Here is a 115,343-nt window from a genome sequence, read left to right as displayed (position 1 = left end):
ACACATCCACTTTCTTCGCAATCGAGATGATGGGCTTAATCACGTAACGATTCAGCGTGTAATAGCCCACCAAAACGCAAATCAGAAGGAAAGGAAGAATACCGGCCTCTACACTCATCACTTGGCCAAACACTTCGTCAGACACGGTCAATTGCGAGTTGATAACACGGACACGCCAACCAATATCAGCCACTTCAATTTCACTGATATAGCGATCGCGTGTGAGATGAAAGGCATGCTCAAGCAACAACTTACCGCCAGGGTCAGAAATTGATACGCCAAGTTGATATTTATCAGTATGACCTTTAACGAAATCGAAAAGCGTTTCCAGTGAGATATCCACAGTTGCCACGCCTGCAAACTCACCATCGATAAAATAAGGCTGAGAGGCAGTGATCATCTGAACTTGCGTGTAAGGGTCGGTGTATACGTTTGACCAAGCGACGCTATTTTCTGGCAAATTGACGACCGATAAATACCAACTTTCCGTGTGATAACCGCTAGATTCAGGATTGTTGTAAGAATGGATCTGCTCGATGCGGCCATCCTCTCCTTTATTGAAAAACAAACTGACATAGCGCAGGGAGCCGTCTATTTGCAGCGGCTCCGGCCATACGCCCCCACTTGCGACAACTTGGTCGCTACTGGCAATAATTTTTCCGAGGATATGTGGTTGGTTCGCGCCCTTTTGCTGACTTTGCGCCACGCCGACCAGACTGTTAAGCACGCCCACGGCGCGATTAAACGGAGATTTGATTTGAGAGGCAAGCAGTTCTGTCCTGAGATCGAGATTTCTCTCGATATTGCTGCGCACCGGAGGTTCCACCACCAAATAAGCAACACTGCCTATTGTGGCGATGAAAAAGCACAAATAGAGACTCAGTGCATAGATGCTTTTTTTCCGAAGTGACGAGCGTATTCTCATAATTTATCAATACTTTCCCTGTTGTCTCGCTTAAGTGTATACCCAATTTTCAGCAAAATGCATACTGTTATTCTTTAGCGCTAACTGGATCAAGAAAGTGCCATCATCGTGATCGCTCTCGTGAAGGATTTCCTGGCCTTTCCTTTTGTCTCTACATTTTGCTTGGTCAGGTTTTGCTTGGTAAGATGGCGCATCACGCGCATTTATTAGACCAGACGGTATTCTATTTTGAATTTACACAACATAATCGCTCTCCCTGAACTTGAAGGCAAACTGCTCAATCACGCAAAAACTCAAGGTTTCGTGACCTCGATGGCAGCTGCGCCAAACATTCTTCCTCCAAACGAGTGGCTTCCGTTCCTTTGGGGTGGTGAAGAAACGGCCCCTTTCCTTGATGGTGAACAACTCGAAAGCTATATCGATGCCATCGTGAATCTTTGGAATCAAGCTCGCCCAGCGTTGATTGAGGGCACTTGGCAATGGCCAGAAGAGTGCGCACTCGATGAAGCAGAGATTGTTAACGAAGCGACGCGCGATTTCTGCGAAGGCCTGTTGCAAGGCTGGCAATTAGCCCGTGATGATTGGGAAACGCTGATGCCTGAACAAAGCGAAGAAAACGCCTTGCTCGGTGGCGTGCTGCTATCTCTGACTATGCTGTACGATCCAGAGACCACCATCGCAACATTAAGCGAGCAAGGTTTTGATGGGTTGGATCAATTTGCTGAGATCTTCAATGCCATGCCAATGATGCTGTGTGGACTGACTCAGCGTGGCGTGATGCTGGCGGACGAACAGTAACACCATCAATAACTGATAAAGCCAAGACCCCAGCCAATAAGCTGGGGTCTCTGTTTTCGGCTGAAAAATCACGCCTTTCCAGTGCTTATAAGATCACATGTGGCAAGTAACGAGCAAGATCTTGAGTAATGATGCTGGAATCCTCACGAATGGAAATACCAGCTGCTTTATCATTCACCAACCAACTGCCGATCAATGTGTGGCTATTGCCAAATTTCGGCAACGGGCAATACTGTTGAACGATGAAACGTCCTTGATCATACGGCCCTTCTGTCTTGTGATGGGTTTTACCATTGCGGACAATTTCAATATTCGCGCCTTCGCGAGAAAACAATGGCTTGATAACGAAATCTTTTAGCAAGCTGGCTTTTGGATCATCGCTAAAATAGGCTGGTAGCAAGTTGGGATGCCCCTCGAACTCTTGCCATAGCAAAGGCAGTAACGCTTTGTTTGACAATACGGACTTCCACATTGGCTCCAGCCAGTTCACTTTTGCCTCAGAAAGAAAACGGCTGTATTCATCAGAAAACATCTCTTCCCAAGGGTACAGTTTAAACATCCAGCGAATAACGCGGTTTTTAGCGTCGACAAAATAAGATCGGCTGTCGATACCAATGTCTTCAATAAAGACAAACGCCGTTTGCAGACCGGCTTCCTTGGCACAATCTTCAAGGTATTGCACCGTGGCCCGATCTTCTTCTGTCTCTTTACAGCAACTGAAATGCAGAGTTTGCCCCGGTTGAAAGCTGGCAATTTGTCGAAAACGTTCAATCAAAAAATCTTGAAGTATATTGAATTGATCCGCACGGCGACTCACACAGCCTTGATTCACCACATCCTCTAGCCACAGCCATTGCCAAAACGCGGTTTCAAATAGCGATGTCGGGGTGTCGGCGTTGTTTTCGTAGAGCTTAGCTGGCCCATTCCCCGCGTAGGCAAAGTCCAATCGAGAATAGAGTGAAGGCTCATTCATCATCCACGAAAGACGCACTTGCTCCCACATTGGCTGCGGGATGCCAAAACGGGCTAAGAGTTGCTCATTGTGAACCACTTTATCTACGATAGAGAGACACATTTGATGGATCTCTTCGGTCGGGGCTTCGAGATCTTGTTCGATTTGCTGAAGATTAAACTGGTAGTAAGCCGATTCATCCCAATAAGGTTGCCCATACATGGTATGAAAACCAAAGCCATACCGTTTTGCCAAGGCGCGCCAGTGAGCGCGCTCTTCTATCTCACGACGAAACAACTTATCCGCCTCGACTAGCCGATACAGAATGGCCAAAACCACCACGTGACATCACTTTACCAATCGTTCCTCCGCTTGATTTGAGTGAACTGGTATTGATGTTCACCGCTTTACCCAACGTACTGCCATAGGAGACGCCAGAACCGGAATAGTAGCCATGCTTGTAGCGATAAAGAGGCTCAGAAAAGAAGGATTTGCTGCTGTTCTTTAAACCACTGGTGTCGGACGTGTAGAAAAAACTGTTCATACGTGGGATATACGAATGATAAACCGAGCTGTAATGGCACTCATCGTCACTAAACTCACTACGACAAGCTTGCGACGAGCTGTATTTAGGCGCGCTATACTCCGCTCTGGCGAGTGCTTCTTGATAAGCAAGATCACACTGTGCACCAAACTCTGGGTTATTGCGCTTACAATGATCGGCGTCTTTGAATATGTACCCTTCTGTCTCGGGTTCGTAAACGGTATAGGCAAAGAAGCCGCCAAATAGAACATAAGGGATCGCTGGCATGATCTTCTCAAAGGAAGATTTTTTGACATTCGAGCTGCGTTTCATCTCTACTCCTAGTAAGACATGCACGCAGCGTTTAGCACGCCAACGGAAATCGATACGGTCGCAGAAATAATACCTGCAGGGATCTCATCGCGTTCGATGCGTTCGGTGATTCGAGGCACCAAAACAAAGCGAACGATGGCAAAAGCGATCACCTGCGCGCACATTGCCACGACACCCCAAACAGCGAAATCCACGAGACTGATGGCGTTTTTTGCTGCACCTGAAATGGCAATGCAGTAGCCCAAAAACGCGCCGCTGAGTGCAATGGCTGCCGCGGTATTATTGTGCTCTTTGATTAACTTCCATTCATCGTACGGCGTTAAACGAACATAGATGAACTTGAATGCGAGCACAAAAGCAATCGAGAGTGAAAAATAGAGTAAAAAATTAGTAAAGCCCGCCAACAGACCTGATAAAACAGACATTAGTTTTCCTTTATCGCTTCCCATTCGAATGAATGGATACGTTCATCTGCAATGTAAAACAGTTTTGCCCCACTTGGCACTTTGCGATCGAGGTGCGGATTGAGCTCAATACCTTGGCCCACGTCCACCGCAATCAACGTTGCTTGGTGATGCTTTTTTAGAAATGAAAATAGCGCGTCGACATTGGTTTGCGCTAAATGTTTGGGATACTCAACAGAGTATTGCGTCATGCCGCGAGTAGAGGCGAGCAACTCTTGGTGAAGCGCGCTTGAGCCAGGGTCAACGGCCGCCTTAGCCAACATTTCCGCGCCCACGGCGGGGATGCACTCCGCTTTAGGGCAGTGCTGACTCAAGAGTTGTCCTAGTGCATCATCCTTAAAATACGCTAACAAATGAGCATTAGGGTTGATGTTGGCACAGTAAAGCGCAGCCGAAAGCGTGATATCGTCTTGCTGATTATCAACAATAATACAGCTTGCATCCGCCACATTTGCGTTCGCCATTTCCAACGCGTCGGTATAGCTGGTGACCTTCACAAAACCAATCTCTCCGGGAAGAGGATTTTCAATATCCGAGCGGGAACAGAGCACAATGGGTCGCTTACCCACCTCTTCATGTTGCAACATACGAATCAGGTGGACGGTTCTTTGTCCATTCCAACCTAGCAAAAGAATATGGTTATTCACGCGCACTCTCCTTTTTCCCAATACACCCGCTCGCCAGTAATCAATCACTGAACTCGCCACACGCCCCAACAAAGCCGCAAACAGACTTAACCCGCCAGGGATCACCACAAGAATCACAACCCAACGGCCCAGTGGCGTTGCCGGAGATAAATCACCGTAGCCCACGGTCGACGCCGTCACCATCAGGTAATAGACAAATGTCGTGACATTTTCAGTGAGTGCTTGCTCCCCTGCCCACGCAAGCAAGAGCCAGCACAGCGCGACATAGCACACTAACAAAATGAACAGATTGCGATTACTCAAGCTAAATACATGCGCTTGAAACCACTTTTTGAGTAGAAACCAAACCGACATAATCGACGTCCTTATTCATCAAGAGGCTGAATATAAAGCAATTATTTGATACAAAAAAACCAGCCATGGTGGCTGGTTCAAAATTTTGTGAGCAAACACACAAATTTAAGCATTGCCTTTCACTTGCATGTTTAACTTTTCCGCAAAGTCCAACATACGATTTAATGGAATCAATGACTTAACACGAAGAGCTTCATCAACGAAAATCTCGTGTTGTTCGCCACCTTCGCGCAAAGCGGTTTCAATCGCTTTCAACCCGTTCATTGCCATCCACGGACAATGTGCACAGCTGCGACATGTGGCACCGGCACCTGCTGTTGGTGCTTCTATCAGCTCTTTCTCAGGTACCAGCTGCTGCATTTTAAAGAAAATGCCTTTGTCAGTTGCAACGATCATTTTCTGCTGTGGCAGCTCTTTCGCTGCTTTGATCAACTGACTTGTTGATCCCACCGCATCGGCGAGCTCTACAACACTTGCCGGAGATTCTGGATGAACAAGGATTGCAGCATCCGGATACACAGCTTTCATTTTGCGCAAGGCGTCAGCAGAAAACTCATCATGAACAACGCACTCACCTTGCCAAAGCAACATGTCTGCGCCCGTTTTGTTCGCGATGTAAGAACCAAGATGGCGATCTGGCCCCCAAATGATCGGTTTATCTTCAGCATCCAAATGCTCAACAATTTCCAGAGCAATACTTGAGGTCACAACCCAATCCGCTCTTGCCTTTACTGCCGCAGAAGTGTTGGCATAAACCACCACAGTGTGGTCAGGATGGGCATCACAGAATTCAGTGAATTTGTCTGCAGGACAGCCAAGATCCAGTGAACATTCGGCTTCCAGTGTCGGCATAAGAATGCGTTTTTCTGGCGTTAGAATTTTTGCCGATTCACCCATAAAGCGTACACCCGCAATAATCAGGGTACCTGCTGGATGACGGTTGCCAAATTTGGCCATTTCAAGAGAATCACCAACAAAACCACCGGTTTCTTCAGCCAGCGCTTGGATCTCAGGATCGGTGTAATAGTGGGCGATCAAGACCGCGTCTTTCTCTTTAAGTAGCTGTTTGATACTGGCGATATACGCCGCTTTCTCGTCCTGAGTCAGGGGAATTGGCTTCGGCGGGAAAGGGTAAACGGTGTCAATTTTATCTAGTATGTGGCTCATTGCTCTTGCTCTACGCAACTTCCTTTAATCCGCGTATTGTAACCTTAAGATAATGTAAGATGCAAAAGCCGCACGCATGGTTTCCAACAGGCGAGAAGCAAAAAAATAAGGAGCTTTCGCTCCCTATTTTACAGTTTTGATTTTGCCACTTTGGCAGAGGCGCTACCTGGGTGTTCATCTATCGCTTGCTGATAATATTTTTTCGCCTGTTCAGGATTGTTATTACGTGCAGCGATGTCACCCAGTTTCACTAGGGCATCAGCACGTTTGTTTGAATCCTTATAAGAGACGACAGCAGCAAAACTTGTCGCCGCTTCTTTATCTTGTTTTTGAGCAAAATAAAGCTGCCCTAACCAATAATGAGAGTTAGGGGCGAAATTGGAATCGGGAAAATCTTTCTGGAACTGCTTAAACGCGGCAATTGCGCCAGCGTAATCCCGCTTCTTCAAAATTAGGTCTACGGCATTTTGATAGGCCGTTTGCTCATCGACATTAGAGCTAAACACGCCCTGCTCACCGCCTTCTTCCACGGCCGTTGCTTGGGTTGGCGTTCCTACTGTCTTGATTTCATTGCGGACACGATCAAGCTCAATAAAGAGTTCTCTTTGTCTTTCCAGCATTTGCTGCATATCGTAACTGTTGCGCTCAAGTTGACCACGAAGTTCGGCAATTTCTTGCGACATTTGATCAATTTGCTGCTGCATTTGCAATTGCACGCGATTACGGTTTTGCAATAAACGTTCAAGACGCTGTACATCCGTTTCCGGAGCAGAGGAAGACGTAGCAGAGGCTACCGAAGTGTTCGTTGAATCGCTGTTGAGATCGGATACTGGAGCTGGTGCAGCGAACGCTAGGTTCGCTGCACTTGCCAGTAACGTAAGCGTAACAGCTCGCTTAGTGTTACTGAACATGAGGCAATTCCTCAATTAGTATACTAGAACTGCGCGACGGTTTTTCGCGTAGACTTCTTCAGTCTGGCCTAGTAGTAGAGGCTTCTCTTCACCGTAGCTTACGATAGCAATTTGGTCTGCCTGAACACCTAGCGCTTGTAGGTATTTAGCAACAGCTTGCGCACGACGCTCACCTAGTGCGATGTTGTACTCAGGAGTACCACGCTCGTCAGCGTGACCTTCGATAGTCACTTTTAGGTTTACATTTTTGCTTAGGTAAGCTGCGTGAGCTGCTAGCATCTCTTCGTAATCGCTAGAGATAGTTGCATTGTCAAACGCGAAGTAGATTGTCTGAGTTTCACGAAGAGCTTGCTCTTTCAGTTCTTGCTCAGAAAGCTGACCATTCTGATCGATTGGCGTTACAACTGTTGTGTCAGTTGTGTTCGCAGAACCAGAAGTCGTTTGGTTTGTTTCAGTGCTGGTGCCTGCGTTAGACGCAGCGTCATCACTAGAGCTACACGCGGTAACAGCCATCACTGGTAGTGCGATTAGAAGCCCTTTAAGAACCTTATTAAGTTGCATCTTATTTTCCTTTGTTTATCAAACTTAGTTGCTACAAAAACGGAGACCATGCGGGAGCTCTTACACGCCCATTTGTTGCCGGTAATCTAGCTTTAAAGCGGCCATCGATAGAAACCATCGACAACACATTTTTTTTATCGTAAATGGAGCTATAAATCACCATACCTCCATTCGGGGCGATACTCGGAGACTCGTCCAACAACGTTTTAGTTAATACCTGAACGGCGCCGGTTTCGAGATCTTGCTTAGCCAAATTAAAACCTGAATCGCTTCGATTGACCATAATCAAGAATCGTCCATCTGGCGTTATCTGCCCACCTAGGTTTTGGCTGCCTTGCCAAGTAAGACGGCTAGTCGACCCGTCGCTCAAATTTACTCTATATATCTGGGGTTTACCACCCCGATCCGATGTAAAGATGAGTGATTTGCCATCAGGATGCCAAAATGGCTCCGTATTATTTGATCTATCCCTCGTTATTTGTGTTAGCTGACGCGTTTGCAGATCAAGAGTGTAGATCTGAAGCGAACCCGTTTTTGACAATACGATGGCTAATTTCTTGCCATCTGGAGAGAATCTTGGCGCACCATTGTGGCGAGGGAATGACGTTAGCTTCTCATGCTCACCGGTATAAATATTCAGTACAAAGATTTCCGCTTGGCCGTTTTGGAAACTCACATAAGCAAGCTGACGACCATCAGGAGACCAAGCAGGAGACATGAGAGGCTGCTTTGAACGCAGCACTAAACGCTCGTTAAAACCGTCGTAATCTGCCACTCGTAACTGATATGGGAATTTATCTTGATCATTAACAACGACATAAGCAATGCGAGTCAAAAACGCACCACGTTCACCAGTGAGCTGCTCGTAGATCAGATCGGAGATGCGGTGAGCATACTCACGCATTCTTGGAGCAGTAATCGTCGCCACGTTATTGAACAATACGTGATCTTTCGACAGCACTAGTTGGCCATCTTCCAGCGCTCGGCTTTGGCCACTAGTCAGTTGGCCTCGCACTACATCCACCAGTTGGTAGTTGATGACGTACTCGCCTTTTTCATTTTGTGTCACAGAACCCGTTAGCAAGGTATCCACACCTAAGTTAGTCCATGCGTCGAAGTTAATTTCCGACTCATTGTAAGGTGTTTGAGGCATCTTGCTGGTAGGAACAGGGCTGAATTTGCCACTGCGTTGAAGATCCGACGCGACAACAGACGAAATATCAACAGGCAGTGCTTCTGTTCCTTGCCATTTAAAAGGAACAATCGCAATTGGTCTTGCTGAATCGATACCATCGGTGATGATCAATTCCAAAGCCGCATTGGCTACATTCGTGACGCTGCTTAGCAGCACTAGTAATCCCATCAAAAGGCGTTTTTTCACGTCTTAGTCCTTTTATTCGAAATCAACGGTTAAATTGATATTACGCAGCTCTTGTCTCACTGCATCATCCGCTGGCATTGGGAAGGAACCAACCTGCAAAATAGCGCTCTTAGCCGCATTACAGACTCGGGTATCCCCTTCCAAAATACTCACCGAATTGACGATTGCATCGACACCTGTTGGTATCAATTTAATGTTCACCTTACACGACTTTCCCAACAGATATTCATCCTTAAGAAGGCGTTGCTGAATAAGTTGCGTGTAAATAGCACCATAACGATTTTTTTCATCCAGAACATGCTGGCTTCTCGCTGCGCTGTTTTGGCTAGATTCAGTTTCAAGCCCGGCAAAAATATCGTTCAGTGCTGCTTCACGGTCCTTGCGTTCGCGCTCTAACTGCTCCAAGCGCTCTTGTTCTTTCTGAGCTTTTTCTTTTGCTGCTTGCGCCTTTTTCTGGTTGGCAATGCGCTCTTGCTCAGCTTTTTCCGCTGCGGCTTTCTCTTTACGTGCTTTTTCTTCTGCTTCTTTTGCCGCTTTATCCTTCGCGATGCGTTCTTGCTCTGCTTTCGCGATGGCTGCTTCTTTCGCTAAATGTTCTTGTTCCGCTTTTTTAATCGCTTCCTCTTTTGTTTTTCGCTCAGCTTCAAGCTTTGCTACACGCTCTTTCTCTTTGAGCGCTTTTTCTTCAGCGATTCTCTTTTCTTGTTCTTTTTGTTTACGTACTTCTTCGGCTTCTCGCGCCGCTTTGGCATCACGCACTTGTTGTGCTTTTAACTTGCGCAGCTGGTCTTCTTCCGCTTTGCGATTCTTCTCCAATTGATCCGCTTCACGACGCAGTTTATCTAATCTTTCTTGCTCTTTTTTTGCTGCCGATTCGCGCTGCTGACGAATTTGATTGGCTTGCTGTTTTACTAAGTTAGGGTCAATGACAACTGCCTGAACCATCTGCCCACTCGGCTGTGGTTTAGACATGGTAAAGTCCGCCCCCCACAAAAGTGCGATAACTAAAACAACGTGCAGAGCCGCCGATACTGCTATCGGTACTACGTAATCATTCCGCTTGCTTTTCTTTTCTCTCATGATCGCGTCTGGTTCTATTTGATATCCGTCAATAGGCCGACTTTCTCGATGCCTGCCTTACTCAACTCATCTAGCAACAAAACGACTTCCGCATAAGGTGTCGCCGCGTCACCACCCACTGCCACGGGAGAATTTGGCTTTAGTGAAAGTTCGGCTTTCACACGTACAATCACATCTTCTAAAGAGAGTCCACGCTGAACTTCATCATTGTTAACACTCAGACCTAGGTTGCCCTCGCTGTCGACCTCAATGATGATAAAGCTGCTGTCACTTTCACCCGCTAAATCCGACATGGTTTTAGCGTTACTGGTTTTTGGCAACTCAACGTCAACGCCCTGAGAAACAAACGGGGCTGTTGCCATAAAGATGATCAACAGAACTAACATAACGTCGATATAGGGCACGACGTTAATCTCTGCGGTCATCTTACGTTTTTTTGGTTGATACCCGGCCATTACTGACTACCTGCCATCGCCTGACGGTGCAGAATGCTATGGAACTCTTCCGAAAACGTTGAGTAGTTGTGCTCTAGCTTACCCACTTTGCTGGCAAATCGGTTGTAAGCCATAACCGCAGGGATCGCGGCAAAAAGACCCATCGCTGTCGCAATCAGCGCTTCTGCGATACCCGGAGCCACCATTGATAATGTTGCTTGTTTCACTTCGCCAAGCGCGATGAAAGCATGCATGATACCCCACACGGTACCAAATAGACCGATATATGGCGTAATGGAACCTACGGTAGCAAGGAATGGTAAACTCGTTTCCAGCTCGTCAACTTCACGAGACACCGCGACTCGCATGGCGCGACCAGTGCCTTCCATCACGAAGTCCGGCGATGTTGGGTTGGTTTTGCGTAAACGCGCGAATTCGGTGAATCCCGCGTAGAAAATTTCTTCGGTGCCAGAAAGCTCATCTTTTCGAGCTTTGATTTGTTGGTACAACTGAGAGAGATCAATACCTGACCAAAATTTATCTTCAAACTCTTCTGCATCTTTTGCTGCTTTTGAAAGCACTTTACTGCGTTTGATGATCATGGCCCATGACACAACTGACATACCAAGCAAAGTCAACATTACCAGTTTTACCAGTAGGCTTGCTTGTAAAAACAGGTCAAGAATAGAAATATCAGCAGTCACTATTTGTCAGCTCCGAAATAATAGAAGTGGGTATTGCAATTGGCTTCATTTTTACATTGTCGATACATGCTACCTTAACTGTTGCTTTACACAATAACTTGCCGTCATCATTGACTAATTCCTGACAGAAAAGCAGCGAAGCACGTTTAATTTCGCCAATTTTAGTCAATATGGTGAGGTGTTGGTCAAGGCGAGCACCCTGAATAAAATCGATATCCATGTGTCGGACAACAAAGCCGATGTTTTGTTCCAGCAAGACATTCTGCGAAATACCGACTGAGCGCAATAATTCGGTCCTTGCTCGCTCAAAAAACTTCAGATAATTGGAGTGATAGACCACCCCACCTGCATCGGTGTCTTCGTAATACACTGTAACTGGCCAAGTAAAAGGCTGACGTATTCCGTTCAAAATTCTACCAATTCATTCGCGTTTAAAGGCAATTACTATAACGTAAGCGGCATAAATTGGTACCGCAGTTCAGACTTTTTTTGAGTTGCGTGGGGAAAATAAAAAGCCAGGCAAGATGCCTGGCTCAATTATTAACCTTTTCGGTTACAAAATGTATAAAGCGGTGAGAAACAGCAATATAGACAGCGAGAAGTATGGGCTAAACAAGAGTTGCCACACCCATTTCCTCGGCTTAAATCCAACGCCGTAAACCATGCTGGAGCAAACCGCCCAGATTAGTGCGGGACCGATTAGCGCATTGAATCCGCCAATCGCAGTTGCGTATGCTTCTGGGTCCCACATCACTAATCCCACGTGCAAGAAACCAAGCAACAACGCAATCACTTTTAAGATTGTTTTGTCTAACGGCTCATGCAACGAAGCGATTCGCGCATCCAAGTTACTCACTGTCTTTATCCATCATTTCACTGTGCTCTAACCAAAGAGCATTAATAATGCCGAATGCACACGCCAATAGTACACCCAGAATCCATGCGAAATACCACATAGTTATTACTCCTTAGTAAGCTGAAACGTCGTTGTCTTCGATGTGTTTCTTATCTAGACGACCAAACATCTTGTAGTAAGTCCAAGTTGTGTAGCCAAGAATCACAGGTACCATCACCGCCGCGACAGCCGTCATCAAACCAAGGGTCAATTCACTCGCTGTTGAATCCCACATAGTCAAGCTGTGCGCAGGAACAAGGCTTGAAGGCATCACGAATGGGAACATTGCGAAGCCAGCCGTCAAAATCACACCGGCGTTTGCCAAGCTTGAGAATAGGAAAGCGAAACCACCACGCTCAAAACGAGAGGCAATCACCGCAAGCAATGGCATGAACACGCCCAATACTGGCGCAGCCCACATGGCTGGATAAGTTTCAAAGTTCGCCATCCAAGCGCCCGCTTGTTGCGCAACCTCTTTATTCAGAGGGTTGGAATCTGCAAATGTATCGATAGTGCTCGTAATCACGTAGCCTTCGATAGATTGAACCCAGAACCCCCCAATCACGAACAATGCCACAACCACAAGGCCCGCAATTTGAGCAACGTTACGCGCGCGGGTATGCAGCGCTTCTGTTGTCTTCATTTGTAACCAAGTTGCACCTTGGAGAACAAACAACATTAAGCTGAGAACGCCACAAAGTAATGCAAATGGATTCAATAGTGCAAAGAATGAACCTTTGTACTCTGACATGAGCAGGTTGTTCAACTCAAATGGTACGCCTTGCAGTAAGTTACCAAAAGCAACACCGAAGATCACTGGCGGTACAGCGCCGCTAAAACAGATCGCGCCATCCCATGCATTACGCCATTTTGGGTTTTCGATTTTAGAACGGTAGTCTAAGCCAAGTGGACGTAGCCAAAGTGCCGCTAACGTGACATACATCGCTAGATAGAAGCCGGAGAACGACGTTGCATAAACCAAAGGCCAAGCGGCAAACAGTGCACCACCAGCGGTGATTAGCCAAACTTGGTTACCATCCCAGTGCGGTGCGATAGTGTTAATCATTATGCGACGCTCAGTGTCGTTTTTACCGATAACAGGAACGAGCGCACCCACCCCCATATCGAAACCATCGGTGACGGCGAAACCGACCAGTAGAACACCGATCAGAACCCACCAAATCAGTCGTAAGATTTCATAATCAAACATTTTCTGTCTCCTTGCCTTACGCTTCTACTTGGCGATTAACTTTGTCTTCAATAGACTCGCCATTTTGTTCGAAGTGGTAACGACCTGTTTTGAGGCTACTTGGTCCCTTGCGAGCGAACTTCAACATGAGGTACACCTCTGCAATCAGGAACACGGTATACAGTGCCAAAATCGCGAATAGAGAGGTCCATAGTTCGCCAATCGTCAGTGCCGAAGCGGCAACGTGGGTTGGGAGAATTTCACCCACCGCCCAAGGTTGACGACCGTACTCAGCGACGAACCAACCTGCTTCGATCGCAATCCAAGGAAGTGGGATGCTAAATAGCGCCGCTTTCAGAATCCAAGGTTTTTGCTCGATCTTTTGACGGCACGTTTGAACGAATGCAGCACCAAAGACAAACAGCATGATGAAGCCACAGCCAACCATGATGCGGAACGACATAAATAGTGGCCACACTGTTGGAATGGAGTCATCCGCGGCGGCTTGAATTTGCTCTTCCGTTGCATCGGTCACTTTGTCGGTATAACGCTTAAGTAGCAAGCCGTAACCAAGGTCACCTTTCACTTCATCAAATGCCGCTTTGTTCGCTTCAGAGCGATCGCCAGCACGAAGTTTTTCTAGCAACTCGTAGGCATACATACCGTTACGGATACGATCAACGTGCTGATCACGCAGGTCACGAAGACCGGTGACTTGCTCGTCGAAAGAGCGCGTCGCAATGATACCCATAACGTAAGGGATCTTGATCGCGTAGTCGGTGTGCATGGTTTCTTGGTTCGGTAAACCAAACAGAGTAAACGCTGCTGGTGCAGGTTCTGTGTGCCACTCTGCTTCTACCGCCGCAAGTTTTACTTTTTGTACTTCGCCAAGCTCGTAACCTGATTCGTCACCAAGAACGATAACGGACAAGATCGATGCCATACCGAACGAAGCCGCAATAGCAAACGAACGACGTGCAAATGCGACGTCACGGCCTTTTAGTAGGTAGTATGAGCTGATGCCGAGGATAAACATGGCACCCGTTGTATAACCAGACGCAACGGTGTGAACAAATTTCACCTGAGCAACAGGGTTAAGCACCACTTCGGCAAAGCTCACCATCTCCATACGCATGGTTTCGAAGTTGAACTCAGCGCCCACTGGGTTTTGCATCCAACCATTCGCGACAAGAATCCACAACGCAGAGAAGTTAGAACCTAATGCCACTAACCATGTAACGGCCAAGTGTTGACGTTTAGATAATCTCTCCCATCCGAAGAAGAATAGACCGACGAAGGTGGACTCTAAGAAGAATGCGACGAGTGCCTCAATAGCAAGAGGGGCACCGAAAATGTCACCAACATAATGGGAATAGTAAGACCAGTTCGTACCAAACTGGAATTCCATGGTAAGGCCTGTGGCCACACCTAGGGCAAAGTTAATACCAAAAAGCTTACCCCAGAACTTAGTCATGTCCTTGTAGATTTGCTTATCGGTCATTACGTACAGCGATTCCATGATGGCTAAAAGGAAAGCCATGCCTAGAGTCAAAGGTACGAATAGGAAGTGATACATCGCTGTCAGTGCAAACTGCAACCGCGACAGATCAACTACGTCAATCATGGTAACTCCTATGTGTCGGCTGAATGACACTCTCTACATTTTACAAATCATCATCAAGAGTTGAACTTTCTTGAATGGTGTTGAATTAAACCAACAAATTGTTGCAAAAATGTACCGCATTGGTTAGTTAATTGTTAAGCGTCAGCTAATATAGCTGCGGCTAATACTACTGCTAAAAACTGAGGGTTTCAAAAGTTTTATAAACGCAAAGCGCTTTGATTTGAATCAAGAAACACGCGGCATTTCTGTCTAAAAAACAATCAACTTGATCTAAATCAAGCAAATGTAAGATGGTTTGTTAACGCCAGGTAACCAGAAGAAAATGCACGCCTCATTATGGCTACGAGACGTTTACAATGTGCGATTTTGCATTACCTATTTAGAGGTAGTTAGATTTTCTTTATTGTGACCTTGCTCACATTAAAGAAAAGGCTAGGAAATTTAATACCTAGCCTTGCAAACTTACTTTTCAATTCCGAAATGAAGATACGCCCGATCGGTTGCGATTCGCCCTCGAGGCGTGCGTTGTAAATAACCTTGCTGAATCAAATATGGCTCTAACACATCTTCAATCGTGTCTTTCTCTTCACCGATCGCAGCTGCCATGTTATCTAAGCCAACCGGACCACCACCAAATTTCTCCATGATGGCCAACAGCAACTTGCGGTCCATGTAATCAAAACCTTTCGAGTCCACATCAAGCATGTTGAGCGCTTTGTCTGCGGTATCTGCACAGATGTGACCATTGCCTTTGACTTCGGCAAAATCGCGCACGCGGCGCAACAAGCGATTGGCAATACGTGGTGTACCACGCGCACGACGCGCCACCTCTAATGCCCCTTCCGCTTCCATGGAAAGCCCCAAGCAGTCAGCACTGCGTTGCACGATATTCTGCAGATCAGGAATTTTGTAATACTCCAAACGCTGGGTAATACCAAAACGATCACGCAGAGGGGACGTCAGTGAGCCGGCGCGAGTGGTTGCACCAATTAGCGTAAAGGGCGGCAAATCGATTTTGATTGAACGTGCAGCAGGGCCTTCACCAATCATAATATCCAATTGGTAATCTTCCATGGCTGGATACAGCACTTCTTCCACCATCGGACTGAGTCGGTGTATCTCATCAATGAAGAGCACGTCGTTTTCTTCAAGATTGGTCAGCAAGGCCGCTAAATCCCCCGCTTTTTCTAACACCGGGCCTGACGTGGTGCGAATATTTACGCCCATCTCGTTTGCAACAATGTTCGCTAAGGTGGTTTTACCCAAACCTGGAGGGCCAAAAATCAATAAATGGTCGAGCGCTTCGTTACGCAATTGCGCGGCTTTAATAAAAATTTCCATTTGATCACGTACGTGATCTTGGCCTTGGTAATCAGCCAGTTTCTTTGGTCGTATCGCACGGTCAATCACATCTTCATCACGAAAGGCGGGATTTTCCGGAGCAATTAAGCGATCTGCTTCAATCATATCAATACCTATTTTGCGCGATTAGACCATGGACTTAAGCGCTTCGCGGATCAGTTGTTCACTGGTCATATCCGGTTTAGCAATCTGTGATACGACTTTTGATGCCTGTACAGGCTTATATCCCAACGCCAAGAGCGCACTGACTGCTTCTTCTTCTGCGCTGTTACTGCTTGCGCTGCCTGAATCGACTGGCGCTGCATCGGTAAATGGCGTGAACAGATCGCCAGCGCTCCAACCTTTCAAACGATCTTTCATCTCAACCACAAGACGTTCTGCAGTCTTCTTGCCAACGCCCGGTAATTTCACCAGCGTGGAAATGTCTTCTCTTTCTACCGACGCCACAAACTGGCTTGCCGTCATGCCCGATAAAATGGCCAAACCCAGTTTTGGTCCAACTCCATTGGCTTTGATGACTTCTCTAAACAGCGCTCGTTCTTTCACGGTATTGAATCCATACAGCAACTGAGCATCTTCACGCACCACAAAATGAGTATAGATAATGGCTTCTTCCCCAATATTAGGAAGCTCATAGAAACAACTCATTGGCATCTGAACTTCATAGCCAATGCCATTAACTTCAATCAACAATTCAGGGGGTTGTTTTTCCAGCAGAATGCCGCGAAGACGTCCGATCACGTTCAATACTCTTTAGAAATGAATTTGCGACAGGATAATAAAGAACTGGATAGACATCCAGTTCTTTATCTCATAAAACGAATACAAGGCTAACGATAACGGCCTCGTTTAGCACTGGTCGCCTGCCCAGCTAAGGCAATGAGGGTTTTATTGGTATTGGCGTGACAAATGGCAACACCTAACGCATCGGCCGCGTCCGCCTGAGGTTTAGCGGGTAACTTGAGCATATGTTGCACCATATGTTGTACTTGTGCTTTATCAGCCCCGCCCGTACCTACCACGGCTTGCTTAATCAAACGAGCTGCGTATTCGTAAACCGGCAAATCGTGATTCACGGCAGAAACGATCGCCGCGCCACGCGCTTGACCAAGTTTGAGTGCTGAGTCGGCATTTTTCGCCATGAAGACCTGTTCTATGGCAAACGCATCCGGCTGAAACTGAGTAATGATCTCCGTTACGCCCGCGTAAATTTGCTTTAAACGGCCGGGCAAATCTTTTTCTGATGTACGAATGCAACCACTACCAAGATATTGCAGGTGTCGGCCATTTTGGCGAATCACACCATAGCCAGTAACGCGAGAGCCTGGGTCAATTCCTAGAATAATCGACATGACACTTCCTATCTGTTCCTTAAACAAAAACTCCCGCGTTTGCGGGAGTTTTTTAACGCTTATTGCTTATTCTGCGCTTTTTTCTTTTGCAACCGTCACGGCAATCGCAAGCTCTTCAAGTGCTGCTGGGTTAGCCACACTTGGCGCATCTGTCATCAGACACGCGGCTGCCGTTGTTTTCGGGAACGCGATAACATCACGAATGTTCTCAGTACCACACAGTAGCATTACTAGACGGTCTAGACCGAATGCAAGACCTGCGTGTGGAGGCGTACCGAATTTCAGAGCATCCAGTAGGAAGCCAAATTTCAGTTTTTGCTCGTCAGCGTCGATACCAAGAATATCGAACACCGCAGCCTGCATTTCTGCGTTGTGAATACGTACAGAACCACCGCCCACTTCGTAGCCGTTGAGAACCATGTCGTACGCATTTGAAATTGCTGGAGCTGGGTTTGCTTTGAGCTCTTCAGCAGTAAGACCTAGAGGCGATGTGAATGGGTGGTGCATCGCGTGTAGGTTGCCTTCGTCGTCTTCTTCAAACATTGGGAAGTCAACAACCCATAGTGGAGCCCAAGAGCCTTCTTTGGTTAGACCCAGGTCTTTGCCAAGTTTTAGACGAAGTGCACCTAGCGCTTCAGCAACGATGTTTGCTTTGTCTGCACCAAATAGGATGATGTCACCCGATTCTGCTTGAGTGCGCTCTAGAATACCGTTGATCACGTCTTCGCTTAGGAATTTCGCTACTGGAGATTGGATACCTTCCATGCCAGCTGCACGGTCGTTAACCTTCATCCATGCTAGACCTTTCGCACCGTAGATGCTCACAAAGCCAGTGTACTCATCGATTTGCTTACGAGTAAGCTCAGCACCACCAGGAACACGGATGACTGCTACACGGCCTTTCTCATCGTTAGCAGGGCCAGAGAACACTTTGAAATCCACGTCTTTTACTAGGTCAGCAACGTCTACTAGCTCTAGTGGATTACGAAGATCTGGTTTGTCAGAGCCGAAACGACGAATCGCTTCGCTAAACGGCATAACTGGGAACTCACCTAGGTCAACGTTCAGTAGCTCTTGCCACATTTCGCGAACCATTTTTTCCGTCACTGCACGTACTTGATCAGACGTCATGAATGACGTTTCAATATCGATCTGGGTGAATTCTGGCTGACGGTCAGCACGTAAGTCTTCGTCACGGAAACACTTAACGATTTGGTAGTAACGATCAAAGCCAGACATCATAAGCAGCTGTTTGAACAACTGTGGAGATTGAGGAAGTGCGTAGAAGCTGCCTTTGTGAACACGGCTTGGTACTAGGTAGTCACGCGCACCTTCTGGGGTCGCTTTGGTAAGTACTGGTGTTTCAATGTCTAGGAAACCGTTGTCATCTAGGAAACGACGAACAAAGCTAGACGCTTTTGCGCGTAGCTTGATGCGGTCGCTCATTTCTGGGCGACGTAGGTCTAGGTAGCGGTACTTCAGACGTTGCTCTTCCGAGTTCTTCTGGTTGAAGTCGAGAGGCAGCACGTCAGAACGGTTGATGATTTCAAGACCTTTCGCAAGGATCTCAACTTCACCCGTTGCCATCTCTTTATTCACTTGGCTTTCAGGACGAGTGCGAACTTCACCCGTTAGCTTGATACAGAATTCATTACGCAGTTGGCTTGCCACTGCATACGCATCAGCCATATCTGGATCAACAACTACCTGAACGATACCTTCACGATCTCGCATATCAATAAAAATAAGACCGCCTAAATCACGACGACGGTTAACCCAGCCGCAAAGTTCTACAGTTTGTCCTGCAAGGGACTTGTTCAGGTGACCACAGTAATGGGTACGCATAATGAAATTCCCAATCTCTCTAAAATTGTTAACTACTCTCTGTCGGTCATTTTCTCAACAGAGCAAAGGTCCATTTATACGCTGAATGTCGGTGAAAATCGACTAGTCAGAATACAATTTATTGCGTTTTATCATGCATTGATGCTTTTTGATACAGCAACTGCTCAAAAGCACATCAAATGTGAAAAATTGGTCGGGATTATAACGCGAAACTACCGATTTCAGCAAAACTCTCGTACAGTGAGGCTAGGAATAAATGCAGCGAGAAACCATGAACACGCTTCCTCTTCGATTGGGTCTGACTATGTGGTCGCACAATCAGTGGCAACAAGACTTTTATGGCTCGGGGACCAAACCCGCAGAGCGACTGGAAAAGTACGCACAGGTCTTTCACACTGTCGAAGGCAATACGACCTTCTACGCGACGCCAAATACACCAACCGTACTTAACTGGCGCGCGGCCACGCATGACGATTTTCGTTTCACCTTTAAGTTGCCAAAGCTGATTACCCACCAGCAGATGCTTAAAGGCTCTCAGGGTCTGTTGCGCGAGTTTTTGAGTGTCATGGAACCGCTGCACCCGCGTATTGGCCAATGGACAATCCAACTTCCCGCGGCTTTTTCACCAGAGCATTTACCGCTGCTACAACGTTTCTGCTCTTACTTTCCCGAAGGGTTTCCGCTGGGAATCGAAGTACGTCATTTGGCTTTTTTTGCGAAAGGAGAGGATGAGAAACGCTTTAACCAATGGTTAATGGAAACAAAGATTGATCGCATCATCATGGATAGCCGTCCGGTTTTCGCTGCCCCAGCAACAACGGAGGCCGTTATCGATGCCCACCAGAAAAAACCAAAGGTGCCCGTTCACGCCATCGCGACGGCAGAGCATCCAATGATTCGCTTTATTGGTCATCCCGATTTAGAGAGCAACCTCCCCTTCTTTGCCCCTTGGCTGAGCAAATTACCACTTTGGATTGCCGAGGGTAAGCAGCCTTACTTGATGATCCACACACCGGATAACGTAGAAGGCCCCCAATTAGCCAAACGACTTTACCAACAATTACAGCAACAAGTGAAACTGCCCAATCTGTCTGATTTTCCTGCCAATAGTGGCAATAGCCAAATACAGATGTTCTAAGCAGCGTCTTGCAATGCATGACAGCTAGAGGAAATTCCCCTAAAATACGCGCCTTTTTACCGCCTATGTGAAGACAGGCAGTTTGTTAGCAGAGAATGGTTATGAACCCAAAAAGCAATCCAGACACTATTTTTTCGGCTCCAATCGATAAAATTGGGGATTTCACCTTCGATGAACGCGTGGCGGAAGTCTTTCCAGACATGATTCAACGTTCGGTTCCGGGTTACAGCAACATCATTTCTGCTATTGGTATGTTGGCCGAACGTTTTGTCAAACCACACAGTAATGTGTATGACTTGGGTTGCTCACTGGGCGCAGCCACACTCTCGATGCGTCGCCACATCAAACAAGAAGGCTGTCAGATCATTGCGGTCGATAATTCTAAAGCGATGGTTGAGCGCTGCAAGCTTCACGTCAATGCTTATCGCAGTGATACCCCCGTGAACGTGATTGAAGCCGATATTCGCAACATAGATATCGAAAATGCTTCCGTGGTGGTTCTGAACTTTACTTTGCAGTTCTTATCACCGGAAGATCGTTACGCGTTGCTGGAAAAAATCTACGCAGGTTTACGTCCTGGCGGCATTTTGATCCTTTCCGAAAAGTACGTTTTTGAAGATCAAGTTTCTAATGAACTGTTGATTGACCTTCACCATGACTTCAAACGAGCAAATGGTTACAGTGAGCTAGAAATCAGCCAAAAACGCAGTGCCATTGAAAACGTGATGCGTCCAGATTCGAAGAAACAACACAAAGAGCGCTTCGCACAAATTGGATTCAGCAGCTACGATGTTTGGTTCCAATGCTTTAACTTTGGTTCGATGTTTGCGATTAAGTAGCGAGAAGCGAGAAGCGAGAAGCGAGAAGCGAGAAGCGAGAAGCGAGAAGCGAGAAGCGAGAAGCGAGAAGCGAGAAAGTCTTAACGTTTCGCATTTAATGTCAATTTTTAATTTATTACTCAGTGAAAAACGATGTTTAATTTTGCTAATTTTTACCAGTTAATCGCTCAAGACACTCGTCTTCAGCCATGGCTAAACGTTCTACCTCAACAGCTAACAGATTGGCAAAATGCTGAGCATGGTGACTTCCCTCGCTGGTTAAAAGCACTCAATAAGATCCCAGAAGGCGCACCCGATCAGATAGACATTAAGCACTCTGTCACCATTAGCAACGACACGCCGTTCCATCAGGGAGAGTTGAAGAAGCTCGAAAGCTTGCTGCGCACTTTCCATCCTTGGCGTAAAGGCCCTTATACCGTTCACGGCATTCATATTGACACCGAATGGCGCAGTGACTGGAAATGGGACCGTGTTCTGCCTCATATATCACCATTAAAAAATCGCAGCGTGCTGGATGTCGGTTGTGGTAACGGTTATCACATGTGGCGCATGTTGGGTGAAGGTGCACGTCTGTGCGTGGGTATTGACCCATCACACCTGTTTTTAATCCAGTTTGAAGCGATCCGTAAATTAATGGGTGGCGATCAGCGTGCACACCTACTGCCATTGGGCATTGAACAGCTACCAAAACTTGAGGCGTTTGATACCGTTTTCAGCATGGGGGTGTTGTATCACCGTCGCTCTCCGCTTGATCACTTGATTCAACTGAAAGATCAGCTTGTCTCTGGCGGTGAATTAATTCTGGAAACCTTGGTGATAGAAGGGGATGAAACCGCCGTTTTGGTTCCCAAGGAACGCTACGCTCAAATGCGCAATGTGTATTTCTTCCCTTCAGCTCGCGCTTTAAAAGTGTGGTTAGAATTGGTTGGCTTTGAAGACGTGCGCATCGTGGACGAAAACGTCACTTCCGTCGACGAGCAACGCACCACCAATTGGATGACTCACAATTCACTGCCGGATTATCTCGACCAGAATGACCCAAGCAAAACCGTGGAAGGCTACCCCGCGCCTCGCCGTGCTATTTTGGTAGCGAAAAAGCCATAATTGACACAGTTTTGACTCAATAATTTGAGTATCACTAAACCCTAACAAGAGGATGCTTCACGCATCCTTTTTTATACGCTACACTCCTCTTTACAATAACTTATTCCCCTAATTCACTTTTTAAGGCATTCAATGTTTATAAGATTGACGCCAGTACTCGCTCTCGTTTTGTTATCTGGCTGTACTTTAACCAATGGTGAGCAATATCATCAGAAAACCCTGACCGCCCTCCAAGACTCTGAGGCTCGCATTACGAATAAGATAGAGAATCTCACTCTGCAATCTTCTAACCAAGTCGACTATATCGAGAGCCTAGAGACACAGATTACCGAGCTGCAGAGCAAAGTCGAACAGTTGCAAACCACTCAACAGCAAGCGCTTGAGAACAACGACAGAAAAAAACCTGAGCCAAAAGTATTGGCAGCACCGCCTGCCCCCGCCAAAAATCAAATCATTCTTGGTGCGATAGAGAAAGTGACTATCGACTCTATTAATCAGTCATTTGATGCCCGTGTCGACACTGGTGCTACCACCTCATCACTGAATGCCGTTGATATCGAAATGTTCGAGCGCAATGGTAAAGATTGGGTTCGCTTCCACCTCTCTGATCCCGAACAACCTGGTACTGACCAAAACTGGATTGAAGCCCCCGTTATTCGTTATGTGAAAATTCGTCAATCAACAAACGATGATACCGAACGCCGCGCCGTCGTCGAACTGTGGGTCAAAGTGGGCGCAATCAAAGAGAAAGCACAATTTACATTGGCAGATCGCTCACAAATGAGCCATCCCGTTCTTCTAGGACGTGAATTTATTCGCGATATTGCTCTTGTTGACGTCAGTCGCAGTTACATTCAAACCGGACAAAAGAATAAGTAAGGTAGGCTATGACTTCCCGAGTTCCCTTTTATCTTTCTATCATCCTGCTGATTGTCGCAGGGATAACACTCAGTGTGTTTCGCCATCAAACCTATGGCGTGCCATGGACGCCCGGCGAAAGCCGTCAGATCTGGGATATTGAAGCGCGCATTGAATTTAACGCCAGCGGTCAAGAGGTAAAAGCCTCACTTGCAGCACCTCATACTCAAAATGGCTTCACCTTGATCAATGAGACAGCATCCTCTCCAGGCTATGGCGTCTCTTACGTTAATACCGCATCGGGTCGTCGCGCTGAGTGGTCTATCCGACAAGCAAGTGGCCCGCAAACCATTTACTACAAAACGCAGTTTTTAGTCGACCCACAAGCAAAAGTGACCGTTCAACCGCCTACAGAGCCTATCAGCAAGCCAACTTACTCGAATCCGGAGCAAACTGCGGCACAAGCGCTCATTGATCGCGCGATGAGACGTTCCTCAGACAACATTACGTTTACCCGTGAACTCATTAAAACGCTAAACGACCCCGATAGCCAAAACGCGGCGTTGTTGCTTAACAACACCGATCGCGCCACTACCCTCTACAAGTTGCTTTCAACGGCTGAGGTTCAAAGCAAAATCGTTGGGGTCATTTCACTGGAAGATGGTCGTCGTCGCCAAACGATTGAATCCATGATCCAAGTGTGGGATGGCAGTAACTGGGTGCTGTTCTCGCCAAATTCAGAGCAACATGCCGACCAAGGTAACTTACTGGTGTGGGATGACTCAAACGTTTCACTGCTGGATTTAGTCGGCGGACAAAACAGCCAGGTGCATTTCTCAATGATTGCACAAGACATTACGCCACAAGCCGCCACCGATAATAAAGTGGAAGCCGATGGACTACTCAATCTCTCGATTCACAGCTTACCTCTCGAAGAGCAAGCGATGTTTAAGACCATCATGTTAGTGCCGATTGGCGCACTCATTGTGGTGTTCTTGCGTGTCATCATTGGTTTGAAAACATCCGGCACCTTTATGCCCGTACTGATTGCCGTGGCGTTTGTACAGACGCAACTGGTGACAGGTATCGTCGGTTTCTTATTGATTGTGGGTACGGGTTTGATCATTCGTAGCTACCTCTCCAAGCTGAACTTGCTGTTGGTTGCGCGGATATCTGCGGTCATTATTACCGTTATTCTTATTATTTCCGTGTTCACCGTCGTGGCATTCAAGATTGGTCTAACCGAAGGCCTTTCGATTACCTTCTTCCCGATGATCATTTTGTCATGGACCATCGAACGTATGTCGATTCTGTGGGAAGAGGAAGGCGCAAAAGAGGTGGTACTGCAAGGCGGTGGTTCACTGTTTACCGCAGTATTGGTTTACCTTGGCATGACTAACCCATACATCCAGCATCTGACCTTTAACTTCATTGGTCTGCAGCTTGTGGTACTGGCGGCAATCTTGCTATTAGGTACTTACACTGGATACCGCATTACCGAGTTGCGCCGCTTTAAGCCATTGGTGGAGGATTAATCTATGTTCTCCTTTTTGTCTAAGTACACATCGCCGATGAAGCTGCGACGCAAAGGGATCATGGGAATGAATAAGCGTAATCACGCTTATATTGGTCGCTATAATGACCGTTCCAAATACCCTTTGGTGGATGATAAGCTCAAAACCAAGATCATCGCGCAACGAGCGGGCTGTACAGTGCCACAGTTGATTGGCGTGATCAGCAATCAAGCAGATGTAAGACGCATTCACGAAATGGTCAAAGATTGGCCCGGATTTGTGATTAAACCCGCTCGTGGCAGTGGCGGTAAAGGCATTCTTGTTGTGACCTCGCACAAAGAGGGCGTTTACACCAAACCTTCGGGTTCCACCATCAACAAAGAAGAGATTGAACGCCATATCTCAAACGCGCTAGCAGGCTTGTTCTCTCTTGGTGGCAAGAACGATGTGGCCGTAGTCGAGAACTTAATTAAGTTTGATGATTGCTTTGATGGATTCAGTTTCGAAGGGGTGCCCGATGTGCGGATCATCGTGTTCAAAGGCTACCCTGTGATGGCAATGATGCGCTGCTCAACAGCCGCGTCGGATGGAAAAGCCAACTTGCACCAAGGTGCGGTTGGGGTTGGTATTGATATTGCGACGGGGAAAGCGATTCGCGCGGTACAGTTCAACCAACCTGTTACTCACCATCCAGATACAGGAAAAGATCTTGCTACCTTGCAAGTGCCTCATTGGCAACGTTTGTTGACCTTGGCAGCCAGCGCGTGGGAAATGACCGGGCTGGGTTATCTCGGCACCGATATGGTGTTGGATAAAGAAGAAGGACCAATGGTGTTGGAACTCAACGCACGCCCTGGTCTGACGATTCAAATTGCCAACGGTGCGGGGCTTTTACCACGCTTACACCATATTGAGAACTTGGGCGCACCACTGGTCTATCCTTCAGCAGAAGAGCGTGTGGCGTATTCAATGCGTCAATTTGGCGCAAAACAAGATTTTGATAGCAGCGCAAGCTAACTACTCTTGCTAATCACGTTCGAAAAACTCACTTAAAAAAACGCCCGCGATGATCATCGCGGGCGTTTGGTTTTATCGCTATTGAGTTTACGCTTCAAACTCTTCGATCATCTGTTGCGCTTCACTCTTCGGTTTCTGCTCTTGGCCAAAGCCACGCAAACCGACGACATGCACGTGTTCGTGATCTTTAAACACTTTACGCACCAGTTTATAAGTGGTGCCTTTCTCTGGGCTGATGTTCTCTGGCGCCGCGATAAGAAGTTGCATATCGAGGCGATCACAGAGCTCAAACAGTGTTGAAATCGATTTCGCATCCAGACGCGCCGCCTCATCAAGGAACAGCAAACGACACGGTACAATGTCTTTACTGCGCAGACGACGTGACTCTTCTTCCCAGCTTTGCACCACCATCAAGAGAATAGATTGGCCAGTACCAATCGCTTCACCAGTAGACAGTGCACCCGATTCCGCTTGTAGCCAACCATCAGAACCACGGTTTACTTCAATGCTCAGCTCAAGGTAGTTGCGGTAATCCAGCAGTTCTTCACCCAAGACTTGTGGTGAACGTTGCCCCATATCAATGTGCGGGTTAACGCGCTGGAACAATTTTGCCATCGCTTCAGAGAAGGTATAACGTGCCGTTTCAAACAGATCTTTGTGTTGTTCTTGCTGCGTGGCGAGACCATTCAATAATACTTCATGGCTTTCGCGCACTTTCACATTGAGTCGAACACCCTTCACCTGACCAAACGAGATGTTGGACAAGCCTTGGTTCAACATACGAATACGGTTCTGTTCACGTTGGATGGTTTTCTTAATGATGCTCGCCACCGACTCAGAACTGATGGCCAAACGGTTTTCACGCATGGTCAACTCTTCGGTCAAACGAGCCAGTTCCACTTCCATCTCTTCAATCGCTTCGACCGGATCATCGGTATGGATGATGTCTTGGCGAATTCGCTCTCGTAAGTGCTGGTAAACCGCAATGTAGAACAATACTTTACGTTCAGGACGCGCATTATCTTCAGAGAGTCGCAGTGCATCACGCAGATCATCATTATTGGCAACCGCAAGACGCAGTGCACCCAACGATTTATCCGACATGGAACGCAGTTCGCCCGCCGACAAGTAAGCCAGCTCACGTTTATGTAGACGGCGCTCTACGTCGTTTTCACGTGCTAAACGCAGTACTGAGCACCAGCCTGCTTTCGCAGCAACAACAAACGTACGCAGTTCTACGTACTCTTTTTGCACCTTCTTCAAGCGCTTGGCGAGTTCTTTCATGCCCAGCTCTGTTGAAGTGAGGGTACGTTCGTACTCGCTCTTACGGCTGCGTGAGGTGTGCAAACGCTCGTGAAGTTCGTCACGACGGCGAATCGCGCGCTCCAACGCCCCTTCATCGGCACTGACACCAAACTCTGCCAGCTCTTGCTTAAATTCTTGAACCGTTTCCAGTTTCGCTTGATATGAACTCTTTAGAGAGGCCAACACTTGGTTGTATTGGTTCATCTGCTCTTGCTGCTGCTTGAGCTCATCACGGTAACGGCTACGTGCACGTTCTGCTTCCACCAATTTCGCTTTGAGCTGTTCACTCAGCTCGCTGCTCTTGCTAAGCAGATCAACCGAATCGGCATAAGCAAAATAGTGGCGGCGTTCAACCAAATCCGACAAGGCGAAGATTTGCTTCTTCAACGTTTGCAATTGGCTATCTGCGCTTTGATATTGCGCTTCCAGTGCATCGAATTGCTCAGGATCCGCCTCAAGTACCGCTAATTGGCTTTCTAACTGCTCAACCGCTTTGGCGTGTGCGTTCAAGAATTGCTTCGCATCAGCCAACTGAGCGATTTTCTCTTCCAGTTCCGCGAAACGCTCTGCGATGGTGTCATCGCTGATCACCGCCATCATCGGTGCCAATTTATCCAACATGGTAAGCGCTTGCTTACTGTTTTGGATTTGGCTGCGCATCTGCTGCTCTTTCGCTTCCAACTCAGCCAGAGTGCGCGTCAATTGGTTACGCTTATCGCGCGCAATCACCAAGGCTTGCTCAGGATCCGCGGCAAAGGCCACTTGGATGTGCTCCGCGACAAACTGGTTAAACGCTTGGAATAGACGCTGCATTTTCTGCGCGTCAAATGCCGCTTTCGCGTGCTTTTCAACGACTTCTTCGCGCTCGCTACGCAGCAGCTCTAAACGTTGTTCACGTGCTGCGCGACCAAACAGCGGGATCACAGGGAAGCGAGAGTAACGCATTTGACGATCGTTCAAACGCACGCACACTGCGCCCTCTAGCTCTTCCGCTTTGATTGAGCTGTCATCAAAGGCATCCACATCGCCTTCAATGATGTAAAGATCCTCAGGACAGTCGTCGAGTTCCACCAGCTTTTCTTCGATGCCCGACAAATCGGACACCACAATCGCGTGACGTGCAGGGCCGTACATCGCACTGAAGTAAGGCGCATCGTCAATGGTGATGTCGTCATAGATCTCAGAAAGTAAGACACCGCCTAGCGTATCCGCTAAGCCTTTCAAACGTGGGTCATTAGAACCACCAGGAGAGGCCAGACGTTCAATTTCACTTTCCAGTTGGCTGCGACGCTCTGCCAGCTTGTCTTTGGCTTGAGAAAGCTGTTTCTCTTGCTCAAGAACTTGCTGCATTTGCGACATCACTGATTGGCTATCCGCCAGCTCTGCGCCACTTTGCTCACGCAGTTTTTCCAGTGCATCATTGGCCGCAATCCATTTTGGTGCGATCGCCTGAAGCTGTGTGATGTCACTTTGTAAATCTTGCTCCTGACGACGCTGCTCGCTACGCAACTCGCGATTCTCTTCCAACGCAACCTCAAGAGAATCCAGTTGAGCATGATGACGTTCACGCTCTTGCTCGAACATCACTTCATCATCAAGCGTGACTTGGTGTGCTTTTTGGTATTCCACGACCAAAGCTTGCGCTTGGTTTTGCTGATTCAAGCTACGTTCTAAATCACGATGCTGCGCACGCCATTGATTTTCGTTTTGCACCACTTGCAGAGCGGAGCGCGCTTGTTGAATGGCCGCTTTGGCATGGCGAGAGGCTTCGGCACGTTCCACTTGACCGGCAATGCTGTGTACCAATTTCAGCGCATTTTCAAACTGCTGCGCAGCCGCGGAGGACATATCCAGTTTGTGCTTAAGCGCCAACAAGGATTGAGTCTGTTCCGCTTCACTTTGGGTTAACTGCGCCACCAAAGCTTGCGCTGATTCAGCGGTTAACGTGCTGTCAGACAAAAGCACTTTCGCTTTTTCTAGCGCTTGAACTGCCTGTTGATATTGCAGCGCGCGAGTTTGCTGCACATCCAACGCTTGTTGGTAATCGGCCAACTGCGTTTTCAGGCTATCTACTTCGTTTTCTGCAACAGTAGACTGTTCTTCGGCCATTAAGACGCGCTCTTGCGCTTCTTCCACGACCATGGATTGCTCTTCAAGACGCTCATTCAGCTCTTCAAGATCTTCTTGGTAACGCTCGATTTTCTCTTGCTGACGCAAAGCATTTTGCACCAACTGCAAGTGGTCAGAAGCACCTTGATAGTCTTGCTCCAATGCCGATTCTGATTCAACCAGCATTTCCAATTCTTGCTGAACTTGGTTCAGTAAGCGGTTTTGCTCGATCAGTGTCGCGCGCGAGCTAAAGAGTTCAGAGCGTAGTGACAAACTTTGCTCTAATTTCTTGTGACGTTCATTGGCGTGACGCATATAGTCTGCCGCCACATAGTTGGTGGATTCCGTGATCAAATGCTTGAAAAGATCGCGGTCGGCTTGCGTCGTTTTGATCGCTTCTAGCGTCATACGGTTTTCACGCAGCGCCGATTCCATATCTTGGAACGCTTTCTTCACCCCACCATTTTGTGGCAACAGGTAATCACGCAGCGAGCGAGTAATCGCACTCGAGATCCCGCCATACAATGAAGCCTCAATCAGACGGTAGAACTTCGAACGGTCGCTTGAGTTGCGTAATTTTTTCGGAATAACGCCAAACTCAAACATCTGTGCATGGTAATCAACAATCGAAGCGAAGCTCTTAAACTGAACGCCCTCGTACTGAGCAACGCTCTCTTTCACTTCGTTGATTTGACGAACGCGCGCCTGAGTGGCCGAGACCGATTCAATCAGCACATCCGTTGGCTTCACATGACTTGGCAAGCCTTGAATCACAAACGGCTTGATGTCCACTTTTTTGTCACGGCCCGCCACTTGCTGTAGCTTCACCGCAAACAGTAGGCGTTGATTGCGTGAGTTCACGACATCCAATGCCGCGTAACAGGCACCCGGTTGTAACTTACCGTACAAACCTTTATCGCGAGAGGCTTGGCTGCTGCCCGCTTCGGTTGTGTTACGGAAATGCAGCAAACTTTGGTCTGGAATCAACGCGGTAATGAACGCCGCCATCGTGGTTGATTTACCTGCACCATTGCCACCTGACAGGGTGGTGACCAATCCATCAATATCAAAGGTACGAGCGAAAAAGCCGTTCCAGTTGACCATGGTCAGCGATTGATATTTACCTCTTTCAATCATGCTTCACCTTCTAATTCAGCTTGCTCGTTATAATTCTGTTCTTCTTCGTCAGCCAGTAGGCTTGCCTGAGTCGGCTCTTGAATGTGAACCACCGCTTCACCATCGCGGATCAAACGCAATTGTGCTTCGCGAATATCATCTCCAGCGCGCACATCCGCACCAAAACGGAACACCGCTTCACTGATGCTGAATTTGCCGCTGTCTCCCACATTGATGATCATGCCTAAACGGCGTAAACGTCTTAATGAGGTTCGTACTTTTTCGAACAACTTTTCACGATCGAGATCCGACCCCGATGCACGGTTGGTCACCAACTTCATCAGTTTCTTTTCATCGGTCAGTGCGATCAGCTCTTCATATAACTCTTGATTGGTAAAGATACCTTCATGTGCCAAACGCTCTGGGCTCAAGTAAAGGAAACAGAGCACCTTACCCACCAACATGTCCAGCTCAGAGAGCACACTACGGGCAATCAATGAGGTTGAACGCGGACGAAGGTAAAAGAAACCTTCTGGCGCTTTCACCAACTCCGTGTTGTAACGTTGGTAAAAAGCCGACAGCTCTACTTCGTAATCCGACAGCAGTGCATGGTTATCTAAATCTTCACTCGAGATGTGACGCCCTGCGCGCAGCATGCTATCCAATGCTGGAAACAGCGGGTTGCAAATCGCTTTGGCCAGATTTTCTGGCATGTATTCATTAATATCGGTCGATGACATTTGCTTGTACCTTTGCGCCGTAGTCGTTAATTGCCTGCCAATCTGGCTGAATCGCTTGGTAATCCGATTCGGAATAACCCATGCGCACCGCTTGGTCGATAACGATACGAGCTAAATCGAAATGATGAGTGCGAGGGTGCTGCGCGAGATAATCTTTCAGCACAATGCCGAGATCGATCGGCTTGCCGTTGTCTTTATGGAGACGCAACATCTCACCGATACGCTCGGCAAGCTCATCATTGACTTGTTGAAACTCTTCATACTCCACTTCAAGTGGCACTTGCCCGGTCACTTCGTCGTCACGAAGCACTAAAGCTTCATCACGCAAATCGCTCAAACGCTCCGCATCTGCGTAAGTGAGATACCATGGCATGTCGAAGTAATCTTTGACCGATTGGCGTAGACGAGTACTGAAGATTCGGTTTTTATCCATATCAATCGCGGTACGGATAAATTTGTGAACATGGCGGTCGTAACCGATCCACAGATCGATGGCTTGTTGACCCCAACTGGTGATGCGATCGAGCTTCATCTGCAACCCAAACAGCGTTTCTTCGATAAATTCGAGCTCTTCATCCCCATAGACCAACTCTTGAATATCCAAGATCTGAGTTTGCAGCTCATCCCCGGCTGCTTGCAGCGTATCTTGCAGCTCTTTGAGCGTGTTCGAGGTTTCTGAAAGCAATGACTCACAGTTGTTGATCGCTTCACGCCAATCTTTGTTCAGCAGATCGGCAATTTGCTGCTTAACCGATTGTTGTTGCTCATCCATCACGCGTTGGTTGAGATCGATTTGATCAAAAATCTCACCCACTGAATATTTCAGCACCGCATAGACATTTTTCTTCCAATGCCCTGCCGTCCCGCCTTGCTTGGCAGCTTCAATGGCTTTCGCCATTTCGCCAGCCACCATGGAGAGCTGAATCGATAATCTAAGCTTGGAGAATTCTCGATGACGGACATAGTAGTCGGTAATGCCGATCGCCAGCGGCGAAAGACGGTAGATGCTGGCACCTTCCGTCATTTCGCTGGTAAAGCGGCTGATCAGGCGCTGCTTAACCAACTCATTGATGGCGTTGTTGGCGCGAAACGCTGAGGCTTCACCCGTTTCTTCAAACAGTCGAGTGACGATAGTAAACGCATCATGCAGCTCACCTTCACCCAACTCTTCATCAAACCTTTCGTTACTTAATACAGCGATGGCGATGAGAAACGCCAATCGCTCGGTGGTCAGGTTCAATGAGAAATCGTGCTGCTTAACCCAACTAACCAATTCATCGATTGGTTGCTCTGCAGCATTGAGAGTTGTCTCACTCATTGTTATTCCTGTTTATCTTTCTTCTTAGCCCACACATGAATGTATCGGCCCAGCGAGAGGTAAGGCTCTTGGCGACACAGACGTCGTTCCAACTCGAGCACATCCTCGTACTGGTAATCACCCATATTCTGTCTGTTCCCTATATAGTCACTGAAACAGCGAATACCGGATTTTCCATAAATGTCAAAGCCTGCGTCTTCAATCCACTGATAAACAGATTGAGGTTCTAGGCCTTTTTGCGGTTGCAGCTTAAAGCGTTTGCGATGAGGCATACCCTCAAGAATATGTGGGATATTGCCACAAACCACATTCTTATAAACCAAGCCATGGTGGTTGTAGAACATAATCGACGCGGCGCCACCCGGTGCGACTTGTTCCAATACCGTTTCCAAAGCGGATTTTGGATCCGCCAACCATTCCATCACGGCATGAAACATCACCACATCAACTGGCTCTGCTAGGTGCTCACCAATCTTCTGCACCGGAGAATGGATCAGCCGATACTGCTCAAGCAAGCCATTTTTTGCAATATCCTGCTCTGCTAATTGCAGCATTTCAGAAGATAGATCACATAAGGCAATGTGATGTCCGAGTTTGGCAAGCTTTTGTGACATTTGTGCCAACCCGCCCCCCGCATCTAATACGGTTAGCGACTGTTTGGCCTCGTCAAAGGTGGCTAACAATTGTTGAAGATCTTCCCAAACAATCACTTGGCGAATCTCGCCTTTGTCTGACCCGTAAATATTTTTTGCAAATTTGTGGGCAATATCGTCGAAATTACGGTCTTGGTTCACAGCAGCTTGAGTTATCATATCTAATCGTGCTGCTATTCTGTCATAAGGAAAGCAGATATAAAGAGGCATTCTCTTATTTTTATTATCAAGTGATGTTTTTTCGGACTATTTCTGTATGTTTGAGCTGAAAAAAGTGCTCTCGGCACTGTTAATGCCTTTGCCAGCACTACTTTTAATAGGCTTAGCTGGTCTGATGCTGATTATGTTTAGTACCAGACAAAAAACGGGGTGTTTCATCATATTATTCTCCTTTTTGGGGATATTCTTGGTTTCTTTCCAACCCGTTGCCAGCAAGTTATTAATGCCATTAGAAAGGCAATACTCTGTATTTCTACCCGAAGTACAAACCGTCGATTACGTCATGGTATTGGGCAATGGCCATGTGGTGGATGATCAAATCCCCCCTACGTCTGAGTTAAGCCGTGCTTCGTTGATGCGTTTGACGGAAGGAATTCGTATTTTAAAGATGTATCCGGGCTCAAAGTTGATTCTGTCTGGCTATGCGGGCGGCTCAGAAACCAGCCATGCTCGCATGATGGCAAACGTGGCTTTGGCTCTGGGTGTCGCGAAATCAGACATTATTCTTCTTGAAGATGCCAAAGATACTTGGGAAGAAGCGCGACAAGCAGCGGCATTTGTGCGTCAAAAACAGCTGGTTTTGGTCACTTCTGCCAGTCACATGGCACGTGCAATGAAAGAGTTTCATGACGCTGGCATAACGCCGTTACCCGCGCCAACAAACTACCTTGCGCAAAAGAACATCTCTCAAGCTTGGGATAGATATGCCCCTAAAGCCATCTACCTTGAGCAAACAGAGCGCTACTGGTATGAAACCCTCGGCCAGCTATGGCAAGGCATGCGAGATTTGCTCCTTACTGACGAACAAATCATGGCAGAGAATCGCGCATCAAAATGATGAATCATGATCTGCAGAAACAAAAAAAGAGCTTAATCAGCTCTTTTTTTGTTTGTTAATTTTGGCTTTCTAAGCCACGCCTAGTCGCCTGCAAACATGTAGCCTTCACCGTGTACGGTCACAAAAATTTGTGGGTTTTTAGGATCAAACTCCATTTTTGCTCTCATGCGACGAATCAAAACATCAATCGTTCTGTCGTTTGGCGCGTCAACACGATGGCTAATCATGTTGAGAATGCGTTCACGGCTTAATACCTGATTTGGGTAAGACGAAAGCGCCACCAGCAGCTCATATTCTGCCTTGGTCAACTTCACTGGCTCACCATTGTGGCTCAACGCTCGACGATGAATATCGAAGGTCCAGTCGCCAAAACGGACAATATGGTCTTCGTTTTCCGCGTCTTGATGTTTTGAACCACCACTGCGCGCAAGCGAAATCCGCCACAACAAGTTTTTCACTCGAACCAGCAGTTCACGTAACTCAAATGGTTTGGTGACGTAGTCGTCTGCCCCCATCTCCAAACCAACAATTTTATCTATGCTATCCGTGCGTCCGGTTACCAAAATAATGCCAATGTCCGATTGGCTGCGTAGTTCACGGGTCAGCATCAAGCCGTCTTCACCTGGTAAATTAATGTCTAACATCACCAAATCAACGCAGCTATTTTGCAAAATATGACGCATCTCGGCACCACTTTCCGCTTCACTTACTGTGTAACCTTCTTTTTGAAAATAACCCGCAAGTTTACTGCGAGTCACTACATCATCTTCTACGACTAATACGTGATAGCTCATTTACACCACTTCATGTCATTTCTGTCTACACGGGCAGACATTCTATTCATAACTAGTAACATTTCTAGTCATACTTCGTTTGAAATGCAAGTATCTTGATTTTTATTGATTCAAAACAAGCTTAATATCAGACCATTAACAAGCTCAAATATATTTATATTTTTCTTAACAATAGGCGTTATTGTTATTCATTTTTTTTGGTTACACTTATAGGAGATTGATTTAGGAGCGATAAATGATGCAAGAGATAAAAGCCTTTAATGAAAAACGTGCGGAAATATATTGGTGGCTTTCCAGCTTATTTGCCAAAGAACTGACTCAGGAAGAACTCGATAAATATCAAAGCATGGAAATTAGAGCGTTTTTAACGGGATTGGCTGAAAACGATGCTCTGCGACCATCCGTTAACGCCTTTGTCGACGCACTCAATCGTCTTGTTGACCGTCAAGATGCGCAATTGGAATTAGCGGCAGATTTTTGTGACCTATTTTTGAAAACCGCAAAACATGGCGCACTTCCATACGCATCAATTTACCTTACAAAAGATGGCCTACTCAATGGCGAGCCGGCACAAAAAATGGATGCTTGGCTAAAAAAACATGGTGTGCAGGTCAATCAACAACTGAATGAACCGGCCGATCACTTAGCGATCATGCTCGACTTTCTTGGCAACCTCATCATTCGCTCAAATGAGTTTGAACAAGATCGCCACATGGAAGATGCTTTCATCGAGCAAAACACATTTATTCAAGAAATGTTGCTCTCTTGGTTACCTACCTTCTCTCAACGAGCAGCACAATATGATGAGTTTGGCTTCTATAACAGCGCAATAAAACTACTTGTTGCGTTTTGTATGCTGGACAGCGACTATTTAGTTGGATAATAATTACGCCCTTATCAATAGAGCAAACACTCGGTTACACTTTAACCACTAAAGTGTGAACACGGATACACAATTCGCTGTTTGAGTAGGTTGCCACTCTTGCCGTCTCGGTCTAGAATTGAGACCGCAATCGATAAAATATGATTTTAATGCAAACCGCTGAAATACAGCGGTTTTTGTGTTTATTTAAAGCTAAGCTGCTGCTTTTCTAGTGTGTCTTCCTTACAAAGCGAATTCGGAGAAAGGTAGCAAACTGTGTTGCAACAAAGAATCGTAGATTCAAAATGCAACCTTAGACAGGACAATACCTATGGCCACAATTAAAGATGTCGCGCGTCTCGCTGGAGTATCCACGACCACAGTGTCGCACGTAATCAACAAAACGCGTTTTGTTGCAGAAGCCACTCAAGAAAAAGTCATGAAAGCGGTTGACGAGCTCAACTACGCGCCTAGCGCAGTAGCGCGTAGCCTAAAGTGCAACACAACTCGTACTATTGGTATGCTGGTCACTCAATCTACCAATTTGTTCTTTTCTGAAGTGATTGATGGCGTAGAAAGCTACTGTTACCGCCAAGGTTATACGCTAATTCTTTGTAATACCGGCGGTATCTACGAGAAGCAACGTGATTACATTCGTATGCTTGCGGAAAAACGCGTAGATGGCATTTTGGTGATGTGTTCAGACCTCACTGAAGAACTACGCGAAATGCTTGATAAGCATGCAGATATTCCTAAAGTGATTATGGACTGGGGTCCAATCAGCTCACAAGCCGATAAAATTATCGATAACTCAGAGGAAGGTGGCTACTTGGCCACTAAGTACTTGATTGAAAATGGTCATACAAAAATTGCGTGTTTAAGTGGTCACTTTGAAAAAGCCGCGTGCCAAGAGCGCATCCAAGGCTTTAAACGCGCGATGAAGGAAGCCAATATTACCGTTAACAACGAGTGGATCCTTGAAGGAAACTTTGAATGTGATACGGCTGTGATGGCTGCTGACAAGATCGCGTCGTGGCAAGATCGCCCAACGGCGGTCTTCTGCTTCAACGACACCATGGCACTGGGTTTGATGAGCCGCCTTCAACAGTTAGGCCTTCGCATTCCTGAAGACATCTCTGTGATCGGCTACGATAATATTGAGTTGGCGGAATACTTCTCACCACCGCTAACAACCATCCACCAGCCAAAACGCCGTGTTGGTAAAAATGCATTTGAGATCCTTCTCGAACGTATTAAGGACAAAGAGCATGACAAACGCGTGTTTGAAATGCATCCCGAGTTAGTGGTTCGTGATACCGTTAAAAAAATCAATTAGTTAAGACTAATATTCTAAAGCATCCAAATCTGGATGCTTTTTTTTCATTCTTAGTAAGTGATTTGTTAAGTCAAATTCTGTTAAGTTCTTAAAATCGAGTATTCATTCACTTAACTGCAACTATTATTTGAACCAATGTCACATTTTTTATTTGAAAATGTGATGTTACTCCAATAGAAATCGTATCCTTCTAGTGTCACGCACAGGGCAAACCATTTGAAAAAGTGGGACGCAAAGCCTCCGGCCTAAACCAGACGTTTTTTGGTAGGTAGCGGGGTTACCGATGGCAAAAATGCATAACAACAAGTTTACCCATTAATGACATTGTATTTGCATTGGTTTGCTAATCTCTCGGACCTGATTTGGTGGCGTAATAGTAATTACACCGAGATAACACATCATGGATAAACCGATACTCAAAGATTCAATGAAGCTTTTTGAGCAACTTGGTGCGATAAAATCTCGCTCAATGTTTGGCGGATTCGGCCTTTTTGCAGATGAGACCATGTTCGCACTTGTGGTGAAAGACCAGCTTCATATTCGCGCAGATCAAAAATCAACATTACTTTTTGAAAAGCAAGGGCTCAAACCATACGTTTATACTAAGCGTGGGTTTCCTGTTGTCACTAAGTACTACGCGATTTCAGACGCGCTATGGCAAGACCAAAATGCACTACTCGCTTTAGCCAAACGTGCATTGGCCAGTGCTAATAATGATAAACAACAGCAAGCAACAGCAAAACCTGAACGATTAAAAGACCTACCTAACCTGCGTTTAGCCACCGAACGAATGCTTAAAAAGGCGGGAATTGAAACAGTCGAGCAGTTGGAATCTCAAGGCGCGGTTCGTGCGTACGAAGCGATTAAAAACACCCACAGTGGTGCCGTGAGCTTAGAGCTGCTTTGGGCGTTAGAGGGAGCCATCAATGGTACGCACTGGAGTGTGATTCCTCAGCAACGTCGAGACGAATTAGTGAATAAATTGTCTTTGTAGGCAAGCACGTTTATTATTTCTTATAGATTAAAACCACATCAAAATGATGTGGTTTTTTTATATCGTTTGAAAGATTTTCTGTCTCAATCAGGTCTGATAACCAAGCTATCTGGAGAAAAATTGAATGAACAAAAAACTCGTATTCGGAATCTTGCTTATCGCGACCATTATTTTATTGGCGGTTAATTTTAGTCAATACCTCACACTCGACAACGCTAAAGCACAACAACTTGCCCTGAACAGTTTTATTGAAGAAAACTTTCTGTTTTCTTCAATAAGCTATTTTGTCATTTACGTTGGTCTTACCGCCTTTTCAGTTCCTGGAGCTACCGTCGTCACGCTATTAGGCGCTGCTCTGTTTGGTTTTTGGTATAGCCTACTGCTTGTCTCGTTTGCCAGCACCATTGGGGCAACCATCGCATTTTTGAGTAGTCGCTACCTGCTAAAAGATTGGGTGCAGGCACGTTTTGGAGACAAACTTAGCGCGATCAACCAAGGCGTTGAAAAGGATGGCGCCTTTTATCTATTTTCATTACGCTTGATCCCTGTCTTCCCATTTTTCCTGATTAACTTGCTAATGGGTTTAACACCAATTTCCATTGGTCGTTACTATCTTACTAGCCAGATAGGCATGCTACCTGGTACGGCTGTCTACCTAAATGCGGGGACACAATTGGCCGACATCAACTCGTTGTCGGGGATACTTTCACCGACAGTATTAGCCTCATTTGCGTTATTGGGTGTGTTTCCTATCGCTGTAAAATGGATCATGAGTAAATTTAGACCTCAACTCTCTTCATAAAAGGAATTCACTTATGAAGATATTCACCGCCAACACGCCTATAGAAGCGCATATCGTGTGCCAATTACTGATGAATGAAGCGGTACAATGTGAGGTTCGAGGTGAGGGTTTATTTGGCTTGAGAGGTGAGTTACCAGCAACTGAGGATACCAATCCATACATTTGGCTATTGGAACCTGAGAAAGTCGATTTTGCTAAAGCGATATTAGCCAGCTATCGTGAGCAGCAAGTAGCGCATCAAAATTGGCTATGCCCACAGTGCGGAGAAGAAATAGAAGGTCAATTTGGAGCTTGCTGGCATTGTGGGCAAGTACTTGAGTAATGAGCGCAATTGACAGAGGAAGGCACTAGCCTTCCTCATGTTTTATTAGATTTGGCGTTGGATAAAATCGATCGAATGCTGGTTAAACTCGTCGGGCTTTTCCACATTGCACACATGGCCACAGTTTTTTATCTCTAGCAACTCACTCTGGGTGTGAGCAGCAACCATCTCTTTGACGGGTTTAATAAACATATAATCACGCTCTCCCATCAAATATAGCGTTGGGATCGGCAATTCACGCTCTTTGAAATAACGCATCAGTGGATTCACCTCTGCCGCGAGTATAAACCAACGCTTAAACTCTTTTTGACACAGCTTCTTCGCTTCACGGATAAAGAGATGACGTGATTCCTGCTGATTTTTTTGCGGCATCACAATATAGGCAAACAGCTTGTACAACCACATATAGGGCAGCACATGCTTGCCAAAGTTACCTAGAGAGACCAAGATACGAGAACGCGCATCGAGACGCGTTACCGCACCACCAAGCACCATGGATTTAACCCTTTCCCCCGCCAGTTCCGCTAGATTTCGGACAATGATCGTCCCTAGAGACATCCCAACGAAATGCGCGGAGTGAATTTTAAGATGATCAAGCACCTTGAGGATATCTTGCGTCACCGCCCCAAAGGTATAGCGGTTACTGATCAATTCTTTTAATAGTTGATTGGATTTACCGTGCCCACGTAAGTCAACCAATAACAGATTGAAATGCTGCTTGTACGCTTTAATTTGCTTAAACCAGATGGACGAACTGCCACCCGCACCATGCACAAAAACCACCCACTCTTGGCTGGTAGGATGGAGATAAGTTTTGTGAAATAGTAACGCTTGAGCCATAAAACAACGCCAAAAAAAGAGAAAACTAAAAGGTTTAAACAGTATAGCTAACCCACTTGCAATGGTGATGTATCAAATAGCAATCCAATCGAAATGGGGACTTCCGCCACAAGGATAGTCAATGAATCACCATAGTAAGAATGGGAGGCAAGAATCCTACCACATATCAATTCAAATTCTATTTGAGTTCGGTTAAAAAACGTAAAAAGGCACCATAATCAGTGCCTTTCCATTCATATTTCAGAACTTTTACTCTATTTTAGCGCAGAACGATACAACTCAACATATTGCTCTGCTGCCTTGTTCCAGCAAAAATCTCGTTCCATCGCGTACAGCTGAACTCGTCGAAGCTCTGTTAGATTCTGTGCATACAATAACAACGCTCTTTGCATGGTAATCAACAACGCTTGCGCTGTGGGCTCATAGAACACAAATCCTGTCGCAGTCTCTGGATTCACATCGTAATCACATACACTGTCTTTTAGACCCCCAACACCTCTCACGATCGGCAAGGAGCCATACGCCATGCTATAGATTTGATTTAAGCCACAAGGCTCAAACTCTGAAGGCATTAAAAAGAAATCGGATGCGGCTTCAACTAAGTGTGCGAGTTGATTGTTATAAGCTTCAACAAAGACAAACTTTTCACCAAACTGAGCTGCAACATCACGTAATTGCGCAGCAAGCAACGGGTCACCGGTCCCAACCAAAACCAGCTGAACATCCAACTTCAGGAAATCAGTCAATACTGGCAATAGATAATGCACCCCTTTCTGATGCGTCAAACGACACACCATACCAAACATAGCGACGTCCTTTACAGGTAAGCCGACTTGCTCTTGAAGCGCACGTTTACAGCCATTTTTCCCTCTCACCATACTCTGCTTAGTTGCTTTGTAGTTGATGGGTAAATAGCTGTCAGTATCTGGATGCCATGCAGAATAATCGCAGCCATTCAGAATCCCGACAAGATCATCAGATCGCGTTTGAAATTCCCACGCCATGCCATGACTGCCAAGTTCAGTTTTCAGCTCCTCTGCATAGGTTGGGCTCACAGCGTTGATTTTATCCGCGCTCATCACGCCCGCTTTCAGCATCGTCATATGCGTAGAGCTGACGGCGGCATCGGGTACATTTCGGCAATGAAATTCAGGTAAACACTGCATCTCATCATAGTGAAAGACACCTTTAAAGACCGCATTATGGATCGACAAAATACTCTTTGTTTGAGCAAAAAATGGATCTTGACCGTAACGGTGCTTAAGCAAGAATGGGACTAAGCCTGTATGCCAATCATTGGCATGCACGATCTCAGGCTGGAAACCAATCTTTGGTAACATATCCAAACAAGCAGCACTAAAAAAAGCAAAGCGCTCACCGTTATCCGTATACGCCTGATTATTCTCAGCGTACATCGAAGGACGATCAAAATAGTGCGCACACGCAATGAGATAGACTGGCGTATCGCCCAAGAAACGTTTTTTAACTTGATAATGAGTATGAGGCCAAGATTCTAAGTGTGTATCGAGGATGATTTCATCATCACACACATCAGGAATTGCGGTATAAGCCGGAATGGCAATTCTCGCATCATGCTGAAGATTCACCAAAGCTTCAGGCAGTGCCTTGGCAACATCCGCCAAGCCACCACTTTTGATCAAACCTTCTACTTCCGATGCTACAAACAGAATCGACAAAGGGTTAGTAGCCAACTCTTGCTCCTTTTGGAATAACAACGATACCTTCATCGGAGACATGGAAGATTTTTTTGTCTTCCTGCAAATTCACACCAATTTGCGTTCCTGGCGCGATATCTACGTCCTTATCAACAATGACACGACGTAACACACAGCCTTCCCCAACTTTGACATCACCCAATAAAATAGACTCGCTAATATCGCAGGCTGAAGCAATATTACTACGGAAACCTAGCACAGACTTTTCGATACGTGAACCACGTACGTAACTGCCATTGCAGACTAGGCTATCAATAATTTGTACACGCCCGTTGTCTGAGTCGGTAAACGTCGCAGGAGGCAATGGTGGCTGATAGGTGTGCAGCGGCCATTTTCGGTTGTATAGAGAGAATGGCGCGTCTTTTTTCAACAGATCCATGTGCGCTTGCCAGTAAGCATCAATGGTACCGACATCACGCCAATACACTTCAGCTTTTTCTCCGGAAATACGGTTCTGGCTAAAGTCATACACGAATACGTCACCACGTGGGAACATTTTAGGGATAATATCTTTCCCAAAATCGTGGGATGAGTTTTCGTTGTCCGCATCTTCAATCAACTCAGCGAACAACACATCCGCTTCAAACACATAGTTACCCATTGAAACCAAGGCAAAGTCTGGGTCACCCGGAATCGATTTAGGCGCTTTAGGCTTCTCTTCAAAGCCCACCATACGCCCTTCTGCATCGACTTCGATAACACCAAACTGCGACGCTTCTGCTAGTGGTATTCTTAAAGCAGAAACGGTTAATGCGGCTTGTTTCTCTTTGTGGAAACTAAGCATCTGCTTAATATCCATCTTGTAAATATGATCCGAACCAAAGATACACACTTGTTCTGGTTCAGATAGCTCCATAAAACGCAGGTTTTGGTAGATAGCGTCAGCCGTGCCTTCATACCAACGTTTGCCAGTGCGCATCTGTGCGGGAATGGGATCAATAAAACGATCAGTAATACCGTTGATGTTCCACCCTTTTTTCATATGATGGAACAGAGATTGAGATTTAAACTGCGTTAACACGTAAATACGCATCAAGTCTGCGTTCACAAAGTTGTTTAACGCGAAGTCGATTAGGCGGTAACTACCGCCAAAAGGCACCGCAGGTTTACTACGAGATTCCGTCAAAGGACGTAGCCTTGAACCTTCACCGCCAGCAAGAATCATTCCCAAAACACCAGCCATTCGTTGTTCTCCATTTCGTTATAGCTAGAAGACTCAGTGAGTTCACTATGTGGGGGGACACTGAGCTCAAATTGTTATCCCTTGCGCAAACCTTGAATTCTTTAAGCCGAATCATTGTTGATCAAGGCATTACATTAATATTGCACAAGTTTCGTATAAGTTATCGCACTTCCAACAAATTACAATTTCAAATAGGGTATTGTGTGCTGCATGCATTTGTTGCGTTGGGAAGTCGTTACCTGGGTCACACTCAAACAGGTGTTTATTTACATATCCCGAACAGCTAAGTTACACATTTCCGACACGCACATTCTTAAGCACATGTGAACAGAATAAGTCAGGCATATGAAAGAGCGATGACAAAGAGATCCCATAGATATCGACTGTGTCATCAGCGCTTGTCATGAGGGAGAATAGAGCTAATTGGTGAGCGATAGAGATAAAAAAAGCAGCCAATGTTGGCTGCTTCGTCAAACTCGGTTATTTCGCGTTTTTGCGTTTATCCGTTACTTCCCATTTACCATCAACATAGAGTGCTGTCCAACCTGTCGGTTTTCCATCAACTTCAGTGCGTACATAGTTTTCTTTGGTTTTACGGCTAAAACGAACAACCGCCTCGACCCCATCAGGATCTTGTGTTGGCGCTTCTGCAAGGTGTTTGTATTTCTCTGGCAAACGCTCAGCAAATCGAGCCAACTCAGAAACCAACGGCACACGCGTTTCTCTAGATTTCGGAAAATTACTCGCGGCGAGGAATAAACCAGCAGCACCATCACGAAGAACAAAGTACGCATCTGAATTGCTGCATGGCAACTCAGGAAAATGCACAGGATCTTCTTTTGGTGGCGCTACTTCACCGTTTTTCAGGATCTTACGCGTGTTCTTGCAAGTCTCACTCGTGCAATCCATGTATTTACCAAAGCGACCGTTTTTGAGCACCATGTCACTGCCACACTTGTCGCACTCAACCACAGGGCCATCATAACCTTTTACTTTAAACTCACCATGCTCGACTAAGTAACCCTCACAGTTTGGATTGTTACCACATACGTGCATCTTACGTTTATCATCGATCAGGTATGCATCCATCGCGGTTTCACAGATAGGACAACGTTTCTTTGCTCGAAGCGCAGCAGTTTCAACGTCTTCTTCGAGAACGTTGATGATGCCTTCTTCATCACCAAGATTAATGGTCGTCTTACAGCGTTCTTTCACTGGCAATGCGTAGCCAGAACAGCCAAGGAAAACCCCAGTAGAAGCAGTACGAATGCCCATTGGACGCGAACAGGTCGGACATTGAATATCGGTCATAACAATATGATTTGGTTTCATACCGCCATGCGCTTCGTCTTCTTCGGCGCGGCCAAGATCCGTGGTGAAGTCAGCAAAGAATTGATTCAGAACGTCTTTCCAGTTCACATCGCCTTCGGCGATTTTATCCAGCTTCTCTTCCATACGAGCAGTAAAGTCGTAGTTCATCAGATCGTTGAAACTGTCATCAAGACGGTCAGTCACGATTTCACCCATTTTCTCGGCGTAGAAACGACGCTGGTCCACTTTTACGTAACCACGGTCTTGAATAGTCGAGATAATGGAGGCATAAGTTGAAGGGCGACCAATGCCGCGCTTCTCTAGCTCTTTAACCAAAGCAGCTTCGGTAAAACGAGCCGGCGGCTTAGTAAAGTGCTGTTTCGGCTCTAAGGACTCAAGGTTTAGCTTATCGCCCACTTGAACCGCTGGAAGGATCGTATCTTCATTTTTGCCCAATGGGCGCTGCACGCGAGTCCAACCATCAAATTTCAGAATACGGCCTTTTGCTTTCAAGGTATATTCTGCAGCTTTAACGCTCACCGTCGTTGAGTCGTACTCAGCTTCAGTCATTTGACAGGCGACAAACTGATTCCAAATCAAGGCATAAAGTTTATGTGCGTCAGCGTCAACACCCTCTAGAGCATCTGCTTTGATGTTGACATCTGAAGGACGAATCGCTTCGTGCGCTTCTTGTGCCCCTTGCTTGCTACCATAAACCAATGGTGCTTTTGGCAAGTAGCGAGAGCCAAATTCATCACTGATGTACCCACGAACTGCTTCTACCGCTTCTTGGCTTAAATTGGTCGAGTCAGTACGCATATAGGTGATGTAACCTGCTTCGTACAAACGCTGAGCCAACATCATCGTTTTCTTAACGCCATAGCCTAAGCGAGTACTTGCCGCTTGTTGGAGCGTTGACGTAATAAACGGCGCTGAAGGCTTGCTCTTTGTTGGACGATCTTCCCGCTTACAAACTTCAAACTGTGCTTTTTGCAGAACCGCCAGAGCGGCGTTGGTTTCCGCTTCATTGACTGGGCGGAACGCGTCACCAGACTTTTGAGCAACCAAAAGCTTAAATGGCATCGTTTCTTGCGTCAGTGTGTTGGCGTGAATGTCCCAAAATTCTTCCGGTACAAACGCTTTGATCTCTCGTTCACGTTCCACCAAAAGCTTCACAGCGACCGATTGCACACGACCTGCAGACAAACCGCGAGCCACTTTCTTCCACAGTAATGGGGACACCATAAAGCCCACAACGCGGTCCATGAATCGACGCGCTTGTTGTGCGTTAACCCCATCCATATTGAGATGGCCAGGTTTTTGGAATGCTTGCTGAATTGCATTCTTAGTAATTTCGTTAAAAACGACTCGTTTATAGCGTGCTTCATCGCCACCGATGATCTCACGAAGGTGCCACGCAATAGCTTCCCCCTCGCGGTCCAAATCGGTTGCGAGATAAACAAAATCAGCGTCTTTAGCTAGCTTTTGTAATTCGCTGACAACTTTTTCTTTGCCTGGCAGAATTTGATAATTTGCAGCCCAATCATGATATGGGTCGATACCCATTTTCTTGATCAGTGCATTACGATCTTTCTCTTGCTTGATACGAGCCTTTTCTTCTACGCTCATACCCTTAGTAGAAATGGCAGCCGCTTTTTCGCCTGTACTCTGACCTGCTGTAGGCAAGTCGCGTACATGACCAACACTCGACTTAACCACAAAGTCTTTTCCAAGATACTTATTGATCGTTTTAGCCTTAGCTGGCGACTCCACTATAACGAGCGATTTACCCATATTGACTCTAACGTCCTTAAAAAATGATCACATTACTTTTCGTTTTCACGAGAAAAGTAATCGGTACGTTGTACTATTTCATTGCTTCTTTTTTTACTATTGTGCGAGATGAAAAGAAGATCAACTGCTTTTTTACATTTCGAATTTGTTTGCTCGACAATTCATCGCTAAACAATAGACAACGATTTTTGCTCATGTCGACAAAATGCGGAAACTGTAGACCGCCGTATACTAAGCAACGGATGAATTTTGTTGCTAATAAAAACCTAATTTTTCTGTTGCATGTCACAAAACGTTTACTGATCAGCATCAAGCAACCGTCTGCTTTTTGCCTCGGATTCTTTAATAGCGATTGAATTCGCCCGTCAAGACTCTAGACTATCGCTCGTAAATCATAGTAAAGGCGCTAAGAAAATGAGTGACAAGAAATCCATTTCTGAATTTGAACTGCTATTAATTGCCAACCACATCATCCAAGAGCATGACGATTACATAGAGGGAATGAGAGCAACCAGCGTCGACGAAAAAGATGGCGTACTGGTGTTTAAAGGCGAATATTTCTTAGACCATAACGGACTACCAACAGCCAATACCACGTCGGTTTTCAACATGTTTAAGTATCTCGCGCACCATTTGTCGAAAGAGTTTACTCTCAACAAATAATCTCCCCACTGATACGCCAATATTCCCATAAACAAGTTGACGTTGATGTTAGCCGGTAAGCGAGTAAATCTCCATCAGCATAGATTTACTATGTACCTGCTCGGACTTACATTTCAACAAGCGTGCGCAACCAACACCGCGACAACTTCACGCTGAACGGAGAAAAGAAAGCCTTGGCATTTCACCAAGGCTTTTATTCTTACGCTAACTCACTCAGTGAAGCCAGCTTGTCAAAGTAATCCGGAAATGTTTTTGACGTGCACTTCGGATCGTTAATGGTCACAGGAGTGTCGCTCAGCGCTACCAAGGAAAAACACATCGCGATACGGTGATCATCATAAGTATCAATGGCGGCATGCGTGAGTTGTTGTGGCGGATTAACGATGAGGTAATCCTCCCCCTCTTCCACCTCCGCGCCCACTTTACGTAACTCCGTTGCCATAGCGGATAATCGATCGGTTTCTTTTACTCGCCAGTTGTACACGTTGCGAATGGCTGTTGTGCCTTGGGCGAAAAGAGCCGTGGTAGCAATGGTCATTGCCGCGTCAGGGATATGATTGTAATCCATGTCGATGCCTTTTAGGCGACCAACGCGAGAGATGACATAGTCTTCTCCCCACTCAATTTCGGCACCCATTTTCTCAAGAGCATCAGCAAAATGGATGTCTCCCTGAATGCTATTTTTGCCGATTCCCGTTACCTTGATCTCGCCACCTTTAATGGCGGCAGCAGCAAGAAAATAAGACGCCGACGAGGCATCCCCTTCCACCAAGAATTGACCAGGGGAAACATAGCTTTGACCAGCTGGAATAATAAATTCTTGGTAGGCGTTATTGACCACATCCACACCAAATTGCTTCATGATGTGCAGTGTAATATCGATGTAAGGTTTTGAAACGAGTTCACCGACAATATGAATTTTCACTTCACCTTGTGCTAACGGTGCCGCCATTAAAAATGCAGTTAAGAACTGGCTAGAAATAGAACCGTCAATATTGACAGTTCCCGCCTGTAAGCCTGTTGCGTTGATTTTCAACGGTGGGTAGTTTTCGTTTTCAAGATACTCGATTTGGGCACCCGCTTCTCTTAAGGCGTCCACTAAGTGCCCAATAGGGCGCTCTTTCATTCGTGGTTCACCCGTCAGTACAAATTCCCCTTTGCCCAAACAAAGCGCTGCGGCAAGTGGGCGCATCGCTGTACCGGCGTTGCCTAAAAACAACTCCTGAGCTTCAGCCGCTGTAAACGGTCGGCCTAAGCCTTCCACAACACAAACAGTTTTGTCGGCAGAGAGCTCATAATGCACGCCAAGCTTCGTTAGCGCATTAAGCATATGACGGATATCATCACTATCTAACAAGTTAGTGAGTCGCGTTGTGCCTTTAGCAAGGGCAGCCAATAACAAGGCGCGGTTAGAAACACTTTTTGAACCAGGCAGGTTCACTTCACCATTGACTTTTTTAATCGGTTGTAACGTAAGGCTTTCCATTAATTGAGTTAATCCTTGAGTCCCGTTTTCCTTAAAGTGAGGACTTCAACTTATTCTTCGTGACTTCAGACTAACGAAAAAAAACCGATAAAACCAGTGAAAATGAGTGAATAATTACTCAAATCTACAGTGCTAAATCAACCCTAACCCCATCATCAAAATAAAGCATCCGAACCTTATCCGCTCGGTTGAATAACATGTTCTTATCCACATCCTGAATAACATTAATCAACTGCCCCTTTTCCGTCTTAATCAACAATTCAACCAGTTGATATTCAATGCGGTATTCACTTTGACCTTGGTTTTGTACTATCACCGCTCCCGCTACTGCGCCAATGGCTGTTGCAACCTCTTTTCCTGCCCCTCCTCCAAACTGATTGCCAACTACCCCCCCCATCGTGGCACCGAGCAATGTTTTCCATCCTTCGGCTTGAGAGCGCATAATCTCCTGTTGAGAAATGTATCGAACTGATTCTACTTCGCCATAAATGACTTTATTCACTGGCTTTGCTACATTCCTCTCATAGTTTGCGTGCACTAGAAACGGCATAAACAGCAGGCAATACAACCATTTTTTCATAAACATCTCCTCAAACCGGACTATAGATATTCTCACATGGCGATCTATCTGACAGAACTTGATAGTAAAAGTTTAGACTTTCCTCCTGCAGAAAAGGCATTGGCCGATCCCAATGGCTTGTTGGCCTTTGGTGGTGACCTCACACCAGAAAGACTGATCGCGGCATATCACCATGGTATTTTTCCGTGGTACGGGCCGGGAGAACCGATTTTGTGGTGGAGTCCATCAACGCGAGCTGTTTTTGATCCGAACACCTTCTCACCCTCTAAAAGCCTTAAAAAGTTCCAGAGAAAAGCTCAATACCAAGTCAGCATTAATCATACGACGCCAGAAGTCATTAAGCTGTGTGGCAACACACGCCCCGCGGAAGAAACTTGGTTGAATGATGAGATGCAAGCGGCCTACACCTCATTAGCGTTGCAAGGAATCTGTCACTCGGTTGAGGTTTGGCAAGATCAAAAACTCATTGGTGGTTTCTATGGTCTTAGCATAGGAGAACTGTTTTGTGGCGAATCGATGTTTAGCCTCGAAACCAACGCATCTAAAATTGCGTTATGGTATTTTTGCCGTCATTTCAGCGAGCATGGTGGAAAACTGATCGATTGCCAGGTGATGAATTCTCATTTGCACTCATTAGGGGCTTTTACGTTGCCGAGAGAGGAATTTCTCCAACGGCTGCTATGCTTAAAACAACAGAGAGTAACGTCGGGTTGTTTCTCACCCCAATGGTTGAAGAGGCACAATGCATGAGTTCAGATATCCACCAAATTAAAATAGGGCTCACAGACAATCATCCTTGCAGTTATTTGCCCGAGAGAAAAGAACGAGTCGCCGTGGCACTTGAGGCGGATATGCACACAGCTGACAATTATGAAGTTCTGTTGGCCAATGGATTTCGTCGCAGTGGCAATACCATCTACAAGCCTCATTGTGATAGCTGCCACTCATGCCAACCCATTCGCATATCAGTACCCGACATTGAACTTTCACGCAGCCAAAAGCGTTTGCTGGCCAAAGCACGCCCCCTTAGCTGGTCGATGAAGCGAAATATGGATGAAAACTGGTTCGATCTCTATAGTCGATACATTGTTGCTCGACATCGTAACGGAACCATGTACCCCCCGAAAAAAGATGACTTTGCTCATTTTTCTCGTAATCAATGGCTAACCACGCAGTTTCTCCACATCTATGAAGGACAGCGCTTAATCGCTGTCGCAGTGACAGACATCATGGAACATTGCGCCAGTGCTTTTTACACCTTTTTTGAACCAGAACATGAGCTATCTCTGGGGACTCTGGCCGTGTTATTTCAATTGGAATACTGCCAAGAAGAGAATAAACAATGGCTCTATTTGGGTTATCAGATTGACGAGTGCCCAGCGATGAACTATAAAGTTCGCTTTCATCGCCACCAAAAACTAGTAAATCAGCGTTGGCAAGGGTAGAATACGCCCCAACTTTACTTTTTTACATTTTGACGGCTTATGTAACCGTCAAGATTCGCCAAGTTTCTAAGAGGATTAAATGGCTAAAGAAGACGTAATTGAGATGCAAGGCACTGTTCTTGATACTCTACCAAACACTATGTTCCGCGTTGAGCTTGAAAACGGCCACGTTGTAACTGCGCACATTTCAGGCAAAATGCGTAAAAACTACATCCGTATTCTAACGGGTGACAAAGTAACTGTAGAGATGACTCCATACGACCTATCGAAAGGCCGCATCGTCTTCCGTGCTCGTTAATCTCTGATTATCGCAGTCAAACAAAAAGCGGAGCGCTATGCTCCGCTTTTTGTTTGACTAGAATCATGTCGCGTACAGAAACGACTGCGTCGCGCGTTTGTGTACGCTATCAATAATAAAGCGAGCCTTAGCTCGCTTTATTATTTACTTTTAATGAACCGCTTCTTCACGCGTTGTCAGATACTCAAACTTCAAATCATCTTTCTCTAACGTGACTTTCACCGTACCACCATCGATTAACGAACCAAACAGCAGCTCATTTGCCAACGGTTTTTTCAGTTTATCTTGAATAACTCGGCTCATTGGTCGGGCACCCATGGCTTTATCGTAACCTTTGTTTGCCAACCAGTGACGAGCATCTTCAGACACTTCCAAAGAAACGCCACGCGCGTCCAACTGCACTTGTAGCTCGACGATAAACTTGTCCACCACCTGATGAATAATCGCTTCATCAAGGCTATTAAACCAAATGATGTTATCGAGACGATTACGAAACTCTGGAGTGAAGACTTTCTTAATTTCCGCCATCGCATCATGGCTATGATCCTGCTGAATCAAACCAATCGATTTCTTCTCAGTCTCTGCGACACCAGCATTGGTGGTCATGACTAAGATGACATTACGGAAATCCGCTTTACGACCATTGTTATCGGTAAGCGTGCCGTTATCCATCACCTGCAATAATAGGTTGAAGATATCTGGGTGCGCTTTTTCAATTTCATCCAGCAGCACAACGGCATGAGGATGTTTGATCACCGCATCCGTGAGCAAACCACCTTGATCGTAGCCAACATAACCTGGAGGCGCACCAATCAAACGGCTCACTGAATGTCTCTCACCATACTCGGACATATCAAAGCGTAATAACTCAATCCCAAGTATCTTCGACAGCTGAACGGTGACCTCAGTTTTACCAACACCAGTAGGGCCAGCAAACAAGAAAGAGCCCACAGGTTTGTTTTCTGCGCCTAATCCCGCACGGCTGAGCTTGATGGCTTCACAAAGTACGTCAATCGCCGCATCTTGCCCAAACACCAACATTTTCATCTTGTCATCAAGGCTCTTGAGAATATCTTTATCCGAAGAGGATACCGATTTTTCTGGGATACGAGCCATTTTAGCCACCATGGCTTCAATATCTGCCACTCCAACCGTTTTCTTACGACGACTCGCTGGCGTCAGGCGACTACGTGCACCCGCTTCATCAATCACGTCTATCGCCTTGTCAGGCAAATGACGTTCATTAATGTACTTCGCAGATAGTTCAACCGCAGCTCTCAGCGCTTTGTTGGTATAGCGGACATCATGGTGCGCTTCGTATTTAGATTTCAACCCCATCAAAATCTTCGTTGTGTCATCTAACGAAGGCTCGACAACGTCGATTTTTTGGAAACGGCGAGACAAAGCACGCTCTTTCTCAAAAATGTTGCTGTATTCTTGATAGGTAGTAGAGCCGATACAGCGTAGCTTTCCGCCACTTAATAACGGTTTAATCAAGTTTGCGGCATCAACCTGGCCACCAGAAGCCGCACCAGCACCAATGATGGTGTGAATTTCATCAATAAATAAGATGGCGTCTTTTTCTTTCTCTAGCTGCTTAAGAATGGTCTTAAAACGCTTCTCGAAATCGCCACGGTATTTGGTTCCCGCCAGCAATGAGCCAATATCTAGGGAATAGATGACGCTGTCTTTAATAACGTCTGGTACCGAGCCCTCGACAATTCTCCACGCCAATCCTTCTGCAATGGCTGTCTTACCAACCCCCGCTTCACCAACGAGAAGTGGGTTGTTTTTACGGCGACGACAAAGTACTTGTATCGTACGTTCCAACTCTTTATCTCGGCCAATTAGAGGGTCAATATGGCCATCTTTCGCAACTTGATTGAGGTTGGTAGCAAAACTTTCTAAGCGTTCTTCTGAGCTACTCTCTTCACTACTCGAATCGCTGCCGAAGGAGTCTGACGAAGAAGAGTCATCACTCGCGCCAGATGCTTTCGTGATACCGTGAGAAATGTAATTCACGATATCCAATCGTGAAATATCATTTTTCTTCAATAGATAAGCCGCGTGCGATTCTTGTTCACTAAAGATAGCAACCAGCACATTTGCACCAGTGACTTCACTGCGACCGGAAGACTGAACATGAAACACAGCTCGTTGAAGCACTCGCTGAAAGCTCAACGTAGGCTGAGTTTCCCGAGTTTCATCATTGTCTGGAATAAGAGGAGTTGTCTGATCAATGAACACATCCAGTTCATATCGCAGAGCATTGAGATCGGCTTTGCACGCCAAAAGAGCTTCCTTCGCAGCATTGTTTTCCAACAACGCGAGTAGGAGGTGTTCAACAGTCATGAACTCATGTCGTTTGTCACGAGCACGAGCGAAAGCGCCATTCAGGCTCGACTCTAATTCTTTATTAAGCATAAGTACCTCCTGTGAGAACAACTTGGTTGCTCGAGCAAGTCTTATCTTTACGCTTGCTCCATCGTACACAGCAACGGATGTTCATTTTCCCTTGAATACATCGTTACCTGCGCTACTTTCGTTTCAGCAATCTCTGCACTATACGTGCCACAAATTGCTTTTCCTTCGTAGTGAACTTTCAGCATGATCTGCGTAGCTTTATCTAAATCATGCGAAAAAAAACGCTCAAGAACATCAATCACGAAATCCATCGGGGTGTAATCATCGTTGTTTAGCACCACGTTGTACTTCTTGGGCGGTTGAATCTGGGTTATTTCTTTCTCCAGTAAATCCGAATCTGGAGTGATCCATTCAAAATTTTTACTCATGGCTTCTATTAAACACTTGGGACTTTCAACAAAGAGTCAGATACCTGCAAACACTTTACCATAAGCACCAAGTTCGGTGTAGTCAGTTAGCCTTCGCGTGTAATTTCCCTTACTTAGAGACTAATTCACGCCACAGCAGGCTGCAAATAAAAAGATGAGACAAGGCTATTTATCTGCAACTGTTTGATGCTTTTGCCATCAGACGTCAACTCATTTTAGGGAAAAGCTCAATCACTCAACAAAGAAACTTTTGCAAAAATGTTAAACCCAAAAGTGATCTGTTTGCGATTATGTTGTTATTAATACATTTTTACTATTGACTAGCCAAAATCATTGACTACATTGGTTGGTGTTGATGAATTTTTCTTCACTTAGTGCTTCGCTTCGCAAAACGCGAAACTTGCAAAAAAGTTTAACTGCCAAAAATCCATCACACGAAATTCTTAAATTTAGCTTAAAAGCAAATTTGCCATCAGTCTGTTACACAGGCTAAAGATTGGCTAACAACATCAGTAACAAAATGCATGAGGGATGTATAGCATGGCTACAGGTACAGTAAAGTGGTTCAATAACGCCAAAGGATTTGGTTTTATCTGTTCAGATCAAGAGGAAGGCGACATCTTCGCCCACTACTCAACGATTCAGATGGACGGTTATCGTACACTGAAAGCGGGCCAACAAGTCACGTATGAGATTGAGAAAGGTCCGAAAGGGTGCCACGCTAGCAGCGTCGTTCCACTCGAAGTACAAGCAACGAAGTAAGACTGGTATTGCGACAAAATTCACTTTTAAGCAACGCTTTAGCTCTTATTGAAAAACCCGCCTTTCGGCGGGTTTTGTTTTTTGCATTAAGCTTCAATCACTTGGTTTAAGGATTGACTTGGTCGCATCAGAGCCGAGGTTTTAGCATCGTCAAATAGGTAATAACCGCCAAGATCACCTGGTGCACCTTGCGCACCATTTAACTCAGCGACAATAACTGCCTCTTGCTCTGCAAGTGCTTTTGCAATTGGAGCAAATTCAGCCGCCAATTCAGCGTCTGCGGTTTGCTCTGCCAACGCTTTCGCCCAGTAAGCCGCCAAGTAGTAATGGCTACCACGGTTGTCTAACTCACCCACTTTACGAGACGGAGACTTGTTTGTATCCAAAAACTCGCCTGTCGCAGCGTCTAATGCATCAGCCAATACTTTTGCTTTAGCGTTTCCAGACACCACGCTCAAATGTTCCAGTGAAGCCGCTAGCGCCAAAAATTCACCGAGAGAATCCCAACGAAGATGATTTTCTTTTTGAACTTGCTGTACGTGCTTAGGTGCAGAACCACCAGCTCCGGTTTCAAATAGGCCGCCACCGTTCATCAGTGGAACGATAGAGAGCATTTTTGCCGATGTACCTAATTCTAGAATTGGGTACAAATCGGTTAAGTAGTCACGTAGTACGTTACCAGTCACAGAAATGGTGTCTTGACCCGCTTTGATGCGCTCGAGTGAGAACTTACACGCATCTACCGGTGCTAAGATCTTAATTTCTAAACCTGCTGTATCATAATTCGGTAAGTAGGCATTCACTTTCTTAATAAGCTCGGCGTCGTGAGCTCGGTTTTCGTCCAACCAGAATACCGCAGGAGCACCACTTGCTCTTGCGCGCGTGACAGCCAGTTTGACCCAATCTTGAATTGGAGCGTCTTTAACTTGGCACATACGGAAGATATCACCTTCTTCGACTGCTTGTTCAAGCAGTACAGCGCCGTCTGTTGTAACGACTTTAACAGTGCCTGCCGCATCGAGGATAAAGGTCTTGTCGTGTGAGCCGTACTCTTCCGCTTTTTGTGCCATCAAACCAACGTTTGGTACACTGCCCATTGTTGTCGGATCAAATGCACCATGCTCTTTACAGAAATCGATAACGGCTTGATAGACGCCTGCATAGCAACGATCTGGAATCAATGCTTTGGTGTCTTTCTGCTTGCCATCAGGACCCCACATTTGGCCCGATGCGCGCAGCATTGCAGGCATAGATGCATCAACGATCACATCACTCGGTACATGCAAGTTGGTAATACCACGGTCAGAATCGACCATTGCTAACGCTGGTTGAGATTCGTAAACCGCAGCAATTGCAGCTTCAATCTCTTCTTTTTGTGCTTGTGGCAAGGCTGCAATTTTCGCGTATACATCACCAAGTCCGTTGTTGACGTCAACACCCAACTTAGCGAAAAGATCGCCGTATTTGGCAAAAACGTCTTTATAGTAAACTTTGACCGCATGACCAAAAATGACAGGATCTGACACCTTCATCATGGTTGCCTTCATATGAAGCGAAAGCAAAACATCTTGTTGCTTAGCTTCTGCAATTTCTTTCTCGAAAAACGCAACAAGTGCATTTTTGTTTAGAACGGCAGAGTCGATGATCTCTTTATCTTGCAGCGCAAATGCTTTCTTTAGGACTTTCTTAGAACCATCTTCAGCAACAAATTCAATTTGCACATTTGTTGCACCGTTTACTGTCACGGACTTTTCACTGCCAAAGAAATCTTTTTCCGTCATGCTCGAGACGTGAGACTTCGAATCTGAGCTCCAAGCCCCCATTGAATGCGGGTTTTTCTTTGCATAGTTCTTCACTGACAGTGGCGCTCGACGATCCGAGTTACCTTCACGAAGTACAGGGTTTACCGCACTGCCTTTAATCTTATCGTAAGTCGCCTTAATAGCTTCTTCTTCATAAGTGCTCGGCTCTTCTGGGTAGTTTGGCAGATCATAGCCCTTGTCTTGAAGCTCTTTAATCGCGGCTTTCAACTGAGGAACTGAGGCTGAAATATTTGGCAGCTTGATGATGTTCGCTTCTGGCGTCTGAGCCAGCTCACCAAGTTCTGCAAGCGCGTCGCCAATACGTTGTTCTTCTTTTAGGTGCTCTGGGAAGTTGGCGATAATACGCCCTGCTAGAGAAATGTCGCGAGTTTCAACGTTAATGCCTGAAGAAGCTGTGAAAGATTGAATAATTGGCAGCAATGAGTAAGTTGCTAGCGCTGGTGCTTCATCAGTAATGGTGTAAATAATTGTAGGTTTTTCTGTAGGCATGAAATTTCCCTATTTTTGAACACCTCAGCAAGCTGAGATGAGTGGAATTGACGCGCTTTGCACTTTCACTGAGTATCAGTATCTCCCCTAGTGCAAACCGCCGTTTGGCACTCTTTGTTGTTACTCTTTGAGTTAGTTTCTCTAAATCCATGAGTGCACGTTTATAATTAAACAAATTACGCAAAATAGTCTATTATTCTGTGCGCTATTGTTAGTATAAGGCGCGCAGATCATATCCGATTCCGTCGAAAGTTAAAACTTATACACACACTTCATTTACATTTTTGCAAGGTACTTAACATGTCATTCCGTTCTAGCAGCACTTCTCCACGCTCGAACAAGCAAACAGCGACCAAGCGATTTAAACAAAGCGGACAAGCTCAATCTGTTGGCTCGCCCAAAAGACATGGTGTAAAACGGAAGAACAATGAACAGAGCAAAAAATCTTTGTCGTTGGCAGAACGTAAAATCATTATCTTCAATAAGCCATATGACACGCTCAGCCAATTTACCGATGGTGAAGGTAGAAAAACGTTAGCAGACTTTATTCCTGTCAAAGGAGTATACGCAGCGGGAAGATTAGATCGTGACAGTGAAGGCCTGATGGTGTTAACCAATGATGGCATACTGCAAGCCAAACTCACTCAGCCAAAATCCAAATCGCCTAAAACCTACTGGGTACAAGTAGAAGGCGCTCCAACCGAGGAACAGCTCGAACCTCTTCGCCGTGGTGTTGAGCTGAAAGATGGGCTGACGTTGCCCGCTAAAGTAGAGATCATCCAAGATCCTCAGCTGTGGGAAAGAACCCCCCCTGTCCGATTTCGTGCTGCAATCCCCACCACTTGGCTAGCCATTACGATTATTGAAGGAAGAAATCGTCAAGTGCGACGCATGACGGCCCATATTGGCTTCCCGACGTTGAGGCTAGTACGTTACTCAATGGGAGGAATGACGTTACAAGATCTTCAACCCGGCGAGTGGAAGGAAATTTCCTTACCAAGTTAGGGCTAATGCCCTAACTTAAGCCGTAACGTAAACACAATTACTCTTGATCGACCATCCACTTACGGAAAGCTTTGCGCTCTTCAGTTGATGCTTGTTTGTACCAGTGTTGGAGTTGTGTTAGTGCACCTGAATTTTTAGTCGCAGTATCTTTAGCCATCTTATCCGTTGTTACTACCTCTGGGTTTACAACACCAGCGCCAAATACGATTCCTCGCTCTTCATTGTGCTTGGCGATTAGAGCTTCCATGCCATAGTACGGCATAAATCCATCATTCCCTTTTAGCTTTTCTTGGCTGTAGGAAATTTCTTTACCACTTACGCCTTCAATACGCCATTTAGGTGATGTGTTGAACTCACGATTTGCTTGCTCATAACTAAATACTTTCGGTGGATACAACTTAATATCTTCACCGAGATCGTCAATGGTTATAACGAAAGGAGCGGAGTCAAAAACCTTTTGGTTGCTACCTGAACCAAGCTCTGCCGCATAGCGAACAACAAGTTGAACGTTTTTTGCATCCACTTTCATCGGCTCTAAAGGCTCATCCACTTCCGTTCCATTAGCAAATAGAATCTTCACACCAGAAACTGGCGAGATCATCGCAGCGTGAATATTGAACGACATCAGCATGCCTGCTAAACCTAGTACTCTGAGCATAACTATCTCCGGTTATTACAAAAAAAAACACCCTCATGCGAGGGTGTTTAGTATAAATAAATCCGTGTGGATTAGAATGATGCTTTAACACCAACTGCATAAGCAGTTTCTGTATTATCTGCGTCATTACCACCAACTTCAGCGTAAAGAGTTGCGCTTGGTGCTAGAGGGTAACCAGCGTTTACATACCAGCTTGTTACGTCGCTGTTTGCTGCGTCAGAATCTGCAAAGTTAACACCCGCAGCTAGTTTAACTACGTCTAGCTTGTAAGTTGCAGCTAGAGCGATGTTATCAGCATCTACGCCATCGTTTTCAGTCGCGTAGTAAGCCGCAGCAAGACCTAGGTTTTCTACGCCGTTGTAACGAGCTTGTAGTGACCATAGAGTCTCATCGTGAGTCGCTTTACCTTTATCAGCGATATCAGCTGAACCAACAAACGCTGTGAAATCGAAGTCTTTCAAACCACGGTAACCAATTCGACCGTCGAATAGGCGTGAATCAGGGTTTACTTTGTCTGAGTTACGGAACTGGCGAATTGCTGCAGATGCATAGAAATCAGCAGAATCGAAGTCGTAACGCATTGTCTCTTCGCCACAGAATTGATCTGTACCGTTAAAGAAAGCATCTAGACCAAATACGTAGTCAGAACCAATACCTGCATCATCAAGAACTGAACATAGACGACCAACTTTGAAAGTGTGCGCGCCAGCGTAAGCAGCTACATATGCATCACCGTTAGTTGAACCAGTGTCTTGGAATTCCCAGAAACCACCGAATTGTACTTCGTCGTTTACTGCGTAACGAACGTCAAAGCTAACGTCTGCATCGTGAATCTGTTGCTTCATTTCAGAGTCTTTCGCTTTATCTTTAACGTAACGAACTTCGATATCGCCGCCCATTGTTACAGATACTGCGTCTTTCTTGTACAGTTCAAAACCTGCATTCGCAGAACCCGCAAATGCCATAACTGCTAGAGCTACTAGAGTCTTTTTCATAATAATCCACTGCCTTTTCTTAGTTTGGGAGTTCCTTGCCCGGTTCCCTTTTGTTTTTTTGATACTGATTTACCTATCCTGAGAAAGCTCATCAGCACCTGTAAATTTCGATTGTTAGATTGCAAAAGATTATTCTGACTGTCAAATTTCCTAAAAAACAAATATAAAAAAACATCAAACCCATCAAAAACAACAACTTACATTGTTTACATACTTTTTTTCGAGTAACTTCTAAGCAAAATAGGCCTAATTTACACAAATCGTTACAAGCAAATATTCGGAATAAAGAACCTAAAAAGGAACAAAAAAAGAGCATTTACAGAATAAAATTCTTAACAACACCCTATGGCGGCGGTTTATATTTTTTATTTGATGAATTAAATCTAACCTTATGAAGGTTCAGTTTTTTTTTGTGAAGGAGATCTAGGTTTAAATTAAAAGGATCCAATTTCGTGAGATACGCCTCGCTTAGAGATGTGTGCTAGAATCCGTGGGTCTGAACATGGGTCACAGTATGCTAACCAGTAAAATTCAAAGTTCTATTCGCACCAGCTATCAAAACCTGCAAAACCAGCTTGAAAACTTTATTCCTCGCCGAGCGCAAAACTATCTCGTTGCGGAGATGGCAAAAACACTTTGCGGTTCCTATCACAAAAAAAATCGCATTCTTGTTGCAGAAGCAGGGACGGGAATCGGGAAATCACTTTCCTACCTTATGGCCGCAATTCCAGTGGCAGTACTTAACAACCGTAAAGTGGTGATTTCAACTGCAACAGTTGCTCTACAAGAGCAATTGCTGAATAAAGACCTGCCTTTGTACAGAAGAATTTCAGACTTAAACTTTTCTTTTGTTTTAGCGAAAGGCAGACAACGCTATTGCTGTGCCGAAAAACTCGCTAGCGCCAGTGGCATCGACGGTGGACAGCTAGCGATGTTTGAAACAAAACCCAAAAAGAAAGACATTGAGCTGTTAACCACGATGTATCAAAGCTTAGCCAAGGGGAAATGGGATGGTGATAGAGACAGTTGGCCTAAGCCTATTGACGACAGCCTCTGGCAATTGATTGTCAGCGACAAACATAGCTGCAATAACAATTTACCTATCCATCGCCACTGCCCTTTTCAAAAAGCACGCTCAGAGCTCGACAAGCACGATGTCATTATTGCCAATCACAGTTTGGTCATGGCTGATGCAGACTTAGGCGGCGGTGTTATTCTGTCTGAACCAGAAAACACCATTTACGTTTTTGATGAAGCGCATCATCTTCCCCACGTTGCACGAGATCATGCCTCTGCTGCTTCAAGCCTAAAAGGTGCAGCAGCATGGCTCGAACGCTTAAACCAAAACAGCAGCAAGTTTGCAGCCTTGGCGGATGAAAAACGCGTTAGTCGCTTTCGCAATGAACTTCAAGAATCCGTGCAAGTGGTGATTCCTTCTTTACTACAGCTCGCAAAACAGTTCGACCCAGCGAGTTTTGAGGAAGGCACCTATCGATTTGAGCATGGCCAACTCCCTTCTTGGCTAGAAGAGCAGGCAAAAGAGCTCAAAATTTTCAGCCAGAAAGCCCATCAGGCGGTCGCTAAAATTGCCGATCTCGTCGCCGAACGTGTTAAAGATGGTGAACTTTCTGCAAAAACTGCCGAGCCCGCTTTGGCGGAATTGGGTTTCTATATTCAACGAACTGAAAATCTTTCACAAGTGTGGCGGTTGATGGCTGAGCCGACCCGTGAAAAAGGTGCGCCTCTGGCTCGCTGGCTTGAAAAACATCCGGATCGCGAAGGTGACGTTATCGTCAGTGTCTCTCCTTTAGAGGTAGGCTGGCAGCTGGACCAACAAATCTGGAGTCGCTGCGTCGGCGCATTGTTGGTTTCTGCAACCATGAGAGCACTGAACTCATTTCAATATTTCTGTCATCAAGCAGGCATTGATATGCGTGAGGAATCGGGAGTCCAATTTCTTGCTTTGGCCTCACCTTTCGATTATCAAAACCAAGCAGAGTTGCATCTGCCTGCCCTCAAATACGAACCACAAGCACCGCAGTTTACGGAATATCTTATCGAGATTTTGCCTAAGTATTTAAAAGACAAACAGGCAAACTTGGTTTTATTCTCTTCTTATTGGCAAATGAACCAAGTTGCGGAAGGTTTAGCAACAGAATTGGTAAAAAGAGGATGGGCTTTGCAAAAGCAAGGCGAAACATCACGCACTGAAATTCTAAAAAAACATAAAGAACTAGTAGAAAAAGGCAAAACGAGCATTCTTTTTGGTACAGGTAGCTTTTCAGAGGGGCTGGATTTACCCGGAGAGCTTCTGGAAAACTTGGTGATCACAAAAATACCTTTTGCTGTCCCAACCTCACCAGTTGAACAAGCGCATTCAGAATATATTGAGTCTCGTGGAGGTAATCCATTTATGCAGATCACTGTCCCAGAAGCGAGTAAGAAGATGATTCAATCGGTAGGACGATTACTGCGCAAAGAGCGAGATTCTGGTACAGTCACCATCCTCGACAAGAGGTTGATTTCGAAGCGGTATGGCAAAGCGATTCTGGACTCCCTGCCTCCTTTTAAACGAATCATTGAAAAATAGAACTTGCTGCATTACACAATTAATAACTAGAAGAACGTTAACCCTATGGAATTATTAGAACCAACCATGCTTGTTGTCCTTGCTTTGGTTGCTTTCATCGCTGGATTTATCGATGCCGTTGCAGGCGGAGGGGGAATGCTCACCGTTCCAGCCCTTCTTTCACTGGGCTTACCGCCACATATTGCACTAGGAACAAACAAACTTGCCGCGACGTTTGCTTCTTCTACTGCCGCATTTACTTACTATCGCAAACGCCTGTTTAAGCCTCAGTGCTGGCTCCGCGCATTTGCAGCCACTTTGGTAGGTGCCACATTGGGCACACTCTTTGTCGATGCCATCAGTACCGAGTGGTTAGAGAAAATACTGCCACTGATCATTTTAGCCGCTGCCATCTATACCATTTGGCATAAAACGCCCGAAACAGAGCACGACAGCACTACTCCCGAGCCGTGCCCAATGCTGAACAAAAAGCAATTTGTGCAAGGTGCCACACTAGGATTTTATGATGGTGTCGCGGGACCAGGCACCGGTGCTTTCTGGACCGTCAGCTCAATGGCACTCTATAAACTCAATATCCTGCTGGCTTCTGGCCTCGCAAAAGCCATGAACTTTACCAGTAACATAACGTCGTTGGTCATGTTCGCCTTCTTAGGGCACATCAACTGGGGGCTTGGATTAATCATGGGCGTTTGCCTGATGGCGGGGGCATTTGTGGGTGCTCACTCTGCGATTCGATTTGGCGCAAAGTTTATTCGTCCGGTTTTTGTTACTGTCGTCAGTATTCTTGCCATGAAACTGGCCTATGAAGCTTGGTTTGTCACGCTATGAAACTACAAGATATTGCGCTGCGGCTTGATGAGCTTGCTATTCAGGCCGCGCAGTTAGACAGACAAAGAGGCGAACATCACACCCCTTTGTTTGATGAGCGATTGTTTGCTTGCCGAGCGCGCCTCTTAGTGCCCTGCGTTAAAGAGACCAAAGCGACTTTGGATGCGTTGCTAAGAGAACAAAAAGATCAGAGACTCACAACCCAACGTGCTGAATATCTCACAGAACAGTTGGTTGCTCAGTTCTCTGCGATTCAACGTGAGCTCTCCACAACCACCATTCGCAAGAATGAAATCAAACATGCTAGTCATTATCGCAAACCAATCAATGTGTTGTATCAAGAGTTGGCACAGCATCAAGAGTGGACGCGTAGACTAAAAGAGATGGTGTTGGAAAAGCAGAAAGAACTCGATACCGCACCTGCATTTCTTCGTACGCAAGCTCAACAGGCGTTATTAGCAACAGAACAGCGATTAGAGCGTTGCCAAGCTGCAATGCTAAAGATAGAAAATCAGATCACATACAGAGAGAAAAATCAGTAATGAATGACCTTTCCCCTCCACCACTGGAACAAGCACCGGATGAAATTAAACTGGCGGTCGATTTGATCTATCTATTGGAAAGCAATGACGTTGATGCTGCAACGGCCCTAGCGGCACTGAAGATTGTCCAGCAAGATTTGGAGTCGAAGCTCAATCGTCAAGCTTAAACCACGTTAGTGCCAGTCACGAGATGACTGGCACTGGCGAATTAGAAGCCTTCTTCCCTTCATCAAACTTTAAACTGACCCATCAATTGTTGCTGCTCTGCTGATAGTGCTTCAATCGTTTCGCCAGCCGATTGTGACTCTTGCGCTTGCGATAAAATCTGGCCGCTGAGATCGCGAATGTTGACCACGCTCTGATTCACTTCCGCAGACACCGCCATCTGTTCTTCAGCCGCTTTTACAATCTGGCTGTTCATATCATTGATTGCCGAGATAGACTCAAAGACACTTTGCAATTGCTCAACTGCATTTTGTACTTCTGTCGCGGTATGCTGAGCGAACACGTTACCTTGCTTGATGGCATCCACCACAGCTGTGGTGCCATTTTGTACTTGAGCAATCACAGTACGAATTTCTGCTACAGAATCCTGAGTGCTGCTCGCCAATTTTCTAACTTCATCTGCAACCACTGCAAAGCCACGGCCTTGTTCGCCAGCGCGCGCCGCTTCTATCGCCGCATTAAGCGCCAAAAGATTGGTTTGCTCTGAAATGCCCTCAATGACCGTCAGGATCTCTGTAATATTGCCATTATTGCGGGCTAACTCTTCCACCACAGGGACGGCTTGAGTCATTTGTTCCACCAGCTTCAGCATCTCGTGTTCAGAGCGCTCAATGACTTCACGGCCACTATTCGCGAATCGACTGGCTCGATTCGCTGCCTCCACCGCCACTTCCGCATTTTGCACAACCAAACTTGCGGTTTGTGTCATCTCTTCAGCCGCCGTAGCCACCATATCGACTTCTTTAAATTGCGATTCACTGCTAGTTCGGGTTTCCACTGCTGCTCGTTTGGCCCCCACTGTTTGTTCGGCAAGCTGTTGAGACGTTTTTGCCACATTGGCAATGGTTCGCTGAAGTTTATCTAAAAAAGCATTAAAACTTTCTGCCAGTTGGCCAATCTCATCTTTGCTGCCCACCACTAGACGCTGAGTGAGATCCCCTTCACCAGATTCTATGTCACGTAAACTGTCCACCACGACCTTAATTGGCTTCACTAGCTTGGCGGCGGAAAAGGCGATGGTAAATAGCCCTAGCACCACCAAGACAAGCCCCACCAGCAACTCAAATTGAATGCCCGATGAAACCTTGTCACTGATGATTTGATCCAATGTCTCGACATCTTTGAGTACGGCCGATTTTGGCATTTCGAAGATCACGCCCCAAGTTTGGTTGGCAACGACGACCGGAGCAAAGACAAGTAGCCACTCGCCATCGTCACTCCATGAAACTTGCTCTCCCCCACTGTAAAGCCAATCCGTTAATGTGTTCGCGGAAACGTAGGAGCTGGCAAAAGCACTACCAATACTTTTGGAGCGATCGTCACTGGCGATCAAAGTGCCGTCTAAACTCACAATGCTAATGTGTCCCTGCCCATTAAAAAGGCTGCTATCGGAATCGTTTGCGATTTGCAGTAAAGAATCGAGTCGTACATCAATACCCATAAAGCCGATTGGGTCACCATCAACGAGGATAGGAACCGACAAAGAGGTGGTCAAAAAGCTGCCACCATCTTGTGTCATTTTGCGAGGGGAAGTAATACACGCTTGCCCTGAGTTCAGAGGACACAAAAAACGCTCGCCGTTTTCATCCGATTTCAAAATTGCTTCCGAAAGGACATTGGCAACGACATTCTCGCCATTATTGGCCGTGGTCCAGTAAGGAGCAAACTGGCCACGTTCATTCGACCCCACATACTCTGCATTCACATAATTGGCGTCTTCACCATCGAGCATATTGGGTTTAAAAACCAAATAAGCCCCTTGCATGGTTTTGAAATTCACGACCGATTTACGAACCATTTCATCCAGTGCTGTGCGCAATACTTCGCTCTCACCAAAATTCTCTTCACTATTGGTCTTATAAAACAAAGCACTCGCCGCTAACATTTCAGCACGATATAGCGACTCATTCAGAAACTCAGAGACCTCAGTAGCATTGAGTAATGCACGAGTTTTCACTAATTGCTCTGATTTGGAGGTGACAGACGCAGTGCTTTGTTGCTTCAATGTCTGTTGATTTGCAATCGCGTTGTAGACAGAAAAGCCAATTAAAGAGAGAGAAGTGATTAGCAAGCAAAAACCCGACAGCAGGGTAATCTTCCACTGAACAGAAAGAGTTCGCATAGTACATCCTTATTCGCAAACAAATAGAGCTAAACTTTCGTTTTATTTGCTTTCCATTAAAGCATAATTCACCTCGATATCAATTAGAAATGTTACGAAGTTGTAGCGCACTATCGAATCATCAATGTGATCAATCGCTGTGATTACTTATCTCTTCTTGAAGTCATTGAGTTGAGTGGTAACATCAAGTCAAACAACACGAATCAGGATCAAGAATGAAAATAGTCAGCTTCAACATCAATGGGTTACGAGCTCGCCTTCATCAACTTCAAGCATTGATCGACAAACATCAACCTGATGTTATTGGTCTGCAAGAAATCAAAGTCCACGACGAAGCCTTCCCCGTCGAAGACGTCGAAGCAATGGGCTATAAAGTCTATTTCCACGGTCAGAAGGCACATTACGGTGTTGCTCTGCTGTGCAAACAAGAGCCTATCGAAATCCAAAAAGGATTCCCAACCGATAATGAAGAACATCAAAAGCGCATGATCATCGGAACCTTTCTTGATGAGAAGGGTGAAAAAGTGACGGTGTTGAACGGCTATTTCCCGCAAGGGGACAACATAGCGCACGAAACAAAGTTCCCTTATAAACGCCAGTTTTACCAAGATCTGATGGGGTACCTAACCACTCACAGAGACAATGGTGAGCAAGTGGTTGTGATGGGTGACATCAATATCAGCCCGATCGATGCCGACATCGGCATTGGAGAAGTGAATCGTAAACGCTGGTTGAAAACGGGCAAATGTTCTTTCCAGCCCGAAGAACGTGAGTGGTTACAAACTTTGCTGGACTGGGGTTTAGAAGATACGTTCCGCAAATTGCATCCAAGTGTGGATGATAAGTTTTCGTGGTTTGATTATCGCTCAAAAGGCTTTGACGATAATCGTGGCCTGCGCATTGACGTGATTCTTGCTACGCCATCTTTGGCCGCCAAGTGCCGAGAATCCGACATCGATTACGAGCTGCGCGGCATTGAAAAACCCTCAGACCATGCGCCTATTTGGGCAACTTTTGAGTAACCCGTATTCGTTCATCGATTTAAACTCAGAGAGGAGCCTAGGCTCCTCTCTGAGTTTCACTACTGGCTAATTCGACGGCCAAGCGGTTACGCCATCGACTGGCACAAATTGCTTAGCAAAGTCTGTCGTGCAGTAACCCGTCTTGGATGAAACGAAATAGTTCAGTGGCATCGCGGGATGATTGTGAGTAATCACTTGCTGCTTCGCTTTATCACTGAAGGTAAACCCCCACATATCAAGATACGCCCGCATGTCTCGCTCGGTAATGTAACTCAGCGCGACCAGTAGCCAATCGTTATTGGTCATACTATTCGCCTCCTCCAACGAATATTGCCCAAAGCCAATCGACTCATTTCTCGTGCCCCATAACTCGGCACTTCCTTTCAAGCGATTGAACTCACGCTCTATCAAGTGCAAGCGACCTAATAGATGCCAGCCATCTTGCAAGATACCTTGTTGCTGCGCTGCCATCATCATCTGAATATAAATGCGCGCCCCCCAACTCCAGCCGGTTTTATTCTGAGCGGCCATAAACGCATTGGGATCCGCCTGCTGACGGCTCTGCTGCAACAACTCATATTGTTCTTTGAAGTCTAGAGATTGACACTGAGACTCCTTGCCTGTGTCTATAAAATACTGAGACTTGCTGTAATAAGAGTAGTAGTTGGTGGTGGAATGCCCTTCCCAACCAGCAAAACGAAAACGGCCTTTTTCTAACCCATGGCCAAGCTCATGCAAATCGCCGTGCCCCACTGGGCTAAATGCCCAATAGGCATCGTAAGGATTACCAGAGCAACCATAACCACAGGTGGCTTGATCGGCATTCATGTGTTTGACCATATCGATGCTTTCCACCTGCCAACCTTTGTTTTCACCATAGGTTTGCACTTGCTCAAACACCGTAATACCCGGGCCTTTAAAGCCAGCTAACGCGTGCGGGAAATTGTGCATGTATCGCTCTGTCGCCTGTGCCATGGCAGCAGCACTTCCCGCCCACTCTGGCGCTGAGATCGACTGAAGCATTTTGTCGCGTTTTGAATGCACTTCAAACCCCGGTGTGATGAGCTCTGCCCAATCAAACTGGTCTTGATTCAGTTGCGCGGCAAACGGTTCATTATCCTCAGCACTTCGCCATACGGGATGTTGCGCCACGTTTGTAAACTGCAGCTTAACGGGGAGATCGTTGCCATCAAAATGGACTTGAATCGGCCCGCCGTAAGGGGAGGTTAAACGAATCGTTTCACCGCTCTTAATCTCATAAGTGGTTGAGGTGAGGTGCTTAGGGCGGCTATAACCCTCTTTTGAAAACTCGTGGGTTGCCCCACTTCGAAGTGAGTTAATCGCAATCGACACCTTAACCGCGCTGTTATCTCGACGCGTGATTTGGAACGTTTCACCCGGTAAAGCGTACACACCGGCTGAGCGAAAGTTGCGTTTCGATTGCAACTGAACCGTTTTACTGATCCGCGCGATATCGGAACCAAATTCGCTGCGGCTAAAATTACCCATATTCGGCTGTTTTGGGTTGATCGCGCGAGAATGATATTGGACATAATCGGCAAAATAGGATTTTAGGAACTCAAGCGATGCCGTGGTCGATTTATCCATTGGAAACACCACATCCTGACGATAACGATCTGCCAGCAGTACCATCAGTTTTTCATACTGATAATCTGCGGTTTTAAACAGATCGACTTGGCTTCGATCCAAAGACAATAAATGGTTGCGAATCGCGTTTGCCGCAAAGTAGAACTCGCTGTCCATCTTGGCGCTCTCTTGGCAAGATTTGTCGTCACATTGCGTCAAGTCCACCGTAAAGCTATCCGTTAAAAAACGATTGAGTAACGCTTGCTGAATGACGATGTCTTGCGGAATGATGCCGTTCAGCGATAAGGCATTCCATTGGCTAATGCCGAGCTTTCGCCAATAGTTATCACCGACATACTTAACATGAAAGAGGTCAAAAAGTGCATTGCCTAATTCCGTCATGCCACCATCCCAATGCAAATAAAGGATAGGAATGCCCATTGATTGCGCTTTTTCAACGGCGCTTTTGACATTCGCCACGGAATCTCCACTGTTCATATGTTGCGATAGAATCAGCAAATCAGGCTTTACCGTGACACAAGCCAGCAGCTTTTCACCATCACACTGGTTGGCATCGTTGTAGCTAACCGCTTCACCATATCGTTTACTTAACCAATTTCTTGTTGCTTGCTCATCGGGAAAATAACGCGATTGATCCATCTGCGCGATCACCACGTTCGCCCCTTGCTTCAATGAGCCAGCATTTAGCCATGTCAGAAGGTTATCCAGCCAACTCTCCATGTCACTGTTCACAGATGTCGGGAAACGTTGAGCAGTGCGAAATGGGTTGCTACCTAAGACGGCATATCGCTGATCATTGGTTCTCAAGCCAGCCACACCAATGGTTAACTCTTGGTCTTTATAACCATCAGACATCGCTTTGTTAGTCTGTAAAATAGGCTGGTTAAACCCGTAGGTAGCCTCAATGATGGCCGCATCATGAGTGGGATCCCACTCAAGCGACGACGCATTGGCTGCTAACTGCGTTCGCATCGCGTCGTTTTGCTGCTGATAATCGGCCACGTAGCGCTGACTGGCTTGAATAAATTCATTTGGATCGGACACCAGCAAGGCATTTCCGCTTTCAAGCGCCCGCTCTACATCCGTTTTGACTTGTGCTGTTGAACCACCGCCACCACTACCACCACCGCATGCGCTCACCGCAAGCGCTCACCGCAAGCGCCAGCAAGCTGGAGTAAAAGATCTTGTTCATTTTCTCGCTCGTTCTTTTTGTTTTTCTTAGTGTAATTAATGACTTCAGAACAACAACCAACGAGCTCATCGCGATGATTGATTTTGAACTAACCTAACATAACGGCACCCTATAGGTGCCGTTCATAAGTTTGTTGAACAATCTAAAATTAGCTCAATGGCCTGAGGTAAGCGAGGAAGCGTTTCTCCGCATTTTTGAATACCCAAAGGATCAAAAACGTCAGCGACATGTAGAACAGGCCTGCGGTTAGAAACGATTCAAAAGGAGCGTAATAACGCGAGTTCACCAATCGAGCAGCCCCAGTAAGATCGAGAATCGTCACAATACCGGCGACCGCACTGCCGTGAAGCATAAAAATGACTTCGTTGCTGTAGGCTGGGAGAGCTCTACGCAACGCACTTGGCAATACAACACGGCGATATGTCATCCAATGGCTCATGCCATAGGCTTTTGCCGCTTCCACTTCCCCTTTTGGCAAACCGTTGATCGCGCCACGAATGATTTCGGCGGTATACGCAGAGGTATTCAAAACAAACGCCACCAAAGCGCAGAACCAAGCATTTTCCCAAAGCGTATCTTTCACGGGGAAAAACTGATCCATCCCGTAATAAATCAAATAGAGTTGAACCAACAGAGGTGTGCCTCGGAAAAAATAGATGTATCCCCAAGCCGGTAAGCTCACAAAGTAGTTACGACTGTTTCTCGCAATGGCAAGCGGAATGGCAACGCCCAAACCAATCACCAGTGAAATTGCCACCAACCAAGCGGTTGTCCAAAGGCCTTCGAGATAGATAGGAAAACTTTCTACGATTAATGAAAAGTCCATCGTCACCTACCTCGTATGAATACTGAATTTACGTTCTAGGACTTTCAAACAGCCCGTAGAAACGCTGGTAAAGAAAAGGAAAATCAGCGCCACCGCCATATAGAAGGTAAATGGCATTTTGGTTGAACCTGCCGCTAACGACCCCACTCGAACCATGTCTTCTAAACCGATGATGGAAACCAGAGCTGTGGTTTTTAGCAAAACCAACCAGTTATTACCAAAACCGGGTAACGCATGACGAACCATTTGTGGAAGCAATATGCGGCGGAATGCCAGCGTCGCGCTCATACCATACGCTTTTGCCGCCTCAAGCTCCCCCTTATCGACCGCCATGATGGCACCACGGAAGGTTTCCGCCATGTAGGCACCGAAGATAAAACCTATGGTCAACACACCAGCAATAAAGGGGCTCACATCGACATAGTCCGGTAAATAGGAAACCCACTCGTGATTTGGGTCGCTCGATGTAAACCACTCGTTGAGCCATTCATTCACCGCGTAAAGCGAATTATTGAGAAAAATCTGGCCACCGAAGAAAATCAGCATCATCAACACCAGATCAGGGATCCCCCTGATGATGGTGGTGTAAAGAGTGGCAATAGCACGCGCCCAGCGATAAGGCGCCATTTTGGCAAGCGCGCCCAACATGCCAAGTAGCATGGCGAGCACAAGGGAAAGTAGTGCTACTTCGATGGTTAACACGGCCCCTTTAAAGATAGAGGCTTCATATCCTTGTAAATCCAGCATAGGTCAGTTCCTAATCCCTAGAATCTAGAATCCTAATTGCCGGGTACATCCAGGAACGAACCGGCAATTAGGGCGAGAGTTCAGCGGTGATTAGTCGCCATAGACGTCATACTTGAAGTATTTCGCCGCGATTTGCTGATAAACACCTTTTTCACGCAGTGACAGAATGGCGGCATCCAGCTGTTTGGTGAGTTCTTTATCTTGCTTACGAACCGCAATACCAAAACCTTCGCCAAACCATTTTGGATCTGTTAGCGATGGTCCAACAAACTCGTAGCCTTCACCACCCGCTTTATTCAGTACACCTTCTTCCAATGCTGATGCATCACCCAATACTGCGGCAATACGACCATTGGCTAGGTCAAGATACGCTTCATCAAATGAACCATAGCGTACGATATCAACGTTCTTGCCATAGTTATCGGTTAGGTATTTGTCGTGCGTGGTTGCACGTTGAACACCGATTTTTACGCCGCTCAGCTTGTCAAAATCCAAGCCTGCGCCTTTCTTAGCGATGAACTTGTTCGGGATCAGCGCGTATTTACCAGTGAAATCGACTTTTTGCTTACGCTCTTCCGTGATAGACATAGCGGCAATGATTGCATCGTACTTACGAGCCAATAGTGACGGGATAATGCCATCCCAATCTTGCGCGACGATCTTACATTGCACTTTCATCTCTTCACACAAGGCATTCGCCATATCGACGTCAAAGCCTTTTAGTGAACCATCGGCTTCTGTCCAGCTAAATGGAGGGTACGCCCCTTCAATGCCAAAGCGAACCGTTTTCCATTCCTTCGCCTGAGCGATACCCGACACTGCGGTTGCGGCCAATGTTGCTGCAAGTAACCACTTCTTCATATCCATACTCCTGTGATTGTTTTTGTATTGCGATGTTGTGTTTTGTTGTTAGGTTCTAGGTTCTAGGTTCTAGGTTTTAGGTTCTAGGTTCTAGGTTCTAGGTTCTAGGTTCTAGGTTCTAGGTTCTAGGTTCTAGGTTCTAGGTTCTAGTACGATAGAATGCCCATCACCCTTTTAATAAATCGATGAAATAAACTGCTTTAAGCGCTCTGAATCTGGATTGCTGAACAGCTTTGACGGCGCGCCTTGTTCTTCGACCAATCCTTGATGTAGGAACATCACGTGGTTAGAGACATCACGAGCAAACGCCATTTCATGCGTCACCACTAACATGGTTCGGCCTTCATCCGCCAAATCACGCATTACCCCCAACACTTCACCGACCAACTCTGGATCGAGCGCCGATGTCGGCTCGTCAAACAGCATCACTTCAGGGTCCACCGCAAGGGCGCGAGCAATCGCAGCACGCTGTTGCTGACCGCCAGATAAGTGACCTGGGTAGTAATCTTTACGCTCATACAAGCCGACTTTTTTCAACAGCATTTCTGCTTTTTCAATCGCCTCGGCTTTGGGCACACCCAGAACATGAACGGGCGCTTCAATCACATTTTGTAGCACCGTCATGTGAGACCAGAGGTTAAAGCCCTGAAAAACCATCGCCAAGCGCGAACGGATACGCTGGACTTGCTTTTCATTGGCTGGAACCGCCTCACCCGCACGATTGTTTTTCATCTGGATTAATTCGCCATTAACCCAAATTTCACCTGCGGTCGGCGTTTCTAGTAAATTGATGCATCTAAGGAAGGTACTCTTACCGGAGCCGGAAGAGCCAATGATGGAAATAACGTCCCCTTTGTGTGCAGCAAGTGAAATGCCTTTTAGCACTTCATTCTGACCAAACGTTTTGTGCAGTTGTTTGATATCCAGCGCTGGTACGTCATGCATGCGCTTGTACTCCCTGTGTTTTTTGTCACTGCCAAGGCACTCCGGCCCCTTGAATGGATACAAACTAGCATCCTATCAATTGAGTTGCAACAAATTATTAACCTGCATTTTTGGCATAGTTAAAAACGAAAAGTAGATTTATATTCACAATTTAGCAATATATTCTTTTAACGATGCATAGAAGGCATAAAAAAAGCCTCCGAGGGGAGGCTTTATAAGATACAAAAATGTTAATTATCTCTACTTAAAAGCAATGAGCGTGTTGTTGATGAATTATTGTACGCAGCACGAACTTCTTTCAGATTTGCTGCAATACCCATGACATCTTTAGAAGTATCTAGCCCATCACCATTACCAAAACGAGTCATAAACTCTTTCAAAGATAACGAATCAAGATTTTCCGCTAACATATAGTCTTGCGTTAGGTTAGAGGTAGATGAAATAACAAGACCATCAGCGACACTTGCTGGAACGCTATCGTAATTGAGATTCGGTACTCTCAACGAAGGTGTAATTAGTGTATATAAGGTATGCCTTAATACATAAGGAGTAGAGCCAGATGTAGCACCTTGCTGGTAGCTGATTCTCTGTAAACCATTTTCATTAGACAAGCCGATACTACTGGTAATATCGATGGTTTGATTTGCCACAGAAGGTTTCGCATCGTTCGTATTTGATAGCATAAACAATGAATTATCATCTACAACAAGCTCCCAAGCCGAGCTTATTTCATCAAAATATGTGGCATCCCACCCTGCAGTCGCGATCGTTCCATTTACCTTAAATGACCAAGTATCGCCATTTGTCGCTGTTGGATGATAGAAAGTACTTCCCTTACTGATCGTAGACAAAAGATATTGGAACGACTTGTAATTAGAGTAAATCTCGATGTCACTAAAGTTGATCAACGAAGAACCAATTGAAGGAGTAGAAGATGACCCGGCAAACTTCATCATGCCTTGATTCCAATCTTCAAAACCATATTGGAATAATTGACTACGGTTCGTTGTTCTATATTGAGCGATCATCGTTTGTTCTCCAAAGATCGCTTTGAGCGTTTTTCCACCAGTCAACTGTGGGTTAGTACCCGTAACAGTTTCAATTTGTGAATCATAGTAATAAGTAACATCCGGATTACCCGTCGCATCATCAGCATTCAAATATTGAAGCGAGCTCTTGGTAATAATTGCATCGTTATTACCTGTGACGCAGGTAGAATCATTGACGATGGATTCAACAGACAAATAGACATTTCTCAGCGAATCGTCAGAAGCCAACACCTCTTTAGAAAACGTAATTGCATTAATTACTGTACCGTTAGCCTCCTGCACTGTAAAAAAACCGCCATCAGGAATACTTTGCAATACCAAGGATAACTTACCATTTTTGGTGCTCACCAAGTCCCCTTGTTGTTCACCAGCAGAGTTCGAGTAAAAGCCAATAATCTTATTATCTAATGACGTACCAACGACATTATAATTAAGAACTTTATCAACCGAGCTTTTCTGATACTTAGCAAAAACTGTACAGCTTCCATTGGCTGATAAATCCTTTTCTACCGGCGTTACAAACGTAAAACTATATGAGGTTGATGGAGTACCACCGCCGCCGCCGCCACTACTGCCGCCACAGCCAACTAACCCCGCAGAAATCATTGCCACCAGCGGCATCATTTTTAATTTTGTCATTCTCTCATCCTGATACGGCAAAGTTTCGCCAATTAAAAGTCACTGGCGGCATCCTTGCAAAAATAACGCCAACTTATGTTAACTGCTGATCGCAATAAAAACAGAAGTGTTCACCTAGACGCATATTTGTTTTAAATTTTCTAAAAACAGACGTGCTATGAAAGCAAATTACACATAAAAACCAAGGACTTTTCGCATGCCAGCTACTTTCTGTAGTTTTCTTTCACATCTTTTCTTAAAGTGATCTAAATCAATCACCCCAAAGGGTTAACTTGCTAGACTCGGCCGTAAAGTTGAGGCTGATCTCAGCCGTCAAAATTAGTGAAATTTAGCTATGCTTAGGCACGTGGTATTCGTGCGACAATAAACCTAACACCTAGCATCGGCTATAACAGGAAAAACCCGCAGGATGCGGACTATAGAATTCAGATCGAATTACTAACTTTTTAAATATATGAGGAATCTATGTCAGACGCAGTGAATAAAGTGCATTCTGATTCAGATATTGAAACGAAGAGCTACAGTGAGCTTCATCGTCCAGCTTCTGAATTTGCCAGCCGCTCAGACTACCTAGACCACGAACTGCAAATCATGAAACCGCGCCGTTTCGGTTTGAACCTTCCTGGTCGTGACTTCCGTTTTGAACTTGAGGACCTTGTTCCTGCGCTTGCTGGTACTATCGGTATTATCGCGATGTACTCTGCAGTAATGATGTCTTGGGCAGACGGTCTAACCCAAGCTTGGGACCACATCAACTTAGGTAAAGAATTTGCTATCGAAGTGGCGCGTGTGGAAATGTTGTTCCCAGCGTTATTCTTCTGCGTTATCGCTTCTGGCTTTGTCAACCCACGAGCCAACTTAGCCGGTAACCACGGTCCAATGATCCCTCTTATCGGCGCGATTGCTCTCGCTGGTGCTCACCCTCTTGCATTGGCACTTCTACTTGGCGTGTTTGGTCTCCTACTGAGCTACTTTAAAGGTGGTTCTAAACTGGTGAACCTGACCTCCGAAGGTACCGCAGGCGGCTTGTTAATCTTCCTCGGCTTTACCGGGACGATGAGTCAAATTACCTCCATTCAAGAATGGGCCGTTGGCCTGCAATCTGCTGACGTTGCCGCTGGCAGCCTAGGCTACATTGGTTTGGTTGTGCTTGGCATTAACATCGTTATTTACGCGCTTCTTGCTAAACTGAACCTACGTTGGCTAGCGATCCCAGTGTGTGCGTTTACTGGCTTGGTGATTGCACTTGCGCTAGGTGCAGGTTTTGATCTTAAGTTCGAAACGGAAATGGGCCTACCGAATCTGAACCCAGTTTACTGGTGGGGCAGCACTGAGACTGGTTGGCAACTTGGCCTACCAACGCTACAACACTTTATCGCTTCTCTACCATTTGCGATTCTAGCGGTAGCAATGTGGTCTCCAGATTTCCTTGGTCACCGTATTTTCCAAGAATTGAACTATCCTAAGAAGACAGAAAAAGTGCTTATGGATGTCGATGACACCATGACCATGTGTTCTATTCGTCAAATGGTGGGCACTGCACTTGGTGGTGGTAACATCACGTCGTCTTGGGGTACATACATGATCCCAGCCGCGATTGCGAAGCGTCCAATCCCTGGTGGTGCGATCATCCTAGGCTGTTTGGTTATGACGATTGCGATTCTTGGCTTCCCAATGGATGTCGCGGTATGGCCACCAGTAATGCGTTGTGCGCTACTAGTAGGTGTATTCTTACCTCTACTTGAAGCGGGTATGCAGATGGTTCGTAGCACAAAAGATTCGCAAGCAGCAGGTATCTGTATCTTTGGTTCTGCGGTTGTGAACCCAGTTCTAGCTTGGGCATTGACCATGCTACTAGATAATAATGGCCTGATTGGTGACAAAGAGCGCGCATCTAAACTATCTTTTGTCGATAAAGTAGTGATTCCAGGTGGTGTTCTTATTATCTGTCTAGTTGCTATGCTTGCAGTTGGTATGCTAGAAAGCCAGTACGGCATCAAAGCTTGGCTATAAGCGTTCAAAAAAAGTTTGGGTGGTGCTGGTCACCACCCAAATTTTATTGAGTTTTTTTAGCTTTTATTGATTTAGTTTAAGGTTTGCAAAAAAATTTTAGTATACCCTGAAGGAAAGTTAATAAGGCAAGACATGAAACTCAGTGACAATATGTATCGTTTTATGAACAGTTCGCAAATCGATACATATTGTTATTCATAAGAGTGTACTGCTCCTCTTTAATGAGAGGATGGCTGGCTCAACAGCCACAACAGTACGTGTTTTTTCTACTAAAAAGGTAGGTATGTCATGGCAGAGCAATTTGCTAAAGCTTGGGAAGGTTTTGCAGCAGGTGACTGGCAAAACGAAGTAAACGTTCGTGATTTCATTCAGAAGAACTACACTCCGTACGAAGGCGACGAATCTTTCCTAGTTTCTGAAGGTACTGAAGCAACCAACAAGCTTTGGGCTAAGGTAATGGAAGGTATCAAAATTGAGAACTCAACTCACGCTCCAGTTGATTTCGATACTGACCTAATCTCTACCATCACTGCTCACGATGCAGGCTACATTGAAAAAGATCTAGAGACTATCGTTGGTCTACAAACTGACGCACCTCTAAAACGCGCTATCATCCCTAACGGTGGTATCCGCATGGTTGAGGGTTCTTGTAAAGTTTACGGTCGTGAACTAGACCCTCAAATCTCTAAAATCTACTCTGAATACCGCAAAACACACAACGCTGGCGTATTCGATATCTACACTCCAGATATCCTAGCTTGTCGTAAGTCTGGTGTTCTAACTGGTCTTCCAGACGCTTACGGCCGTGGTCGTATCATCGGTGACTACCGTCGTGTTGCACTTTACGGTATCGACTTCCTAATGAAGGACAAACTGGCTCAATTCAAGTCTCTACAAGAGCGTTTTGAGAACGGTGAAGATCTTCAAATGACAATGCAACTTCGTGAAGAGATTGCTGAGCAACACCGCGCTCTAGGTCAAATGAAAGTGATGGCAGCGAAATACGGTTACGATATTTCTCGCCCAGCTGAAACTGCACAAGAAGCTATCCAATGGACTTACTTCGGCTACCTAGCGGCTGTTAAGTCTCAAAACGGTGCTGCAATGTCTCTAGGCCGTACTTCTACGTTCCTAGACGTGTACATCGAGCGTGATATCGCTGCTGGTAAGATCACTGAAGTTGAAGCTCAGGAAATGATCGACCACTTCGTAATGAAACTACGTATGGTTCGTTTCCTACGTACTCCTGAGTACGATGATCTATTCTCTGGCGACCCAATCTGGGCAACAGAATCTATGGGTGGTATGGGTCTTGACGGTCGTACGCTAGTAACGCGTTCAAACTTCCGTTTCCTAAACTCTCTATACACTATGGGTCCTTCTCCAGAGCCAAACATCACTGTACTTTGGTCTGAGCAACTACCTGAAGGCTTCAAGAAGTTCTGTGCGAAAGTATCTATCGATACTTCTTCAATCCAGTACGAAAACGACGACCTAATGCGTCCAGACATGAACTCTGACGACTACGCAATCGCATGTTGTGTATCTCCAATGGTTGTTGGTAAGCAAATGCAGTTCTTCGGCGCTCGTGCAAACCTTGCAAAAACGATGCTTTACGCAATCAACGGTGGTGTTGATGAGAAGCTAAAAATGCAAGTTGGCCCAGTAATGCCTAAGATCACTTCAGAAGTACTAAACTTCGACGAAGTGTGGAGCAACCTAGACCACTTCATGGACTGGCTAGCTAAGCAATACGTTGCTGCACTAAACGCAATCCACTTCATGCACGACAAGTACAGCTACGAAGCTGCACTAATGGCTCTACATGACCGTGACGTATACCGTACAATGGCATGTGGTATCGCTGGTCTGTCTATCGCAGCTGACTCACTTTCTGCAATCAAGTACGCGAAAGTGAAACCAGTTCGTGACGAAGATGGCGTAGCAATCGACTTCGAAATCGAAGGCGACTACCCTAAATTCGGTAACAACGATGCTCGCGTTGATGACATAGCTTGTGAACTTGTTGAAGTGTTCATGAACAAGATCCGTAAGCTAAATACTTACCGTAATGCTGTTCCTACTCAGTCTATCCTAACTATCACATCAAACGTGGTATACGGTAAGAAGACTGGTAACACGCCAGACGGTCGTCGCGCAGGTGCTCCATTTGCACCAGGTGCAAACCCAATGCACGGTCGTGATGAAAAAGGTGCTGTAGCGTCACTAACTTCAGTAGGTAAACTGCCATTTGCTCACGCGAAAGACGGTATCTCTTACACTTTCTCTATCGTACCTAACGCACTAGGTAAAGATGAGAACGCTCAACGCGCTAACCTTGCTGGCCTAATGGATGGTTACTTCCACCACGAAGCAGGCATCGAAGGCGGTCAACACCTGAACGTTAACGTTCTAAACCGTGACACGCTTCTAGACGCAGTTAAGCACCCAGAGAAGTACCCTCAGCTAACTATCCGTGTATCTGGATACGCAGTTCGCTTTAACTCTCTAACTGCAGAGCAACAAGCTGACGTTATCGCACGTACTTTCACTGAATCTCTATAATCTAGAGCTCAGTTAGCAAAACCGGCACTCAGTTGCCGGTTTTTTATTTTCGGGGGTGCATAACCTCCTACCTTACTTTCTTCCTCGCTCACTCCTTCATAGAAAATGATTTTCTTCAGCGAGTCATGGTCAAATCATTATTCCAACTATAATTGACGATATATTTTCGCTCAGAGAGACGCTTTTGCTGTATGATGTCGCCAAAAACACGGATTTAGTATGAAGTTGTCCAAGTCCCTATTTTTATTGCTGCTCTCACCGATGGCTTTTGCTTCGGTCAAATCAACAACCTCGTTCAGTCTCGATAACGATGGTATTTTTGGCGTAGACCAAGATTACACCAACGGTATTTTCTTTGCTTACGCCTCACCAGCTCTAAGTTCAGAACACCAAATCAGTCGTTTAAGCTTGGCGGATAAACAAGGTGGGTCTATTGATAAGTGGGCGTTTTCCATTGGCCACAAAATGTGGACTCCTTCTGATATTTCTCAGACGACCCCCACTCCCAATGATCGTCCTTATGCAGGCTATTTTCACGCAGAGCTCAACTACCTTTCTCTCCATCCACAACAAGCCGTGCGTTACAACCTGACGTTAGGCACCACGGGCGAAAATGCGCTATCCGAAAAAGCGCAAAAGCTGGTGCATAGCATTACAGGCTCCACGGATCCAAATGGTTGGGAGTATCAAGTGGATGATTATGTTGCTGGTAGTGTGGGTTATCAACGCCATGACCTGCTGATGCGCTCTGCAAATCTCACTGAGTCGAACTGGGAAATGAGTCATATTTTCGAGGCCAACGCAGGTAATTTCCGCACTGATGTCGCGTCTGGCGTGATGTTTCGCTACGGTTCAGATTTAGCCAACACACTTGGTGCAGCGAGCATTTCAACCGAGAATCCTTTTCACGCTAGCATGATGGGGAATTCCCCATACGGTTGGTTTGTCTATACGGGGCTTTCAACTCGTTATCGTTTTAATGACCTCACATTAGAAGGTGAGCGCTCCGGATTGCCAGAGCCATCCGAACAATATGATGTGACCATGCAACATTGGCAGAGTACCGCTGTCGCGGGTGTAGCACTGTATAACCGTCGCGTTGGCTTGAGTTTTGCGCTGTCGGCTAAGACCCCTGAATACAAAGAAGCACCAGAACGAATCTACGGTAATGGCGCGCTTTCTCTGTACGCCTTTTTCTAACGACAAGTTTTACAACGCCAAAAGTTCGACTAAAAAAAGCGGGATCATTGAGTTATCCCGCTTTTGCTTTTCAAGGTCAGATCAAATCGTGAATTTTTGACATTCATTACTCAACTGACGTGAGCTGTTATCAACAAGCTGGCTGACGTCTCGCAGCTCACCATTGTTACTTTCCAGCTCACGCATCGCTTGAGAGATTTGCGTCATGCTGTCTGCCATGGATTGACTGGTCGTGGCGAGTTCTTTGATCGATGAGAGAATAATCTCTGTTTGATGGTTGGCTTCATCCGCTTTAGCAGTAATGTGTTTGAGGGCATCCATCGCTTCATGCCCTTTTTGTTGGCCTTTTTCTATCGTTTGACCCGAGCTGCTGATGTATTGAATCACCTCGGCACTTTCATTTTTCATGGTTTGGATGGTGCCAGTGATTTCACTCACTGCATCGACGGTACGCACGGCGAGGCTACGAACTTCATCGGCCACAACAGCAAAACCACGTCCTTGCTCCCCTGCTCGGGCGGCTTCTATGGCGGCGTTGAGTGCCAGTAGGTTAGTCTGTTCCGCGATGCCGTTGATGATGTCCATCACCGAGTCAATTTTGGAGGACGCTTCTTCTAATTGACTGATGTGCCCAGCCGCTGAGTTGAGAATTTGTGCGACCTGTTCAAGCGAGCCAATCGCTTCTGAAATGATTTTGCCGCCATCTTCTGCCGCTTGGTTTGACGCTCGACTAATTTGGGTCACAAATTCCAGTGAATTAGACACCTCATGCGTGGTCATGCTCACCTCTTCGGTTGCTGAGGCAAGCAGTTGGGTTTGTCCAAGGATCTCACCTTGATGATGCGCGAATTTATCAAGCCCGACTCGTAGTTCTCCTGCATGCCCAGCCAGTGAATGACTGCTTTCTTGTACTTCAGAGACAAGTTTGCCGAGATTTTCACAACTTTCATTGACCGATTGAGACAACTGATTAAACTCATCGTTCGCGTTACTACTGAGTGTCAATCGGCGAGACAAATCGCCATTGGAAACGGCTTTAATCACTTGGCTAATGCGGTCAAGTGAGCGGGTTAGCGACACACTGATGCTGAGGAAGATCACGATGGTAAACACCGCTAGTGCCGCCAATGCGATCAATACCGACCATTGTGTTTCACTCGCAGAAGAGGCGGCTCGCTGTTGCTGATCGTCCGCGACCGCATTCAACTGCTCTGAAGCTTGTTGGATTAAGTTGATCGCCTCACGCTGATTGTTTTTCAACTGCTGTTCAAGCGCTCCCAATTGCTGAGAAAGCTCACTGACTCGAATAAATGTTTGTTTAAACTCTTCGATCTCTTTCTCATAGATATCCAACATGCCATAGCTGTTTGAGACGTTAACGAACATCGCCATTGCACGATTAAACAATTTCATGTTCTGTTCATTTGGCTGCAACAAGTAATTTTGCTGGGTTTTGATCATGGCTTGAAAGTCGGAGTTAATCGTCACCATGCCTGTTTCTTCGATCTTCTGCTCGATAACCTTCGCTAGATCTTTTAGCTGGCCTAATTTGCCTTCATCAACATTAAAACCAAGTTCTGATTTAACCCTGAGCCACGGAGCCAGCGACTTCGCTAACGCATTCACCGCTTGCTGCATGTTGTCCGCCTGTGTATTGAGGTCAAACTGGACGAGAGTTTCACCCGCTTGTCGAACGTTTTGCTCCAAATGCGTCACATCCGCTTGAATAGCATTCACTTGAGTGGCAGTCAGTTGACCCAGTTTCCCGGTTAACTGTAGAAGCTCTACTTGGGTTTGAGCGATCTGCCCTGCCCCAGTCGATACTCGACTACTTTGCGAATACTGCTCGGTCAATGAGGTGAGTTGGTTAGAGGTATAAGCAGCAAGAGCAACAAAACCCAAAGTCAAAATACTCAAAAACAGCTGAATTTTACGTTTCTGAGAAAGCGCAAGCATATCCATGGTCTAATTCCCTACAGCACATTTTCTTATTGTAATAATTAACGTTATGTTTACATTTATAACAATAATCACAATCAACACAAATGTCATTAGCCTGCCATCAGGTTTTTCTCATCATGCTGAGTCACTTTTCTTGCTCAGAGGCTGATTCCCGTGTTTTGTATACTGTTTTAACCCCAGTTTTTGTAATAAAATAACAGCCGAAATTTGATAAGAATTGAGAGCTAGACATGACAACAACGGGTCGTATTCACTCTTTTGAATCCTGCGGAACGGTTGACGGACCAGGTATTCGTTTTATTGTTTTTATGCAGGGCTGTCTGATGCGTTGTATGTATTGCCACAACCGCGATACATGGGACACACACGACGGTAAAGAGGTCACCGTCGAAGAGATCATCAAGGAAGCGAAATCTTATCGTCATTTTATGAACGCCTCTGGGGGTGGTATTACTTGTTCCGGTGGCGAAGCGATGCTGCAACCTGAGTTCGTGCGCGATCTATTCCGCGCGGCGCATGCTGAAGGTATTCACACTTGTTTGGACACCAACGGTTATATCCGTAAGCACACTGACGTTGTTGACGAAGTATTAGAAGCAACCGATTTGGTGATGCTCGATATCAAGCACATGAAAGATGAAATCCATCATGATTTCATCGGCGTTTCCAACCGTCGTACTCTCGATTTTGCTCGCTACTTGCATAAAATTGGGCAAACAACGTGGATTCGTTACGTTGTGGTACCGGGTTACACGGATGATCCTGAAGCGGCTCATATGCTTGGTGAGTTCATCAAAGACATGGACAACATCGAGAAGGTCGAATTGCTTCCTTACCACAAGCTTGGCGCTCACAAATGGGAAGCGTTGGGTCTAGAGTACCCACTGGAAGGGGTGAACCCACCACCAAAAGAGACGATGGATAATATTGTTTCTATCCTTTCGCAATACCATAGCAATGTGAAATACTAAGCACCGTATTCGTTATTCAATACCCACTTTAGGTGGGTATTGTTTTATCTACAGGTATGAATGACATGGATGTATTTGGCTTTCTTTGCTTAGGCGTAATCTTGTTGGTGATTGGGGTTGGTTGCAAAGATGACTTCCTCAAAATTTTTCTCCCTAAGCTGGTAGCAGACAAGCCTTTCCAACACATGACGTTTGCGGTGATGTTCCTGCTGTTTTTACTTTGGAATGCTCAAGCAGGAGTCAAAGAAGGGCTATACATTCATTTTTTAGCACTGACGACACTTACCATGATGTTTGGCTGGAGAATGGCATTTTTGCTCACACTCCCGGTCTACGCGTTACTCACAGCGTTTGGTGATCTAACGATACAGCAGTTGCCAAGTACGATTCTCCTCTCTTCCCTCGCCCCGATTCTGTTCTCTTACGCGGTTTTTGTACTCAGCTATCACTATTTGCCGAGAAACATCTTTGTGTTTATTTTTATTGCTGGCTTTTTCAACGCAGGCCTAACTGGCAGCGTTCACATTCTCATTAATGCCCTTTATCATTTCTATGTAGGCCATTACGACTGGCAAACAATATGGCACAACTATTTCATTTTTATGCCTCTGCTCGCCTTTCCTGAAGCACTACTCAATGGGATGTCTTTGGCTGTGCTCTGCGTCTTTAAACCAGAGTGGCTACGCGTCTTTTCAGACCGTGATTACATTTATAACCACTACCGAAAATAGTGCTCAGATCAACAAACAAATTTTCCATTTTTCCCATTAAAACTGTGTTGAGATCATGTTTCATCGTGTGATGTTCCGCTAACCTAACGTCAACAACACAATTAGAGAATATATAGTGAGGTCACCATGGAAATGTCGAATGCACAACGATTGATCCTATCCAACCAGTATAAGTTGATGTCTCAGCTCGACCCTGAAAATGCAGAAAAATATCAGCGTTTTCAGACCATCGTTGAGCGTGGCTATGAGCTGCAAATGCGTGAGTTGAACAAAGATTACGGCTGCATCACTGAAGCACTTTGTAAAGAAATTATCGATGTGATGGAAATGTACCATGCGATGCAAGAGTCTTTCCGTATGCTTGATGCGGAGGAATCTAACCAGGTTGATCAGCGTCGCCTTCAGTTCCTCGGTTTTGATATTGCCTCTGAAGCACAATTGGTTCACTACGTTCGATTCTTAACAGAATCTGAAGGTCTCTACCCTCAATTCGATAAAGGCGACCACCACTTCAACAGCCAAATGCCGATGCTGGAAAAATACCGCCGCATGTTGGCGACGTGGCGCAAGTGCCCTCGTCAATACCACTTATGTGCGACTGAACTGCGCCAAATTTTTAATGCCTAGTTTTAGAGCTTAGTGTTTAACGCTTTGCGGACAAACAGATTGATTTCAAATAGAAAGGTTGACCAGCGTCAGCCTTTTTTGCGTACTCAAGACAAAAAAATCCCAATTTACACGACAAAAAACTTCAATACTAAGTTAGCAATATCCATTCTTTCAATTATCTAACTTTCCTTGTCTCACCTTGGTTCAAACTCTTTGATTAGGAAAAAAACCCGCCAGAACAGTAAGCAACAAACTCTCACCTATCTTAAATAAATGCATAATTTATTGGGCAAAATTGAGAATCCCCGTCTAGGCTTATCAATGAGAAGGGACGATATTTGCCAACGTTCGTCAGCAGACCGAATAAGAAGGGGAATGTGACATGAGTATTTTTGACCACTATCAAGCGCGCTATGAAGCTGCAAAAGATGAAGAGATGTCGATACAGGACTTTCTTGCACTTTGTAAAGATGACAAAAGTGCCTATGCGAATGCCGCTGAACGACTTCTTATGGCCATCGGAGAACCTGAGTTAGTCGATACCTCGATGCATCCACGATTAAGCCGTATTTTCTCTAACCGTGTGATTTCACGCTATAAAACCTTTAAAGATTTCTATGGAATGGAAGAAGCGATTGAACAGATCGTCTCCTACCTAAAACACGCCGCTCAAGGGCTGGAAGAACGCAAGCAGATCCTTTACCTGCTGGGCCCTGTGGGCGGTGGTAAATCATCGCTGGCAGAAAAGCTCAAAGCATTAATGCAGCAAATGCCGATTTACGTGCTCACCGCCAACGGAAAACGCAGCCCTGTAAACGACCACCCTTTCTGCCTATTTGACGTCAATGAAGATGGCGAAATATTGCAAAAAGAATATGGCATTGAAAAACGTTATTTACGCTCCATCATGTCACCTTGGGCCGCTAAACGCCTGCATGAGTTTGGTGGGGATATCAGTCAGTTTAAAGTCGTGAAGGTTCGCCCTTCCATACTCGATCAAGTGGGTATCGCAAAAACCGAACCGGGCGATGACAACAACCAAGATATTTCATCACTGGTCGGTAAAGTTGACATCCGCAAACTGGAACATTATTCGCAAGACGATCCCGATGCCTACAGCTACTCTGGTGCGTTATGTAAAGCAAACCAAGGTTTGATGGAGTTCGTTGAGATGTTTAAAGCACCCATCAAGGTGCTGCACCCACTCTTAACGGCGACTCAAGAAGGCAACTTTAACGGTACTGAGGGTCTCTCTGCGATTCCATTTGAAGGCATGATATTGGCTCACTCCAATGAATCCGAGTGGCAGACTTTCCGTAACAACAAAAACAATGAAGCGTTTTTAGACCGCGTCTATATCGTCAAAGTCCCTTACTGCTTACGCGTTTCTGAAGAAGTGAAAATTTACCAGAAACTACTAGAGCACTCTGAGCTCTCCAAAGCGCCATGCTCACCTAGTACGCTAGATCTGTTGGCTCAATTCAGTATTCTTTCCCGCCTCAAAGAGCCTGAAAACTCGTCCATTTTCTCTAAAATGCGGGTATACGATGGCGAAACGTTGAAAGATACCGATCCAAAAGCCAAGAGCTATCAAGAGTACCGCGATTATGCGGGCGTAGACGAAGGCATGAAGGGGCTCTCAACGCGCTTTGCGTTCAAGATTCTCTCTCGCGTGTTTAACTTCGACCAAACTGAAGTGGCCGCTAACCCTGTCCACCTATTCTATGTGATTGAACAGCAAGTTGAGCGTGAGCAGTTCCCGCAAGAAACCGCTGAGCGTTACTTGGAATTCTTGAAAGGTTACTTGGTGCCTCGCTACGTCGAGTTCATCGGTAAAGAAATTCAAACCGCTTACCTTGAATCTTATTCCGAATATGGTCAGAACATCTTTGATCGCTATGTCACGTACGCAGACTTCTGGATCCAAGATCAAGAATACCGCGATCCAGAAACGGGTCAGCTGTTCGACCGCTCGGCCTTAAACGGTGAGTTGGAGAAAATTGAGAAAACGGCGGGCATCTCTAATCCAAAAGATTTCCGTAATGAAATCGTTAACTTTGTGCTTCGTGCGAAAGCCAGCAACAACGGTCAAAACCCTGTGTGGACCAGCTATGAAAAACTTCGCACTGTGATCGAGAAGAAAATGTTCTCCAATACCGAAGATCTTCTTCCTGTTATCTCCTTTAACGCAAAAACCTCTTCTGAAGACCAGAAGAAACACGATGACTTTGTCGCTCGTATGATGGAAAAAGGCTACACCGAGAAACAAGTTCGCTTGCTTTCTGAGTGGTACCTGCGCGTACGTAAATCGTCCTAACCCGGATGTGAGTTAGGTCTGTGGAACATGAGAGGGGAATTTCATGGCGCAATTTATAGACCGTAGGCTCAATGGCAAGAACAAGAGCGCTGTCAACCGACAGCGCTTCATGAGACGCTATAAAGAGCAGATAAAAGAGTCGGTAGCGGACGCGGTGAATCGTCGCTCGATCACCAATACGGAAACGGGTGAGGACGTTGCTATTCCGCACAAAGACATCAAAGAGCCTCTTTTCCATCAAGGTAAAGGGGGGTTACGAGAACGCGTCCATCCAGGCAATGACCAGTTCATTACCGGCGATAAAATCGAAAGGCCCAAAGGTGGCCAAGGAGGCGGTGGCGCTGGAGACGGTGATGCCAGTGCCGATGGCGAAGGGCAAGACGATTTCGTTTTCCAAATTTCAAAAGATGAGTACTTAGACCTGTTATTTGAAGACTTGGCTTTGCCAAATCTAAAGAAAAATCAGGTGAACAAAATTACCGAGTGGAAGAAACACCGAGCGGGCTATCAAACCGCAGGGATGCCTTCCAACATTTCTATTGTGCGCTCTTTACAGCAATCCCTTGCGCGTCGCACCGCAATGTCTGCCGGCAAAAAGCGTTTATTGCACGAGCTAGAGCTGGAGCTCGAACGCATCGAGAATCAAGAGCCAGCACAAAAGCTGGAGGAAATGAAACTTAAACAAGAAATCGCAGAACTGCGTAAAGCGATTGAAAGCGTGCCTTTTATCGATACGTTTGACTTACGTTTCAAAAACTATGAGCGCAAGCCAGTTCCTTCAAGCCAAGCCGTCATGTTTTGTCTGATGGACGTTTCAGGCTCCATGGATCAAGCGACCAAAGACATTGCCAAGCGCTTTTATGTGCTGCTCTATCTGTTCCTTAATCGTACGTATGAAAACGTGGAAGTGGTGTTTATACGTCACCATACGCAAGCAAAAGAGGTCGATGAACACGAGTTTTTCTACTCACAAGAAACCGGGGGCACCATCGTTTCCAGTGCGCTCAAATTGATGGATGAAATTGTTAAAGCTCGCTATCCCGTTGGTGAGTGGAATGTCTACGCTGCACAAGCTTCTGATGGGGATAACTGGGCTGACGATTCACCTCGTTGCAAGGAGTTGTTAACCAACAAGTTGTTACCTAACTGCCAATACTACGCCTATATCGAAATTACCCGACGTTCACATCAAACGCTGTGGCATGAATATGAAAAGCTTGAGGAGAGCTTTGATAATTTTGCGATGAAGAACATTCGCAGCGTTGAAGACATCTTCCCGGTATTCAGAGAGCTGTTTCACAAGGAAACGGCATAGGAGGCTCGTATGACAACCAAGACAAAGAAAAAAAGCAAGATGTTGCCAGATGGGCCTGATTGGACCTTTGATCTTTTGGAAAAATACCATACTGAGATCAAACGTGTCGCTGAGCATTACCGCTTAGATACCTATCCTAATCAGATCGAAGTCATTACCTCTGAGCAGATGATGGATGCGTATTCAAGTATCGGTATGCCGATTAATTACAACCACTGGTCTTTCGGTAAAAAGTTCATTCAAACCGAACAAAATTACAAACATGGCCAAATGGGGCTCGCATACGAAATCGTCATCAACTCCAACCCCTGTATCGCCTATTTAATGGAAGAAAACACCGTTACGATGCAGGCGTTAGTGATTGCGCACGCCAGCTACGGACACAACTCTTTCTTCAAAGGTAACTACCTGTTCCAAACTTGGACCGATGCCAGCTCAATTATCGACTATTTGCTGTTTGCGAAAAAGTACATTGCTGAATGTGAAACTAAATATGGTGAAACAGAGGTAGAGAAGCTCCTCGACTCTTGCCATGCCCTAATGAACTATGGGGTTGATCGTTATAAACGCCCAGAGAAGATCTCTATCACTGAAGAGAAAGCCCGACAAGAAGAGCGAGAGGCCTATCTGCAATCACAGGTCAATGAACTTTGGAGAACGGTGCCTAAGGCCAAATCGAAGGAAGAACAAAGCATTATTCACTTTCCAAGTGAGCCACAAGAAAACATTCTTTATTTCATTGAGAAGCACGCGCCGCTACTCGAACCTTGGCAACGCGAAATCGTGCGTATTGTTCGAAAAATAAGCCAATACTTTTACCCACAAAAGCAGACGCAAGTGATGAACGAAGGATGGGCAACGTTTTGGCACTACACCATTCTCAACCATCTTTATGATGAAGGGTTGGTTTCTGACAAATTTATCCTAGAGTTTCTACATAGTCACACCAGTGTGGTTGCTCAGCCACCCTATAACAGTCCTTACTTTAGCGGTATCAACCCCTATGCGTTAGGTTTTGCGATGTTCCGTGACATAAAACGCATCTGTGAAGAACCGACAGATGAAGACAAAGAGTGGTTCCCTGATTTGGCAGGCAGTGACTGGCTCGATGCGGTGCATTTCGCCATGCGCAACTTTAAAGATGAGAGCTTTATAAGCCAGTATCTATCTCCAAAACTCATCCGCGATTTTAAACTGTTTTCGATTCAAGATGATGACCGAAGAAACTTCATCGAAGTCAATGCTATCCATGATGATATGGGTTATCGAAAAATTCGGGAAACCTTGGCAGCGCAATACAACCTAGCCAACCTAGAACCCAATATCCAAGTCTACAAAGTCGATGTGCGTGGCGATCGCTCTTTAACCCTGCAATACGTCCCGCATAATCGTATTCCTCTGGATAAGAGCTACAACGAGGTGATGAAACACTTATATCGCTTGTGGGGATTTGACGTCATTTTGGAGGAGGTAAAAGAGACGGGCCACAAAGAAATCTTAGCGACCTGCCCTCAACGTACTGAGTACGACAGTAAGATCTAACTTAACCATTAGCGAACGTTTACCGATCGGCCCACTTAACGGTGGGCTTTCTTCATCTGATACATTCGTTCATCTGCCAGTTTGGCACGTATCGTCAGATCCCCTTCGCCAAGCTCTGACAAACCATAAGAAAAGTGGATGTCTCGTTTAGCGCACATGGTGTGTAACGCGTCCATCACCAACAACGTACGTTTAGGCTGCAACAGCAAAATAAATTCATCCCCACCAACACGAAAAGCATACTCGTCATCTTTGGTTGCTTTGGTGAGTAGTTGGGAAAACTGGATGATCAGCTCGTCTCCTGCATCGTGTCCTTGTGTATCATTGACTACTTTGAGGTCATTGAGATCAATGTAAACCAAATTGAGCTGTTCTTGGCTAAATCGCTCCAAATAGCGGCGATTGTATAACCCTGTTAAGGAATCTCGATGGATTTCATGATCTTTGGCTTTGATCAGTCTATCAATTCCAAAGGCAATGCTCGCCACAGCCACCAACATTCCCCCTTGTTCAATGATGTTATCCAATACTTCGTGCCGATTACTCCAATCTGCCAGCCAGTCCACTTCGGTCAATACATCGTACAATGCGACGAATAAGATAAGATTCACACCAACCGTAATGGAGCGCGTCGATGTAATCGAGCGGCTGATCGCCGCACGGATATACACCAGAACCGAGAAATAGGCAGATTCAGTCAGCACATCAATAGGATGCTCGACATAAAAGAAAGGGGTAACACTGGTCAGATTCAGGCAAAGAAAAGCGATAAGAGCGAGGTACGCTGCTCGTCTGGAAACATTGATGTGATTTTTAGATGTCATCTATCATCGCTCTTAGCAAGATCATGGCTCTTACTTAAGCATAGACGCTAACAGGGACGCCAACCGTCCAATTGCGCCAGAGGTGACGCTAAAATTTGGGAGCACTAACATCAAAAATGGCCAGAGCGCAAACTCCAGCCATTCTATTCATCTAACGCATCTCGCCGTTATCAGCTCTTTGCAGCGATGATCTTACGAACCGACGCAAGATCCTCTGGCGTATCAACACCCGCTGGAGGTGCTTCTTTGGCTAACTCGACATGGATTTTTTCACCATACCAAAGTACTCGCAGTTGCTCGAGACACTCTATTTTCTCTAAGCTACTCGGTTGCCAATTAACGTAGGTATTAATGAAACCTGCACGGTAAGCGTAGATACCGATGTGGCGCATCAGAGAGTGCTCTGTGAGTACTTCACCACGAGCAAAAGCGTCACGCTCCCAAGGAATCGTCGCGCGACTGAAATAAAGCGCGTAGCCTTCTTTGTCTGTCACCACTTTTACTGCATTCGGGTTAAAGACTTCTTCTTCTGAAGTTATCGCCACCCCTAATGTGGCCATTGGTGCAGAGCTTGCTGCCAGATTTTCTGCGACTTGGCGAATGATGCTAGGTGGGATTAACGGCTCATCGCCTTGAACATTCACCACAATGTGATCGTCAGCGATGCCCATTAACTGGACCACTTCCGCCAAACGCTCTGTGCCAGATTCATGGTTTGGCGAGGTCATGCACACCTTACCACCAAACACAGCAACAGCATCAGCGACACGTTGATCATCGGTGGCAATAATCACATCTTGCGCACCCGCCTGAATCGCTTGTTCATACACCCACTGAACCATGGGCTTACCAGCAATATCTGCCAGCGGTTTGCCCGGTAAACGGGTTGATTGGTAACGCGCTGGGATAACAACGGTAAATGACATTAGCGCCCCTCGTCCATTCCCATGCTGCGAGCTTCCGGCTCCAGCAAAACAGGAATACCTTCTTTAATTGGATAAGCCAAGCGATCAAGCTTGCAAATCAACTCTTGGTTTTCTTTATCAAAAGTCAGTTTACCTTTGCACACTGGGCACGCGACAATCTCAAGCAGTCGATGATCCATATTCTTTTACTACCTCTGTTATTCTTTGCAATATTCTCTGCTGATCGTGTGACGAAAACTGAGCAGAGACGGGTAAATACCACCAATTATTTTGTGCGAAACGACGACACTTTACCGCGTCCTTTTCCGTCATGATGACATTTTTGCCCTGTTCGGCCAGCTTCGCGATGGCTTCTGGGTCGAAGTCTTGATGATCGGCAAAACCTTGGCTGACCACGATGTCAGCCCCTAATTGTTCTAGCGTTTTAAAAAAACGTGGAGGATGTCCAATACCAGCAAAAGCGACCAAAGACGCCAATTCATTCACCGCGACTTTCTCACCCGTCATCAAATTAACCGCCATATCTGGCATCAAGCTCATCGCGATTTCACCTTGGTGGGCATCCCCGCCATTGGTGATAATAAAATCCACGTTTTGCAAACGGGACGTTGGCTCGCGCAGTGGGCCGAGCGGGATCAACTGTTGATTACCAAATCGACGTTGACCATCCACAACCACCACTTCGATGTCTCTTTGCAGCGCGTAATGCTGTAGCCCATCATCTGTAACAATGATGTTGGCCCCGAGTTCTATCAAGCGCTTTACTGCATTGGGGCGAATGGGGTCAACCGCGACCAAAGCGCCGGTTCGTTCAAATATCAGTTTAGGCTCATCACCACAGTGAGAGGTTAAACACTCAGAATCCACCACCATCGGATACGCAGGCGCTTTTGCACCATAGCCACGAGAGACCACACCCGGTTTAAAGCCAAGCTGTTGCAGTCTTTCAACTAACCAAATGACGACCGGAGTTTTGCCATTGCCTCCAGCGGTAATATTACCGACCACGATGACAGGTATACTCGCTTGAAAAGACGCTTTTTCACCACGCTGATACGCTGCTTTCTGACGACGGCTAATCGCACCAAACAACAGCGATAATGGCCACAACAGTGGCCATAGAAGATATTTTATGGGATGGTTCTCAAACCAGATCTTTTCAATCACTACCCTTCACCAAACTGGATGCGATGCAATTGCGCGTAAGCGCCATCTTTTTCGATAAGTTCAGCGTGCGAGCCTCGTTCAACAACGGCACCATCATCAATCACTAAGATTTGATCGGCCTTTTCAATGGTTGAAAGGCGGTGAGCAATCACTAACACCGTTTTGTTCTTTTGCAACTCATCCAATGCCGATTGGATAGCACGTTCTGATTCGGTATCCAGTGCAGAGGTCGCTTCGTCAAGAATCAGTACTGGAGCATCACGTAACAAGGCACGAGCAATCGCAACGCGCTGACGCTGTCCACCCGATAGACTGGCGCCGTTTTCACCGACCATGGTGTCGAGTCCATTTTCCATCTTCGAAATGAATTCCATTGCGTGTGCTAACTCTGCAGCGCGTTCAATGTCTTCGCGGCTATATTTATCAGCCGCGGCGTAAGCGATATTGTTGGCAATGGTGTCGTTAAATAGGTGCACGTTTTGCGATACTAGCGCAAATTGTGTACGTAAGTTTTTCAACTCATAGTCACGAACATCCACACCATCGAGCTGAATTTCACCTGAATCCACATCATAGAAACGAGTAAATAAGTTAGCGATGGTGCTCTTACCAGAGCCTGAACGTCCAACCAATGCCACCGTTTTCCCTCGAGGAATATCAAAAGAGACATGCGACAAAGCAGGTTTTTCTGCACCTTCGTAGGTAAAGGAGATGTCTTTGACATTAACCTCACCTTTTGCTCGCGCAACACTGTGTGTACCTGTATTTTTCTCTGGCTCTAAATCTACCAAAGCAAATAGGGTTTGTGCCGCCGCCATACCACGTTGGAACTGCGATGTAACATTGGTCAACGCTTTAAGTGGACGCATTAGACCAAACATCGCGGAGAAAACCACGGTAAAGGTCCCTGGGGTCAGTTGATCTTTAATAGTATCGACACTGGCCAAATACAAAACCACGACGATGGCAATAGAAGCGATCATTTGAATGATAGGGTTAGCCGCAGCTTGGGCGGTGATAAGCTTCATACTTTGTTGGCGCATTTGGTTACTGACTACATCAAAGCGAGATTTTTCTACCTCTTGCCCTCCGTAGCTCAATACGACTTTATGGCCTTTAAGCATCTGCTCAGCAGAACTTGTGACAATGCCCATCGTAGTCTGCATATTTTTAGAGATTTTTCTAAAGCGCTTGGAAACAAAGCCAATTGCCCAAGCGACAACAGGTGCCACTAAAATGAGTACCAAAGAAAGCTGCCAGCTGTTATAAAACATCAAAACCAACAGGCCGATAATACTCGTTCCTTCTCGAACAATGCTAACCAATGCTTGGCTCGTTGCCGATGAAACCTGCTCAGAATCGTAAGTGATGCGAGAGAGTAAGCTGCCAGATTTTTCTTTATCAAAGTAGGAAACCGGCATCTGCATGTAGTGATTAAATACCATGCGACGTACTTGCATTACGACATTGCCAGAAACCCAACTCAAGCAGTAAGTAGATACAAAGCTACTGATACCTCGAATGAACATCAAACCAAAAACAAGGAGAGGTAGAGTGCGGAGAAAATCAGATTCAGCGCTGCCAAACCCTTCATCTAAAAGCGGTTTTAATAAAGAGACCATGTAGGTATCTGAAACCGCATTGACGATCAATGCCACAACGGCAACGGCCAATCCTGATTTGTACAGTCGGATAAAAGTCCACAAGCGTTTAAAGGTACGCCAAGTCGATTCATCGGTATTAATTGACATAAATGAATGATTCTTTTTCTTCAAGTAGGCCGCTATTCTACTTGGTTACGCAGCATCTGCCTATACCAAGCGTTGAAAGTGTCGCGTCTTGAGACGATTTGCCAGCGTCTCTGTTCCACATACAAAGTTATCTGGCCCAGCTCACCGGTATCAAACCACTGCGTACGATGTCGTCGATAAGTCTCGACCACTTGTGGTTGTGGCATCCCCCACTGATTTCCTTTTGCCAACGAAGCGATTGCCGCGTCTGCTTGGACCGCGTTCACAAAAGGCTCAATCGACGAAGTTTGACTGCCATGATGCGGCACCAATACCACATCGCTGTTTAACTGTTCAGGTTCACGAATCAGGATCCACTCAGCCAAAGCGTCAATATCGCCAGTCATCAAAAATGACAACTGATTTTCCTCATCCTCCATACGAATGACACAGGAGTGTGGGTTGTAGGCACGAGTCACTTGCTTTGGTGGCCAAAGCACGGTCATTTTAAGCCCTTGCCACTCAAAGTCCTGACCTTTAATACAAGGAAAGTCACTCAAGTAATGACTACTCCTTACCCACTGTGGGCGCATGTTTTGCTGCAAATAGGGCAAGCCACCTGCATGATCGTCATCTTGATGACTGATGATCACCCCATCCAGGCTTCTACTACCCCGACTCAATAAAATAGGCTCGATCACTTGCTGCGCAATACTGCCGCCATGCCAAGACTTTCCGGTGTCATAAAGCAGTGTTTTACCGTCTTTCTCAATCAATACGGCGAGCCCATGGCCAACATCCAAAATGTCAATTCGGGTGCGAGAAAAAGGCTGGTTCAAGAGTGAAGAAGTGCTGAGCAAAATGATCAGAACGGCAGAGAATTGCCAGCGAATAACATGTCGAAGCATCACTGCGAGCGCGCACAACGCGACCAACAACACCTGAAAAGAAGACAGCCCCCACCAACCTAAATGGGCGTAAGGCATCGCGAAAGTTAATGGCCATAAACTAAAATCCGCCAACTGCCATAGCATGCTGGCCACAGGCATCATATCCAGTGCCGTCAGCACGAGTGCAACAAATATGACAGGCACCACCACCAAGCTAAACCAAGGGATAAACAGAAAGTTGTACAGCCAGGCGGCTAAACTCAGACCGGAAAAGAAATAAGCTGTCACAGGTGCGAGATAGAGCAGTAGCATACCTTGGATGCAAAATACGCTTTTCATTTTGCCAATCCAAGTGGAAGACGATTCATGGAGATCAACCACCAGAAAGACGCAACTGACAGCAAAAAAAGAGAGCCAGAGACTGGCAGAAAGAGCAGAAAATGGCGACATCGCTAGGCAAAAGGCCAGTGCCAACAGCAAGACTGTCCAGCGCCCCACTTGCCTCGACGTAAACGAGAACAACGCCACTAACGTAACAAAGACGATCGCTCTTTGCGTTGGCAGAGTAAAACCAGCCAGCCACGCATAGCTCCAACTGAGACTTAATCCAATAGCCAACGGCAGCCAAACGAGAGTAAGCCGTCCAAAACGCAACCAATGCCCTAGCCAGTAACCGATGCCAAAAGCCATACCAATGTGCAAGCCTGAGATGGAAAGCAGATGTATCAAACCACTTTGCTTGAGTTGCTGCCATTGTTCGTCGGTAATGTCGTCGCGAATACCAAAGCTTAAGCCAAGCAAATAACCGGTATGATTGCTATTAACCAGGAGCTGCTGCGCTTTTTCGATCAGTGCTTGTCGCCCTCCGCTCACCGAGAGGAAACGCCAAGAGCGAGAATCATCAATAGTTGCACGTCCAACGATGCCTTGACTGACAGCAAAACGTTCAGCATCAAACCCTGCTTCATTGAGTAACCCATAGACACGTTTTAGCGTAACGTGCGCTACGATTTGATCCCCCTGACCAAGAGGAATGGGTGAGATCAAACGCACTTTGGGTCGCAAGGGCCACATTAAATAACTATTATTTATTGCTGTGATGCTAACAACACCTTCATAACCGTGACTTATTTGCTTAAAAGGGCTGTCAACGGCGCCATTTATGGTAATATTCTCCCCTGCCTGAAATAGGGTCTTTACTTGCCATTGCATAAGGTTACCAGCCGAAATGGCAATCAAAAGTGCGATGGTCATCCCCAGCAAGTAACGACACGTTTTACGCACAATAATGATAAAGATGGCAACAACAATTAGCATTAACCAAGGCCAGGAAGGCATAAGCGGCCAGTAGCTTGCCGAAATAAGGGTTGCTGAAAAAGAAGCCAATAACCAATTGTTACCTAAGAGAGTCATGTTGTCCCATGCCTAGAAAGCTAATTAAACGCTTTATGCCTGACCATGAAGTAATCAAACGCCAAAAAGCGCTGAAAGTGTTCGGCAATGTTTTATACAACCCTAATCTATGGTGTTTGAATCGTCGCTCCGCTGCAGGTGCGTTTGCCGTGGGTTTGTTTATGGCGTTTGTCCCTCTGCCGAGCCAGATGATCATGTCTGCTGGGCTAGCCATTTTTCTTGGCGTGAATTTGCCACTGTCTGTCGCTCTCGTGTGGGTAAGTAACCCAGTCACCATGCCCGTGCTGTTCTACTTTGCGTATAAGCTCGGCGCCTTCGTAATGAACGTGCCGCCTCAGCCATTTCACTTTGAGCTCTCTTGGGATTTCATCCTCGACCAAATGAGCACCATTGGTCCTCCATTTTTATTGGGTTGCGCCATTTGTGGTGTTTTTTCTGCTATCGTCGGCTACTTTGGTATACGAGGTTTGTGGCGTTATTCCGTGGTGAGAAGTTGGCAAAAGCGTCAAACAAGATAACGCTCTTCTCCCTACATTGCAGAGAGTAAATGTGGTTTTCCGATATAGGCGCCACTTCCATTGCAACATCGGGTAATCAAAGTTTGATTTATTCCATGGACCAAGAAAAAAACACCAAGGTTGCCAATCGCTAACCGGACACCTAAAACAAAAGGACCATTATGGTCCTTTTGTTTGTCTATCATTCCGTAATCGGCTATTTACTGCTCAGCACGGCGGCTGGTTTAAGCTTTGCAGCCCTTGCCGCCGGGTACCAAGTGGCGACAATACTCAAAACAATGGCCGTGCCAGACACCAATAAAACATCGTCTAAACGCAGTTGAGAAGGCAAAAAATCGACAAAGTAAATGTCACCGGATAAAAACTGATGACCAATCACTCGCTCAAGGCCCTTAATGAGTGTGGTGAGATTCAGCGCCACTAAGACACCGACGACACTGCCAAGCACACTGCCAAACACACCAGAAAACACCCCTTGCCAAACAAAGATACGTTTAATCAAACCATCGCCAGCCCCCATAGTGCGTAAAATAGCAATTTCGCTCGCACGATCTTTCACCGCCATCATTAAGGTGGAAACAATGTTAAAGCACGCCACGCCAATCACTAGCACCATGACTAAGTACATGATGGTTCTGACTAATTGAATGTCTCGATACAAAAAGCCAAACTGCTGTTGCCAACTACGAAGGTAGACATAAACGTCAATCTGTCGCCCGACTTCTCGCACAATCGCTTGCGCATTAAGCACATCATTGGTTTTCAGCGCAATGCCAGTGACACCGTCTCCCAGATGATTGTATTGCTGAGCATCAGCCATCGGCAACAACACCAGATTATGATCAATTTGACCATTGAGTGTCAGCATACCCGCCACTTTGACTCGAACGCGTTTAGGCGCTTGAACTTGAGTGCTTTCACCGGTTTGAGGAATCAACAAGGTGACATAATCTCCGACGTCCACCCCCAACTCGTTTGCCACGCCTCGCCCGACAATGACCTGATTTTGCCCCGGTAGAAACTGGCTCCACGCCTGCTGATCAATAAATTGAGACATGGTTGAGACCGCTTGTTCAAAATCCGGTTCGACCCCTCTCACTTCCACCGCTTTGAGCTTGTTGCCCCGCTCGACCAAACCAGTAAATTTGACATATGGAGCCGCGGCCACCACTTTGGGATTGGCCACTGCTTGAGCCATCACCGATTGCCAATTTTCAACCGGTGCACGAACGCCTTCCAGCTCCGCGTGTGGAATGACCGACAGCACACGAGATTGCAACTCGCGCTCAAAGCCATTCATTGCCGATAGACCAATAATGATCACCGCCACGCCCACCGCAATACCGATGGTCGAGGAGAGCGAAATGAACGACACCATTTTGTTACGTTGTTTGGCTTGGCTAAAACGGCGACCAATCAAGAGCGCCAAGGAAGAAATCATCGATGGTCTCCTACTGATTGTTTGACGATAAAACGCCATCTTGCATGTAAAGGATTCTATCCATTTTTGCCGCGAGCTCGTTATCGTGTGTCACCACTAAAAACGCCGTGCCGGATTCGCGATTGAGCTCGCGCATCAAATCGTAAATCTGCAACGCGGTTTTGTGGTCCAAATTGCCCGTAGGCTCATCCGCCAGCACCAATGCTGGCTTATTGACCAATGCCCGCGCAATTGCGACACGTTGACGTTCGCCACCTGACAACTCTGACGGACGATGATGCATACGATGTTGCAAACCCACTTTTTCCAACAATGCCTCGGCGGCTAACTTCGCTTGCTTCGGACTTTCCCCACCAATCAGTAGCGGCATTGCCACGTTTTCCACAGCGGTAAAATCCGCCAGTAGATGATGAAATTGATAGATAAAACCGAGATGCTGATTGCGCACTTGAGCTTGCTTATTACCGCTTAACGCAGACAGCTGATAATCGAGAAACGCAACCTCACCTTGAGTGGCATCATCAAGCGCACCTAAAATATGCAGCAGAGTACTTTTGCCTGAACCCGATGTACCGACAATCGCTACCAACTCGCCTTGCTCTAGCTCGAAATCAACCCCTTTGAGGACTTCCGTTTCAAACTCCCCTTCTCGATAGATTTTGCTAACTTGATGACATTGTAAAAGCTTATTCATATCTGAGGGCCTCAGCAGGTTTAACAGAAGATGCGCGGTAAGAAGGGTAAAGCGTCGCCAACAGGCTCAATAAAACGGCCAACACAACCACAGCAACAATTTGAAATGGTTGAATCAGCACAGGCAAGCTACCACCAAAGGTGAACAAAGCAACCCCTGCGGTTTCGAGAATAGTATTGAGATTTTGCGATAAAAGCACGCCAGCGGCTCCACCGAAGAGCGAGCCAATAATACCGCTGCTGGCACCTTGCACCATAAAGATGGCCATAATGCCAAAGCTGTTCATACCCTGAGTTTTTAAGATCGCGACTTCAGATTGTTTCTCCATCACCACCATGATCAGCGCTGAAATGATATTAAAAGCCGCCACGGCAACAATGAGTCCAAGCATCAAGCCCATCATGTTCTTTTCCATTTTTACCGCTTGGAAAAGCTCTCCACGTTGCGCACGCCAATCACTCCATTGCCAACCGTCAGGCAGTGGCGTATTGGCCGCCTCGGTCACTTGGAAGGGATCATCAAAATAGAGTCGCCAGCCAGAAATGGTATTTGACGGAAGACGCAATAAACGCCCCGCGTCTTCAATGTGCGTCACCATCAACTGGCCATCGATATCCGAACCGGTATTGAACATCCCTGCAACGGTAAAATTTCGTTGGCTTGGGATACGGCCTAATGGCGTAAACTGGCTAGCACTGGTCACCATCAAACGGACTTTGTCGCCCATTGAGACATTTAATGATCGTGCTAAAGAGTGGCCGAGAAATACTTGATACTTGCCTGCTTCCAACTGGCTTAAGCGGCCAGCAATGAGGTGGTTTTCAATCGGATCGTCTGCCGAAGGCTCAATACCGATCAAGTAACCCACAGAAAGTTGTGAAGGGCTTTGAATCACCGCTTCACTGCGCACCAAAGGTGTGGGTTGATAGTGAGGAGACAAGGCACGCACAAACTCAGGCGGCGTGGTGTGTGGCGTTTTTCCACCATCCATCGACACCACCGCTTGCGGCAACACACCCAAAATGCGCTCTTTCAGTTGCGCCTCAAAGCCGTTCATCACCGATAACACCGTGACCAATGACATCACGCCAACCGTGATGCCAGCTGTCGACATATAGGAGACAAATCGGCTAAACCTGTCACCGGAGCGTCCGCGCAGGTATCTCAATCCAATAAATATAGAGACAGGATGAAACATTCTAAAAACCGTCAATAAGTTCAGCGGGCTAATGTAACCAGAAAACTGGCACGAATATAGCTAAAATATTTCATATGTCTGAGATTTAACAGCAAATTTGCCCATTTACGTGTTACAGAACGTATAGGGCTCTCGGTTTAAAAAACGAATTTGCGAAAATCACGGTGTGCGAAATAACATCGCTTGCCAAGCGTCGCCAGTTGGCGATAATCAACAGCTTGTAGATTCTTATTTAGAATCCCATCGGCAAAAAGGGAATAACAGCATGACAGAACAAGAGTTTTTTACCGTAAATTCAACGCTGACGATCAACGTTGAGCTGTTACCTGAACACGATTTGCTGCCTTCCCTAGAGGCCTTTGAAGCGGAAATTCCCGCCCCTTTTATTGTGGCGAGTGAATTTAGCCAATTAGATCAATTAGCCGAAAGCGCACGACTTGAACTGAAAAATAGCGATCTCAAAAACGTCATCAACCTGCTGGATGCGCAAAATTCGAAACTCAATCTGCTATTGAGCTTTATGCTATCGCAGCAAGACCAAGAAAACCTTCGTTTCAAAACCACCCGTTTTGGTGCCAGTCAGGTTTCCTTTTTGTCCAACGACACCATGGCGATTGGCCGCTCCACTCGCGTGAAACTGTTCTTAGAAAGCCCCGCTGCGGCTATTTATTGCTACGCGCAAGTCGCCAGTTGCGAAGCCAAAGATCAACAATATGAAGTGACCATGAAATACATATTGCTTCGCGATTCAGACCAAGATCTATTAATCAAAGCGGCCTTACACCAACAACAACGTCTATTGCGTCAACGTTCGCTAGAAAGAGACACCAAATAACATTCGATTATGACTTATCAACCGATTTTACAAGTCTCCACGCCCAAAGGGGCGGGAGACAAAAAACACTTAGGCCAACTGCCTGGCGCCTCACTGGCCCTTTCTGTGGCTGAACTGGCAAATGCCCATGCCAACCAAACGGTTCTCATTGTTCCAGACCCTCAAACCGCGCTGAAGTTGCAAAGCGAGATAGAGCAGTTTTACACCGCTCACGTGACGATTTTCCCCGATTGGGAAACGCTGCCATACGATAACTTCTCTCCTCATCAAGAGATCATTTCCGATCGTATCGCCACGCTCTATCAGCTTCCCTCTCAGACCGACGGCATTACCATTGTGCCAGTAAGCACGCTGCTACAACGTCAATCTCCACGCGATTTTCTGCTGCAACATACCTTGATGGTCAATGTTGGTGATCGTTACTCGCTCGAAAAATTGCGTTTGCAGTTGGATAATTCTGGCTACCGCCACGTTGACCAAGTGTTTGGGCCCGGAGAATACGCTAGCCGCGGTTCGATTCTCGATCTCTTTCCGATGGGCAGTCGTGCCCCCTACCGTATCGATTTCTTTGATGACGAAATCGACACCATTCGCACGTTCGACCCTGAGAATCAACGTTCAATTGAAGAGATCCAACAGATCCGCCTACTGCCTGCTCACGAGTTCCCAACCACCGAGGCGTCCATAGAAGAGTTTCGTATCCGTTGGCGCAGCCAATTTGATGCCCGTCGCGAGCCAGAATCGGTTTATATGCAGGTGAGCAAAGGCGTCTGGCCTGCGGGGATTGAATACTGGCAGCCCCTTTTCTTTGAACAAACAGAAACGCTGTTTGACTACATCAATCGAGACTCGCAACTGCTGGTATTGGGGGATATTGAACCCACCATCGATCATTTCCTAAAAGATGTGGATTACCGCTACGATCAGAAAAAAGTCGACCCGCTGCGCCCACTGCTTAAACCAGAGCAACTTTGGCTTAAAAAAGATGAACTGTATGCGCATCTGAAAAATTTTGGCCAAACCTGGCTGTGCATTGATGCCATCGATGAAAAATCCGGGCGTTCCAACCAGCCATTGAGTCCACTGCCGACGCTCGCGGTGCAACAGCAAAATAAAGAGCCATTAGCTCAGTTGCGTCAGTTTAGTGAAAGTTTCTCAGGCAAAATCATCTTTTCCGTTGAATCGGAAGGCCGTCGTGAAGCGCTCAGTGAGTTGCTACAAGGCGTTAAGCTCAAGCCACACGCTTGTGCCTCACTCTGTGAAGCCCTTGCACATAACCATAAATTCACTTTGGTTATTGGCGCCAGTGAGCACGGTTTTATTCACAACACGCTGAACTTCGCCTTTGTTTGTGAAAGCGATTTGCTTGGCGATCGCGTTATCCAACGTCGCAAAAAAGACAAGCGAAACGTCAACAGCGATACCGTGATTCGGCATCTCGCAGAGCTCAAACCTGGACAACCAGTGGTACACATCGATCACGGTATTGGCCGTTACATTGGTTTGGAAACGCTTGAAGCGGGCGGCATCAAAGCTGAATACGTGATGCTCGAGTACCAAAACGAAGCTAAGCTCTACGTGCCCGTCGCTTCCCTTAACTTAATCAGTCGATACTCTGGCGGCGCAGAAGAGAGTGCGCCGATTCACAAACTGGGGAGCGATGCTTGGACCAGAGCGCGTCGCAAAGCCGCTGAGAAAGTGCGAGACGTTGCCGCTGAGCTTTTGGACGTTTATGCCAAACGTGAACTCAAACCGGGTTACAAATTTGTTTTGGATCGTGGCCAATACGCGACCTTCAAATCGGGTTTCCCATTTGAAGAGACTGATGACCAATCGATGGCCATTAACGCGGTGCTGTCTGACATGTGTCAAGCCAAAGCCATGGACCGCTTAGTGTGTGGTGATGTAGGTTTTGGTAAAACCGAAGTCGCCATGCGCGCGGCGTTTGTTGCGACCGATAACGACAAACAAGTGGCGGTTTTGGTCCCGACCACCTTGCTTGCTCAACAGCATTTCGAAAACTTCCGTGACCGTTTTGCCAACCTGCCAATTCGCGTCGAAGTGCTTTCGCGCTTTAAGTCGGCAAAAGAGCAAAAGCAGATCATGGAAGATGTGGCTAACGGCAAGGTCGATATCTTAGTGGGCACACACAAACTGCTCTCTTCTGATCTAAAGTTCAGTGATCTTGGATTGTTGATCGTCGATGAAGAGCATCGCTTTGGTGTGCGCCAAAAAGAGAAAGTGAAAGCAATGAGAGCCGATGTCGACATTCTCACTCTCACGGCCACCCCAATTCCACGTACGCTCAACATGGCGATGAGTGGCATGCGCGATTTGTCGATCATTGCCACCCCACCCGCTCGCCGTTTAGCCATCAAAACATTTGTTCGCGAAAATGACGATGCGGTGGTCCGCGAAGCGATTCTGCGTGAAATCATGCGTGGTGGACAAGTGTACTTCTTACACAACCAAGTCGAAACCATTGAGAAAGTCGCAGAAGACCTGACTAAACTTGTGCCAGAAGCACGCGTCACCATCGCTCACGGTCAAATGAGAGAACGCGAGTTGGAACGTGTGATGAACGATTTCTACCATCAGCGCTTTAACTTATTGGTCTGTACCACCATCATCGAGACGGGCATTGATGTGCCAACCGCCAACACCATCATCATGGATCGCGCAGACAATCTCGGGCTTGCTCAGTTACACCAGCTCCGTGGGCGTGTGGGTCGCTCGCACCACCAAGCGTACGCGTACTTGCTCACGCCGCACCCGAAATCCATGACCAAAGATGCCATTAAACGCCTGGATGCCATCGCTTCTTTGGAAGATCTGGGGGCTGGTTTCACTCTCGCCACGCACGATTTAGAAATTCGCGGTGCAGGTGAGTTGCTAGGTGACGAGCAAAGTGGTCAAATTCAATCGATTGGCTTTACGCTGTATATGGAGATGCTTGAGCAAGCCGTGCAAGCATTGAAAGAAGGCAAAGAACCCGCGCTGGATGATCTACTTCGCGAGCAAACTGAGGTGGAAATTCGTATCCCAGCCTTGCTGCCAGACGATTATATTCCAGACGTCAACACACGCTTGTCGATGTACAAGCGAGTGGCCAGTGTGGCCGATTTAGAAGAGCTAAACGAAGTCAAAGTCGAGCTCATCGACCGATTCGGCTTACTGCCAGAAGCGGCGAAAAATCTTCTTGCCATCGCAGAGCTCAAACTGAGTGCCCACCGAATCAAGGCGAAGAAGATCGAGGCTCACGACAAAGGTGGATTTATCGAGTTTTATCCACACGCTGACATAAACCCAGCGTATTTGGTTAGACTACTGCAATCTCAGCCGAAAAAATTTGCAATGGAAGGTCCAACTAAGTTTAAGTTTAGCGTAACATTGACGGACAGACGCCAACGTGTTCAGTTTATCCAAGATTTGCTGAATGAGTTTAACCAGAATTTATTACCAGTGAGCTAGTTATTCCATGAGATTTCTCATTCCTCTGTTACTACTCTGTGTTTCAATGCCTTCTTGGGCACAGAGACAATTTGATGTTGAAGTGATCATCTTTAAACGCGCCGTAGATGCAGAGCAAACTAATGAGTCCTGGCCAAATCAATTGCCAGAGATCACCATGACTTATGCCGGCGATTTTCAGGATGCCCAGTTCCGCCAGAGCAAAGGGGTTTCTATGCTGCCTTACTCTAGCTACCAACTGTTATCGCAGAAAGAAGCACTAGAGAAGCATGCCGGCTTCCAAGTGCTGCTGCACAAAGCGTGGCGTCAAGGTGACCGAGGAAAAGGTTCAGCGCCGATCTTCCGTATTCGCGCAGGGAAAGACTACTCAAAAGAGTACAACCCAGACGGTTCTGAGAAACAGGCCGCTGTGCAAGCACCGTTAGATGGCATTACAGAAGTGAGCATCGACAACCCTCTTTACGAGTTAGACGGCACGCTACAGGTTTATGTTCAGCATTATCTTTTCATCGAAACCGCGTTGGATCTTAAAGAGCCAAGCGTGCGTGAAGTTACGCTAGAGGCCACACCGCTTGAAGAAAATGCCGAACAGTTAGGCCAAGTTGATGGCAACGTCCAACTAGGCAACTTAACCGAAGTAACTCCAACGGTGACGGTTGAGCAGTTCTTAAAGAGCTATCGAATGGATCAAAAACGTCGTATGCGTAGCGGTGAAACTCACTACCTTGACCATCCACTGCTTGGAATGGTGATTCAAGTTCGTCGTGTAGAATAACCTCTACCGCCCTTTGGTCATAAGCCCTCGACTGTGTCGGGGGCTTTGTTTTTCTCAACCAATTCACAAAGTCATCATTTATACTTTACTCAAATGCTTATAACGGAATTGCCATGAGTCCCGATTTCCATATCGTAACCCAACGAGTGACCTTACGTTTAATCGAAGCAGAGCGTGCGAGTGAGTTGGCGAGGTTAATTCGTCGTTCAACCTCTCTCCATCAATGGATCGATTGGTGTCACCCGAATTACAGCGAAAAAGAAGCGCAAAGCTTTCTTCTCATGACACGTTTGAACTGGGTAAAAGCCGATGCGTATGGGTTTGGCATATTTCTCAAAGGCAGTGACGAGCTGGTTGGCATGGTGGCCATCAATGAGCTTTACCATACCTTCAACATGGCCAGTCTCGGCTATTGGATCGCTGATGTTCATCAGCGCCAAGGGCTAGCCAAAGAAGCCATGTGGGCACTGGCGGAGTTTTGCTTTGCCAAACTCAAACTAACCCGATTGGAAATTGTGTGCGCGCTTGATAACCAAGCTAGCCAGAAACTGATTGAATCTTGTCATGCAAAACAAGAGACCATCGCCCGTAATCGCTTTGTTTTTCACGACAAACCACAAGATGGTGTGGTCTATTCATTGATTCCCCAAGATATGCATTAACGCCGACACGAACGGGAAAATATCAGCCATTAAAAAAGGAGCTCGTTCGCTCCTTTTTGGTCAGTTCGTTACTTCGTATTTCAATTAGTGAAGTTTCAAGTTTGGACGTAGTACACGGTTGATTCGGCCAACCAGCATCATCAAACCCGTTTTGAAAATACCGTGCAGCGCCATTTGATGCATGCGGTACAGCGAAATATACACAACGCGCGCGATACGGCCTTCCACCATCATTGAGCCTTTGGTCAAGTTGCCCATTAAGCTACCCACGGTAGAGAAGCGGCTGAGTGAAACCAATGAACCATGATCTTTATACACGTAATCTTTGAGCTCACGGCCATTGAGTTTTGCGATGATGTTACTAAAGGCATGGCTCGCCATTTGGTGCGCCGCTTGCGCGCGTGGCGGCACAAACTTGCCATCCGCTTGAGTACACTGAGCCAAATCACCGATCACGAAAATATCGTCATCGCGCGTGGTTTGCAGCGTATTTTTCACTACAAGCTGGTTAATGCGGTTGGTTTCCAAGCCCGCAATGTCTTTCATGAAATCAGGCGCTTTGATACCTGCAGCCCAAACCATGATTTGTGCAGGGATCTTCTCTCCATCTTTAGTGGTCAATCCATCCGCTTCAGCCTTTGTCACCATGGTTGCGGTACGCACATTCACCCCTAGCTTCACCAATTCACTGTGTGCAGCGGAGGAAATGCGCGGTGGCAATGCAGGAAGAATTCGTTCGCCCGCTTCGACAAGATTGACATTCAGTTTACTTGAATCGAGATCGCCAAAACCGTAAGTACGCAGCTCTTTAATGGCATTGTGCAATTCCGCAGAAAGCTCAACGCCGGTAGCGCCTGCGCCAACAATGGCAATATCGACAGTGCCGTGACCATTTTTCGCGTGCAGTTTAAGGAACTGATTGTTCATTTCATGACGGAAACGGTGCGCCTGCTCTGGGCTATCAAGGAAGATACAGTGCTCACGTACACCTGGGGTGTTGAAGTCATTTGATGTTGAGCCAATCGCGAGAACCAATAGATCGTATTCGAGCTCACGGCTTGGCATCAATAGCTCGCCGTGCTCGTCTTTTAATTCACTTAGAATCACAACCTTACGTTCACGGTCGATGTTCTCTAGGCTGCCCATTTGGAAATCGAAACAGTGGTTTTTGGCATGAGCACGGTAGCTTAGCGCATCAACCCCTTCATCAAGAGAGCCTGTCGCCACTTCATGCAGCAATGGCTTCCATAAATGGCTCGCCTTGCGATCCACTAGGGTGATTTGAGCACGTCTTTTACGACCTAATGTGCGACCTAATTTGGTTGCCAACTCTAGGCCACCAGCACCGCCACCAACAACGATAATTCGTGTCACAGTGATAATCCTCTACAAAATAATAAAAAGGGTCCTGCACGACAGGTCATTCGGTGTTATCACCGGTAACGCGTCCTACAGAGAAATCTTGTGCTTGTGAACGTTCTGTTCAGGGTTATCAAAGGGCATTTAACGTTTGGATAAAAGCGTATTGGAGATCGCCTCGACAATACGAATTGGGCAAGTTTTTTTACTCGCTCTCAATTTTTTTTGATATTTATCAAATTATTTTATAGTGGTTCATTATATAGCGCGAAATCACAACCGCAACAAAAATCCTTACTGCCCATACGGAATGGTGATGTTTTCTACTACTCTCACCTCAAAACAAAGCATCGACATCGCACGGCGCTTTTGTAGCCCATTTAGCAGATAAAGAAAAAGCACCTATCGCTAGGTGCTTGGTGTGTCGGATTTAGAGGTTCAAATGAGTTGATAAAAGCGCTCAGTTGCTTTCTTTAAATGCTTTCATCTTCTGCAAGTGCTGAGATATCTTTTTGAATTTATGGGTTTCTTTATCATCCCACACCACTTCGTAGTAATTCTCCAGCGCTTGTGCTGTTTTGCTGTTGTCGTGGATTTCATCATCACGTGACAAGATCACTAAACAGCGACCTTTGTTCTTCATACGAAACTGTTCGACACATTTGGTTGCAATATCTTCATACTCTTCCGGACGGTCAATGCGGCCTGCCATGTTGTTTTCTGGATGAAGATTCGGGTTAAAAATGACTTGCTTGATACCGCAAAGAAAACCGATGCGCTCGGACCAAAAACCGCCGAGACCAACGCCACAAATAATCGGTTCAGGATCATTTGATTGTTCAATCGCTTTATGCACTTCTTTTAACAAGTGCTGCATATCGTGTTTCGGATGAAGCGTGCTGTAGTTAATGAAACGCACGTCTGGATCGATAAACTGCAGTTGCAATACTTTTTCGTGGTTACCTGGGCTTGTTGAGTCGAAACCGTGAAGGTAGATAATCATGTGTACCTCTCCCTAACTATTCTTGGTACTTATCCCAAGTGACTTCAAGATACCTTCGCAAACAGCAACACAGTGTGGGCAACGGGCGATAACACGCAGCGCAAACAGTGCATCTTGGAGTGACTTGATTAATGCTTTCAATCTACCACGAATTACAAGGGTTTAAAGTGCGAACTTGTCTCAACCGTGCAAACAGTGATCCTCATGGCATAATGAGTGAAGCATTTTTTTGGCAGTGAGCAAATATTCATCATCACCCCAGATTTTGTGTGCAAGTAGATACCACAACATGGCCATCATAGTCGTTCTTGGTTGCCATGCTTTAACCCCCTCAATCCACACCTCAACCTCGTCAATCTCGCGAAGTTGGCAGTAACGGCAGACCATTTCAAACCAATCTTCACCGGAGAGCTGAATCGTCAGAGTTAAATCTAAGCGAGGATCCGCCAATGCCGCATATTCCCAATCGATCACTTTTACCCCGTCCGGCCCTTTCACCATGTTGTATCCACCTAAATCGAAATGACAAAGGGCAACAGGCAGTGGGGTGACAGATGGAGCGCTGCGCCACTGTTGGTAGAGGTTCTCGTATTCGCTGCCCAGATACTTCCCTTCTAATTGCATCCAATAGTGATCTACTCGAGCGGTATAACTAAACGGCGCCAAAGGTAGGGTGTGAGCATCAAACTGATGAATTTTGATCGCGGTTTTAAGTAAGGTGTCGGGCGCAACCCCATCACGCATCGTCTCACCTTCTAGCCATTCCACTAAGACGCCATGCTCATTGACCAGCACAGGCTTTGGGCCGAGCTTTAAATCGGCAATGGCATTGAGTATTTGGTATTCACTGTAGCGAGAGATAGAAAAGGCCTGACAAACTTTGCTTGCCGGCCTCCAAACGTAAGATTTGCCTGCGTGATCGTTGATTTTCCAACATCGGTTGGTTAAACCGCCAGTCACCGTTTGTACCTGCATGGGTGCTGGTACAAAAAAGTCACCTACCGCGTTTAAACTCGGATCCAGTTGTTTTGCCTGTTGCCAAGAAAACCATGCCATAGGTGACCTCACATTGTTTATAGTCCTAACAAGCTCTTAGACTGCTGCTTACGGATTTCAGTTTCATCCGCCCACTCAATTAAACCGGTTTCCAGATCCATTAAGCGCATGGTCATTTTGTAGTACACGTCTTTGTCGCTGCCGTCGTTTTTCACGATGCTCGACAAATTACCGTATAACATGTATTGAGCGCCGACCATTTTACCAAACTGAATCGCGGTAGATTGGTTCACAAGCTCATCATTGTTTTGGAAGTTCAGTTGTTCACGTACCGCTTCTACACGATCCATGTCGACAAAACGGAACTTACCTGAGTTAAGCATTTTGGTTGAAATGGTGTCAGTGATGGATTCCGTATCAATATGCTCACTGGTTTTGTTTTTAATGCGTTCAACAAACACAATTGGGCGACTGTCGCGCGTAATCGCTGCCACAGAGCCAGACATCATCATGCTATCCACCATTTGACCTGCGATGGTTTGTAAGTCCGTCGAACCAAAGTCGATGGTGGTGGTTTCAGTAGCTTGCGCATCACCATAAGAAACTCGGTTAGAACAACCACCCAGTAAAACAGCTAAGCCTAGTAAGGCGACAACACCTTTATTCATTTTTAGTCCTCACATTTTTATTCATTTGCTGCACGGATTTGCAAGCGATATTGAGTGCCATTCGGATTCACCGTTACTTCCGAAAGGGTAATAGATTCAAAACCACGCACAATGGCTTGACGCCAAGGGCCTGGCTTGGTGTTCACCTCTAGACCATTGTCATCGTACCAAGCAAAGCGATAAAGGATGTTCTGATCACCTTTAAAATTGCTGGTTAGACGCACAACCGCACGGGCGCGATCATCCACTTGCGTCGTGGCGATGTCATCGACCAATAGTCTACCACCCAGTACATTGTCGTGGAAAAAGACGTGTTGCGTTTCACCATCGACTCGCATTCCCGCCGTATTCTCTGCACAGCCTGCTAAGCCAAGCAAAACCAGTGCCGAAATAATCCAAGCTCTCATTACAGCCTCCCTAATTGTTTGTGCCATATGGTTTGGTGAGTTCCCTGACGGGAAATCCAGACCAAAGTCGTCTGTTTGTCTGCGACCATGAACTGGTAATCTTTGTCACCGGATGTCAATGTTTGCTCACCCGATGAGACAACTTCACTCATTACATTGACTCTTGCTGGTAAGGTTTGCCAGCTACGAGTATCCGGTTGCTCTGTTAACGCGTTCCAAACGTTAAACAACAGATTGCCGACATCATCGCCTTTAGCGGCTTCTTTACGCAGTTGATCTTTGGCCACCACGCGCAATGCCTGGCGAATCACCATCGAAGGCAAACGCTCACTTAAATCGTACTTCGCCATCTGATCGACATCTGCCAACAACTGGCTTTCCAGTTTCTGTTGATTCAAACGCAATGGGGAAAAGCGCTGATAATTTTGGCTTGGGTAATAAGGCAGCGCGAGAGAATACAGTGCGCCAATGCCTCGACTGTCATAGACAGGTAAATCTATTCGCCAGCCTTGGAGCGCTTCAACAACCCCTTGCTCTTCAATAACAATCACGCGGCCTTGTTCACCTGCAAAGGTGTCGTTTTGCTTACCGTAGCGTTTTTCTAATTTGGCCAAATCTTCACGCATGCCCAGCTTTTTCGCCACCAGCATGGTTCTTTCAATCACCGCGGGGTTATTGGGACTCACCGCTAACGCTCTGCGGTAATCAACATAAGCACCATTGAGATCTTTTGAGGCTTCATACAAAAGACCCGAGAGGAAAAACAGATAGCCATTTTGCACCGATTGCAAGGTTTTCCCTGCATCAGGGTAATTCGCCAACACGCTGCCCAAGTTGGTCGACATGCCATTTTTTTGCATATCGCGCTCAGCAGACTGGAGATCGTCTTCACGTGCTTTACGCGCGGCTTCCTGGACTTGATTAGCGCGACGCATTTCAACCAATGCACCCTCCAAGCTGTTCTGCTGAAGGTAGTTCAAACCGAGATACAAATGGAGAAAGCCCAGTTCGTAATCTGCCGGTGTGTAGTTGTTGAGATTATCGTTGACCGCCAGCGAGCCCACACTAGTTGCCGTTTGCGATAAAGACACTTTGGCCAAATCTTGCCACTTTCTCACCGCCACGTCGCTTGCTTCTAGCGCTTTCTTACTTTCAGGGTAATCTGCCGATAAGAACGCAATGCGTCCTTTTTCCATATTGTCGAGAATGTCGCCAGCAACACCCTCACTTTGCAATTCTTGCGCTTGCGCGTAATCGCCGCTTTTTACCGCCTGATAGACGGAGCGGTTTTGTTCACTATAGTGGCTGAAAAGGTTACCGGCGGACATATTGGCGCATCCCGACATGATCAGGGTCGCGGCAAATACTCCGACTAATTTCCGGTATTGCTTCACATGTAACTCCAAGAGAATGCATCGAAAATAAAGCGGCCAGATAATCACTGGCCGTTGTTTGACATTTAGCCCAATAACATTGGACCCAGTGGCTTACCACCCACTAAATGCATATGGATGTGATAAACCTCTTGGCCACCATGCGCATTACAGTTCACGATGAGACGGTAGCCTTCTTCCGCGATGCCCTCTTCTTTGGCCAACTGTTTTGCGACAGTGAACATGCGGCCCATCATCGCTTCATCATCCGCCTCAACATCATTCACTGTCGGAATGAGTTTATTTGGAATAATTAGGATGTGCTTCGGTGCTCGTGGGTTGATGTCACGAAATGCGGTGACAAGATCATCTTGGAAAAGGATCTGAGCAGGAATTTCCTTGCGAATGATTTTGCTAAAGATAGTTTCTTCGGCCATGTGTACTCCATAACGTCGCTGTTTAACCGGATAAGTATGCGCCAACGTTGTGTGCATCTCAATAAAAAACAGTGTTCACGTAACATTATCAACAGAACATCCTGCTATAAAGTCTTTTTTGCAGCCCTCGCCACAAAATGCTCATCTCAATCTCAATACAATGATGACAATTTTGTTAGTTTTTTGAGACGGGTTCCGTTTCTTTTTTCTTTTGTTACATGTGGGAGAGGGCTAAAAGTATGCAAGGCTCAGTCATTAAAAGGATGTATGCCGGCTTCGCGCTGATAATCGTCTTGTTTGCCGTTACAGTCACCATTATGACCAATGGCATGAATCAAATTCATTCCAACTTCGAAACCGTTTCGAAAAATTCACTGCCTTTGGTTTCGTTATCCAACCAAACCAGTGTTGAGTTGTTATCTGCGGATAAATCTTTTAAAGATTTTCTCACCACGCAGAACCAAGATCGCATGACGCAGATGCGCAGCGAATTTGGTAAATCGCAGACTGAGTTTAATCAAACGCTCAACGCACTGGAAAACGCGAGCAAGGCCTACCCTGCACTCGCAGAGCCTTTAGCTCAACTCAGAGAAATTGAAAACAGCTACTTTGCTGAAGCCAATGAAGCAATGAACAACTATGAAGCGATGTTTGCTGCACAAGCAGAAGTGCAAAAATCGTCACGTCGCTTCCAAAAACTTCACACCGAACTGACGGTTGGTATGAAAGAGTACGTCGATGACCAATCCAGCATTTCTGTCAAAGTGATGGCAAAAAGCTATTTCATTAAGTTGAAAGATGCTGAAGTGATCACCTCGGATGCACTGGCCAGTTCTGATCTTGATTTCGTTAAGAAAGCAGTGAACAAGAACAAGAAAGCGGTCACTCACCTTAATTACGCTTATCGAGGCCTCACGACCCAACTGCCATCACTGAAAGATGTGTTCAATGCATCTGTCGAGCAGTTCACTCAGGACGTAGGTCAAAAAGGTGGGGTGTTGGATCAACACGCCAGCTACCTTGAAGCCAAAGCGGCTTTGTATGACAACATCGCCAACCTAGCGGTCAAAGTTGACTCTGCGATGCGTCTGTTGGAAACCTTCACTACAACAGCAACCGACAACCTCAACACCTCTTTGGTTGAAGCGGGTGAAGTGTACGACCAAGGCTTGCTAAAAGCGATTGTGATTGGTATTGCGGTGACCATTTTTGCCGCCGCTGTGGGCTATCACATTGCCCACAGCGTTCGTGAGCCGTTAACACGTATTCTTTCCACCTTGGAAGGGCTTGCCAACGGTGATATGACGCAGCGTATCGAAATTCGTTACAACAACGAGTTCAGCCGAGTGAGTGGCCACATCAATACGCTGGCAGATAGCCTGCACGACATTTTGGTGAGACTGAATGATGCGGCGGAAAATCTGACCGACACCGCAGCAAACAATGAACGCACCTCGAGCAACGCGCAAAACCAACTGAATGCTCAACGCGAGCAAACCGCTAGCGTTGCCACGGCAATGACCGAAATGAGTCACTCCGTTCAAGAAGTGGCCCAGAGCGCGCAAGGTTCGTTGGAAATGGTGCAAAAAGTGGAATCGGCGTCTGAATCTGGCCGTACCATCATGAGCAGCAACATCTCCACCATCAATCAATTGGAGACTCGCCTAAACGAATCGGTCAGCGCAGTTTCTGAGTTACAACGCATGAGCGGTCAAATTGGCTCGATTCTCGATGTGATTCGCAACATTGCAGAACAAACCAATCTCCTTGCCCTCAACGCGGCGATTGAAGCAGCGCGTGCGGGCGAGCAAGGCCGTGGCTTTGCGGTGGTTGCCGACGAAGTTCGAGTACTCGCATCGAAGACCACCCAATCAACCACTGAAATTGAATCAATGATCAGCAATCTGCAGTCCAGCTCGCAGTCGGCAAGTCATGTGATTCAAAGTTGTATGAGTGATATGGAGATGTCGGTTGAACAAGCCTCGAAAGCCAACGGCGCGATGGAAGAAATTCAGGCGTTGATCATCGAAATCAGCCAAATGAGTACGCACATTTCACAAGCGGCCGCAGAACAGAGCGAAACATCGACCTCTATTGCACGTAGCTTGGAAGACATCAATAACATCGCCGATCGCAGTTACCATGCGATGGCGGAAATCGCGGCCACCAGCGAAAACTTGTCTAGCTTAGCAAGCCAGCAAACGGAGCTTGTTCACCGTTTCAAGTTGTAAGGTTCAACAGAAAACGGTCAATAAACCTATAAAGTCATCGGATAAGGGCAACTTTTCACAAAGTTGCCCTTGTTTTTTATGCGCCTTGTCTACATATGAAGATCAAGCGCTTGCACTCTCTTTCACATCCTCTTTTTGCAAGCCGTACTGAGAAGGAAAAGTTATGGCTGTACACGTTGGTATCATTGATCAGGACCCTGTCAGACTGGTGACCCCTCTCCTCGATCTGCGTACCGTCAGCACTCATATCGTGTTTATCGGTGATGAGTCACAACGCGATATGTATCAAAGACTTCATTCTGTGCTTGCCCAGCGTGATATCACTTCCGAACTGTTTGTCATCCCCTCTGTTGTCGATACTCGTTTGATCAAACAATCTATTCAGACCTTAGCTGAAGATCTCAAAAGCCGTGGGGAAGATGTCAAACTGAACGCCAGTTGTGGCCTTCGTCATCGCTTGCTTTCAGTTTACGAAGTGTTTCGTACCTACCACTGGCCTATTTTCGTTGTTGAACCAAACAGCGACAAGCTTTGCTGGCTCTACCCTGATGGCCGTGAAGATAGTCAGGTGGAAGACCGCATCACTGTGGCAGATTACCTCACGATTTTCGGCGCTCGCGGCGAGTTTAATGAAGTCGAGCTTCCTCCTCAACTTGACCAAAAAC

General features: G+C 46.2%; 101 protein-coding genes and 1 riboswitch (2 of these 102 running past the window's edge). Of the genes, 40 read left to right on the top strand and 61 right to left on the bottom strand.

Going from position 1 to position 115,343, the window contains the following annotated elements:
- Window positions 1–925 carry the beginning of a hybrid sensor histidine kinase/response regulator gene (locus AOT11_RS12300; RefSeq protein ID WP_017421962.1) on the bottom strand. The gene continues 1,493 nt to the left of window position 1, outside the view, so only the first 925 of its 2,418 coding nucleotides appear in the window; it begins with the start codon at window positions 923–925; its stop codon lies beyond the left edge, outside the window.
- Between the two features lie 228 nt (window positions 926–1,153).
- Between AOT11_RS12300 and AOT11_RS12295 the strand changes: the two genes are divergently transcribed.
- Entirely contained in the window at window positions 1,154–1,723 is a 570-nt protein-coding gene (locus AOT11_RS12295) for a UPF0149 family protein (protein WP_017421963.1), read from the top strand.
- An 85-nt stretch (window positions 1,724–1,808) separates the two neighbouring features.
- On the opposite strand, the gene AOT11_RS12290 is transcribed toward AOT11_RS12295, so the two are convergent.
- From AOT11_RS12290 to aspS, 20 genes are all read right to left on the bottom strand, one after another.
- Entirely contained in the window at window positions 1,809–2,972 is a 1,164-nt protein-coding gene (locus tag AOT11_RS12290; protein ID WP_026050625.1) for a glutathionylspermidine synthase family protein, read from the bottom strand.
- 1 nt (window position 2,973) lies between these two features.
- Window positions 2,974–3,531, bottom strand: a complete 558-nt coding sequence (locus AOT11_RS12285; RefSeq protein WP_017421965.1) for a DUF1190 domain-containing protein — start codon at window positions 3,529–3,531, stop codon at window positions 2,974–2,976.
- An 8-nt stretch (window positions 3,532–3,539) separates the two neighbouring features.
- Window positions 3,540–3,956 (bottom strand): DUF350 domain-containing protein, encoded by a 417-nt coding sequence (locus AOT11_RS12280; protein WP_013571424.1) that lies wholly within the window; start codon window positions 3,954–3,956, stop codon window positions 3,540–3,542.
- Window positions 3,956–4,996 (bottom strand): potassium channel family protein, encoded by a 1,041-nt coding sequence (locus AOT11_RS12275; RefSeq protein WP_011080051.1) that lies wholly within the window; start codon window positions 4,994–4,996, stop codon window positions 3,956–3,958. Before AOT11_RS12275 ends, AOT11_RS12280 begins: the two co-directional genes overlap by 1 nt.
- Before the next feature lie 105 nt (window positions 4,997–5,101).
- Window positions 5,102–6,163, bottom strand: coding sequence for a quinolinate synthase NadA (gene nadA, locus AOT11_RS12270; protein WP_026050624.1), 1,062 nt, complete (start codon window positions 6,161–6,163; stop codon window positions 5,102–5,104).
- A gap of 128 nt (window positions 6,164–6,291) precedes the next feature.
- On the bottom strand, window positions 6,292–7,074 hold the full coding sequence (gene ybgF, locus AOT11_RS12265; RefSeq protein ID WP_026050623.1) for a tol-pal system protein YbgF: 783 nt from the start codon (window positions 7,072–7,074) through the stop codon (window positions 6,292–6,294).
- Between the two features lie 15 nt (window positions 7,075–7,089).
- A complete protein-coding gene (pal, locus tag AOT11_RS12260; RefSeq protein WP_011080048.1) occupies window positions 7,090–7,635 on the bottom strand; it encodes a peptidoglycan-associated lipoprotein Pal in 546 nt (181 codons plus the stop codon).
- Window positions 7,636–7,666: 31 nt separating this feature from the next.
- On the bottom strand, window positions 7,667–9,016 hold the full coding sequence (gene tolB, locus AOT11_RS12255; protein ID WP_017421969.1) for a Tol-Pal system beta propeller repeat protein TolB: 1,350 nt from the start codon (window positions 9,014–9,016) through the stop codon (window positions 7,667–7,669).
- Between the two features lie 12 nt (window positions 9,017–9,028).
- A complete protein-coding gene (gene tolA, locus AOT11_RS12250; protein ID WP_017421970.1) occupies window positions 9,029–10,096 on the bottom strand; it encodes a cell envelope integrity protein TolA in 1,068 nt (355 codons plus the stop codon).
- Between the two features lie 14 nt (window positions 10,097–10,110).
- Entirely contained in the window at window positions 10,111–10,551 is a 441-nt protein-coding gene (locus AOT11_RS12245) for an ExbD/TolR family protein (RefSeq protein ID WP_011080045.1), read from the bottom strand.
- Window positions 10,551–11,234 (bottom strand): protein TolQ, encoded by a 684-nt coding sequence (gene tolQ / locus AOT11_RS12240; protein WP_011080044.1) that lies wholly within the window; start codon window positions 11,232–11,234, stop codon window positions 10,551–10,553. The genes AOT11_RS12245 and tolQ overlap by 1 nt, the downstream gene beginning before the upstream one ends.
- Entirely contained in the window at window positions 11,224–11,643 is a 420-nt protein-coding gene (gene ybgC / locus AOT11_RS12235) for a tol-pal system-associated acyl-CoA thioesterase (protein ID WP_011080043.1), read from the bottom strand. Before ybgC ends, tolQ begins: the two co-directional genes overlap by 11 nt.
- Before the next feature lie 144 nt (window positions 11,644–11,787).
- Entirely contained in the window at window positions 11,788–12,090 is a 303-nt protein-coding gene (gene ybgE, locus AOT11_RS12230) for a cyd operon protein YbgE (protein ID WP_017421971.1), read from the bottom strand.
- On the bottom strand, window positions 12,083–12,190 hold the full coding sequence (cydX, locus tag AOT11_RS12225) for a cytochrome bd-I oxidase subunit CydX (protein ID WP_000270284.1): 108 nt from the start codon (window positions 12,188–12,190) through the stop codon (window positions 12,083–12,085). The genes ybgE and cydX overlap by 8 nt, the downstream gene beginning before the upstream one ends.
- 12 nt (window positions 12,191–12,202) lie before the next feature.
- Entirely contained in the window at window positions 12,203–13,339 is a 1,137-nt protein-coding gene (cydB, locus tag AOT11_RS12220) for a cytochrome d ubiquinol oxidase subunit II (RefSeq protein WP_017421972.1), read from the bottom strand.
- 16 nt (window positions 13,340–13,355) lie between these two features.
- Window positions 13,356–14,942 (bottom strand): cytochrome ubiquinol oxidase subunit I, encoded by a 1,587-nt coding sequence (gene cydA / locus AOT11_RS12215; protein WP_013571418.1) that lies wholly within the window; start codon window positions 14,940–14,942, stop codon window positions 13,356–13,358.
- Between the two features lie 462 nt (window positions 14,943–15,404).
- On the bottom strand, window positions 15,405–16,409 hold the full coding sequence (gene ruvB, locus AOT11_RS12210; RefSeq protein ID WP_011150787.1) for a Holliday junction branch migration DNA helicase RuvB: 1,005 nt from the start codon (window positions 16,407–16,409) through the stop codon (window positions 15,405–15,407).
- Between the two features lie 21 nt (window positions 16,410–16,430).
- Complete coding sequence (gene ruvA / locus AOT11_RS12205) at window positions 16,431–17,045, bottom strand: Holliday junction branch migration protein RuvA (protein WP_017421973.1); 615 nt, start codon at window positions 17,043–17,045, stop codon at window positions 16,431–16,433.
- 89 nt (window positions 17,046–17,134) lie between these two features.
- Window positions 17,135–17,656: a crossover junction endodeoxyribonuclease RuvC gene (gene ruvC, locus AOT11_RS12200; protein ID WP_011080036.1), complete on the bottom strand. Its 522-nt coding sequence runs from the start codon at window positions 17,654–17,656 to the stop codon at window positions 17,135–17,137.
- Between the two features lie 66 nt (window positions 17,657–17,722).
- Window positions 17,723–19,501: an aspartate--tRNA ligase gene (gene aspS, locus AOT11_RS12195; RefSeq protein WP_017421974.1), complete on the bottom strand. Its 1,779-nt coding sequence runs from the start codon at window positions 19,499–19,501 to the stop codon at window positions 17,723–17,725.
- A gap of 271 nt (window positions 19,502–19,772) precedes the next feature.
- Here aspS and AOT11_RS12190 point away from each other — a divergent pair, with 271 nt between their 5' ends.
- The 6 genes from AOT11_RS12190 (at window position 19,773) to AOT11_RS12160 (ending at window position 25,971) form a co-directional block, all read left to right on the top strand.
- Window positions 19,773–20,639, top strand: a complete 867-nt coding sequence (locus AOT11_RS12190) for a DUF72 domain-containing protein (protein ID WP_026050622.1) — start codon at window positions 19,773–19,775, stop codon at window positions 20,637–20,639.
- 101 nt (window positions 20,640–20,740) lie between these two features.
- On the top strand, window positions 20,741–21,478 hold the full coding sequence (gene cmoA / locus AOT11_RS12185) for a carboxy-S-adenosyl-L-methionine synthase CmoA (protein ID WP_026050621.1): 738 nt from the start codon (window positions 20,741–20,743) through the stop codon (window positions 21,476–21,478).
- Window positions 21,479–21,610: 132 nt separating this feature from the next.
- On the top strand, window positions 21,611–22,582 hold the full coding sequence (gene cmoB, locus AOT11_RS12175) for a tRNA 5-methoxyuridine(34)/uridine 5-oxyacetic acid(34) synthase CmoB (protein WP_011080032.1): 972 nt from the start codon (window positions 21,611–21,613) through the stop codon (window positions 22,580–22,582).
- 132 nt (window positions 22,583–22,714) lie between these two features.
- The gene (locus AOT11_RS12170) at window positions 22,715–23,461 is read left to right on the top strand and encodes an ATP-dependent zinc protease family protein (protein WP_017421977.1); all 747 of its coding nucleotides are present in this window, start codon (window positions 22,715–22,717) and stop codon (window positions 23,459–23,461) included.
- An 8-nt stretch (window positions 23,462–23,469) separates the two neighbouring features.
- The gene (locus AOT11_RS12165) at window positions 23,470–24,975 is read left to right on the top strand and encodes an inactive transglutaminase family protein (RefSeq protein WP_017421978.1); all 1,506 of its coding nucleotides are present in this window, start codon (window positions 23,470–23,472) and stop codon (window positions 24,973–24,975) included.
- A gap of 3 nt (window positions 24,976–24,978) precedes the next feature.
- The gene (locus AOT11_RS12160) at window positions 24,979–25,971 is read left to right on the top strand and encodes an alpha-L-glutamate ligase-like protein (protein WP_017421979.1); all 993 of its coding nucleotides are present in this window, start codon (window positions 24,979–24,981) and stop codon (window positions 25,969–25,971) included.
- Between the two features lie 87 nt (window positions 25,972–26,058).
- Here the strand turns inward: AOT11_RS12160 and mukB are convergent, their stop codons facing one another.
- From mukB to cmoM, 4 genes are read right to left on the bottom strand one after another with little or no spacing between them, the layout of a single operon-like run.
- Window positions 26,059–30,522, bottom strand: coding sequence for a chromosome partition protein MukB (gene mukB, locus AOT11_RS12155; protein ID WP_017421980.1), 4,464 nt, complete (start codon window positions 30,520–30,522; stop codon window positions 26,059–26,061).
- Window positions 30,519–31,241: a chromosome partition protein MukE gene (gene mukE, locus AOT11_RS12150; protein WP_017421981.1), complete on the bottom strand. Its 723-nt coding sequence runs from the start codon at window positions 31,239–31,241 to the stop codon at window positions 30,519–30,521. Before mukE ends, mukB begins: the two co-directional genes overlap by 4 nt.
- Complete coding sequence (gene mukF / locus AOT11_RS12145; protein ID WP_011150799.1) at window positions 31,222–32,559, bottom strand: chromosome partition protein MukF; 1,338 nt, start codon at window positions 32,557–32,559, stop codon at window positions 31,222–31,224. Before mukF ends, mukE begins: the two co-directional genes overlap by 20 nt.
- 2 nt (window positions 32,560–32,561) lie before the next feature.
- Window positions 32,562–33,371: a tRNA uridine 5-oxyacetic acid(34) methyltransferase CmoM gene (cmoM, locus tag AOT11_RS12140; RefSeq protein ID WP_172840600.1), complete on the bottom strand. Its 810-nt coding sequence runs from the start codon at window positions 33,369–33,371 to the stop codon at window positions 32,562–32,564.
- Window positions 33,372–33,468: 97 nt separating this feature from the next.
- Between cmoM and elyC the strand changes: the two genes are divergently transcribed.
- Window positions 33,469–34,269: an envelope biogenesis factor ElyC gene (elyC, locus tag AOT11_RS12135; RefSeq protein WP_011080020.1), complete on the top strand. Its 801-nt coding sequence runs from the start codon at window positions 33,469–33,471 to the stop codon at window positions 34,267–34,269.
- Window positions 34,270–34,349: 80 nt separating this feature from the next.
- Here the strand turns inward: elyC and torR are convergent, their stop codons facing one another.
- On the bottom strand, window positions 34,350–35,063 hold the full coding sequence (gene torR, locus AOT11_RS12130; RefSeq protein ID WP_011080019.1) for a two-component system response regulator TorR: 714 nt from the start codon (window positions 35,061–35,063) through the stop codon (window positions 34,350–34,352).
- 235 nt (window positions 35,064–35,298) lie between these two features.
- Between torR and torD the strand changes: the two genes are divergently transcribed.
- The 5 genes from torD (at window position 35,299) to AOT11_RS12105 (ending at window position 39,379) form a co-directional block, all read left to right on the top strand.
- Entirely contained in the window at window positions 35,299–35,946 is a 648-nt protein-coding gene (torD, locus tag AOT11_RS12125; protein WP_017421983.1) for a molecular chaperone TorD, read from the top strand.
- A 310-nt stretch (window positions 35,947–36,256) separates the two neighbouring features.
- Window positions 36,257–37,261 carry an HTH-type transcriptional repressor PurR gene (gene purR, locus AOT11_RS12120; protein ID WP_017421984.1) on the top strand — a complete coding sequence of 335 codons (1,005 nt, stop codon included), beginning with the start codon at window positions 36,257–36,259 and terminating at the stop codon, window positions 37,259–37,261.
- A 196-nt stretch (window positions 37,262–37,457) separates the two neighbouring features.
- Window positions 37,458–37,546: riboswitch (cyclic di-GMP riboswitch) on the top strand.
- Window positions 37,547–37,661: 115 nt separating this feature from the next.
- Window positions 37,662–38,255: a TfoX/Sxy family DNA transformation protein gene (locus tag AOT11_RS12115; RefSeq protein ID WP_011150802.1), complete on the top strand. Its 594-nt coding sequence runs from the start codon at window positions 37,662–37,664 to the stop codon at window positions 38,253–38,255.
- A gap of 124 nt (window positions 38,256–38,379) precedes the next feature.
- Window positions 38,380–39,057, top strand: coding sequence for a TVP38/TMEM64 family protein (locus tag AOT11_RS12110; RefSeq protein ID WP_017421985.1), 678 nt, complete (start codon window positions 38,380–38,382; stop codon window positions 39,055–39,057).
- A gap of 13 nt (window positions 39,058–39,070) precedes the next feature.
- Complete coding sequence (locus tag AOT11_RS12105) at window positions 39,071–39,379, top strand: putative signal transducing protein (protein WP_017421986.1); 309 nt, start codon at window positions 39,071–39,073, stop codon at window positions 39,377–39,379.
- Between the two features lie 45 nt (window positions 39,380–39,424).
- On the opposite strand, the gene AOT11_RS12100 is transcribed toward AOT11_RS12105, so the two are convergent.
- The 4 genes from AOT11_RS12100 to topA all read right to left on the bottom strand — a co-directional run bounded on the left by AOT11_RS12100 (window position 39,425) and on the right by topA (window position 46,243).
- Window positions 39,425–40,219 carry an alpha/beta fold hydrolase gene (locus tag AOT11_RS12100; RefSeq protein ID WP_017421987.1) on the bottom strand — a complete coding sequence of 265 codons (795 nt, stop codon included), beginning with the start codon at window positions 40,217–40,219 and terminating at the stop codon, window positions 39,425–39,427.
- 254 nt (window positions 40,220–40,473) lie between these two features.
- Window positions 40,474–41,931: a glycogen synthase GlgA gene (glgA, locus tag AOT11_RS12095; RefSeq protein WP_026050618.1), complete on the bottom strand. Its 1,458-nt coding sequence runs from the start codon at window positions 41,929–41,931 to the stop codon at window positions 40,474–40,476.
- On the bottom strand, window positions 41,921–43,138 hold the full coding sequence (gene glgC, locus AOT11_RS12090; protein WP_017421989.1) for a glucose-1-phosphate adenylyltransferase: 1,218 nt from the start codon (window positions 43,136–43,138) through the stop codon (window positions 41,921–41,923). Before glgC ends, glgA begins: the two co-directional genes overlap by 11 nt.
- A 480-nt stretch (window positions 43,139–43,618) precedes the next feature.
- Window positions 43,619–46,243 carry a type I DNA topoisomerase gene (gene topA, locus AOT11_RS12080; protein WP_017421991.1) on the bottom strand — a complete coding sequence of 875 codons (2,625 nt, stop codon included), beginning with the start codon at window positions 46,241–46,243 and terminating at the stop codon, window positions 43,619–43,621.
- Between the two features lie 414 nt (window positions 46,244–46,657).
- On the opposite strand from topA, the gene AOT11_RS12075 reads away from it, so the two are divergent.
- On the top strand, window positions 46,658–46,906 hold the full coding sequence (locus tag AOT11_RS12075) for a YciN family protein (RefSeq protein ID WP_017421992.1): 249 nt from the start codon (window positions 46,658–46,660) through the stop codon (window positions 46,904–46,906).
- Window positions 46,907–47,105: 199 nt separating this feature from the next.
- On the opposite strand, the gene aroA is transcribed toward AOT11_RS12075, so the two are convergent.
- Together aroA and AOT11_RS12065 are read right to left on the bottom strand one after the other, a co-directional pair.
- Window positions 47,106–48,392 (bottom strand): 3-phosphoshikimate 1-carboxyvinyltransferase, encoded by a 1,287-nt coding sequence (gene aroA, locus AOT11_RS12070; RefSeq protein ID WP_017421993.1) that lies wholly within the window; start codon window positions 48,390–48,392, stop codon window positions 47,106–47,108.
- Window positions 48,393–48,516: 124 nt separating this feature from the next.
- Window positions 48,517–48,978, bottom strand: a complete 462-nt coding sequence (locus AOT11_RS12065) for an outer membrane lipoprotein (RefSeq protein ID WP_017421994.1) — start codon at window positions 48,976–48,978, stop codon at window positions 48,517–48,519.
- A gap of 30 nt (window positions 48,979–49,008) precedes the next feature.
- Here AOT11_RS12065 and aat point away from each other — a divergent pair, with 30 nt between their 5' ends.
- The 3 genes from aat (at window position 49,009) to infA (ending at window position 50,715) form a co-directional block, all read left to right on the top strand.
- A complete protein-coding gene (aat, locus tag AOT11_RS12060) occupies window positions 49,009–49,722 on the top strand; it encodes a leucyl/phenylalanyl-tRNA--protein transferase (RefSeq protein ID WP_026050617.1) in 714 nt (237 codons plus the stop codon).
- On the top strand, window positions 49,719–50,417 hold the full coding sequence (locus AOT11_RS12055; protein ID WP_026050616.1) for an arginyltransferase: 699 nt from the start codon (window positions 49,719–49,721) through the stop codon (window positions 50,415–50,417). Before aat ends, AOT11_RS12055 begins: the two co-directional genes overlap by 4 nt.
- A 79-nt stretch (window positions 50,418–50,496) precedes the next feature.
- Complete coding sequence (gene infA, locus AOT11_RS12050) at window positions 50,497–50,715, top strand: translation initiation factor IF-1 (RefSeq protein WP_001040192.1); 219 nt, start codon at window positions 50,497–50,499, stop codon at window positions 50,713–50,715.
- A gap of 150 nt (window positions 50,716–50,865) precedes the next feature.
- Here the strand turns inward: infA and clpA are convergent, their stop codons facing one another.
- Both clpA and clpS read right to left on the bottom strand, forming a co-directional pair.
- Window positions 50,866–53,139, bottom strand: a complete 2,274-nt coding sequence (gene clpA, locus AOT11_RS12045; protein ID WP_017421996.1) for an ATP-dependent Clp protease ATP-binding subunit ClpA — start codon at window positions 53,137–53,139, stop codon at window positions 50,866–50,868.
- Window positions 53,140–53,186: 47 nt separating this feature from the next.
- Complete coding sequence (clpS, locus tag AOT11_RS12040; protein WP_011080003.1) at window positions 53,187–53,507, bottom strand: ATP-dependent Clp protease adapter ClpS; 321 nt, start codon at window positions 53,505–53,507, stop codon at window positions 53,187–53,189.
- A gap of 540 nt (window positions 53,508–54,047) precedes the next feature.
- Between clpS and cspD the strand changes: the two genes are divergently transcribed.
- Entirely contained in the window at window positions 54,048–54,269 is a 222-nt protein-coding gene (gene cspD, locus AOT11_RS12035; RefSeq protein ID WP_013571399.1) for a cold shock domain-containing protein CspD, read from the top strand.
- An 86-nt stretch (window positions 54,270–54,355) separates the two neighbouring features.
- On the opposite strand, the gene AOT11_RS12030 is transcribed toward cspD, so the two are convergent.
- Window positions 54,356–56,581 carry an NADP-dependent isocitrate dehydrogenase gene (locus AOT11_RS12030; protein ID WP_017421997.1) on the bottom strand — a complete coding sequence of 742 codons (2,226 nt, stop codon included), beginning with the start codon at window positions 56,579–56,581 and terminating at the stop codon, window positions 54,356–54,358.
- A 300-nt stretch (window positions 56,582–56,881) separates the two neighbouring features.
- On the opposite strand from AOT11_RS12030, the gene AOT11_RS12025 reads away from it, so the two are divergent.
- Window positions 56,882–57,586 (top strand): pseudouridine synthase, encoded by a 705-nt coding sequence (locus AOT11_RS12025; protein ID WP_017421998.1) that lies wholly within the window; start codon window positions 56,882–56,884, stop codon window positions 57,584–57,586.
- Window positions 57,587–57,623: 37 nt separating this feature from the next.
- Here the strand turns inward: AOT11_RS12025 and AOT11_RS12020 are convergent, their stop codons facing one another.
- Both AOT11_RS12020 and AOT11_RS12015 read right to left on the bottom strand, forming a co-directional pair.
- Complete coding sequence (locus AOT11_RS12020) at window positions 57,624–58,244, bottom strand: DUF2057 domain-containing protein (protein WP_017421999.1); 621 nt, start codon at window positions 58,242–58,244, stop codon at window positions 57,624–57,626.
- 71 nt (window positions 58,245–58,315) lie between these two features.
- Window positions 58,316–59,239, bottom strand: a complete 924-nt coding sequence (locus AOT11_RS12015) for a porin (RefSeq protein ID WP_017422000.1) — start codon at window positions 59,237–59,239, stop codon at window positions 58,316–58,318.
- Window positions 59,240–59,753: 514 nt separating this feature from the next.
- On the opposite strand from AOT11_RS12015, the gene dinG reads away from it, so the two are divergent.
- From dinG to rsmS, 4 genes are read left to right on the top strand one after another with little or no spacing between them, the layout of a single operon-like run.
- The gene (gene dinG, locus AOT11_RS12010) at window positions 59,754–61,829 is read left to right on the top strand and encodes an ATP-dependent DNA helicase DinG (RefSeq protein WP_026050615.1); all 2,076 of its coding nucleotides are present in this window, start codon (window positions 59,754–59,756) and stop codon (window positions 61,827–61,829) included.
- A gap of 45 nt (window positions 61,830–61,874) precedes the next feature.
- Window positions 61,875–62,657: a sulfite exporter TauE/SafE family protein gene (locus AOT11_RS12005; RefSeq protein ID WP_017422002.1), complete on the top strand. Its 783-nt coding sequence runs from the start codon at window positions 61,875–61,877 to the stop codon at window positions 62,655–62,657.
- Complete coding sequence (locus tag AOT11_RS12000; RefSeq protein ID WP_017422003.1) at window positions 62,654–63,199, top strand: primosomal replication protein; 546 nt, start codon at window positions 62,654–62,656, stop codon at window positions 63,197–63,199. The genes AOT11_RS12005 and AOT11_RS12000 overlap by 4 nt, the downstream gene beginning before the upstream one ends.
- A complete protein-coding gene (gene rsmS, locus AOT11_RS11995; RefSeq protein ID WP_011079994.1) occupies window positions 63,199–63,366 on the top strand; it encodes a pleiotropic regulatory protein RsmS in 168 nt (55 codons plus the stop codon). Before AOT11_RS12000 ends, rsmS begins: the two co-directional genes overlap by 1 nt.
- 62 nt (window positions 63,367–63,428) lie before the next feature.
- Here rsmS and AOT11_RS11990 read toward each other — a convergent pair whose 3' ends face one another.
- Window positions 63,429–65,546, bottom strand: coding sequence for a methyl-accepting chemotaxis protein (locus AOT11_RS11990; protein WP_017422004.1), 2,118 nt, complete (start codon window positions 65,544–65,546; stop codon window positions 63,429–63,431).
- Window positions 65,547–65,761: 215 nt separating this feature from the next.
- On the opposite strand from AOT11_RS11990, the gene xthA reads away from it, so the two are divergent.
- Complete coding sequence (xthA, locus tag AOT11_RS11985; RefSeq protein WP_017422006.1) at window positions 65,762–66,568, top strand: exodeoxyribonuclease III; 807 nt, start codon at window positions 65,762–65,764, stop codon at window positions 66,566–66,568.
- A gap of 66 nt (window positions 66,569–66,634) precedes the next feature.
- Here the strand turns inward: xthA and AOT11_RS11980 are convergent, their stop codons facing one another.
- From AOT11_RS11980 to AOT11_RS11955, 6 genes are all read right to left on the bottom strand, one after another.
- A complete protein-coding gene (locus AOT11_RS11980) occupies window positions 66,635–69,316 on the bottom strand; it encodes an ImpA family metalloprotease (protein WP_049797998.1) in 2,682 nt (893 codons plus the stop codon).
- A 200-nt stretch (window positions 69,317–69,516) separates the two neighbouring features.
- Window positions 69,517–70,194 (bottom strand): ABC transporter permease, encoded by a 678-nt coding sequence (locus AOT11_RS11975; protein ID WP_017422007.1) that lies wholly within the window; start codon window positions 70,192–70,194, stop codon window positions 69,517–69,519.
- A gap of 6 nt (window positions 70,195–70,200) precedes the next feature.
- Entirely contained in the window at window positions 70,201–70,941 is a 741-nt protein-coding gene (locus AOT11_RS11970; protein WP_017422008.1) for an ABC transporter permease, read from the bottom strand.
- Window positions 70,942–71,031: 90 nt separating this feature from the next.
- Entirely contained in the window at window positions 71,032–71,802 is a 771-nt protein-coding gene (locus AOT11_RS11965) for an ABC transporter substrate-binding protein (RefSeq protein WP_038939802.1), read from the bottom strand.
- Between the two features lie 174 nt (window positions 71,803–71,976).
- Window positions 71,977–72,747 (bottom strand): ABC transporter ATP-binding protein, encoded by a 771-nt coding sequence (locus AOT11_RS11960; RefSeq protein WP_020480154.1) that lies wholly within the window; start codon window positions 72,745–72,747, stop codon window positions 71,977–71,979.
- 230 nt (window positions 72,748–72,977) lie between these two features.
- Window positions 72,978–74,435: a hypothetical protein gene (locus tag AOT11_RS11955; protein ID WP_017422011.1), complete on the bottom strand. Its 1,458-nt coding sequence runs from the start codon at window positions 74,433–74,435 to the stop codon at window positions 72,978–72,980.
- Window positions 74,436–74,900: 465 nt separating this feature from the next.
- On the opposite strand from AOT11_RS11955, the gene AOT11_RS11950 reads away from it, so the two are divergent.
- The 3 genes from AOT11_RS11950 to AOT11_RS11940 all read left to right on the top strand — a co-directional run bounded on the left by AOT11_RS11950 (window position 74,901) and on the right by AOT11_RS11940 (window position 80,213).
- Window positions 74,901–76,448 carry a DUF3360 family protein gene (locus AOT11_RS11950; protein WP_011079985.1) on the top strand — a complete coding sequence of 516 codons (1,548 nt, stop codon included), beginning with the start codon at window positions 74,901–74,903 and terminating at the stop codon, window positions 76,446–76,448.
- A 288-nt stretch (window positions 76,449–76,736) separates the two neighbouring features.
- Window positions 76,737–79,013 (top strand): formate C-acetyltransferase, encoded by a 2,277-nt coding sequence (gene pflB / locus AOT11_RS11945; protein WP_017422012.1) that lies wholly within the window; start codon window positions 76,737–76,739, stop codon window positions 79,011–79,013.
- A 219-nt stretch (window positions 79,014–79,232) separates the two neighbouring features.
- Complete coding sequence (locus AOT11_RS11940; protein WP_017422013.1) at window positions 79,233–80,213, top strand: lipid A deacylase LpxR family protein; 981 nt, start codon at window positions 79,233–79,235, stop codon at window positions 80,211–80,213.
- An 81-nt stretch (window positions 80,214–80,294) separates the two neighbouring features.
- On the opposite strand, the gene AOT11_RS11935 is transcribed toward AOT11_RS11940, so the two are convergent.
- Window positions 80,295–82,175, bottom strand: a complete 1,881-nt coding sequence (locus AOT11_RS11935; protein WP_017422014.1) for a methyl-accepting chemotaxis protein — start codon at window positions 82,173–82,175, stop codon at window positions 80,295–80,297.
- A gap of 230 nt (window positions 82,176–82,405) precedes the next feature.
- Here AOT11_RS11935 and pflA point away from each other — a divergent pair, with 230 nt between their 5' ends.
- The 6 genes from pflA (at window position 82,406) to AOT11_RS11905 (ending at window position 89,660) form a co-directional block, all read left to right on the top strand.
- Window positions 82,406–83,146: a pyruvate formate lyase 1-activating protein gene (gene pflA, locus AOT11_RS11930; protein ID WP_011079981.1), complete on the top strand. Its 741-nt coding sequence runs from the start codon at window positions 82,406–82,408 to the stop codon at window positions 83,144–83,146.
- A gap of 65 nt (window positions 83,147–83,211) precedes the next feature.
- A complete protein-coding gene (locus AOT11_RS11925) occupies window positions 83,212–83,877 on the top strand; it encodes an energy-coupling factor ABC transporter permease (RefSeq protein ID WP_026050614.1) in 666 nt (221 codons plus the stop codon).
- Between the two features lie 126 nt (window positions 83,878–84,003).
- Window positions 84,004–84,504 (top strand): YfbU family protein, encoded by a 501-nt coding sequence (locus tag AOT11_RS11920; protein ID WP_013571383.1) that lies wholly within the window; start codon window positions 84,004–84,006, stop codon window positions 84,502–84,504.
- 364 nt (window positions 84,505–84,868) lie between these two features.
- Window positions 84,869–86,803, top strand: coding sequence for a PrkA family serine protein kinase (locus AOT11_RS11915; RefSeq protein ID WP_013571381.1), 1,935 nt, complete (start codon window positions 84,869–84,871; stop codon window positions 86,801–86,803).
- Between the two features lie 43 nt (window positions 86,804–86,846).
- Window positions 86,847–88,118, top strand: coding sequence for a YeaH/YhbH family protein (locus AOT11_RS11910; protein ID WP_017422016.1), 1,272 nt, complete (start codon window positions 86,847–86,849; stop codon window positions 88,116–88,118).
- A gap of 9 nt (window positions 88,119–88,127) precedes the next feature.
- Complete coding sequence (locus AOT11_RS11905) at window positions 88,128–89,660, top strand: SpoVR family protein (protein WP_017422017.1); 1,533 nt, start codon at window positions 88,128–88,130, stop codon at window positions 89,658–89,660.
- 35 nt (window positions 89,661–89,695) lie between these two features.
- Here the strand turns inward: AOT11_RS11905 and AOT11_RS11900 are convergent, their stop codons facing one another.
- The 6 genes from AOT11_RS11900 to AOT11_RS11875 all read right to left on the bottom strand — a co-directional run bounded on the left by AOT11_RS11900 (window position 89,696) and on the right by AOT11_RS11875 (window position 96,535).
- Complete coding sequence (locus AOT11_RS11900) at window positions 89,696–90,484, bottom strand: GGDEF domain-containing protein (protein ID WP_017422018.1); 789 nt, start codon at window positions 90,482–90,484, stop codon at window positions 89,696–89,698.
- A gap of 170 nt (window positions 90,485–90,654) precedes the next feature.
- Complete coding sequence (kdsB, locus tag AOT11_RS11895) at window positions 90,655–91,410, bottom strand: 3-deoxy-manno-octulosonate cytidylyltransferase (RefSeq protein WP_017422019.1); 756 nt, start codon at window positions 91,408–91,410, stop codon at window positions 90,655–90,657.
- Window positions 91,410–91,589: a Trm112 family protein gene (locus tag AOT11_RS11890; protein ID WP_011079973.1), complete on the bottom strand. Its 180-nt coding sequence runs from the start codon at window positions 91,587–91,589 to the stop codon at window positions 91,410–91,412. The genes kdsB and AOT11_RS11890 overlap by 1 nt, the downstream gene beginning before the upstream one ends.
- Complete coding sequence (lpxK, locus tag AOT11_RS11885) at window positions 91,570–92,577, bottom strand: tetraacyldisaccharide 4'-kinase (protein WP_017422020.1); 1,008 nt, start codon at window positions 92,575–92,577, stop codon at window positions 91,570–91,572. The genes AOT11_RS11890 and lpxK overlap by 20 nt, the downstream gene beginning before the upstream one ends.
- Entirely contained in the window at window positions 92,577–94,328 is a 1,752-nt protein-coding gene (gene msbA / locus AOT11_RS11880) for a lipid A ABC transporter ATP-binding protein/permease MsbA (RefSeq protein WP_026050613.1), read from the bottom strand. The genes lpxK and msbA overlap by 1 nt, the downstream gene beginning before the upstream one ends.
- A 32-nt stretch (window positions 94,329–94,360) precedes the next feature.
- Window positions 94,361–96,535, bottom strand: coding sequence for a DNA internalization-related competence protein ComEC/Rec2 (locus AOT11_RS11875; protein ID WP_418387138.1), 2,175 nt, complete (start codon window positions 96,533–96,535; stop codon window positions 94,361–94,363).
- Window positions 96,536–96,618: 83 nt separating this feature from the next.
- Between AOT11_RS11875 and AOT11_RS11870 the strand changes: the two genes are divergently transcribed.
- A complete protein-coding gene (locus tag AOT11_RS11870) occupies window positions 96,619–97,128 on the top strand; it encodes a DUF2062 domain-containing protein (protein WP_026050611.1) in 510 nt (169 codons plus the stop codon).
- Between the two features lie 196 nt (window positions 97,129–97,324).
- Here the strand turns inward: AOT11_RS11870 and lolE are convergent, their stop codons facing one another.
- From lolE to lolC, 3 genes are read right to left on the bottom strand one after another with little or no spacing between them, the layout of a single operon-like run.
- Window positions 97,325–98,569, bottom strand: a complete 1,245-nt coding sequence (gene lolE, locus AOT11_RS11865) for a lipoprotein-releasing ABC transporter permease subunit LolE (RefSeq protein ID WP_017422024.1) — start codon at window positions 98,567–98,569, stop codon at window positions 97,325–97,327.
- A 10-nt stretch (window positions 98,570–98,579) separates the two neighbouring features.
- The gene (lolD, locus tag AOT11_RS11860; RefSeq protein WP_017422025.1) at window positions 98,580–99,263 is read right to left on the bottom strand and encodes a lipoprotein-releasing ABC transporter ATP-binding protein LolD; all 684 of its coding nucleotides are present in this window, start codon (window positions 99,261–99,263) and stop codon (window positions 98,580–98,582) included.
- Window positions 99,256–100,461 carry a lipoprotein-releasing ABC transporter permease subunit LolC gene (gene lolC / locus AOT11_RS11855; protein ID WP_017422026.1) on the bottom strand — a complete coding sequence of 402 codons (1,206 nt, stop codon included), beginning with the start codon at window positions 100,459–100,461 and terminating at the stop codon, window positions 99,256–99,258. Before lolC ends, lolD begins: the two co-directional genes overlap by 8 nt.
- A 265-nt stretch (window positions 100,462–100,726) precedes the next feature.
- Here lolC and AOT11_RS11850 point away from each other — a divergent pair, with 265 nt between their 5' ends.
- The 4 genes from AOT11_RS11850 (at window position 100,727) to AOT11_RS11835 (ending at window position 106,204) form a co-directional block, all read left to right on the top strand.
- On the top strand, window positions 100,727–101,296 hold the full coding sequence (locus tag AOT11_RS11850) for a hypothetical protein (protein WP_026050610.1): 570 nt from the start codon (window positions 100,727–100,729) through the stop codon (window positions 101,294–101,296).
- 9 nt (window positions 101,297–101,305) lie between these two features.
- Window positions 101,306–104,767: a transcription-repair coupling factor gene (gene mfd, locus AOT11_RS11845; RefSeq protein WP_017422028.1), complete on the top strand. Its 3,462-nt coding sequence runs from the start codon at window positions 101,306–101,308 to the stop codon at window positions 104,765–104,767.
- Between the two features lie 7 nt (window positions 104,768–104,774).
- Window positions 104,775–105,542 (top strand): peptidoglycan binding protein CsiV, encoded by a 768-nt coding sequence (locus tag AOT11_RS11840; protein WP_017422029.1) that lies wholly within the window; start codon window positions 104,775–104,777, stop codon window positions 105,540–105,542.
- Window positions 105,543–105,655: 113 nt separating this feature from the next.
- Window positions 105,656–106,204: a GNAT family N-acetyltransferase gene (locus AOT11_RS11835; RefSeq protein WP_017422030.1), complete on the top strand. Its 549-nt coding sequence runs from the start codon at window positions 105,656–105,658 to the stop codon at window positions 106,202–106,204.
- Window positions 106,205–106,288: 84 nt separating this feature from the next.
- Here the strand turns inward: AOT11_RS11835 and AOT11_RS11830 are convergent, their stop codons facing one another.
- The 7 genes from AOT11_RS11830 to hinT all read right to left on the bottom strand — a co-directional run bounded on the left by AOT11_RS11830 (window position 106,289) and on the right by hinT (window position 112,447).
- Window positions 106,289–107,578, bottom strand: coding sequence for an NAD(P)/FAD-dependent oxidoreductase (locus tag AOT11_RS11830; RefSeq protein WP_011150843.1), 1,290 nt, complete (start codon window positions 107,576–107,578; stop codon window positions 106,289–106,291).
- A gap of 445 nt (window positions 107,579–108,023) precedes the next feature.
- Window positions 108,024–108,566, bottom strand: coding sequence for an alpha/beta hydrolase YcfP (gene ycfP, locus AOT11_RS11825; RefSeq protein ID WP_017422031.1), 543 nt, complete (start codon window positions 108,564–108,566; stop codon window positions 108,024–108,026).
- Between the two features lie 180 nt (window positions 108,567–108,746).
- On the bottom strand, window positions 108,747–109,622 hold the full coding sequence (gene thiK, locus AOT11_RS11820) for a thiamine kinase (protein ID WP_026050609.1): 876 nt from the start codon (window positions 109,620–109,622) through the stop codon (window positions 108,747–108,749).
- A 17-nt stretch (window positions 109,623–109,639) separates the two neighbouring features.
- A complete protein-coding gene (lpoB, locus tag AOT11_RS11815) occupies window positions 109,640–110,230 on the bottom strand; it encodes a penicillin-binding protein activator LpoB (RefSeq protein ID WP_011079958.1) in 591 nt (196 codons plus the stop codon).
- Between the two features lie 17 nt (window positions 110,231–110,247).
- Window positions 110,248–110,637: a YcfL family putative periplasmic lipoprotein gene (locus AOT11_RS11810; RefSeq protein ID WP_011079957.1), complete on the bottom strand. Its 390-nt coding sequence runs from the start codon at window positions 110,635–110,637 to the stop codon at window positions 110,248–110,250.
- Entirely contained in the window at window positions 110,637–112,031 is a 1,395-nt protein-coding gene (locus AOT11_RS11805) for a COG3014 family protein (protein ID WP_026060814.1), read from the bottom strand. The genes AOT11_RS11810 and AOT11_RS11805 overlap by 1 nt, the downstream gene beginning before the upstream one ends.
- A 65-nt stretch (window positions 112,032–112,096) precedes the next feature.
- Window positions 112,097–112,447: a purine nucleoside phosphoramidase gene (gene hinT / locus AOT11_RS11800; protein WP_011079955.1), complete on the bottom strand. Its 351-nt coding sequence runs from the start codon at window positions 112,445–112,447 to the stop codon at window positions 112,097–112,099.
- A 239-nt stretch (window positions 112,448–112,686) separates the two neighbouring features.
- Here hinT and AOT11_RS11795 point away from each other — a divergent pair, with 239 nt between their 5' ends.
- Entirely contained in the window at window positions 112,687–114,678 is a 1,992-nt protein-coding gene (locus AOT11_RS11795) for a methyl-accepting chemotaxis protein (protein WP_026050608.1), read from the top strand.
- A 163-nt stretch (window positions 114,679–114,841) separates the two neighbouring features.
- Window positions 114,842–115,343: the start of a DUF1887 family protein gene (locus AOT11_RS11790; RefSeq protein WP_017422035.1), read on the top strand. 659 nt of this gene lie beyond the right edge of the window; the window shows 502 of its 1,161 coding nt (coding positions 1–502); its start codon is at window positions 114,842–114,844; the stop codon falls past the right edge of the window.

This window comes from Vibrio vulnificus NBRC 15645 = ATCC 27562, assembly GCF_002224265.1.
Classification (GTDB): domain Bacteria; phylum Pseudomonadota; class Gammaproteobacteria; order Enterobacterales; family Vibrionaceae; genus Vibrio; species Vibrio vulnificus.
This window is presented reverse-complemented; position numbering and strand designations above follow the sequence as displayed.

Bases quoted from the DNA above. Each gene is read 5' to 3' on its own strand.
- AOT11_RS12285 (WP_017421965.1), bottom strand. From the start codon at position 3,531: ATGAAACGCAGCTCGAATGTCAAAAAATCTTCCTTTGAGAAGATCATG.
- AOT11_RS12280 (WP_013571424.1), bottom strand. From the start codon at position 3,956: ATGTCTGTTTTATCAGGTCTGTTGGCGGGCTTTACTAATTTTTTACTC.
- AOT11_RS12275 (WP_011080051.1), bottom strand. From the start codon at position 4,996: ATGTCGGTTTGGTTTCTACTCAAAAAGTGGTTTCAAGCGCATGTATTT.
- nadA (WP_026050624.1), bottom strand. From the start codon at position 6,163: ATGAGCCACATACTAGATAAAATTGACACCGTTTACCCTTTCCCGCCG.
- ybgF (WP_026050623.1), bottom strand. From the start codon at position 7,074: ATGTTCAGTAACACTAAGCGAGCTGTTACGCTTACGTTACTGGCAAGT.
- pal (WP_011080048.1), bottom strand. From the start codon at position 7,635: ATGCAACTTAATAAGGTTCTTAAAGGGCTTCTAATCGCACTACCAGTG.
- tolA (WP_017421970.1), bottom strand. From the start codon at position 10,096: ATGAGAGAAAAGAAAAGCAAGCGGAATGATTACGTAGTACCGATAGCA.
- AOT11_RS12245 (WP_011080045.1), bottom strand. From the start codon at position 10,551: ATGGCCGGGTATCAACCAAAAAAACGTAAGATGACCGCAGAGATTAAC.
- cydX (WP_000270284.1), bottom strand. From the start codon at position 12,190: ATGTGGTATTTCGCATGGATTCTGGGTGTACTATTGGCGTGTGCATTC.
- cydB (WP_017421972.1), bottom strand. From the start codon at position 13,339: ATGTTTGATTATGAAATCTTACGACTGATTTGGTGGGTTCTGATCGGT.
- cydA (WP_013571418.1), bottom strand. From the start codon at position 14,942: ATGATTGACGTAGTTGATCTGTCGCGGTTGCAGTTTGCACTGACAGCG.
- ruvB (WP_011150787.1), bottom strand. From the start codon at position 16,409: ATGATTGAAGCAGATCGCTTAATTGCTCCGGAAAATCCCGCCTTTCGT.
- ruvC (WP_011080036.1), bottom strand. From the start codon at position 17,656: ATGTCGATTATTCTAGGAATTGACCCAGGCTCTCGCGTTACTGGCTAT.
- aspS (WP_017421974.1), bottom strand. From the start codon at position 19,501: ATGCGTACCCATTACTGTGGTCACCTGAACAAGTCCCTTGCAGGACAA.
- AOT11_RS12190 (WP_026050622.1), top strand. From the start codon at position 19,773: ATGAACACGCTTCCTCTTCGATTGGGTCTGACTATGTGGTCGCACAAT.
- cmoA (WP_026050621.1), top strand. From the start codon at position 20,741: ATGAACCCAAAAAGCAATCCAGACACTATTTTTTCGGCTCCAATCGAT.
- cmoB (WP_011080032.1), top strand. From the start codon at position 21,611: ATGTTTAATTTTGCTAATTTTTACCAGTTAATCGCTCAAGACACTCGT.
- AOT11_RS12170 (WP_017421977.1), top strand. From the start codon at position 22,715: ATGTTTATAAGATTGACGCCAGTACTCGCTCTCGTTTTGTTATCTGGC.
- AOT11_RS12165 (WP_017421978.1), top strand. From the start codon at position 23,470: ATGACTTCCCGAGTTCCCTTTTATCTTTCTATCATCCTGCTGATTGTC.
- AOT11_RS12160 (WP_017421979.1), top strand. From the start codon at position 24,979: ATGTTCTCCTTTTTGTCTAAGTACACATCGCCGATGAAGCTGCGACGC.
- mukB (WP_017421980.1), bottom strand. From the start codon at position 30,522: ATGATTGAAAGAGGTAAATATCAATCGCTGACCATGGTCAACTGGAAC.
- mukE (WP_017421981.1), bottom strand. From the start codon at position 31,241: ATGTCATCGACCGATATTAATGAATACATGCCAGAAAATCTGGCCAAA.
- mukF (WP_011150799.1), bottom strand. From the start codon at position 32,559: ATGAGTGAGACAACTCTCAATGCTGCAGAGCAACCAATCGATGAATTG.
- cmoM (WP_172840600.1), bottom strand. From the start codon at position 33,371: ATGATAACTCAAGCTGCTGTGAACCAAGACCGTAATTTCGACGATATT.
- elyC (WP_011080020.1), top strand. From the start codon at position 33,469: ATGTTTGAGCTGAAAAAAGTGCTCTCGGCACTGTTAATGCCTTTGCCA.
- torR (WP_011080019.1), bottom strand. From the start codon at position 35,063: ATGAGCTATCACGTATTAGTCGTAGAAGATGATGTAGTGACTCGCAGT.
- torD (WP_017421983.1), top strand. From the start codon at position 35,299: ATGATGCAAGAGATAAAAGCCTTTAATGAAAAACGTGCGGAAATATAT.
- purR (WP_017421984.1), top strand. From the start codon at position 36,257: ATGGCCACAATTAAAGATGTCGCGCGTCTCGCTGGAGTATCCACGACC.
- AOT11_RS12115 (WP_011150802.1), top strand. From the start codon at position 37,662: ATGGATAAACCGATACTCAAAGATTCAATGAAGCTTTTTGAGCAACTT.
- AOT11_RS12110 (WP_017421985.1), top strand. From the start codon at position 38,380: ATGAACAAAAAACTCGTATTCGGAATCTTGCTTATCGCGACCATTATT.
- AOT11_RS12105 (WP_017421986.1), top strand. From the start codon at position 39,071: ATGAAGATATTCACCGCCAACACGCCTATAGAAGCGCATATCGTGTGC.
- AOT11_RS12100 (WP_017421987.1), bottom strand. From the start codon at position 40,219: ATGGCTCAAGCGTTACTATTTCACAAAACTTATCTCCATCCTACCAGC.
- glgC (WP_017421989.1), bottom strand. From the start codon at position 43,138: ATGGCTGGTGTTTTGGGAATGATTCTTGCTGGCGGTGAAGGTTCAAGG.
- topA (WP_017421991.1), bottom strand. From the start codon at position 46,243: ATGGGTAAATCGCTCGTTATAGTGGAGTCGCCAGCTAAGGCTAAAACG.
- AOT11_RS12075 (WP_017421992.1), top strand. From the start codon at position 46,658: ATGAGTGACAAGAAATCCATTTCTGAATTTGAACTGCTATTAATTGCC.
- aroA (WP_017421993.1), bottom strand. From the start codon at position 48,392: ATGGAAAGCCTTACGTTACAACCGATTAAAAAAGTCAATGGTGAAGTG.
- AOT11_RS12065 (WP_017421994.1), bottom strand. From the start codon at position 48,978: ATGTTTATGAAAAAATGGTTGTATTGCCTGCTGTTTATGCCGTTTCTA.
- aat (WP_026050617.1), top strand. From the start codon at position 49,009: ATGGCGATCTATCTGACAGAACTTGATAGTAAAAGTTTAGACTTTCCT.
- AOT11_RS12055 (WP_026050616.1), top strand. From the start codon at position 49,719: ATGAGTTCAGATATCCACCAAATTAAAATAGGGCTCACAGACAATCAT.
- infA (WP_001040192.1), top strand. From the start codon at position 50,497: ATGGCTAAAGAAGACGTAATTGAGATGCAAGGCACTGTTCTTGATACT.
- clpA (WP_017421996.1), bottom strand. From the start codon at position 53,139: ATGCTTAATAAAGAATTAGAGTCGAGCCTGAATGGCGCTTTCGCTCGT.
- clpS (WP_011080003.1), bottom strand. From the start codon at position 53,507: ATGAGTAAAAATTTTGAATGGATCACTCCAGATTCGGATTTACTGGAG.
- cspD (WP_013571399.1), top strand. From the start codon at position 54,048: ATGGCTACAGGTACAGTAAAGTGGTTCAATAACGCCAAAGGATTTGGT.
- AOT11_RS12030 (WP_017421997.1), bottom strand. From the start codon at position 56,581: ATGCCTACAGAAAAACCTACAATTATTTACACCATTACTGATGAAGCA.
- AOT11_RS12025 (WP_017421998.1), top strand. From the start codon at position 56,882: ATGTCATTCCGTTCTAGCAGCACTTCTCCACGCTCGAACAAGCAAACA.
- AOT11_RS12020 (WP_017421999.1), bottom strand. From the start codon at position 58,244: ATGCTCAGAGTACTAGGTTTAGCAGGCATGCTGATGTCGTTCAATATT.
- AOT11_RS12015 (WP_017422000.1), bottom strand. From the start codon at position 59,239: ATGAAAAAGACTCTAGTAGCTCTAGCAGTTATGGCATTTGCGGGTTCT.
- dinG (WP_026050615.1), top strand. From the start codon at position 59,754: ATGCTAACCAGTAAAATTCAAAGTTCTATTCGCACCAGCTATCAAAAC.
- AOT11_RS12005 (WP_017422002.1), top strand. From the start codon at position 61,875: ATGGAATTATTAGAACCAACCATGCTTGTTGTCCTTGCTTTGGTTGCT.
- AOT11_RS12000 (WP_017422003.1), top strand. From the start codon at position 62,654: ATGAAACTACAAGATATTGCGCTGCGGCTTGATGAGCTTGCTATTCAG.
- rsmS (WP_011079994.1), top strand. From the start codon at position 63,199: ATGAATGACCTTTCCCCTCCACCACTGGAACAAGCACCGGATGAAATT.
- AOT11_RS11990 (WP_017422004.1), bottom strand. From the start codon at position 65,546: ATGCGAACTCTTTCTGTTCAGTGGAAGATTACCCTGCTGTCGGGTTTT.
- xthA (WP_017422006.1), top strand. From the start codon at position 65,762: ATGAAAATAGTCAGCTTCAACATCAATGGGTTACGAGCTCGCCTTCAT.
- AOT11_RS11975 (WP_017422007.1), bottom strand. From the start codon at position 70,194: ATGGACTTTTCATTAATCGTAGAAAGTTTTCCTATCTATCTCGAAGGC.
- AOT11_RS11970 (WP_017422008.1), bottom strand. From the start codon at position 70,941: ATGCTGGATTTACAAGGATATGAAGCCTCTATCTTTAAAGGGGCCGTG.
- AOT11_RS11965 (WP_038939802.1), bottom strand. From the start codon at position 71,802: ATGAAGAAGTGGTTACTTGCAGCAACATTGGCCGCAACCGCAGTGTCG.
- AOT11_RS11960 (WP_020480154.1), bottom strand. From the start codon at position 72,747: ATGCATGACGTACCAGCGCTGGATATCAAACAACTGCACAAAACGTTT.
- AOT11_RS11955 (WP_017422011.1), bottom strand. From the start codon at position 74,435: ATGACAAAATTAAAAATGATGCCGCTGGTGGCAATGATTTCTGCGGGG.
- AOT11_RS11950 (WP_011079985.1), top strand. From the start codon at position 74,901: ATGTCAGACGCAGTGAATAAAGTGCATTCTGATTCAGATATTGAAACG.
- pflB (WP_017422012.1), top strand. From the start codon at position 76,737: ATGGCAGAGCAATTTGCTAAAGCTTGGGAAGGTTTTGCAGCAGGTGAC.
- AOT11_RS11940 (WP_017422013.1), top strand. From the start codon at position 79,233: ATGAAGTTGTCCAAGTCCCTATTTTTATTGCTGCTCTCACCGATGGCT.
- AOT11_RS11935 (WP_017422014.1), bottom strand. From the start codon at position 82,175: ATGGATATGCTTGCGCTTTCTCAGAAACGTAAAATTCAGCTGTTTTTG.
- pflA (WP_011079981.1), top strand. From the start codon at position 82,406: ATGACAACAACGGGTCGTATTCACTCTTTTGAATCCTGCGGAACGGTT.
- AOT11_RS11925 (WP_026050614.1), top strand. From the start codon at position 83,212: ATGGATGTATTTGGCTTTCTTTGCTTAGGCGTAATCTTGTTGGTGATT.
- AOT11_RS11920 (WP_013571383.1), top strand. From the start codon at position 84,004: ATGGAAATGTCGAATGCACAACGATTGATCCTATCCAACCAGTATAAG.
- AOT11_RS11915 (WP_013571381.1), top strand. From the start codon at position 84,869: ATGAGTATTTTTGACCACTATCAAGCGCGCTATGAAGCTGCAAAAGAT.
- AOT11_RS11910 (WP_017422016.1), top strand. From the start codon at position 86,847: ATGGCGCAATTTATAGACCGTAGGCTCAATGGCAAGAACAAGAGCGCT.
- AOT11_RS11905 (WP_017422017.1), top strand. From the start codon at position 88,128: ATGACAACCAAGACAAAGAAAAAAAGCAAGATGTTGCCAGATGGGCCT.
- AOT11_RS11900 (WP_017422018.1), bottom strand. From the start codon at position 90,484: ATGACATCTAAAAATCACATCAATGTTTCCAGACGAGCAGCGTACCTC.
- kdsB (WP_017422019.1), bottom strand. From the start codon at position 91,410: ATGTCATTTACCGTTGTTATCCCAGCGCGTTACCAATCAACCCGTTTA.
- AOT11_RS11890 (WP_011079973.1), bottom strand. From the start codon at position 91,589: ATGGATCATCGACTGCTTGAGATTGTCGCGTGCCCAGTGTGCAAAGGT.
- msbA (WP_026050613.1), bottom strand. From the start codon at position 94,328: ATGTCAATTAATACCGATGAATCGACTTGGCGTACCTTTAAACGCTTG.
- AOT11_RS11875 (WP_418387138.1), bottom strand. From the start codon at position 96,535: ATGCCTTCCTGGCCTTGGTTAATGCTAATTGTTGTTGCCATCTTTATC.
- AOT11_RS11870 (WP_026050611.1), top strand. From the start codon at position 96,619: ATGCCTAGAAAGCTAATTAAACGCTTTATGCCTGACCATGAAGTAATC.
- lolE (WP_017422024.1), bottom strand. From the start codon at position 98,569: ATGATTTCTTCCTTGGCGCTCTTGATTGGTCGCCGTTTTAGCCAAGCC.
- lolD (WP_017422025.1), bottom strand. From the start codon at position 99,263: ATGAATAAGCTTTTACAATGTCATCAAGTTAGCAAAATCTATCGAGAA.
- lolC (WP_017422026.1), bottom strand. From the start codon at position 100,461: ATGTTTCATCCTGTCTCTATATTTATTGGATTGAGATACCTGCGCGGA.
- AOT11_RS11850 (WP_026050610.1), top strand. From the start codon at position 100,727: ATGACAGAACAAGAGTTTTTTACCGTAAATTCAACGCTGACGATCAAC.
- mfd (WP_017422028.1), top strand. From the start codon at position 101,306: ATGACTTATCAACCGATTTTACAAGTCTCCACGCCCAAAGGGGCGGGA.
- AOT11_RS11840 (WP_017422029.1), top strand. From the start codon at position 104,775: ATGAGATTTCTCATTCCTCTGTTACTACTCTGTGTTTCAATGCCTTCT.
- AOT11_RS11835 (WP_017422030.1), top strand. From the start codon at position 105,656: ATGAGTCCCGATTTCCATATCGTAACCCAACGAGTGACCTTACGTTTA.
- ycfP (WP_017422031.1), bottom strand. From the start codon at position 108,566: ATGATTATCTACCTTCACGGTTTCGACTCAACAAGCCCAGGTAACCAC.
- thiK (WP_026050609.1), bottom strand. From the start codon at position 109,622: ATGGCATGGTTTTCTTGGCAACAGGCAAAACAACTGGATCCGAGTTTA.
- lpoB (WP_011079958.1), bottom strand. From the start codon at position 110,230: ATGAATAAAGGTGTTGTCGCCTTACTAGGCTTAGCTGTTTTACTGGGT.
- AOT11_RS11810 (WP_011079957.1), bottom strand. From the start codon at position 110,637: ATGAGAGCTTGGATTATTTCGGCACTGGTTTTGCTTGGCTTAGCAGGC.
- hinT (WP_011079955.1), bottom strand. From the start codon at position 112,447: ATGGCCGAAGAAACTATCTTTAGCAAAATCATTCGCAAGGAAATTCCT.
- AOT11_RS11795 (WP_026050608.1), top strand. From the start codon at position 112,687: ATGCAAGGCTCAGTCATTAAAAGGATGTATGCCGGCTTCGCGCTGATA.